The organism is Sphingobacterium lactis (assembly GCF_011046555.1).
GTDB lineage: Bacteria > Bacteroidota > Bacteroidia > Sphingobacteriales > Sphingobacteriaceae > Sphingobacterium > Sphingobacterium lactis.
Genome location: NZ_CP049246.1, coordinates 2651023 through 2766365 on the forward strand (window position 1 = coordinate 2651023; position 115343 = coordinate 2766365).

The 115343-nt window shown below is 44.5% G+C and carries 108 protein-coding genes and 1 tRNA gene (2 of these 109 only partly in view); 52 read left to right on the forward strand and 57 right to left on the reverse strand.

Annotated features, from left to right (window positions below; genetic code table 11):
- From G6N79_RS11525 to ruvB, 9 genes are all read left to right on the forward strand, one after another.
- A protein-coding gene (locus G6N79_RS11525; RefSeq protein WP_103906408.1) for a SusC/RagA family TonB-linked outer membrane protein crosses the window boundary here: on the forward strand, positions 1 to 838 show its end. Its footprint begins 2432 nt before the window's first position; 838 of the gene's 3270 nt are visible here — the last part of the coding sequence; the start codon falls outside the window, past its left edge; it ends in the stop codon at positions 836 to 838.
- Positions 839 to 864: 26 nt separating this feature from the next.
- Entirely contained in the window at positions 865 to 2568 is a 1704-nt protein-coding gene (locus G6N79_RS11530) for a RagB/SusD family nutrient uptake outer membrane protein (RefSeq protein WP_234993199.1), read from the forward strand.
- Positions 2569 to 2681: 113 nt separating this feature from the next.
- Positions 2682 to 3977, forward strand: coding sequence for a D-alanyl-D-alanine carboxypeptidase (locus tag G6N79_RS11535; RefSeq protein WP_160003735.1), 1296 nt, complete (start codon positions 2682 to 2684; stop codon positions 3975 to 3977).
- Between the two features lie 40 nt (positions 3978 to 4017).
- Positions 4018 to 5337, forward strand: a complete 1320-nt coding sequence (locus G6N79_RS11540; protein ID WP_103906406.1) for an MFS transporter — start codon at positions 4018 to 4020, stop codon at positions 5335 to 5337.
- Positions 5334 to 6065, forward strand: a complete 732-nt coding sequence (locus G6N79_RS11545) for a (Fe-S)-binding protein (RefSeq protein WP_103906405.1) — start codon at positions 5334 to 5336, stop codon at positions 6063 to 6065. Before G6N79_RS11540 ends, G6N79_RS11545 begins: the two co-directional genes overlap by 4 nt.
- A gap of 23 nt (positions 6066 to 6088) precedes the next feature.
- Positions 6089 to 6967 carry a sugar phosphate isomerase/epimerase family protein gene (locus tag G6N79_RS11550; protein ID WP_103906404.1) on the forward strand — a complete coding sequence of 293 codons (879 nt, stop codon included), beginning with the start codon at positions 6089 to 6091 and terminating at the stop codon, positions 6965 to 6967.
- A 1645-nt stretch (positions 6968 to 8612) separates the two neighbouring features.
- The gene (locus tag G6N79_RS11555) at positions 8613 to 10196 is read left to right on the forward strand and encodes a peptide MFS transporter (RefSeq protein ID WP_103906401.1); all 1584 of its coding nucleotides are present in this window, start codon (positions 8613 to 8615) and stop codon (positions 10194 to 10196) included.
- A gap of 181 nt (positions 10197 to 10377) precedes the next feature.
- Positions 10378 to 11112 carry a polyprenol monophosphomannose synthase gene (locus tag G6N79_RS11560; protein WP_103906400.1) on the forward strand — a complete coding sequence of 245 codons (735 nt, stop codon included), beginning with the start codon at positions 10378 to 10380 and terminating at the stop codon, positions 11110 to 11112.
- 46 nt (positions 11113 to 11158) lie between these two features.
- Entirely contained in the window at positions 11159 to 12181 is a 1023-nt protein-coding gene (ruvB, locus tag G6N79_RS11565; RefSeq protein WP_103906399.1) for a Holliday junction branch migration DNA helicase RuvB, read from the forward strand.
- Positions 12182 to 12193: 12 nt separating this feature from the next.
- Here the strand turns inward: ruvB and G6N79_RS11570 are convergent, their stop codons facing one another.
- The 3 genes from G6N79_RS11570 to G6N79_RS11580 all read right to left on the reverse strand — a co-directional run bounded on the left by G6N79_RS11570 (position 12194) and on the right by G6N79_RS11580 (position 16747).
- The gene (locus G6N79_RS11570; RefSeq protein ID WP_103906398.1) at positions 12194 to 12745 is read right to left on the reverse strand and encodes a hypothetical protein; all 552 of its coding nucleotides are present in this window, start codon (positions 12743 to 12745) and stop codon (positions 12194 to 12196) included.
- 1 nt (position 12746) lies between these two features.
- A complete protein-coding gene (locus G6N79_RS11575) occupies positions 12747 to 15236 on the reverse strand; it encodes a S9 family peptidase (protein ID WP_103906397.1) in 2490 nt (829 codons plus the stop codon).
- Between the two features lie 86 nt (positions 15237 to 15322).
- Positions 15323 to 16747, reverse strand: a complete 1425-nt coding sequence (locus G6N79_RS11580) for an ATP-dependent DNA helicase (RefSeq protein ID WP_103906396.1) — start codon at positions 16745 to 16747, stop codon at positions 15323 to 15325.
- Positions 16748 to 16821: 74 nt separating this feature from the next.
- Here G6N79_RS11580 and G6N79_RS11585 point away from each other — a divergent pair, with 74 nt between their 5' ends.
- The 3 genes from G6N79_RS11585 to coaD are packed head-to-tail and all read left to right on the forward strand — an operon-like array spanning position 16822 to position 18598.
- On the forward strand, positions 16822 to 17610 hold the full coding sequence (locus tag G6N79_RS11585) for a DUF3822 family protein (protein ID WP_103906395.1): 789 nt from the start codon (positions 16822 to 16824) through the stop codon (positions 17608 to 17610).
- Positions 17598 to 18137 carry an RsmD family RNA methyltransferase gene (locus G6N79_RS11590; RefSeq protein WP_103906394.1) on the forward strand — a complete coding sequence of 180 codons (540 nt, stop codon included), beginning with the start codon at positions 17598 to 17600 and terminating at the stop codon, positions 18135 to 18137. Before G6N79_RS11585 ends, G6N79_RS11590 begins: the two co-directional genes overlap by 13 nt.
- On the forward strand, positions 18134 to 18598 hold the full coding sequence (gene coaD / locus G6N79_RS11595) for a pantetheine-phosphate adenylyltransferase (RefSeq protein ID WP_103906393.1): 465 nt from the start codon (positions 18134 to 18136) through the stop codon (positions 18596 to 18598). The genes G6N79_RS11590 and coaD overlap by 4 nt, the downstream gene beginning before the upstream one ends.
- A 20-nt stretch (positions 18599 to 18618) precedes the next feature.
- On the opposite strand, the gene G6N79_RS11600 is transcribed toward coaD, so the two are convergent.
- Positions 18619 to 19929, reverse strand: coding sequence for a DEAD/DEAH box helicase (locus G6N79_RS11600; RefSeq protein ID WP_103906392.1), 1311 nt, complete (start codon positions 19927 to 19929; stop codon positions 18619 to 18621).
- 989 nt (positions 19930 to 20918) lie between these two features.
- On the opposite strand from G6N79_RS11600, the gene G6N79_RS11605 reads away from it, so the two are divergent.
- Positions 20919 to 21806 (forward strand): OmpA/MotB family protein, encoded by an 888-nt coding sequence (locus G6N79_RS11605; protein ID WP_103906391.1) that lies wholly within the window; start codon positions 20919 to 20921, stop codon positions 21804 to 21806.
- A 73-nt stretch (positions 21807 to 21879) separates the two neighbouring features.
- Here G6N79_RS11605 and G6N79_RS11610 read toward each other — a convergent pair whose 3' ends face one another.
- From G6N79_RS11610 to mazG, 4 genes are all read right to left on the reverse strand, one after another.
- Entirely contained in the window at positions 21880 to 22653 is a 774-nt protein-coding gene (locus G6N79_RS11610) for a sulfite exporter TauE/SafE family protein (protein ID WP_103906390.1), read from the reverse strand.
- Positions 22643 to 23311 carry an HAD family hydrolase gene (locus G6N79_RS11615; RefSeq protein ID WP_103906389.1) on the reverse strand — a complete coding sequence of 223 codons (669 nt, stop codon included), beginning with the start codon at positions 23309 to 23311 and terminating at the stop codon, positions 22643 to 22645. Before G6N79_RS11615 ends, G6N79_RS11610 begins: the two co-directional genes overlap by 11 nt.
- Positions 23312 to 23395: 84 nt before the next feature.
- A complete protein-coding gene (locus G6N79_RS11620) occupies positions 23396 to 24568 on the reverse strand; it encodes a serine hydrolase domain-containing protein (RefSeq protein ID WP_103906388.1) in 1173 nt (390 codons plus the stop codon).
- Between the two features lie 42 nt (positions 24569 to 24610).
- Positions 24611 to 25417, reverse strand: a complete 807-nt coding sequence (gene mazG / locus G6N79_RS11625; RefSeq protein WP_103906387.1) for a nucleoside triphosphate pyrophosphohydrolase — start codon at positions 25415 to 25417, stop codon at positions 24611 to 24613.
- 93 nt (positions 25418 to 25510) lie between these two features.
- Between mazG and G6N79_RS11630 the strand changes: the two genes are divergently transcribed.
- Positions 25511 to 25816 carry a hypothetical protein gene (locus G6N79_RS11630; protein WP_103906386.1) on the forward strand — a complete coding sequence of 102 codons (306 nt, stop codon included), beginning with the start codon at positions 25511 to 25513 and terminating at the stop codon, positions 25814 to 25816.
- Between the two features lie 125 nt (positions 25817 to 25941).
- The gene (locus G6N79_RS11635; protein ID WP_103906385.1) at positions 25942 to 26883 is read left to right on the forward strand and encodes a hydrogen peroxide-inducible genes activator; all 942 of its coding nucleotides are present in this window, start codon (positions 25942 to 25944) and stop codon (positions 26881 to 26883) included.
- A 39-nt stretch (positions 26884 to 26922) separates the two neighbouring features.
- On the opposite strand, the gene G6N79_RS11640 is transcribed toward G6N79_RS11635, so the two are convergent.
- The 4 genes from G6N79_RS11640 to G6N79_RS11655 all read right to left on the reverse strand — a co-directional run bounded on the left by G6N79_RS11640 (position 26923) and on the right by G6N79_RS11655 (position 31632).
- On the reverse strand, positions 26923 to 27513 hold the full coding sequence (locus G6N79_RS11640; RefSeq protein ID WP_103906384.1) for a riboflavin synthase: 591 nt from the start codon (positions 27511 to 27513) through the stop codon (positions 26923 to 26925).
- Between the two features lie 561 nt (positions 27514 to 28074).
- Positions 28075 to 29253 carry a Na+/H+ antiporter NhaA gene (gene nhaA, locus G6N79_RS11645; RefSeq protein ID WP_103906383.1) on the reverse strand — a complete coding sequence of 393 codons (1179 nt, stop codon included), beginning with the start codon at positions 29251 to 29253 and terminating at the stop codon, positions 28075 to 28077.
- A 152-nt stretch (positions 29254 to 29405) separates the two neighbouring features.
- A complete protein-coding gene (locus tag G6N79_RS11650; protein WP_103906382.1) occupies positions 29406 to 30716 on the reverse strand; it encodes an ABC transporter permease in 1311 nt (436 codons plus the stop codon).
- Entirely contained in the window at positions 30709 to 31632 is a 924-nt protein-coding gene (locus G6N79_RS11655) for an ABC transporter ATP-binding protein (RefSeq protein WP_103906381.1), read from the reverse strand. Before G6N79_RS11655 ends, G6N79_RS11650 begins: the two co-directional genes overlap by 8 nt.
- Positions 31633 to 31740: 108 nt before the next feature.
- On the opposite strand from G6N79_RS11655, the gene yihA reads away from it, so the two are divergent.
- The 5 genes from yihA to cmk all read left to right on the forward strand — a co-directional run bounded on the left by yihA (position 31741) and on the right by cmk (position 36802).
- The gene (gene yihA, locus G6N79_RS11660) at positions 31741 to 32352 is read left to right on the forward strand and encodes a ribosome biogenesis GTP-binding protein YihA/YsxC (RefSeq protein ID WP_103906380.1); all 612 of its coding nucleotides are present in this window, start codon (positions 31741 to 31743) and stop codon (positions 32350 to 32352) included.
- A gap of 3 nt (positions 32353 to 32355) precedes the next feature.
- Complete coding sequence (locus G6N79_RS11665; RefSeq protein WP_103906379.1) at positions 32356 to 33207, forward strand: UbiA-like polyprenyltransferase; 852 nt, start codon at positions 32356 to 32358, stop codon at positions 33205 to 33207.
- Between the two features lie 96 nt (positions 33208 to 33303).
- Complete coding sequence (gene topA / locus G6N79_RS11670; protein WP_103906378.1) at positions 33304 to 35694, forward strand: type I DNA topoisomerase; 2391 nt, start codon at positions 33304 to 33306, stop codon at positions 35692 to 35694.
- Positions 35695 to 35700: 6 nt separating this feature from the next.
- Positions 35701 to 36114, forward strand: a complete 414-nt coding sequence (locus tag G6N79_RS11675; RefSeq protein WP_103906377.1) for a hypothetical protein — start codon at positions 35701 to 35703, stop codon at positions 36112 to 36114.
- 1 nt (position 36115) lies between these two features.
- Entirely contained in the window at positions 36116 to 36802 is a 687-nt protein-coding gene (gene cmk / locus G6N79_RS11680; protein WP_103906376.1) for a (d)CMP kinase, read from the forward strand.
- A gap of 59 nt (positions 36803 to 36861) precedes the next feature.
- Here the strand turns inward: cmk and G6N79_RS11685 are convergent, their stop codons facing one another.
- From G6N79_RS11685 to G6N79_RS11700, 4 genes are all read right to left on the reverse strand, one after another.
- Positions 36862 to 37155 carry a hypothetical protein gene (locus tag G6N79_RS11685; protein ID WP_103906375.1) on the reverse strand — a complete coding sequence of 98 codons (294 nt, stop codon included), beginning with the start codon at positions 37153 to 37155 and terminating at the stop codon, positions 36862 to 36864.
- Between the two features lie 384 nt (positions 37156 to 37539).
- Positions 37540 to 38739 (reverse strand): pyridoxal phosphate-dependent aminotransferase, encoded by a 1200-nt coding sequence (locus G6N79_RS11690; RefSeq protein ID WP_103906374.1) that lies wholly within the window; start codon positions 38737 to 38739, stop codon positions 37540 to 37542.
- 111 nt (positions 38740 to 38850) lie between these two features.
- Complete coding sequence (locus tag G6N79_RS11695; RefSeq protein WP_103906373.1) at positions 38851 to 39225, reverse strand: DUF1573 domain-containing protein; 375 nt, start codon at positions 39223 to 39225, stop codon at positions 38851 to 38853.
- 117 nt (positions 39226 to 39342) lie between these two features.
- On the reverse strand, positions 39343 to 40308 hold the full coding sequence (locus G6N79_RS11700) for a KpsF/GutQ family sugar-phosphate isomerase (protein ID WP_103906372.1): 966 nt from the start codon (positions 40306 to 40308) through the stop codon (positions 39343 to 39345).
- A 110-nt stretch (positions 40309 to 40418) separates the two neighbouring features.
- On the opposite strand from G6N79_RS11700, the gene recQ reads away from it, so the two are divergent.
- Both recQ and kdsA read left to right on the forward strand, forming a co-directional pair.
- A complete protein-coding gene (gene recQ, locus G6N79_RS11705; RefSeq protein ID WP_103906371.1) occupies positions 40419 to 42608 on the forward strand; it encodes a DNA helicase RecQ in 2190 nt (729 codons plus the stop codon).
- Positions 42609 to 42616: 8 nt separating this feature from the next.
- Complete coding sequence (gene kdsA, locus G6N79_RS11710; RefSeq protein ID WP_103906370.1) at positions 42617 to 43432, forward strand: 3-deoxy-8-phosphooctulonate synthase; 816 nt, start codon at positions 42617 to 42619, stop codon at positions 43430 to 43432.
- A 211-nt stretch (positions 43433 to 43643) separates the two neighbouring features.
- Here the strand turns inward: kdsA and G6N79_RS11715 are convergent, their stop codons facing one another.
- The 5 genes from G6N79_RS11715 to G6N79_RS11735 form a co-directional block, all read right to left on the reverse strand.
- Positions 43644 to 44147 carry a YfbM family protein gene (locus tag G6N79_RS11715; RefSeq protein WP_103906369.1) on the reverse strand — a complete coding sequence of 168 codons (504 nt, stop codon included), beginning with the start codon at positions 44145 to 44147 and terminating at the stop codon, positions 43644 to 43646.
- Between the two features lie 91 nt (positions 44148 to 44238).
- The gene (locus G6N79_RS11720) at positions 44239 to 44802 is read right to left on the reverse strand and encodes a DUF4256 domain-containing protein (protein ID WP_103906368.1); all 564 of its coding nucleotides are present in this window, start codon (positions 44800 to 44802) and stop codon (positions 44239 to 44241) included.
- A gap of 27 nt (positions 44803 to 44829) precedes the next feature.
- Entirely contained in the window at positions 44830 to 45744 is a 915-nt protein-coding gene (bla, locus tag G6N79_RS11725) for a class A beta-lactamase (RefSeq protein WP_160003733.1), read from the reverse strand.
- An 82-nt stretch (positions 45745 to 45826) separates the two neighbouring features.
- Positions 45827 to 47362 (reverse strand): SulP family inorganic anion transporter, encoded by a 1536-nt coding sequence (locus tag G6N79_RS11730; RefSeq protein ID WP_103906366.1) that lies wholly within the window; start codon positions 47360 to 47362, stop codon positions 45827 to 45829.
- A gap of 138 nt (positions 47363 to 47500) precedes the next feature.
- Positions 47501 to 48385 carry a bestrophin family protein gene (locus G6N79_RS11735; protein ID WP_103906365.1) on the reverse strand — a complete coding sequence of 295 codons (885 nt, stop codon included), beginning with the start codon at positions 48383 to 48385 and terminating at the stop codon, positions 47501 to 47503.
- Positions 48386 to 48434: 49 nt separating this feature from the next.
- Here G6N79_RS11735 and G6N79_RS11740 point away from each other — a divergent pair, with 49 nt between their 5' ends.
- Positions 48435 to 49280: a glycoside hydrolase family 25 protein gene (locus G6N79_RS11740; RefSeq protein WP_103906364.1), complete on the forward strand. Its 846-nt coding sequence runs from the start codon at positions 48435 to 48437 to the stop codon at positions 49278 to 49280.
- An 80-nt stretch (positions 49281 to 49360) separates the two neighbouring features.
- Positions 49361 to 49660 carry a thioredoxin gene (gene trxA, locus G6N79_RS11745; protein ID WP_103906363.1) on the forward strand — a complete coding sequence of 100 codons (300 nt, stop codon included), beginning with the start codon at positions 49361 to 49363 and terminating at the stop codon, positions 49658 to 49660.
- Positions 49661 to 49967: 307 nt separating this feature from the next.
- Here the strand turns inward: trxA and G6N79_RS11750 are convergent, their stop codons facing one another.
- Positions 49968 to 51287, reverse strand: a complete 1320-nt coding sequence (locus G6N79_RS11750; protein WP_103906362.1) for a hemolysin family protein — start codon at positions 51285 to 51287, stop codon at positions 49968 to 49970.
- A gap of 212 nt (positions 51288 to 51499) precedes the next feature.
- On the opposite strand from G6N79_RS11750, the gene G6N79_RS11755 reads away from it, so the two are divergent.
- Together G6N79_RS11755 and G6N79_RS11760 are read left to right on the forward strand one after the other, a co-directional pair.
- Complete coding sequence (locus G6N79_RS11755; protein WP_103906361.1) at positions 51500 to 52630, forward strand: phosphotransferase enzyme family protein; 1131 nt, start codon at positions 51500 to 51502, stop codon at positions 52628 to 52630.
- Between the two features lies 1 nt (position 52631).
- Entirely contained in the window at positions 52632 to 53270 is a 639-nt protein-coding gene (locus tag G6N79_RS11760) for a carbohydrate-binding family 9-like protein (RefSeq protein WP_103906360.1), read from the forward strand.
- Positions 53271 to 53388: 118 nt separating this feature from the next.
- On the opposite strand, the gene G6N79_RS11765 is transcribed toward G6N79_RS11760, so the two are convergent.
- On the reverse strand, positions 53389 to 53946 hold the full coding sequence (locus G6N79_RS11765) for an NADPH-dependent FMN reductase (protein WP_103906359.1): 558 nt from the start codon (positions 53944 to 53946) through the stop codon (positions 53389 to 53391).
- Between the two features lie 90 nt (positions 53947 to 54036).
- On the opposite strand from G6N79_RS11765, the gene G6N79_RS11770 reads away from it, so the two are divergent.
- The 3 genes from G6N79_RS11770 (at position 54037) to G6N79_RS11780 (ending at position 58535) form a co-directional block, all read left to right on the forward strand.
- Positions 54037 to 56472: a ligase-associated DNA damage response DEXH box helicase gene (locus tag G6N79_RS11770; RefSeq protein WP_103906358.1), complete on the forward strand. Its 2436-nt coding sequence runs from the start codon at positions 54037 to 54039 to the stop codon at positions 56470 to 56472.
- Complete coding sequence (pdeM, locus tag G6N79_RS11775; RefSeq protein ID WP_103906357.1) at positions 56465 to 57118, forward strand: ligase-associated DNA damage response endonuclease PdeM; 654 nt, start codon at positions 56465 to 56467, stop codon at positions 57116 to 57118. Before G6N79_RS11770 ends, pdeM begins: the two co-directional genes overlap by 8 nt.
- 118 nt (positions 57119 to 57236) lie before the next feature.
- Positions 57237 to 58535: a sugar porter family MFS transporter gene (locus G6N79_RS11780; RefSeq protein WP_103906356.1), complete on the forward strand. Its 1299-nt coding sequence runs from the start codon at positions 57237 to 57239 to the stop codon at positions 58533 to 58535.
- Positions 58536 to 58556: 21 nt separating this feature from the next.
- On the opposite strand, the gene G6N79_RS11785 is transcribed toward G6N79_RS11780, so the two are convergent.
- From G6N79_RS11785 to G6N79_RS11795, 3 genes are read right to left on the reverse strand one after another with little or no spacing between them, the layout of a single operon-like run.
- Positions 58557 to 59210, reverse strand: a complete 654-nt coding sequence (locus G6N79_RS11785) for a hypothetical protein (RefSeq protein ID WP_103906355.1) — start codon at positions 59208 to 59210, stop codon at positions 58557 to 58559.
- 25 nt (positions 59211 to 59235) lie between these two features.
- A complete protein-coding gene (locus G6N79_RS11790) occupies positions 59236 to 59580 on the reverse strand; it encodes an avidin-fold protein (RefSeq protein WP_200818792.1) in 345 nt (114 codons plus the stop codon).
- 56 nt (positions 59581 to 59636) lie between these two features.
- Entirely contained in the window at positions 59637 to 60083 is a 447-nt protein-coding gene (locus tag G6N79_RS11795) for a methyltransferase family protein (protein ID WP_103906353.1), read from the reverse strand.
- 122 nt (positions 60084 to 60205) lie between these two features.
- Between G6N79_RS11795 and G6N79_RS11800 the strand changes: the two genes are divergently transcribed.
- A complete protein-coding gene (locus G6N79_RS11800; RefSeq protein ID WP_103906352.1) occupies positions 60206 to 60574 on the forward strand; it encodes a hypothetical protein in 369 nt (122 codons plus the stop codon).
- A gap of 90 nt (positions 60575 to 60664) precedes the next feature.
- Here the strand turns inward: G6N79_RS11800 and G6N79_RS11805 are convergent, their stop codons facing one another.
- Positions 60665 to 61033 (reverse strand): hypothetical protein, encoded by a 369-nt coding sequence (locus G6N79_RS11805; protein WP_103906351.1) that lies wholly within the window; start codon positions 61031 to 61033, stop codon positions 60665 to 60667.
- 679 nt (positions 61034 to 61712) lie between these two features.
- Between G6N79_RS11805 and G6N79_RS11810 the strand changes: the two genes are divergently transcribed.
- The 4 genes from G6N79_RS11810 to G6N79_RS11825 are packed head-to-tail and all read left to right on the forward strand — an operon-like array spanning position 61713 to position 63967.
- A complete protein-coding gene (locus G6N79_RS11810) occupies positions 61713 to 62093 on the forward strand; it encodes a DoxX-like family protein (RefSeq protein WP_103906350.1) in 381 nt (126 codons plus the stop codon).
- Entirely contained in the window at positions 62090 to 62824 is a 735-nt protein-coding gene (locus tag G6N79_RS11815; RefSeq protein ID WP_103906349.1) for a DUF2071 domain-containing protein, read from the forward strand. The genes G6N79_RS11810 and G6N79_RS11815 overlap by 4 nt, the downstream gene beginning before the upstream one ends.
- Positions 62815 to 63570: a class I SAM-dependent methyltransferase gene (locus tag G6N79_RS11820; protein WP_103906348.1), complete on the forward strand. Its 756-nt coding sequence runs from the start codon at positions 62815 to 62817 to the stop codon at positions 63568 to 63570. Before G6N79_RS11815 ends, G6N79_RS11820 begins: the two co-directional genes overlap by 10 nt.
- On the forward strand, positions 63554 to 63967 hold the full coding sequence (locus tag G6N79_RS11825; protein ID WP_103906347.1) for a hypothetical protein: 414 nt from the start codon (positions 63554 to 63556) through the stop codon (positions 63965 to 63967). The genes G6N79_RS11820 and G6N79_RS11825 overlap by 17 nt, the downstream gene beginning before the upstream one ends.
- Here the strand turns inward: G6N79_RS11825 and G6N79_RS11830 are convergent.
- A complete protein-coding gene (locus tag G6N79_RS11830) occupies positions 63946 to 64482 on the reverse strand; it encodes an STM3941 family protein (RefSeq protein ID WP_146060620.1) in 537 nt (178 codons plus the stop codon). The genes G6N79_RS11825 and G6N79_RS11830 overlap by 22 nt on opposite strands.
- Before the next feature lie 90 nt (positions 64483 to 64572).
- Positions 64573 to 65178 carry a hypothetical protein gene (locus G6N79_RS11835; protein ID WP_103906345.1) on the reverse strand — a complete coding sequence of 202 codons (606 nt, stop codon included), beginning with the start codon at positions 65176 to 65178 and terminating at the stop codon, positions 64573 to 64575.
- 983 nt (positions 65179 to 66161) lie between these two features.
- Here G6N79_RS11835 and G6N79_RS11840 point away from each other — a divergent pair.
- Positions 66162 to 67217, forward strand: coding sequence for a hypothetical protein (locus G6N79_RS11840; RefSeq protein ID WP_103906344.1), 1056 nt, complete (start codon positions 66162 to 66164; stop codon positions 67215 to 67217).
- Between the two features lie 180 nt (positions 67218 to 67397).
- On the opposite strand, the gene G6N79_RS11845 is transcribed toward G6N79_RS11840, so the two are convergent.
- The gene (locus G6N79_RS11845) at positions 67398 to 69806 is read right to left on the reverse strand and encodes a TonB-dependent receptor (protein ID WP_164527212.1); all 2409 of its coding nucleotides are present in this window, start codon (positions 69804 to 69806) and stop codon (positions 67398 to 67400) included.
- 227 nt (positions 69807 to 70033) lie between these two features.
- Positions 70034 to 71029, reverse strand: a complete 996-nt coding sequence (locus G6N79_RS11850) for a helix-turn-helix transcriptional regulator (protein ID WP_103906342.1) — start codon at positions 71027 to 71029, stop codon at positions 70034 to 70036.
- Positions 71030 to 71241: 212 nt separating this feature from the next.
- Here G6N79_RS11850 and G6N79_RS11855 point away from each other — a divergent pair, with 212 nt between their 5' ends.
- Positions 71242 to 72504: a DUF4374 domain-containing protein gene (locus G6N79_RS11855; protein WP_103906341.1), complete on the forward strand. Its 1263-nt coding sequence runs from the start codon at positions 71242 to 71244 to the stop codon at positions 72502 to 72504.
- A 67-nt stretch (positions 72505 to 72571) separates the two neighbouring features.
- Here G6N79_RS11855 and G6N79_RS11860 read toward each other — a convergent pair whose 3' ends face one another.
- The 8 genes from G6N79_RS11860 to G6N79_RS11895 form a co-directional block, all read right to left on the reverse strand.
- The gene (locus tag G6N79_RS11860; RefSeq protein ID WP_103906340.1) at positions 72572 to 73504 is read right to left on the reverse strand and encodes a siderophore ABC transporter substrate-binding protein; all 933 of its coding nucleotides are present in this window, start codon (positions 73502 to 73504) and stop codon (positions 72572 to 72574) included.
- Positions 73501 to 74286, reverse strand: a complete 786-nt coding sequence (locus tag G6N79_RS11865; RefSeq protein ID WP_103906339.1) for an iron ABC transporter ATP-binding protein — start codon at positions 74284 to 74286, stop codon at positions 73501 to 73503. Before G6N79_RS11865 ends, G6N79_RS11860 begins: the two co-directional genes overlap by 4 nt.
- 1 nt (position 74287) lies before the next feature.
- Positions 74288 to 75229: an iron chelate uptake ABC transporter family permease subunit gene (locus G6N79_RS11870; protein WP_103906338.1), complete on the reverse strand. Its 942-nt coding sequence runs from the start codon at positions 75227 to 75229 to the stop codon at positions 74288 to 74290.
- On the reverse strand, positions 75226 to 76215 hold the full coding sequence (locus G6N79_RS11875) for an ABC transporter permease (RefSeq protein WP_103906337.1): 990 nt from the start codon (positions 76213 to 76215) through the stop codon (positions 75226 to 75228). Before G6N79_RS11875 ends, G6N79_RS11870 begins: the two co-directional genes overlap by 4 nt.
- A 54-nt stretch (positions 76216 to 76269) precedes the next feature.
- Complete coding sequence (locus G6N79_RS11880; protein WP_103906336.1) at positions 76270 to 76584, reverse strand: cupin domain-containing protein; 315 nt, start codon at positions 76582 to 76584, stop codon at positions 76270 to 76272.
- 431 nt (positions 76585 to 77015) lie between these two features.
- Positions 77016 to 77387, reverse strand: coding sequence for a VOC family protein (locus tag G6N79_RS11885; protein WP_103906335.1), 372 nt, complete (start codon positions 77385 to 77387; stop codon positions 77016 to 77018).
- Positions 77388 to 77434: 47 nt separating this feature from the next.
- Positions 77435 to 77794, reverse strand: coding sequence for a DUF2200 domain-containing protein (locus G6N79_RS11890; protein WP_103906334.1), 360 nt, complete (start codon positions 77792 to 77794; stop codon positions 77435 to 77437).
- A gap of 482 nt (positions 77795 to 78276) precedes the next feature.
- A tRNA-Ser gene (locus G6N79_RS11895) sits at positions 78277 to 78364 on the reverse strand.
- A 207-nt stretch (positions 78365 to 78571) separates the two neighbouring features.
- On the opposite strand from G6N79_RS11895, the gene G6N79_RS11900 reads away from it, so the two are divergent.
- The 3 genes from G6N79_RS11900 (at position 78572) to G6N79_RS11910 (ending at position 80819) form a co-directional block, all read left to right on the forward strand.
- The gene (locus G6N79_RS11900; RefSeq protein WP_146060619.1) at positions 78572 to 79144 is read left to right on the forward strand and encodes a hypothetical protein; all 573 of its coding nucleotides are present in this window, start codon (positions 78572 to 78574) and stop codon (positions 79142 to 79144) included.
- Positions 79145 to 79285: 141 nt separating this feature from the next.
- Positions 79286 to 80140 carry a tetratricopeptide repeat protein gene (locus tag G6N79_RS11905; protein ID WP_103906332.1) on the forward strand — a complete coding sequence of 285 codons (855 nt, stop codon included), beginning with the start codon at positions 79286 to 79288 and terminating at the stop codon, positions 80138 to 80140.
- Between the two features lie 64 nt (positions 80141 to 80204).
- Positions 80205 to 80819 (forward strand): hypothetical protein, encoded by a 615-nt coding sequence (locus G6N79_RS11910; protein WP_103906331.1) that lies wholly within the window; start codon positions 80205 to 80207, stop codon positions 80817 to 80819.
- Positions 80820 to 80930: 111 nt separating this feature from the next.
- Here the strand turns inward: G6N79_RS11910 and bglX are convergent, their stop codons facing one another.
- The 5 genes from bglX to G6N79_RS11935 all read right to left on the reverse strand — a co-directional run bounded on the left by bglX (position 80931) and on the right by G6N79_RS11935 (position 92561).
- Positions 80931 to 83213: a beta-glucosidase BglX gene (gene bglX / locus G6N79_RS11915; RefSeq protein ID WP_103906330.1), complete on the reverse strand. Its 2283-nt coding sequence runs from the start codon at positions 83211 to 83213 to the stop codon at positions 80931 to 80933.
- Positions 83214 to 83312: 99 nt separating this feature from the next.
- Positions 83313 to 84686 (reverse strand): glucoamylase family protein, encoded by a 1374-nt coding sequence (locus G6N79_RS11920; RefSeq protein ID WP_103906329.1) that lies wholly within the window; start codon positions 84684 to 84686, stop codon positions 83313 to 83315.
- A gap of 99 nt (positions 84687 to 84785) precedes the next feature.
- Positions 84786 to 86210 carry a RagB/SusD family nutrient uptake outer membrane protein gene (locus G6N79_RS11925; RefSeq protein ID WP_103906328.1) on the reverse strand — a complete coding sequence of 475 codons (1425 nt, stop codon included), beginning with the start codon at positions 86208 to 86210 and terminating at the stop codon, positions 84786 to 84788.
- Between the two features lie 20 nt (positions 86211 to 86230).
- On the reverse strand, positions 86231 to 89326 hold the full coding sequence (locus tag G6N79_RS11930; RefSeq protein ID WP_103906327.1) for a SusC/RagA family TonB-linked outer membrane protein: 3096 nt from the start codon (positions 89324 to 89326) through the stop codon (positions 86231 to 86233).
- Positions 89327 to 89702: 376 nt separating this feature from the next.
- Positions 89703 to 92561, reverse strand: a complete 2859-nt coding sequence (locus G6N79_RS11935) for a triple tyrosine motif-containing protein (RefSeq protein ID WP_103906326.1) — start codon at positions 92559 to 92561, stop codon at positions 89703 to 89705.
- Between the two features lie 84 nt (positions 92562 to 92645).
- Here G6N79_RS11935 and ispE point away from each other — a divergent pair, with 84 nt between their 5' ends.
- Positions 92646 to 93452 carry a 4-(cytidine 5'-diphospho)-2-C-methyl-D-erythritol kinase gene (gene ispE / locus G6N79_RS11940; protein ID WP_103906325.1) on the forward strand — a complete coding sequence of 269 codons (807 nt, stop codon included), beginning with the start codon at positions 92646 to 92648 and terminating at the stop codon, positions 93450 to 93452.
- Positions 93453 to 93549: 97 nt separating this feature from the next.
- Here ispE and G6N79_RS11945 read toward each other — a convergent pair whose 3' ends face one another.
- Complete coding sequence (locus G6N79_RS11945; protein WP_103906324.1) at positions 93550 to 94284, reverse strand: LOG family protein; 735 nt, start codon at positions 94282 to 94284, stop codon at positions 93550 to 93552.
- A complete protein-coding gene (locus G6N79_RS11950; RefSeq protein WP_103906323.1) occupies positions 94277 to 95119 on the reverse strand; it encodes an ATP cone domain-containing protein in 843 nt (280 codons plus the stop codon). The genes G6N79_RS11945 and G6N79_RS11950 overlap by 8 nt, the downstream gene beginning before the upstream one ends.
- A gap of 120 nt (positions 95120 to 95239) precedes the next feature.
- Between G6N79_RS11950 and G6N79_RS11955 the strand changes: the two genes are divergently transcribed.
- Both G6N79_RS11955 and G6N79_RS11960 read left to right on the forward strand, forming a co-directional pair.
- Positions 95240 to 95533 (forward strand): YgaP family membrane protein, encoded by a 294-nt coding sequence (locus G6N79_RS11955; protein WP_103906450.1) that lies wholly within the window; start codon positions 95240 to 95242, stop codon positions 95531 to 95533.
- 70 nt (positions 95534 to 95603) lie between these two features.
- A complete protein-coding gene (locus G6N79_RS11960) occupies positions 95604 to 96287 on the forward strand; it encodes an SIR2 family NAD-dependent protein deacylase (protein ID WP_103906322.1) in 684 nt (227 codons plus the stop codon).
- A 185-nt stretch (positions 96288 to 96472) separates the two neighbouring features.
- Here the strand turns inward: G6N79_RS11960 and G6N79_RS11965 are convergent, their stop codons facing one another.
- Together G6N79_RS11965 and gdhA are read right to left on the reverse strand one after the other, a co-directional pair.
- Positions 96473 to 96718, reverse strand: coding sequence for a hypothetical protein (locus G6N79_RS11965; RefSeq protein ID WP_103906449.1), 246 nt, complete (start codon positions 96716 to 96718; stop codon positions 96473 to 96475).
- 114 nt (positions 96719 to 96832) lie between these two features.
- Positions 96833 to 98170, reverse strand: coding sequence for an NADP-specific glutamate dehydrogenase (gdhA, locus tag G6N79_RS11970; RefSeq protein WP_103906321.1), 1338 nt, complete (start codon positions 98168 to 98170; stop codon positions 96833 to 96835).
- 106 nt (positions 98171 to 98276) lie between these two features.
- Between gdhA and G6N79_RS11975 the strand changes: the two genes are divergently transcribed.
- Together G6N79_RS11975 and G6N79_RS11980 are read left to right on the forward strand one after the other, a co-directional pair.
- Entirely contained in the window at positions 98277 to 99299 is a 1023-nt protein-coding gene (locus G6N79_RS11975) for a D-cysteine desulfhydrase family protein (protein ID WP_103906320.1), read from the forward strand.
- A gap of 40 nt (positions 99300 to 99339) precedes the next feature.
- Positions 99340 to 100239: a sugar phosphate isomerase/epimerase family protein gene (locus G6N79_RS11980; protein ID WP_103906319.1), complete on the forward strand. Its 900-nt coding sequence runs from the start codon at positions 99340 to 99342 to the stop codon at positions 100237 to 100239.
- A gap of 87 nt (positions 100240 to 100326) precedes the next feature.
- Here G6N79_RS11980 and dnaJ read toward each other — a convergent pair whose 3' ends face one another.
- The 5 genes from dnaJ to G6N79_RS12005 all read right to left on the reverse strand — a co-directional run bounded on the left by dnaJ (position 100327) and on the right by G6N79_RS12005 (position 104115).
- Positions 100327 to 101478 (reverse strand): molecular chaperone DnaJ, encoded by a 1152-nt coding sequence (gene dnaJ / locus G6N79_RS11985; protein WP_103906318.1) that lies wholly within the window; start codon positions 101476 to 101478, stop codon positions 100327 to 100329.
- Positions 101479 to 101488: 10 nt separating this feature from the next.
- Positions 101489 to 102007, reverse strand: a complete 519-nt coding sequence (locus tag G6N79_RS11990; RefSeq protein ID WP_317046376.1) for a nucleotide exchange factor GrpE — start codon at positions 102005 to 102007, stop codon at positions 101489 to 101491.
- A 136-nt stretch (positions 102008 to 102143) separates the two neighbouring features.
- Complete coding sequence (locus G6N79_RS11995; RefSeq protein ID WP_103906316.1) at positions 102144 to 102827, reverse strand: cell division ATP-binding protein FtsE; 684 nt, start codon at positions 102825 to 102827, stop codon at positions 102144 to 102146.
- A gap of 7 nt (positions 102828 to 102834) precedes the next feature.
- Complete coding sequence (locus tag G6N79_RS12000; RefSeq protein ID WP_103906315.1) at positions 102835 to 103038, reverse strand: fructose-6-phosphate aldolase; 204 nt, start codon at positions 103036 to 103038, stop codon at positions 102835 to 102837.
- A gap of 60 nt (positions 103039 to 103098) precedes the next feature.
- Positions 103099 to 104115, reverse strand: a complete 1017-nt coding sequence (locus G6N79_RS12005) for an acyl-CoA reductase (RefSeq protein ID WP_234993197.1) — start codon at positions 104113 to 104115, stop codon at positions 103099 to 103101.
- A gap of 160 nt (positions 104116 to 104275) precedes the next feature.
- Between G6N79_RS12005 and G6N79_RS12010 the strand changes: the two genes are divergently transcribed.
- Together G6N79_RS12010 and G6N79_RS12015 are read left to right on the forward strand one after the other, a co-directional pair.
- Complete coding sequence (locus G6N79_RS12010) at positions 104276 to 104626, forward strand: 4Fe-4S dicluster domain-containing protein (protein ID WP_103906313.1); 351 nt, start codon at positions 104276 to 104278, stop codon at positions 104624 to 104626.
- Between the two features lie 166 nt (positions 104627 to 104792).
- Positions 104793 to 106289, forward strand: a complete 1497-nt coding sequence (locus tag G6N79_RS12015; protein ID WP_103906312.1) for a dicarboxylate/amino acid:cation symporter — start codon at positions 104793 to 104795, stop codon at positions 106287 to 106289.
- A 141-nt stretch (positions 106290 to 106430) separates the two neighbouring features.
- Here the strand turns inward: G6N79_RS12015 and G6N79_RS12020 are convergent, their stop codons facing one another.
- The 4 genes from G6N79_RS12020 to G6N79_RS12035 are packed head-to-tail and all read right to left on the reverse strand — an operon-like array spanning position 106431 to position 109906.
- Entirely contained in the window at positions 106431 to 107240 is an 810-nt protein-coding gene (locus tag G6N79_RS12020; protein ID WP_103906311.1) for a phosphate ABC transporter ATP-binding protein, read from the reverse strand.
- Entirely contained in the window at positions 107195 to 108049 is an 855-nt protein-coding gene (locus G6N79_RS12025) for a PstA family ABC transporter permease (RefSeq protein ID WP_103906310.1), read from the reverse strand. Before G6N79_RS12025 ends, G6N79_RS12020 begins: the two co-directional genes overlap by 46 nt.
- The gene (gene pstC / locus G6N79_RS12030) at positions 108046 to 108942 is read right to left on the reverse strand and encodes a phosphate ABC transporter permease subunit PstC (protein WP_103906309.1); all 897 of its coding nucleotides are present in this window, start codon (positions 108940 to 108942) and stop codon (positions 108046 to 108048) included. Before pstC ends, G6N79_RS12025 begins: the two co-directional genes overlap by 4 nt.
- The gene (locus G6N79_RS12035) at positions 108926 to 109906 is read right to left on the reverse strand and encodes a PstS family phosphate ABC transporter substrate-binding protein (protein ID WP_103906308.1); all 981 of its coding nucleotides are present in this window, start codon (positions 109904 to 109906) and stop codon (positions 108926 to 108928) included. Before G6N79_RS12035 ends, pstC begins: the two co-directional genes overlap by 17 nt.
- A 169-nt stretch (positions 109907 to 110075) precedes the next feature.
- Between G6N79_RS12035 and G6N79_RS12040 the strand changes: the two genes are divergently transcribed.
- The 6 genes in view from G6N79_RS12040 to G6N79_RS12065 are tightly spaced (at most 22 nt apart) and all read left to right on the forward strand, a layout consistent with a single transcriptional unit that may run on beyond the window.
- On the forward strand, positions 110076 to 112181 hold the full coding sequence (locus G6N79_RS12040; RefSeq protein WP_103906307.1) for a HEPN domain-containing protein: 2106 nt from the start codon (positions 110076 to 110078) through the stop codon (positions 112179 to 112181).
- 11 nt (positions 112182 to 112192) lie between these two features.
- A complete protein-coding gene (gene cobA, locus G6N79_RS12045) occupies positions 112193 to 112963 on the forward strand; it encodes a uroporphyrinogen-III C-methyltransferase (RefSeq protein WP_103906306.1) in 771 nt (256 codons plus the stop codon).
- A complete protein-coding gene (locus tag G6N79_RS12050; protein ID WP_103906305.1) occupies positions 112960 to 113553 on the forward strand; it encodes a precorrin-2 dehydrogenase/sirohydrochlorin ferrochelatase family protein in 594 nt (197 codons plus the stop codon). Before cobA ends, G6N79_RS12050 begins: the two co-directional genes overlap by 4 nt.
- Positions 113537 to 114235 carry a phosphoadenylyl-sulfate reductase gene (locus G6N79_RS12055; protein ID WP_103906304.1) on the forward strand — a complete coding sequence of 233 codons (699 nt, stop codon included), beginning with the start codon at positions 113537 to 113539 and terminating at the stop codon, positions 114233 to 114235. Before G6N79_RS12050 ends, G6N79_RS12055 begins: the two co-directional genes overlap by 17 nt.
- 11 nt (positions 114236 to 114246) lie before the next feature.
- On the forward strand, positions 114247 to 115137 hold the full coding sequence (cysD, locus tag G6N79_RS12060; protein WP_103906303.1) for a sulfate adenylyltransferase subunit CysD: 891 nt from the start codon (positions 114247 to 114249) through the stop codon (positions 115135 to 115137).
- 22 nt (positions 115138 to 115159) lie between these two features.
- Positions 115160 to 115343, forward strand: the beginning of a protein-coding gene (locus G6N79_RS12065; RefSeq protein ID WP_200818790.1) for a sulfate adenylyltransferase subunit 1. It continues 1058 nt past the right edge of the window; only the first 184 of its 1242 coding nucleotides appear in the window; the start codon lies at positions 115160 to 115162; its stop codon lies beyond the right edge, outside the window.

A 115343-nucleotide genomic window follows, 5' to 3' on the forward strand; every position in this document is an offset into this window, starting at 1 on the left:
TGGCCAACGTCAGGAAAAACCATTCACTTTAGATCTTTCTGCAAGCTTTTCCAGATATGTTAATAAAGTAGTTTCCTTGGCACCAACTATTGACCATGTAAATTATGGCGTATTCAGAAGTATGGAGACTTCCATCCTTCAGAAAGGCCAACCTTTTGGTTCGTTCTATGGGTACCAAGTTGCCGGTATCTATCAGAGTGAGGACGATGTTGCCAATTCTCCATCGTATGAAAATGCACGTCCAGGGGGATTGAAATATGCCGATCTCAATAACAATGGCGAAATCGATCCGGGAGACCGTACGATTATCGGAAACCCACACCCTGACTTTGTGTATTCCTTGAATATCAATGCCAATTACAAGAACTTTGATTTATTAATGTTCTTCTATGGTTCTCAGGGTAATGACCTGTACGAAGCAACGCGTTACTTCACCGACTTCGGTGTATTTAAAGGACAGAAAAGTGCGCGCCTATTGAATGAGTGGAGTCCTACAAACACAGGAAGTGATATTCCATCCTTGCCATCGCCGGAACAGAATCCATCAGCAATGGAATACGTGACATCATCCTACTACATCCAGGACGGTAGTTTCCTAAAACTGAAGAACCTGCAGTTGGGCTATAATTTGCCGACCCAGAAGATCTTTGGTGAAAATACATCGTTCAATAGATTACGTGTGTATTTAGGGGTTACGAATGTGTTTACGATTACAAAGTATGAAGGACTTGATCCAGAAGTATCGGCTACACCATCTGACTACCCAGCATTGGGCGTTGATTTTGGGGTATATCCACAGGCACGTCAATATACATTCGGTTTAAGTTTAGGATTTTAACAGTGAGGATTTTAAAAAGTACAATCATGAAACGAAATAAATTAATGATTCTTTTAGGTGCAGGGATGCTTTTGGTAAGCTCCTGTGGGAAGGAATTTTTACAGAAATTACCACAGGGCCAGCTCTCTGAGCCTCAGGTGGGAAATAAAGATGGTGTTGAAGGTGCACTTGTAGGAGCTTACAGTATCCTGAACGGGAATGTCAGTGGTACATGGGGTAATTACTCGTCCGCACCGAGTCAATGGCTTTTTGGTGAGGTGGCATCGGATAATGCCCATAAGGGATCTTTCCTGGATGACCAGTCACCAATGAACATGATCGAAGCTTACAATGTCATCAGTACGAATGATAACCTGAGCCAAATGTGGCAGGTGTATTTTGAAGGGGTGATGCGTTGTAACAATACGCTTCGCCTATTGGCAAACGATCAAGCGAGTACCAAGGAAATTACTGCGGAAAGAGCCTTGCAGATCCAAGCGGAATGTAAAATGTTACGCGCGCATTATTATTTCATGCTGTGGCGAGTATTTAGAAATGTACCGATCATTACAGAGGATATTTCAACAGAAGATGCGCAAACCGTTAAGAACGACAAGGATGTGCTGCCATTGATCGAAGAAGATCTGAAATTTGCAGTAGCGAACCTGCCAGCAACCAAAATCAACAATGAGTTTGGCCGTATGGATAAGAATGCTGCTAAAGCATATTTAGGTAAATTGTACCTGTATCAGAAGAAATATGGCGATGCTTTGGGGCTCTTCAAAGAGGTGATGGCTGGCAAAGATATCGTTGGAATGCCATTCTGGAACAATTTTGATGTCACTACAGAAAATGGACCTGAAGTGGTGATGGTATCCAAGCATGCCATCAACTCAAACGGTTCTGCAGATAATGCCAATGTGGGCGATATGTTGGGTGGTCTGTACGGCAGTTCACCGGTAGGCTGTTGTGGTTTTTATCAACCAACGATTGACTTGGTGAATGCATACAAGGTGGATGCAAAGGGATTGCCATTATTGGACGATTCCTATCGTACGAATCCTTATCTTTCAGATAAAGGGGTTGCGGCTAATGCGACGTATACCTTGAATGTCAAACTTCGTTTTGACCCACGTTTGGATTATACTGTAGGTAGACGTGGCGTGGAATATTTAGATTACGGCATTATGCCGGGTAATGGATGGATCCGCGACGCAAATTATGCTGGACCATTTGTAGGTATCAAGACGATGATCCCACGATCCCAATTTCCAACCCAAGCTGCTCCTGGTGAAAATTACCTGACCGGTCTGGATGTGAACATTATCCGCTTGGCCGATGTATGGTTAATGGCTGCCGAATGTGAAGTGGAGCTTGGAAACCTTGCTGGAGCAATGAAGTATGTCAATGATATCCGTAAGCGTGCAGCTAATCTGGAGCCAAAGAAAACAGCTACCGGTGTTAATGCAGCTGATTACGACGTGAAACCATATACATCTTTCCCAAGCCCGGATTATGCTCGGAAGGCGGTACGTTTCGAAAGACGCTTGGAGTTGGCCATGGAAGGGCATCGATTCTATGACTTGGTACGTTGGGGGATTGCTAAACAGACCATCGAAGCGTATTCGGCTTTTGAAGGTCAGCATCTTTCGTCATACCTGAACTTGAAATTCGATCCTGCCGACGAATATTATCCAATTCCGCAGGCGGAAATCGATCGTTCTAACGGTGCGCTGACACAAAAGAAATAAACTGATCTCTTTGTGATAGAGCAGGGGGCATTCGAAGGAATGCCCCCTTTTTTGTTACAAAACTTCCCGCTTTAACCGTTATGAATTCGTTAAACTATTATTATGTTTACATTATGAAAAACATCCTAACCGCACTTGGTTTATTTGCCTTTCTCACGGTCCATGCGCAAATCGACCAAGACCTAAATCAACAACTCCAGAAGTCCAATATCCTCAATAAGCATTATTATGGATTCTCACTCTATGATATCAACAACCAGAGTTTTGTGTTCAACTACAATCCGGAAAAGCATTTTACGCCGGCCTCCAATACCAAGGTCTTTACCCTCTATACATCCCTTAAATTAATTGGGGATTCCATTCCGGGTTTGGCCTATGAAGAGCGGGGAGACTCTCTGATATTTTGGGGTACGGGAGATCCAACTTTCCTACATACCAGGTTGGATAATGGCAAGGTGTATAACTTCCTGAAAAACAGCAACAAGAAACTGTTCTATGCGACAGCAAATACCCAGGAGCCAAGTTACCGCAACGGATGGTCCATTGAAGATTACGAATTCTACTACCAACCTGAAGTATCTGTTTTTCCTATCTATGGTAATGTCATACAATTCAGGGAAGTAAATGGAAAACTTTCCCTTATGCCATCCCATTTTGATAAAGAGGTAGTCCAGCTATCGGATACCACCACTCGGTATCGGATCCATAGAGCTTTGGAAAATAATAGGTTGGAAATCAATGAGCTCCCATTGCCAAAGGGTTATGTCAATGAAAAACCTTTCCGTCCGAGCGATACGCTCTTGGTGAAATTGCTTGAGGATACCCTGCATCAGGAGGTTCAATTGATCAATCTCCCGCTTCTAGCAAATCACAAGATCGTCTATTCATTACCTACCAAGGATGTTTTACGGGAGATGATGCTACCGAGCGATAATTTCTTGGCGGAGCAACTGAATATGATTGCCTCTTTCCTAAAATACCGTGCGTTTAAGACCGAGGATCTGCGTGCGTATATGATGAAGGAATATTACAGCAAATTACCTGATACCATTGAATTGCGGGACGGTAGTGGCCTTTCCAGTTATAACAAGATTACTCCGCGCAGCATGGTGCAATTGCTGCTATGGATCAATAACGAAGTGCGCGATGAAGCTGCGAAATTAAAATTATTCCCTGCTGGCGGATTGGAGGGTACCCTGAAGGGGGTGTATCCAACACCTGGAGGAAAGGCATTTGTCTGGGCAAAAACCGGTACCATCAATTCCGTGCACTGCCAGAGCGGCTACATACAGACCAAAAAGGGAAATCGCTATGCCTATTCGTTCCTGAACAATAATTACATGGGAAGTTCCGGACCGGTGCGTCGCGAGATGGTCCGCATCATTACGCACATCTATGAAAATTATTAGCATATTCAAATCAATTGTTATATTCGCATAGAATAATCTTATGAAGGTCTTCAAGAAGAACGATAAGCGATTGATTAGGTCTTGGTCCATGTTTGATTGGGCCAATTCTGCTTATAATTTGGTCATCAACTCGACCATTTTCCCTGTCTATTATACTGCCATCACTGCAAATAAGGATACCGGAGATACCGTTTCCTTTTTCGGAATCGAATTGGTGAATACGGCACTCTCAAATTTCTCGCTTTCCATTGCCTACCTGTTGATGGCTTTGGGATTGCCTTTCATCTCTGCCTATTCCGATGCTGCAGGGAAGCGGAAGTTTTTCATGAAGCTATTTACCTATGTAGGTGCATTTGCCTGTATGGGGATGTTTTTCTTCAAGCTGGAAACACTGGAATGGGGGATTGTCTGTTTTGCCCTGGCGGCCATTGGTTATATCGGTGGTGTGGCCTTCAATAACAGTTACTTGCCGATCATTGCCACGCCGGATCAACAGGATAGGGTCAGTGCGCAGGGGTTTGCCTACGGGTATGTGGGCTGTGTTACGCTGCAGCTGATCTGTTTTGTCTTTGTATTCAAACCCGAATGGTTTGGTATTGTCGATCCTTCCTTACCGGCCAGGATTTCCTTCTTGTTGGTGGGGCTATGGTGGATCCTGTTTGCGCAGATTCCATTCCGCTACCTGCCCAAAAATAGACCCACAATCGGCTCAGAGAAAATGCCTTTCTTCCAAAAGGTGAAGAATGAGTTTAATACCGTGCTTGCCGAGATCAAAAAAATTGACGCCATTCGGCGGTTCCTTCCGGCTTATTTTTTCTATGCCATGGGAGTACAGACGCTCCTGATTGTAGCAGCAGCTTTCGGTGAGAAAGAATTGCAACTGGGATCATCCAAATTGATCGCCTCCATTCTCCTTATTCAGATCGTCGCCATCGGTGGGGCATATATCATGTCCGTACTGGCCAAACGATTCGGAAACATCAAGGTATTGATCGTGGTGGTATTTTTCTGGGTAATGATCTGTTGTTTTTCCTACTTTTTGAATAATGAGTACCAATTCTATGGGATGGCTTTTGCGGTGGGATTGCTGATGGGAGGGATCCAGTCCCTTTCTCGTTCAACCTATTCCCGCCTGATTCCGGAACATATTGAGGATACCACATCCTTCTTCAGTTTCTATGATGTCACCGAGAAAATAGCGATCGTAGTCGGCCTATTTACCTTTGCCTTTATCGAGCAAATCACACATAACATACGATATTCAGCATTATTTTTATCTGTATTTTTTCTAATTGGGTTTTTCTTGTTGTTTAGAGTGTTAAAATTTAATAAATTACAGATTATTCAAAATAATAAATGAATAAAGTAGAGCTATTTATACCTTGTTTTATTGATCAACTGTATCCGGAAACCGCCTTTAATACCGTTAAATTATTGGAAAAGGCTGGTTGTGAGGTTGTTTATAATACGGAACAGACCTGTTGCGGTCAACCTTCCTACAATGCTGGCTTCTGGGATGAAGCGAAAATCATCGGGCAGAAGTTTCTCGGTGATTTCAATGTGGAGCATCCGATCGTGAGTCCTTCGGCATCGTGTGTAGGCATGGTGCGTGGCGGATATGATGATCTGTTTACCAATTCGATCGAGCACAATACCTGCCGTTCCATTCAGCGCAATATTTTCGAAATAAGCGATTTCTTGGTCAATGTGTTGCAGAAGGAATACTTCGGTGCCGAGCTTGTCGGTACTGCCGTTTACCACGATTCCTGTTCGGCCCTTCGGGAGTGCAAGATCAAGGAGGAGCCACGCCGTTTACTGAGCCATGTTGGGGGATTGGATCTCGTGGAAATGCGCGGACAGGAAACCTGTTGCGGTTTCGGAGGAAGCTTTGCCGTAAAATTTGAAGGTATTTCCGCAGCCATGGCTGAACAGAAGGTTTTGAGCGCCATGGAAGTGAAAGCCGATTACATCATCTCGACAGATTCCTCATGCTTATTACAGTTGCAGGCATACATCGAGAAACACCAACTTCCCATCAAGACCATGCATTTGGTCGACGTACTGACGTCCGGGTGGGCCAACATTTAATAATAACCCAAACAATCAACAATATGAACTCAAGAAGAGAATTTTTAAGAAATCTTGGGCTGATCACTGCCGGCGCAACATTGGCACCTTCATTGGATGTCTTTGCCGCAAAAAAGGATTGGTTCGAGATTTCATTGGCGGAATGGTCCCTGCACCGTACGCTGTACAAAGGGGACCTCAAGAATATCGATTTCCCTGAATTTACCGCAAAAACATTCGGTATATATGGTGTAGAATATGTGAACCAATTCTTTAAGGATAAGGCGAAAGACATGACTTACCTAAAGGATTTGAACAACCGTGCCAAGGATAATGGTGTTAAGAATGTGTTGATCATGATCGATGGGGAAGGTAATCTCGGAGACCGCGATGAAGCGAAGCGCGTGGAGGCTGTGGAGAATCACTACAAGTGGATCGATGCGGCGCATTTTTTGGGCTGTCATGCGGTACGTGTGAATGCTGCTGGTAAAGGCACCAAAGAAGAGGTGAAGGAACAAGTGGTAAAAAGTCTTTCCACGTTAGCGGATTACGGTAAGAAAGGCAAGATCTCCGTTGTTGTAGAAAACCATGGTGGCATCTCCTCCCATGGCGATTGGTTAGCGGATGTGTTGAAATCCGTAGGCAAGAAAAACTGCGGTAGCTTACCTGATTTTGGTAATTTCTATGAATATGACCGCTACCAAGGTGTGAAAGAGTTAATGCCTTACGCAAAAGGCGTATCGGCGAAGTCTCATGCTTTTGACGCCAATGGGAATGATACCGGTATCGACTATGCAAAGATGATGGCAATCGTAAAAGAGGCTGGATATAAAGGATATGTAGGGATTGAGTTCGAAGGCGATAAAATCAGTGAAGTAGAAGGTATTAAATTGACGAAAGCTTTATTGGAAAAATTTAAATAATAAATATTTGTATTATAGATATTTATATAATTTATTTAAATTATAAATTTATTAAAAGGACGGTATCCCTCAGGGTACCGTCTTATTTTTTACCCGTTTTTAATTCCAAGGCACCCGCTGGCGGAAATGTTTTGCGGATGGCCCATCAAGCTTGCGCAAGAGTTGTGCGGCAGGCCTCGTGCGTTGGATCTCTTGTGCCTTGAAATCTTCCCCCTTTTTTAATCCCAAGCCACCCGCTGGCGCAAGAGTTGTGCGGCAGGCCAAGTGCGTTGGATCTCTTGTGCCCTGGATGGAATCAAAGCCCTGGCGCAAGGGTTGTGCAGATGTCTTTTGCGGATGTCTTGTGCCAGCTGTTTTTTTGTGCCTACGGCATGTTTTTTGGCACAAGTCCGCCACCGCGCTGCCCACATCAAAAGACTTGCGCCAGCGTGCGAAATGACGCGTTTAGGAGAGATTTTGGGAGGGAATGGGCGCGCAGAGCGCGCCCATTCCCTCCCAAAATCTCTCCCTTATTTCAAGCCCACAACGCTGGCGCAAGAGTTGTGCGGTAGGCCTGTGTTGTGGATCTCTTGTGCCTCAAAATCTCCCCCCTTTTTTAATCCCAAGCCACCCGCTGGCGCAAGAGTTGTGCGGCAGGCCAAGTGTGGTGGATCTCTTGTGCCTCAAAATCTTCCCCCTTTTAATCCCAAGCTACCCGCTGGCGCAAGTGTTTTGCGGATGGCCCATCAAGCTGGCGCAAGAGTTGTGCGGCAGGCCACATGCGTTGGATCTCTTGTGCCCTGGATGGAATCAAAGCCCTGGCGCAAGGGTTGTGCAGATGTCTTTTGCGGATGTCTTGTGCCAGCTGTTTTTTTGTGCCTACGGCATGTTTTTTGGCACAAGTCCGCCACCGCGCTGCCCACATCAAAAGACTTGCGCCAGCGTGCGATATGACGCGTTTAGGAGAAATTTTGGGAGGGAATGGGCGCGCGCCCATTCCCTCCCAAAATCTCTCCCTTATTTCAAGCCCACAATGCTGGCGCAAGAGTTGTGCGGCAGGGCAAGTGCGTTGGATCTCTTGTGCCCTGGATGGAACCAAAGCCCTGGCGCAAGAGTAATGCAGCTGCCTGAGCGTTGGATCTCTTGTGCCTCTACCATGCGTCAGCACCCTCAATCCCAATCGCCCTGCCAATTTATTTTCCGAAACATTTGTTTCATTCCCCCTGAACTAATTACATTTACTCTAAATTGACTAACTGTAAGAAGTAAAATTGTTTTTACAGAAACGAATTATAAAACCTTGAATGCATAATTTTTAATTAAAATGGCGGTTCGATTCGATGTTTGAACAGCTTTTGGATACCTTGATGTGATTTAGATGGACAGGGCAGGGTAGGTTATGGATTGGTTTGTTTGAAGGCTGTATCGTATTGGTTTATTGCAGATTGCTAGACAATGTTTGCAGACGGAAATAAAAATGATGGACCTGGATTAAACCCTTACTTATTCAAAGCAGTCAATTTGTTGTAACCGGAGGTTGGGATTATTTTAATGAAAACTGGCTTTAAATTGCGTCAAATTGTAAATAAAAATTTGTTAATTTGCTATCCGAAAAAAATATTGTTCTGAAATTAACTTTATAATAACAAAAAATAAATAATAACCGATGAATCAAGAAAACGACCAAGACTTGGTCCAGCACCTGGAGAAACAAGGTGTTGAGACGAAGATGGTAATGGGGCATCCAGCGAGTTTGTTTGTCCTGTTCTTTACTGAGATGTGGGAGCGTTTCAGTTATTACGGGATGAGAGCCCTTCTGACCGTATTCCTAATCACCGAGATCGCTAAAGGCGGTTGGGGATGGAATAATTCCGATGCCATGCAGTTATACGCTTGGTACACCGGTTTGGTTTATCTTACACCGTTGATCGGTGGTATGATTGCCGATAAATTGACAGGTTACCGGAAAGCGATCCTTTGGGGCGCACTAATAATGACCTTAGGTCATGCTTCCATGGCTTTTGAGCAGACCTCGCCAACATTCTTTTACATCGGTTTGGTGTTGATGATCTTGGGTAACGGTATGTTTAAACCAAACATTTCATCCATGGTAGGTCAGTTGTATCCGGATACATCCAAGAAAAAGGATGCTGGATATACCATTTTCTACATGGGTATCAACTCCGGCGCATTCCTAGGTATGTTGCTGTGTGGATACATCGGTGAGAAAGTCGGCTGGCATTATGGTTTTGGTCTAGCGGGGGTATTTATGTTCTTCGGTATGGTTCAATTCTATTTCGCACAGAAAATTTTCGGTGTGATCGGTGAAGAACCGGGTACTAAACACGCACCGAGCGAACATGTACATAACCTGGTAGAAGAAGATCAAACGCCGAAAAATGTTGTCAGAGACCGTCTCGTTGTTGTAGCGGTACTGATGATTGCCTCTATTTTCTTTTTCTTTGCTTTCGAGCAGGCTGGTGGTTCCATGACCATTTTTGCTAAAGACTATACGCAGCGTGTCCTTTCGGGCGAAGCTGGAACAATCTTCAAATGGGTTGATGCTGCGCTGACTATCTTTCCAATCTTAATCGTAACCTACGTCCTCTTCCAACTTTCCACACAGATCTACAGTAAATATCCAATGACGGTTATTGCTACGGCAATTTCCTTCGCGATCATCTGGGGATTGGGCTTATGGAAGGTAAACCGTGAGTTCTCACAGGATGTTACAGAGGTTACCGTTTCTTGGTTCCAGATTTTGAACTCCTTCTTTATCGTAACGTTGGCTTCCTCATTCTCCAAATTATGGGAGAAAGTATGGAACCCTTCCGGACCGGTTAAATTTGCTTTTGGACTGATCTTGGTCGCTGTTGGTTTCGTGGCGTTGGCTTATGGGTCGATGTCTATTCCACAAGGTGCAAAAACAGCATCGGTGAGCATGATCTGGTTGATCTTGGCCTACTTCTTCCATACAACAGGGGAGTTGTGTCTGTCACCGGTTGGTCTGTCTTATGTAAGTAAGCTCTCTCCGAAGAAATTTGCAGGTCTATTGTTCGGTCTGTGGTTCACAGCATCGGCCATCGCGAACTTTATCGCTGGTATGACCGGATCCTACATCGATATGATTACCGAGAAATATTCCATGACCGTATTCTTCCTGATCATTGCGGCACTTCCAGTGGCCGTGGCAATCTTGTTATTGTTGTTCAATGGCAAATTGAAGAAAATGATGCACGGTATCAATTAATTGATGCTTACGAAACTATATAATTCGATAGCCGATCACACGTGATCGGCTTTCTTTTTGCGTACAATTCGGCAAAATGCATTGAAAAAGTAGCTGCAATGTATTTTTTTGCGCTCATCCGATTGGACAAGTCCAAATTAATCCGTTAATTGTGTACCTTTAGCCTTTCAAAAATCAAACAGTGTCAGATAGCTTAGTTATTATTCCAACATACAATGAAAAAGAGAATATCGAACGGATTATCCGCAAGGTATTTTCATTGGAGGTTGATTTTGATATTTTAATTGTCGATGATGGATCCCCAGATGGTACGGCAGAGATCGTAAAGCAACTGCAATCCATTGAATTTGTGGGCCGCCTGCACATTGAGGAGCGCAAGGGCAAGTTGGGATTGGGAACGGCGTATATCCATGGTTTTAAATGGGCATTAGCGCGGAATTATGCCTTTATCTTTGAAATGGATGCCGACTTCAGCCACAACCCGGATGACTTGATCCGCTTGCGGGATTCCTGCAAGTACAAAGGTGCCGACATGACGATTGGCTCCCGGTATATCAAAGGTGTCAACGTGGTTAACTGGCCAATGAACCGCGTGTTGATGTCTTATTTTGCGTCTGCTTACGTTCGGTTGATTACCCGGATTGATATACAGGACGCTACGGCCGGTTTCGTCTGTTTCCGTAGGGAAGTGCTGGAAACCATTCCGTTGGAGAAGATCAAATTCGTGGGTTATGCCTTCCAGATCGAAATGAAATTTACAGCTATCCAATATGGCTTCAATGTTGTCGAAATCCCGATTATCTTCACAGATAGGACCTTGGGAACCTCAAAAATGAGCACCAAGATTTTTAAGGAGGCATTTTTTGGCGTTATCCAAATGAAGCTCGGCAGCTTATTTAAGAAATATAACAGATAGGTATATAAATTATATTGCCGATATTTAACACATACAATACTGCATTATGAATGAACACCTTGATCCGAATCCAGATCGTTTAAGCCCTACGGAAAAAGATTTAGAGCGCGTACTCCGGCCGCAGACCTTTGAGGATTTCACGGGTCAGGCGAAGATTCTGGAAAACCTGTCTATTTTCGTGAAGGCGGCGAAGTTACGCGGTGAGGCCTTGGATCACGTGCTGTTGCATGGCCCTCCGGGATTGGGAAAGACAACCCTTTCCCACATCATTGCCAATGAGATGGGGGTCGGAATCAAGATTACTTCCGGACCTGTGCTGGATAAACCCGGGGATCTGGCAGGTCTATTGACGGGTCTGGATGAAGGGGATATCCTTTTCATCGACGAGATACACCGTTTAAGCCCGCTGGTAGAAGAATACCTGTATTCCGCAATGGAAGACTTCAAGATCGATATCATGCTGGAGACGGGGCCTAATGCGCGCTCTGTGCAGATCAGCTTGAATCCGTTTACCTTGGTTGGCGCCACGACCCGTTCGGGCTTGCTGACCGCACCGTTGCGTGCGCGTTTCGGAATCAATTCACGCCTGCAATATTACGACTCCAAACTCTTGACCGATATCGTCATGCGCTCGGCGGCTATTATCCATGTGCCCATTTCGGAAGAAGGAGCCTACGAGATTGCCAGAAGGAGCCGTGGTACACCGCGTATTGCCAACGCATTGCTGCGCAGGACGCGCGATTTTGCCCAGATCAAGGGAAATGGTTCCATTGACAAAGCAATCGCTCAATTCGCCTTAAATGCACTGAATGTGGATGAACATGGATTGGATGAAATGGACAACCGCATCTTGAGTACCATTATCGACAAATTCAAGGGCGGCCCAGTAGGCTTGAAAACCATTGCCACGGCAGTGGGTGAGGATGAAGGCACCATCGAAGAGGTATACGAGCCTTTCCTGATTCAGGAAGGATATCTTATGCGTACCTCGCGGGGTCGCGAATGTACTGAGCTTGCCTTTAAGCACCTCGGGAAAAACTATTTCAATAAAGGGAATACCCTGTTCTAGATCCCGATCGGATCAATTTAACTTCGTTAATTTTTTCAACAACATACTACCTCGGCTCTTCAAAGCTGGGGTAGCTTCTTTTTCCAGATGGAATTCCACGAGCATCCGGAGTTCCGTCCGTAGCCATTTCATCTCCAACGAAAGCAGGAAGAGGATATCCAACCCATTGACCAGTACAGCTACCGGACATTCGGGATCTTCTACGATGGAAAACGTTTTATCCAAAATTGACTCCTGTTCGCTTTCCGTTAAAGAAATGCTTTTATTTTCCCTACCTAACATCCACATGATTAGCTTGGTATAGCTGCGTAGGCAGCTCCAGTTTTCCAATTGGTTGTACTGGGATAGCATTGTTGGATAAACTTGCGCTAGGAGATCGGTATGCTTCAAAAGGATATGCTCCACCGCCCATGCAGTTCGAAAGGCGAGTCGCGGGTTCTTCCGGTCCATATTCATCGCCAGTAGATCTTCCAGAGAAACGATCTGCAACAAATCGGTATTTAAATCAGAAGCCCCAATATACATTAGGGCTTCTTGAATGGTTTTTGCGTTTTTATTGGTCATATTATTTACCCATGGGTTTTTCCCGGTTCATTTCCATGATGTCAACTTCGTTCATGGCAGAGGCTCCCAACAGGTGCTGGCTGAAATAATCCGCCATGCGCCAGAAGAAATATTCGGTCATATCGCCAAATGCATGACGTTGACCAGGCAATAATAAGAAATCGAAACGTTTATTTGCACGGATTAAAGCATCCACCATGCGAATCGTGTTCGCGGGGTGCACATTATTATCGATATCACCGGTGACAAGTAACAAATGTCCCTTGAGGTTTTTCGCCAATTCGGTGTTTTTCTGGATCTGGTAGGAGAAAGTGGTATCGCCTTTTGCGTTCACGACTTCCTTCACGCCATGGTGGCGCTCGCTCCACCAACGGTTATAGATATTGTTCTCGTGATTTCCGGCACCCGAAACGGCTACTTTGAAGAAATCCGGGTATACCAGCATGGCAGCGGTCGACATAAAACCACCACCAGAGTGCCCCGTGATACCTACACGGTTGATGTCTATGAAAGAATAGCGGTTAGCAAGCTGTTCTGCAACTACTTTTTTGTCCTCCAATCCGTAATCCCGTAGGTTTCCGTAGCCATAGGTATGGTACCATTTGGAGCGAGAAGGGTGTCCACCTCGGTTTCCTACGGATACCACGATAAAGCCCATTTGGGCCAAGCGATCGATACGGTCCATGGAACGACCAAAGCTCTTGTTTACCGCTTCGGTTTGCGGTCCGGGGTACACATATTCGATGATCGGGTAAGTCTTTGTCGAATCAAAATCGAACGGTTTGTACATCACACCGTACAGGTCAGTGATGCCATCGCCAGCTTTTACAGTAAATGGTTCTGGGAATTTGTAGCCCGAAGCCAATAGGTTGCTCAGATCCGTTTCCTCCAATTTCATGACCAATTGACCATTTCCATTGTACAGGTTGCTCACGGGAGCAGTGTTGACACGGGAGAAATTATCGATGAAGTAATTGCCAGACTCGCTTGAAGTGACCTGGTGATCGAAATTTCCAGGAGTCAATAATTTCACATTTCCGCCGTTCTTGTTCACGGAATAAAAGAAGGAATAATACGGATCTATATTTTTTTCAAGGCCGTTTGCCTTGAAGTATAGGGTTCCCGTAGCTTCATTGTAACTGCTCAACTCATCACAGTGATACGCTCCATTGGTAATCTGGTTCACCAGGGCACCATTTTTATTGTATAAATAGAAATGTCCCCAGCCGTCGCGTTGTGACCAATGGATCAATTGATTTCCATTATTGATCAGGTAAGGTTTTTTCACGTCCAGGTACACGTTTGACCGTTCTTCGATAACAGTACGCGGTTGGCCAGTGGCTACATTGACCGCTAGGATATCGATGCGCTTCAGGTCGCGGCTGGATCGTGCAATATAGAATTCCTCGTCATTACCTAACCAGTAGTTGATGTAGTGTTTTCCTTTATAGCTGTTTTTGTTCCGATCAGCATTCCAGGAACTGATGGTCTGGTTCTTGAATGCAGCAACCGGTACCTGACGGGATTTTAAGGTGGAAGCATCAAAAATGTGCAGCTCTGTTTCCGTGGAGTCCAATTCGCCGGGCATAAGATATTTATAGGTTTCCAAGGTCGGTCGCTGCGCGGCCACATTGTTGATGACCCATAGCGCACTCAACTCCCGGTTATCTTTCCGCGTCAAGGTGAAATAGCGCCCGTTAGGGGACCAGTTGATCCAAACCGGTTTACGCTTTTTCTTTTCCTCGTCCAACGATTTCTTATCTCCGGTTGTGGAGGAATACTCATCACCGCCCCAAGCATAGTACTGAACGCCATCCGTTGTGATCTGATGCTCTACAATGGTGGAGTCCTTTTCATCTTTCTGTGCTTTTTGGAAGTTGGCGTAATCCATCCAGTACAGGTTATAGTCCTTCGCATAGAATACTTTGGTGGTATCCGGATTGAAGTTTGCCCAGAATAAGCGGCTTTTGTCCTTACTGTCCTCAGATAACTCCCGCAGATTTTTGTTGCTCAGGTTATATTCAAAATAGAAGAGTTTCTTTTTTAGGGTATCGTTCTTATTGGTCAATTTCTTGATCTCTTCCTTGGTTTTCACGGTGTCCTTTGTGCTCTGTACCTCAAAGCGTATCAAGTTCTCATTTTCCATAAAACGAAGGTTCCGTATATCGAGGTGCTGTGCGTCGAATGGATTCTTCACGATGGAAGTAATTCGGGAAGCCATCTCGGCGTGATCGAATAATTCAGATTTCTTTCTGGTCTTCGGATCCACCAGGTACCATTTCTTACCCTTAGGAGAATTGTACTCATACCAGAACTTGTCACCAAAATTTATCCAGTTGGGATTGACCTCGGTGGAGAAGATCATCTTGCTCAATTTTGCCGGTGAATATTTCGCGGCCAGTTGATAGTTTGGTTTGGCTAGTGTAGATGGTTCCTGTGCAGTGGCATAACTGCCGATCAGGAGGCATAAACCTAGGAAATAATACTTCATGTGATTCTATTAAGTCAATTTTGAATTGCGAAAATATTCTTTTCTACAGCCAATAAAGAAGCAATAGTGTATTATTTTTGATAAGATTAGTGTGGGTAGAACTTTTCGTTAAAGTTGACCAGGAAGAGCTCTTGTGTTGCCCGCGTTATGGCGGTGTACAGCCAGCGCATAAATTCCGTATTGAGCATTTCATCCACCATATACCCCTGATCAACAAAGACCAAGGGCCATTGACCACCCTGGGCTTTATGGCAGGTAATGGCATAGGCAAATTTAATCTGCAGTGCGTTGTAGTAGGGGTCTTTCTTGATGGCGTCCATGCGGTCCTTTTTCGTGCCGATGTCGGCATAGTCTTCGGCAATACTGTTGTAGAGTTCCTTCTGTTGCTCATAGGGCAGGTTGGCCGAATCCACATAAAGGCTATCCAGCAATACCCGACAGCGTATGGCATCGCCTTCGTTGTTGTCCATAAATTCCAGGTACAGGTCCGCAAATCGAAATCCGTGCATGTCATGGATGTTGCTGACCTTCTTTACCACGGCCATATCACCGTTGGCGATGAATCCCGTACTCTTTTCGTCATTTTCCTGGAGCCAATAGTAATTGTTGCGGACCACCATGATCAGGTCACCTCCGGTGATTTCTTCCTCGCGGAACAGAATCTGGTTTCGGATATGCTTGTTGTACAGATTGGCGGATTTGTTCGACCGGCAGATGACCATGCTGTTATTGATCCCAAATTTATCGTACGCATAATGCAGCCCTTCGATCAGGCGGTCCCCATTCATACGGAAGATGTCGTGGAATCCCTTAGTGACGAATTTGGGGTAGCTGTATTCTGCAAATTCTTCGTCCAACCGGATCTCGTTCCTGATTTTGGTCGCATTGTACAGGATGCCCGAATGTTTATCCTGGCGGACGACATCGGTCAATTCGTAGGTGAAGATATCCAGTCCGAATTCCCCATTCATATATTCGGGGTTCAAAGCCGGGCTATCTTCCAATCCGACAGGCGGGAGTTGGGCAATATCACCTACGAGCATCAAACTGCAGTTCTCGCCCGATTGTACATAGCGAATGAGATCGTGCAAAAGGCCTTGGGAAAACATGGTGACACCCTCATTGCTGAGCATGGAGGCCTCATCAACGATGAATAACGTGTTTTCATGGCTGTTATCGCCCAAGCTGAAGTCCATGTCCAAGCTTGCCGCATTCTTTTTCCTGTAGATTTTCTTATGGATGGTCAGTGCATTGCGCCCGGAATAGGCGCTCATTACCTTGGCGGCCCGACCCGTTGGGGCAAGTAGCACGGAACGCTTCATCAATTTGGGCAACGTTTTGACCAATGCGCCGATAATGGAGGTTTTTCCCGTACCCGCATACCCCTTCAAAATAAAACAGCTGTCCGACCGAAAAGTCATCAGGAAACTCGCCAGTTGCGAGAAAACCTCGATCTGCTGTTCGGTGGGCGCATGCGAAAATTGTTGGATTAGGGTGTTTTTTATCTGCACAGTTCAAAGTTATCCAAAAGGTTGGTCAATCCAATTTTTAAAACTAATTTTGTGGTTCAAGCATTTGCAACGGAATGAACTATACGGCAAAACAATTTCATCTACATTATATTTCGCAATACACACTGATCGTCAAGGCAAATTATGAATATGATATGCTTTATGTCCTGGATGCGGAAGGTCAAATCCTGGTCTACATGAAGTTCGAAAGCATGGAGCCCAGCGAGGAAGCGTTGAAGTTGCTGAGCCTACCTTTCCAACAGGTCTTCGTCAGTGTACCAAGCCAGAACCTGACCTTTATACCGCAGGATCTATATCAGGAAGAGGATCTGGATGCATACCGGGACTTTATGGAAAATCCATCGGCAGCCATCGAAACCGAGCACCTCGATTTCCTACAGATCCAAGCCCTGTACCAATACGATGTGCTGTTGAGCCACCGTTGGAAAACACTGTTTCCAAGTGCTGTCTTTATTCCGGAATTCAAACTGAACCTACTGCAGGCACGCCCATACATTCCTCTGAAAGGGGAGGTGGTTGGTGTTGTTTTCAACAACAGTACAACCGATATTTTCCTTTTCGTGAATGGACAGTTTAAATTCTACAATACCTTCGAGATCCTTTCGGATGATGACCTCAGTTATTTTATCCTCAATGTTTTCGATAATTTCCAGCTTAAGGATAAGGTTACGAAAGCATTGGTGTCTGGAGTTGATCTGGAAGATAGCGTCCTGCGTAAGTTGGATAACTATGCCCATGAGCTTGTTTACATCAAAGCGTCCCATCCTGCAAAAGCCAATGAGGCTTTGGAGGAAGAGGTCAGTTCATTGTACCTTTTAGATCTGCCGACATGCGCATCATAGGTGGAAAAGCAGCTGGATTGCGGTTAAATCCACCACAGAACCTTCCTGTTCGTCCCACAACGGATATCGCTAAGGAGGCGCTGTTCAATATCTTGAACAACAGATTGGATTTTGACGAGCTGACTTGCCTGGACCTGTTTGCTGGAACGGGCAATATTTCCTTTGAATTGGCTTCCCGCCATGCTGTTAAGGTCGATGCAGTCGATCAGCACGGCAAATGTGTCATCTATATTACGGATACCGCCAAGAAGCTGAATCTGGAGCAGATAAAAGCGCGCAAGGCGGATGTGTTCAAATACATCAAATCGGCAAAAGAATCCTATGACCTGATCTTTGCAGATCCACCTTACGACTTGGGACAATTGCCCATGTTGCCGAAAATTATTCTGGAGGGCGATTTATTGAAACCGGGGGGCTTATTGATTGTGGAGCATCCGAGCAACCGAAAGATGGTGGACCATCCCCATTTTCAGGAAACACGCCAATACGGTAATTCTTCGTTTAGTTTTTATACCTTACCATCATGAAAATAGCAGTATTTCCAGGTTCCTTTGACCCTTATACCATAGCCCATCACGATCTCATCGAAAGGGCATTGCCGTTATTCGATAAGATCTACATCGCCATTGGCGTGAACAGTTCTAAGGTGGGATTGATGGATACGGACAGCCGCAAAGAAGCCATCACAGCACTGTATCAGGAGGTGCCGCAGGTGGAAGTAAGTTTCTATACCGGATTGACCGTGGATTTTTGCCGATCGGTGGGTGCGAACTTTATCCTGCGCGGAATCCGCAACGGTGCCGATTTGGATTATGAGAATATTATTGCCCAGAATAACCTGATTTTGGCACCTGATATTGAGACCTACTTCTTGGTAAGCCGTAGCGGTAAGGCCCATATATCGTCCACCATCGTTCGCGACATCTGGAAGAATAAAGGTGATATCAGTCACCTCGTACCCGAGGCTATCCTGGACTTTATTAAATAGAATTAGTAGATCGAATCGGATTAAATCAGATTAATCCGCACTTTATTGCCCTTGATCTTTCCGTTAGAGCCTGTTTTGGCTACTTTAGCAGCAACCTCTTGCTTCACGGCAATGTAGGAGTCATGTGCTTTCACTACGATCACGCCCAAGTCATCCTTATCGATATCCGGTAGATTCAGGATATACCCGACGATGTCGATCTTGTTTACTTTTTGTTTCTTTCCGGCACTGATGCGCAGGGTTCTGTAGGCAGGTGGTTCGGGAAGTGGGTAGAATTCATCAAGTGTAATTGTCTCAGCATGGTCCAGGAATTTGGCTGCACGGTCTTCCTCGGTCAAAATCCCATAGATATAGCCCTTTTGGCCATTTCTTCCTGCACGACCATTTCTGTGGATGAAATCTTCATCCTTGTACGGAAATTGATAATGGATAACGTGGTTCATTTCCGGGATATCCAATCCACGGGCAGCAAGATCTGTCGTGACAAGGATATTCTGACTGCCATTCTTGATCTTGGTAATCGTCAGTTCGCGCACAAATTGCTCCAGTCCGCCATGGTAGGGGATGCTGTCGATACCCTTGCCTTCCAAAATATCGGAAATATGCTCCACGGCTTCGCGGTGGTTGCAGAATACCAGGACACGTTCATTTCCGATCTTGCAGATCAGTTTGAAGAGGGATTCGAGTTTGAGTTTGGTCGAGCTGATGACTTTATAGTAGGAGAGGTCCGGACGTAATTTGTCTCCATCGAAATAATCCAGCTTAACGGGGTTATTCAACGCGAGAAATTCAGGGAGCTCCTCCATATCGGTTGCAGAGGTCAGGATTTTATGCTTCACAAAACGACAGGCAGCAATGATGAAACTCAACTGATCCTGGAAACCCAGTTCCAGCGATTTGTCGAATTCATCCAATACGAGTGTTTCGCAATTGACCAATAGGTCTGGTACACGCTCGATGTGGTAGATGATCCGTCCCGGCGTTCCGATAACGATGGGCGGTTGCTGCTTCAACTTATCCTTTTCCAATTGGTTATTGTTCCCGCCATAGATACAGGCCACATTCACATGGGGATCCATCTGTTTTATCACGGTTTCAATCTGGAGCGCCAGTTCACGCGTAGGTACAACAATTAAACTCTGTACACCTGTTTTGTTGCTTTCCAGCAAGAGCTTGTGGACCAATAGGCTAAATGCCAAGGTCTTGCCGGAGCCCGTAGGGGATAGTAAAACAAAGTCACGACCGTTTACGAATTGATCCATAACTTGTTCCTGCATCGGGTTTAAGGCCTCAATTTTCAGGTTGTCCAGATAAGTGCTTAATTTTTGCATGTCACAAAAGTACCATAATAGCCTGTTATTTGCCCTCTTTTACAAAATTTAATATTTATTTTTTTGATGGCTAATTTTTTGGCACAGCATTTGAAAGTATGCTAGTATTCATAATTTAGGTTAATAATTGGTTAGTTAAGGCTTGAAATCTCCCCGATTTCAAGCCTTTTTTGTTGTTATCAGCTCAGCTTCGGTGTTGCGCTTGAATTCCATTTTCATATATCCATTCTTTTGGGTATATTGTTGACAATCAGCACTGAAATCCCTTCAATTTCCCTCTTATTCCCATAGGATTGCATTCTTGGCAATTTAGAAACAACCATTTGAACAGATTTTCAATTTTTCCCAGTCAACTTTATAAAAACTAAAATCCCACCACGCACTGGCATTATGAAATTTGTAAAGATGCCCCTTCCTATATAGGGTGGGTATCCTTCATAAAAACGGGCATGGAGCGGTCATCAGGGTTTATGGACCTTGTCCGACATGCGAGCGTAGTGCGTCCGTATTGCAACCGTGGTGGGACCGTGTCTAATGACACGCTCTCACCACGCTCTGACCACGCTCTCACCTCGGACGCATGTCAAACAAGGTCAATCACAAATCCCTTTACAATTGGTCGGCGTTGCTGAGAGATTTGCATTACATTGGCTTTATTTTTAGGGTTGCGCCAGCGAGAAATGTCTAAGGCACAAGAGATCCACCGCACAAACCCTCCACAAAACTCTTGCGCCAGCGAGAAATTTTCTGCTGTTCTGTCATTCCCCAATTGAATTGGAACTTAAATGTTTAATACACCTTCTTCCTTGGGATTTTTGCATGCGATAGGTTATATTTATTGAGAATTAATAAGTGATAAATGCGAACTTTCCTCATAAAATCTATGATTACATACGCTGAGGCAGTTATTATGGTCTTTTTTCAAAAAAAGGCATTGCTTTTGCATAGGAGAGTTACAACTATAAAGCGTACAATTAAAATCAAGTGTTATGATTAAACGAATAAGCGTACCATTACTGTTGATGTCGGGATTATTGATTACCTCCTGTGGGGTGAGCAAGAAAACCCATCAGGCATTGCAGACGCAATACACAGACTTAAGTGAAAAATACAGACAGAGTGAGTTGGATCTAACCGAGAGCCGTGCTCGCGTAAAAAGTCTGGAAGATCAGTTGGAACAGGAACGTAAGAACAATGCAGGCCTTCGGGAGGCATTGGCCAGGTTACAGGGTACATTGGATAACAGTATCAACCAGAATACCCAAGGAAATGTTAATATCTCCAAATTGGTGGATGAGATCAATGCTTCCAATAAATATATCCAACATTTAGTGAACACCAAGCAGAAGAGCGACTCGCTTAACATGGTGCTGACGAACAACCTAACGCGCTCACTTAGCCGCGAAGAAATGAAAGATGTGGATGTGCAAGTATTGAAAGGGGTGGTTTATATCTCCCTATCAGATAATATGTTGTACAAATCCGGAAGTTACGAGATCTCGGATCGTGCAGGCGAAACACTGTCCAAGATTGCGAAGATTATCCAGGATTACAAAGATTACGAAGTGTTGATCGAAGGTAATACCGATACGGATCCGATTTCGAAATCAAATATCCGGAACAACTGGGATTTGAGTACCTTGCGTGCTTCATCCGTGGTGCAGGCTTTACAGAATCAATATGGGGTTGATCCGAAGCGCCTGACAGCAGGTGGTCGCGGTGAATACAACCCGATTGCAGACAACAGTACTGCCGAAGGTAAAGCGCGGAACCGGAGAACACAGATCATCATTACGCCGAAATTGGATCAATTCATGGAGTTGATCGATAAGGCACCGGAAACTGCTGAAACACCAGCAGATACAACCGCATTCTAATAAGAGAAATCCAGAAATATAAAATCCCGAATTTTTTGAATTCGGGATTTTTTTATGTCGTGTGTTCTCCTCGTTAACCAAATATCAACATGAGGGAGGATGCCAGGACCAAGGTGAGGATGATGATCCTGAATTCTTTTTCTGGGATAATCTTCACCAAACGGATGCCGATGAATCCGCCCAGCACAATAAAAGGAATTGCCATCAGGTTCAGCATAAAGCCTTCCCAACTCAGATTCTGCCACACGAACAGTTGCAGAGGGATCTTGGTGAAGTTAAGGATCATGATAAACCAGGCGCCCGTAGCAACCAGGGTATATTTATCCATTTTCCTTGTCAGCAGGAAAATGGTTAAGGCCGGTCCTGCAGCATTGCCGATCATCGTCGAGAATCCGACAAGTAAACCGAACATGGGAGCATACCACCAATTATCGGTGAAATCTCTTCCTTCGCCCTGATTTTTGGCTTTATTCGTTCCCCAGACCATTAACAGGACTGAGACGAGGATACAGGCGCCCATCGTGATCTTGAACGTCTGATCATCGATGTATTCCCCGACAAATAAACCAATGAATAGACCAAGAAAGGCAGATGGCAACATGGCTTTGATTTCGGACCATATAAATTGCTTGCGGTAATAGATGACCGCCAGCAGGTCCGCCATGCACAGTAGGATCAACACTATGCCCGTCGAATATTTGGCGCCAAACAGTAGTGCAAAGAGCGGAACAGCAAAAGTACCGACGTTCTGGATCCCCGTTTTGGAGATGCCGATCAGCATCGCGCAGAAGAAGTACAAGGCCCACGCCCAGGGAGAATGAAGGAGTTGCAGCGCGCTATCCCACATGCTCGCGGTAAATTTCCCGCAATCGGGCAAAGTTCATGTCTTTATAATTTTCAATATAATCCAGACATACCGGGAGTTCTTCTTTTTTATGGGTACTTAGTACGCCAATGACGTTCATGTTGGCATTCAGACCGGCAGTAACTCCTGAGAAGGAATCTTCGAAGACAAAGCAATTTGCAGGATCAATGCCCAGGTTGGCCGCTGATTTCTCGTACACTTCGGGGTGGGGTTTGTGCAATTCCACATTTTCACTGCCCAAAGTGGATTTGAAGAACTTACGAATGTCCAGCGCGTCCAGGATCAGGTCCATATTGGCGCGTGGCGCTGAAGTGGCAACGCCCAACTGCACATCGTTTACATGCAGGTCTTCCAAGAAATTGGGTAAGTAGGGGATCGGCTTGACTTCCGCTCCGTAAATCTCGCGGAACAGGCCTTCTTTTTCCATCTCCAGGTTCAGTAATTCCTTCCCACGGATGGGACGTTTGAAAAAATGCGTGAAGATATAGCTGTTGTGCTTTCCATACATGTGTTTCTCAAATTCCTCCTCTGAATAGGGAATTTTGTACTTGTCGAAAAAGGCTTCAAATGCCTTGGCGTGGTAGGGGTTGGTGTGTGCAATCACACCATCCATATCGAAAATAACGGCTAACGTATTCAATTTTTATCTGTTTGTTTTACGGGTTTTAATATACGTTTTATCCGTGCAAAAGGCGAAACGAAACAAAACCTTTCCTGTATCTGCTTATTTTTCAATTCGATCGCCCAGCATGATGTAGGCCTGGTCAATGAATTTATTGAAGGAAGAGGAGGGATCTGTACGTGGTTTTCCGTCGATACCATGGCCCAGTCGGACGATGATCAGGTCATCTTGCGGGATCACGATAACATATTGCCCGAGGTGCCCATCCATATAGAAATAGTCCTTCTCGGCGTACTTACCGATCCACCAACCGTATCCATACTGCGGTGAGTCCGGAAAGAAATTGGTGATCGATTTTTGTACATAGGCAGAATCGATTAACGACTGCCCATTCCATTGGCCATGTTGCAGGTAAAGTTTGCCGAATCGGGCAAAGTCCTTCGCATTACTTGCTACACAACAGTAAGCTTTTTCGATACCCTTCTTTTCGGAATCAACCTGCCATAGGGCGGTATGTTCGGCACCCATGGGTTTCCAGAAATAATCACTCAGCAGCTCGGAAAGGCTTTTGCCTGTTGCGCGTTGCAAGGCGATGCCCAGCAATTGGGTATCGCCACTCTTGTAAATGAATTGTTGTCCGGGTTGCTTATCGATTGGCATCACCGAAAGTGCACCGACGATATCCTTGTCAAAATATAAACGTGTGGTAATGGAAAATGGATCATAATAGTCTTCGCTCCATTTCATGCCGGAGCTCATGCTGACCAAATTTTCAAAGGTTAGGGAGTCCGCATACGGACCGGTAATCTCCGGAACGAAATCCTTAATCTTCTGTTGGATGTTCTTCACTTTTCCATCCTGTATGCTGCGGCCCAAGATGGCGGCGACCATACTTTTGGCCATGGAGAAGGAATTGGACCTGGACGAGTCGGTGTAGCCACCGTAATATTCCTCAAACCACACACTGTCCCGGTGGATGATCACATACGCTACGGATTTCCATTGCTCATGGATCGCTTTCAATTCCGGGGTGATTTTTACGCTATTGTAATCCTTTGCTTTGGCCCATGGCTGTGGGGTGCCGGTCTGAATGGTATGATTGTCAAAAAACCTATAATCATCGAGATAGGCTGTTTTATGGCCTTGTAGATACGTTACATAAACTCCCTTGAGGAGATAATCTGCTTTGAAGATGTATAATGCAGCGACGGTTAAAACGATGATGGCAACCAAGGCTATGCCCAGCCATTTTAGGAATTTGACAAGATATTTCATACAAAAAGTGGTTTCTTGATTAAAGATATCAAGAATTTTCGACTATTTTAATTTCTTTGCCTCATTCCAATACACATCCATTTCCTCCAGGGTCATATCCTTCAATTGCTGTTGATTTTCGGCAGCACGTTCCTCGATATAGGTGAAGCGTTTAATGAATTTCTTATTGGTCCTTTCCAATGCGTTTTCGGGGTTAATGCCCAAATGGCGGGCGTAATTGATCAGGGAAAACAGCAAATCCCCAAACTCCTGTTCGGCATTTTCGGTATTTATTTTCTTGGAATCCTGGATATCAAATTCAGCTTTGAATTCCGCCAGTTCCTCTTCGACCTTCTTCCAGACTTCGGCCTTGTCCTCCCAGTCGAAACCGACTCCACGGACCTTATCTTGGATCCGGTACGCCTTTACCAATGCCGGCAATCCCTTTGGCACTCCAGATAGAACAGATTTATTGCCTTCCTTCAATTTCAGGGCTTCCCAGTTCTGCTTCACCTGCTCGTCATCCGCGGCTTCCACGTCGCCATAGATGTGGGGGTGGCGGGAGATCAATTTATCACAGATCCCATTCAACACATCCACAATGGTAAATTTATCCTGCTCTTCCGCAATCCGGGCATAGAAGACCAGGTGCATCAATATATCGCCCAACTCTTTCTTGATTTCCTGGTGATCCTCTTCGAGGATTGCATCCGCCAGTTCGTACATTTCCTCAATGGTCAGGTGCCGAAGGGATTCCATGGTTTGTTTCTTATCCCAAGGACATTCGACCCGTAAGGTATATAAAACTTCTAGTAGTCTTTCGAAGGCTGTGGCCGGGGTAAATTGTGGTTCTGGCGCTGGATGTGGCATAATATTGAGCAGCTTTTGTATGAAGTGATTTTACTGAATTACGAAAACAATATCCAAAGTTAGGTGTTTTTAGTAAAGAAAATATAAAATACCATGGATAAAACTTTCAAATACGCTACGATGACCGAGGCCCTGGATAATTTAGCAAAACAGGGATATACAATTGACTATAACGTTGAATTTGATGAACTTTCGGCAGATGCCGCAAACTACGATATTGATGTGCTGTACAGGTATGAGGGAGAATCCGATCCGGCAGATGAATCGTCGGTGTATGGCATATCGAATACCCAGACAGGTGATAAAGGTGTTTTTGTTGCCGGCAATCTTTCGCTGATCGAAGGCCGCAAGAGAGATATCATCCTCGATTTGGAGATGAAATATAAAGACAAGCATTAAGATTAAGTTAATTAAATGGTAAGCCCGGGCGTGAGTTCGGGCTTTGTTTGTTTTATGTCTTTATCCGGAATAGGGTTGGGGAAGTAGCCTAACAATTGTATTTTTGTATAAACAAAATTTATAGGATGACCTTAGTACAATTGGAATACATAATAGCCGTTGATACCTACCGTAGCTTTGTAGCCGCAGCTGAGAAATGTTTCGTCACGCAACCGACGCTGAGCATGCAGATCCAGAAATTGGAAGAGTCATTGGGCGTTAAGATTTTTGATCGAAGCCGGCAACCGGTCGTTCCGACGGAAATCGGGGAAAAGATCATCGAGCAAGCGCGGACAGTTTTAACGGAAAGCAAGAAGATTACCGAGATTCTGCAGGCCGAGAAAGGGGAGTTGACGGGGGAACTTCGGGTAGGCGTTATTCCTACGGTAGCACCGTACCTATTGCCACTGGTCATTTCTTCGTTTATGAAGAAATATGATAAATTGAAACTGCAGATCTGGGAATACACCACGGAGCAGATTGTACAGGAATTGAAATTGGGCACCTTGGATTGCGGGATACTATCCACGCCATTGCACGATTCGGCCATTCAGGAGACCCCGCTATTCTACGAGACATTCGTGGCCTATGTTTCCGAAAAAAGCCATGCCTTCGAAAAGAAAATGTTGAGTACGGACGATATAGCCGATGAGAAACTTTGGTTATTGAATGAAGGTCACTGTATGCGTGGGCAGGTATTGAATATCTGCAACTACAAGCACAACCATTCCAAGGAGGGGACTTTTGACTACAATACGGGCAGTGTGGAAACATTGAAGCGGATGGTGGAATTGAACGGCGGGTTGACGATCTTGCCAGAATTGAGCATTGCGGCTTATGATGAAGATCAATTGGCCCATGTCCGTTATTTCAAGGGACCTGAACCGGTGCGCGAGATCAGTCTGGTGACACCGCAGAACTTCGTCAAGAAGCAAGCGATCAATATGCTTAAGAATGAAATCCTACAGATCGTACCGGAAAAGTTCAAGAGCAAAAAGAAAAAAGAAGTAATGGGTTTTTCACTGTAGAAAAACCCATTTTTTATGCTCGTTATGTGTGCATTTAACTTAATCTCTTAAGGAGAGTAATTTGCTGACATATTTGCCAATGATATCGAACTCCAGATTGACCGTCTTTCCGATTTCAATGTCCTTCATGTTCGTATGTTCAAGCGTAAAAGGAATAATGGCCACCGAGAAACTGTTCCGTTCGGAATTGACCACGGTTAAGCTGATGCCATTGACCGTTATGGAACCTTTCTCTACCGTAACGTTATGCAGTTCTGCATCATATTCAAACGTAAATAGGACCGAGCCATCCTGAGGTTCGACAGCTGTACAGACAGCCGTTTGATCCACATGACCTTGAACGATATGTCCATCCAGACGACCATCCATAAGCACGCAACGCTCCAGATTGACAACATCACCTTCTTTTAAGGAATCCAAATTTGATTTCTCCAAGGTTTCCCTGATGGCAGTGACCTGGTGTTCATTGCCAGATACACCGACCACCGTTAAACATACACCGTTGTGCGAAACACTCTGGTCAATTTTAAGGGCAGGGGAGATTTTTGATTCAATATAGAAGTGAAGGTTGGATTGTTCGGGTTCAATGCGCTTGACAACGCCTAATGTCTCTATGATTCCTGTAAACATATATCTTGTGATTTATTCAAATATACCAATTTTGGGGCTAGAATGGTGCGTAGGGGACTTTTTTAAAATTATTTTAAAAAAGATTTGCAAAAGTGTAGAATGTACACTATCTTTGTGTCATCATAATTTAGGTTTATAATTGGTTATTAAAGGTTTTCATTCTCCCCGTTTGAAAACCTTTTTTTTATACATTTAATCCTTTGGTTTCCAGATAGTTAAATATTTTATTGTTAAGAAGACACTTCCATGACAGAAAAAAATTTGGAAGTTTCACCTTATTTTATCTACCTTTGTCTTAGGTTTAGGTTGATTACCTCATTAGAGGTTATTTTTTAAAGCTTGAGCGATCGCCCGATTGACTCAAGCTTTATTTTTTTATATACCTTTTGTAACACGTGTTTAAACGCGCTTTTTTAATTAATTTTCTTATAACGAAATGCCAAATCTAATGCTGAATGACCAGTAAGCGGAGCAATAGATCTTGTATCGGATATTTTTTTTGATATAAAAAAAGCGTCAGCGCAAAATGCGCCGACGCCATAATCATATACAGTAGGCACGTTATGCGCCTTTTTTGTTCTTGCTTAATGCTGCTAGGTAGAAGTAACCACAGGAACCGGCAATCAATGACCCGATCAGTACGGCAAATTTTGCCTCTTCAATAAAAAGTGGATCCTTAAAAGAAAGCATGGATATAAAGATCGACATGGTGAACCCAATACCGCCGAGCATACCGACACCCGCCATGTGTTTCCAGTTGGCATGTTCAGGAAGGTTGGCAATCTTGGATTTGACACAGAGCCAGGTGGTAATGAAAATCCCGATGGTCTTTCCGAAGAACAAACCAAGGATAATCCCCAGGCCAAGAGGTGTAGTCAAGCCACCGATCATTTCTTGGTGAATGGTGATGTTGGTATTGACCAAAGCGAATAGGGGAATGATGATGAAGTTGACGGGATTGGCCAATGCATGTTCCAATTTTTCGAGTGTAGATTCCTTTTCATCTGGCGTGGTCGGCAGGGTCATGGCAACCAGGACACCTGCGATCGTTGCATGGATGCCCGAGTGATGGATAAAGTACCAAATAAATAGACCGGGAATGACATACGCCCAAACGGATTTGACACCGAACCTGTTGAAGGCAATCAAAAGGGCAAGTATGGCTCCGGCATACATCAGGTAGGTGTAATGCAGCTCTGTGGAGTAGAAAATAGCGATCACCAGAATGGCCAGCAGGTCGTCCACGATAGCCAATGCGGCAAGGAACACCTTCAAGCTGGTCGGGACACGTTTGTCCAAAAGGGAAATAATGGCCAGGGCAAAGGCAATATCTGTAGCCATTGGAATCCCCCAACCGTGGTGAGTGGGTTGGTCATGGTTAAAGAAAACATAGATTAAGGCTGGGACGATTGCCCCACCAACGGCGGCAAGGATCGGCAGAATGGCATTCTTTGGTGAGGATAGTTCCCCTTCGACAAGCTCACGCTTGATCTCCAAACCGACCAATAAAAAGAAAATGGCCATTAAGCCATCATCTATCCATTGTTTAATGCTGTAGTTCAGATGAACGGTGTCATTCTCGAATCCGAGTTTCGTTTGTAAAAATGAATTGAATGATTCCGCCAGTCCGGAATTTGCGATCAGAAGGGAAATGATAACGCAAAGGAATAAAAGTAATCCGCCACCTGTATTCGAAGAAAAGAACTTTTTGAATACCGTAAGATTAATTCTGTTAGCCATATAAAGTTGAGATTGTATTGAATGTTAATTTTTCAATAGGCGTAAAGGTAGCAAAAAAGAGGGATTGCCAGTGATTAAGGTGTCTACTTTTTTGAAAACAAAAGCCCGATCCATTCCTTGGAATCGATCGGGCTTTTGGACATGTGGCTATGTTAATTCTTGTAATTGAACCATTTGATAAGTTCCTTGAAACTCGCTTTCTTTCCGTACATCAGGATACCAACGCGATAGATTCTGGCGGCAACCCAGGTGGTGAACACAAATCCGAGTACCAGGAGCCCGAAGGAGAGGGCGATCTGCCAGATGGGTACCCCAAATGGAACCCGTACCAACATGGCAATCGGCGACGTTAGGGGAATGAAGCTTAACCAGGTTGCGACCTGACCATGTGGATCATTGATCAATACCCCGAATGAGAGGACATACGCCAATAATAAAGGTGTGGTGATCGGCATGGTAAATTGGTTTGCTTCGGTTTCATTATCAACGGCAGAACCAACGGCTGCGAACAGGGCACTGTACAACAGGTAACCCCCGATAAAGAACAGGAAGAAGCAGATCAGCAATTCCGGGATATTGACCGATTCCATGGCTGTACCGATCTCGGACATAATGGTTCCCGAATCCATTTCTGGCGCCTGTGGGTTGTTCTTCATCATCTGCTCCTGGAATTCATTCTTGTCGCCAAGAAAACTGGTGGCCACACCTGCTAGGGCAAAGCTGAGAATGATCCATAAGAGGAATTGTGTAATACCGACCAATCCGATGCCGACGATCTTGCCCATCATCAATTGAAAAGGCTTGACCGAGGAAATAATAACCTCGATAATGCGGTTGGACTTTTCTTCAATGATGCCGCGCATTACCTGGGCACCATATAAGAATAGGGATAGGTAAATCAAAATGGAGAGCGCCATGGCAATGCCCATCGCTATACGCGTATCACTGCTTTTCGCTTCACCAGATTCCGTAATTTCCTTCGCGTCGACACGTACCGTGTTGTCGATGTTTCGGATCGTCTGCGGGTCTATATTCAGTTCCTTGTATTGGTGGTTCAACAGGATCTCTTCCAATTGATTCTCAATTTCACTCTGTGTGGTGATATTGGGTTTTCCTGAAGAAAGAAATTCGATCTTATGGCTGGTGTAGAAGTCTTTCGGAATCAATAGGATGTTGGTGTTTTTCTTTTCTCCCTTGATTTCCTGGATCTGTTCGTTCAACTCCATCGTGGAATTCGAAAACTTCAGGCCTTCCGTATTTTCCAGCAAGGTGCTTATTTCATTGGTGTTGTCAACCACATAAACCAGCGCGTTGGCATCCTCAAAGCTCTTTTTTGAGAGCAGGAAAATACCGATATACATCGCAATGAAAAATAAGGGCACCAAGAAGGTGGTCAATAGAAAGGATTTCTTTTTTACCCTACTCAGGTATTCCCTTTGGATGATCAATAAAATTTTATTCATGGTTTAAATATGTAGGGTTATTTCTGTCTGTTACTTTTTCGATGAAAATGCTGTTCATGGATGGAATGATTTCAAAGATCTGTTTGATTTCCACTAAGGGAATCAGGTAGATCAGAACATCGTTCAGCGTTTTCTCCGGTTGCAGTTTAATGGTGATCTTCTTGTGATCATTGACACTTTGGCCAAGGACCTCCCAAAGTTCATCGTTGATGCCAATGTCCTGGCCTTCATATTCAATGGAATAGGTCTGGTTTCGATAGGTTTCCTTGATCTCCTTAACAGAACCCTCGAGGACAAGTTTGGATTTGTTGATCAGCGCGATATTGTCACACAAGGCTTCCACAGATTCCATGCGGTGGGTGGAGTAGATGATGGTTGCACCCTTTTTGTTCAGTTCCAGGATTTCATCTTGGATGACCTGGGCGTTTACTGGATCAAAACCGGAAAATGGCTCGTCCAGAATGATCAAGTCGGGTTCATGGAGGACGGTTGCCACAAACTGTACTTTTTGTTGCATCCCCTTACTGAGGTCTTCCACTTTCTTGTCCCACCAGGATTCGATCTGCAGTTTTTCGAACCAAAATTTGATCTTATTTTTTGCTTCCTGTTTGGAAAGGCCTTTCAGTTGGGCAAGATAGATCATCTGCTCACCGATCTGCATCTTCTTGTACAGGCCGCGTTCTTCCGGCAGGTAGCCGATGCGGCCGATGTGGGAAGGGTTGAGCGGAGTACCATCAAAATAAATCTGCCCGGAATCGGGAGCCGTAATCTGGTTGATAATCCGGATCAGGGAAGTCTTTCCGGCACCATTGGGCCCCAGAAGTCCGTAGATCTTTCCTTGGGGAACCGTGATGGAAACGTCATCAAGCGCCCTATGTTTGGCATATTGTTTAACAATGTTGCGTATCTCTAGCATTACAAATAGGTTTTGGTGCTGAATTTAATTCTTTTTATTGATAATCGGCGGGAAAATCAACAAAGGATGGCATAATAAATAAAAGCTATTAAATTGTACCTTTGTAGCATGATTATTCAAAAAGCTGAATTTGTTACGAGTAATACGGATGTTTCCAAGCTTCCGGTTGCCGATAAACCGGAATACGCATTTATTGGACGCTCCAATGTGGGCAAATCATCGCTGATCAATGCGATTACCCGGAAGAAGGGTTTGGCTAAGACCTCGCAGAAACCGGGGAAGACGCAGCTGATCAACCATTTCTTGATCAATGAGCACTGGTACCTGGTGGATTTGCCGGGTTACGGGTTTGCGCAGACCTCCAAGAAGAACCGTGCCATCTGGGAGAAGTTCATCCGTGAATACCTCGTGAACCGGGTAAATTTACAATGTGTCTTCGTCCTGATTGACTCCCGTTTGGAGCCGCAGAAGATCGATCTTGATTTCTGTTATTGGTTGGGGGAGAAGGGGATACCGTTCCTGTTGCTGTTCACCAAGGCGGACAAGCAATCCATTGTGAAAGGAGACCAGAACGTAGCGAAGTTCCGCAAAGCCCTGAAAACATGGTTTGAGGAAGTTCCTGCACATATCCTGACCTCCTCGGAAACAAAATTAGGCTGTGAGCAGGTGTTGAGCACCATTGATGATATTAATGCTAACTTCATTTCGCCGATAGAATAATCCATGAAGAAATATATGTCGCTTGTGCTGTTTGCACACAGTATCTTTGCACTTCCCTTTGCGATCATTGGTTTTTTTCTTGCTGTAGAGACGACGGACTATCAATTTGAGTGGAAGTTGTTCCTGCTGATGCTCCTGTGTATGGTGACGGCCAGAAATGCTGCGATGGCATTCAATAGGTATCTGGATCGGGACATTGATGCGTTGAATCCACGGACGGCCGTTCGGGATATTCCTGCTGGTCGCGTCAGTGCACAACAGGCGCTTCTTTTTACGATCATCAATTGTATCGTTTTCATGGTTGCCTGTTATTTCATCAATTTCCTGTGTTTCTTATTGGCGCCGATTGCCTTGTTCGTTATTTTGTTCTATTCCTACATGAAACGAATATCGCCTTTGTGTCATATTGTGCTGGGCATCGGTTTGGGATTGGCACCGGTGGGGGCTTACCTGGCGGTAACGGGTGTGTTCAATATTGTACCTATATATTATGGATTGGCCGTGTTGACTTGGGTATCGGGATTTGATATCATCTATGCTTTGCAGGATGAGGAATTTGATAAGGCCAACGGCCTGAATTCCATTCCGGCCAACTTTGGCGGAAAGACAGCCTTAAGGATTTCCGAAGTGCTTCATGTCTTGTCCTTTATATTTGTCCTGTTACCGATATTCTACTTGCCAACGGGCATTTTTTACTACATCGGCGTGGCGTTATATGGGTTCTTATTGATCTATCAGCACCGTATTGTTAGCCCAACCGATTTAAGTCGCGTGGACCGCGCCTTCATGACCACGAATGGCATTGCATCGGTGGTCTTTGCGGTCTTTTTTCTGTTGGATATTTGGATAAAATAAGAAATGATAATGCGCACATTTTAGCCCAATGGGTAAAAAATTAATTTGCATTCCATTTTGAAATCGTTTTCTTTGCAAGAAATCATAAAAAATTAAATGGCAAAAAATCTATTGATTGTAGAGTCGCCTGCGAAGGCTAAAACTATAGAAGGGTATTTAGGAAAAGATTTTTTAGTGAAGTCCAGTTATGGACATATTCGTGATTTGGTAAAAACTGATGACGCTATCGATACGGAGGATAACTTTAAACAAAAATATGAGGTTCCGTCGGATAAGAAAGCGATTGTCAGCGAGTTAAAGAAGTTGGCCAAGTCCGCGGAAACCGTGTGGCTAGCGTCCGATGAGGACCGCGAGGGAGAAGCGATCTCGTGGCACCTGTACGAAACTTTAGGATTGAAAGATGATAATACCAAACGTATTGTTTTTCACGAAATTACCAAACCTGCCATTTTAAAAGCCATTGATTCACCACGTAAGATTGACTTTAATTTAGTGAATGCGCAGCAGGCACGCCGGGTCTTGGATAGATTGGTGGGTTTTGAACTTTCGCCCGTATTGTGGCGAAAAGTAAAGCCATCGTTATCTGCTGGACGGGTGCAATCCGTTGCTGTACGTTTGATCGTTGAACGCGAACGCGATATCAATAAATTTACGGCCGAAGCGAGCTTTAAGATCGTGGCCATTTTCAATACCGGAAACAAGAAGGAACGCTTTAAGGCAGAATTGCCGACACGTTTCCCCACGGAAGAAGAAGCGAAGCAATTCCTTTCGGATTGTATCTCGGCGGCTTTTGAGGTGAAGAGCCTGGAGACTAAGCCGAGCAAGCGTACGCCTGCCGCACCTTTTACGACCTCTACATTACAACAGGAAGCCAGTAGAAAGTTAGGGTATTCCGTAGCACGGACCATGCAGGTTGCTCAGCGCCTTTACGAGGCAGGTCGCATTACCTATATGCGTACGGACTCCGTGAACCTTTCTGATACGGCATTACAGGCTGCTGAAGCGGAGATCAACAACGCTTACGGGTCCAAGTACCATAAGAAGAGACAGTACCGTACGAAGAGCGCCGGAGCGCAAGAAGCGCACGAGGCTATTCGTCCAACATATTTTAACGACCACACCATTGATGGGGATAATTCAGAGAAACGTCTATATGAATTGATCTGGAAAAGAGCCATCGCATCCCAAATGAGTGAGGCGGAATTTGAAAAGACAACCGCTAAGATTGATATCTCAACACGTCAGGAAGATCTGGTAGCTACAGGTGAAGTCATGAAATTTGACGGATTCCTGAAGGTTTACTTTGAATCCACAGATGATGATGGTGACGATATCGACTTGGACAATGAAGACAATTCTTTGTTGCCACCATTGGCACAGGGACAGCAGTTGACGCGCGAATCCATGCAGGCAACGCAACGTTTCTCGAGACCACCGGCACGCTTTACCGAGGCATCCTTGGTGAAGAAACTGGAGGAATTGGGAATCGGTAGACCTTCTACCTATGCACCGACCATTTCCACCATCCAGAACAGAGGTTACGTGGTGAAGGAAGATCGCGACGGTAAGGAGCGTGCATACCAGGTGCTGACTTTGGAGAATGATCAGGTAATCACACAGACCAAAACCGAAATCACGGGTGCCGAGCGCAACAAAATGTTCCCTACGGATATCGGCGTGTTGGTAAATGATTTCTTGGTGCAGCACTTTAAAGGTATTGTCGATTACCATTTTACGGCGAAAGTCGAGAAAGAGTTCGATGAGATTGCACAGGGCATGAAGGAATGGACAAAGATGTTGTCCAATTTCTACGGACCATTCCATTCGGAAGTGCAGGATACCTTGGACAATGCGGACCGTGCGACCCATGAGCGTGAATTAGGAACTGATCCGGAATCTGGAAAGCCAATTTCCGTGCGTGTGGGTAGATTTGGCCCATTGGTACAGATCGGTACGGCTGACGATGAAGAGAAACCGAGATTCGCGTCCCTAAGAAAAGGGCAGATGATCGAAACGATAACCTTGGAGGAAGCGCTGGAGCTATTCAAGTTGCCGAAGAAAGTCGGTGAATTTGAAGATAAGGAAATGACGGTGGCGATCGGTCGTTTTGGACCATACATCCGCCACAACAGCAGTTTCTATTCCTTGCCTAAGGGTATTGATCCGTTGGATGTGGAAGAGGCGCAGGCGATCCAGATTATTGAAGAGAAACGCCAAAAGGATAAAGATAAGATCATCAAGATTTTTGATGAGAACCCAGAAGCGAAAATCGAGAATGGCCGGTGGGGACCGTTTGTTCGTTTCGGCAAGCAGAACCTGAAGATCCCTAAAGGTACCGAAGTGGAGAAAATCACGTACGAAGACGTGTTGAAATGGGCTGAAGAGGATACAAAATCTTCGCCAGCGAAAAAAGGTAGAGCGACGAAGGCCACGAAAGCGACCAAAACCGCTAAGACAACAAAAACGACTAGAGCTAAAAAGAAATAGGCTACCATGAAAAAGGATCTACCTTTAAATATTGTTGAGGACATATCGATAGCCGTAGTATTGGAATCGGAAACCCCAACCACAAAGGTGTGGAATGTCTACTTGATAAACGAGAAGGATGTGGACATCAGTAATGTACTCGTATCCTCCCGTGGATATGGTGAGAAAGATGGCAAGCAGGTGAAAACCACGACCCTCCGCCATTTCATCGGTGATATGGACGCCAATTCGATCCAAAAGATCGAAGCCATCGATAGCCAGGTCTTTGGCCTGACCAATGAATATTGGCTGAGCTATTATATTGATGGGACAATCTATGATAAGAAGTATGTTTTCCTTCCGGAAAGTATCGTTGATGATAACCTGATAAAAATTCCTTTGGTGAATAAGCCAGGGGTGATGATAGGAGGCACAAATTAGTATGTCCAGAAAGAACATTGTAATTGCCATTGACGGTTTTTCGTCCTGCGGAAAGAGTACGGTAGCGAAAGCATTGGCCAAGAAGCTCCATTTCGTTTTCATCGATAGCGGAGCGATGTACAGGGCGGTTACCCTATATTTCCAGCGCAACAATATTGATCTTGCAGACAATGATGCTGTATTGGAAGCCCTTGAAAATATCCATATCGATTTTATTCCGAACCCGGAAAAAGTGCAGATCCACCTGAACGACGAGGATGTATCCGAGGCGATCCGTACGATGGAAGTATCCAACTATGTGAGCGAAGTTTCCGCAGTTAAGGCCGTGCGTACGGCTATGGTGAAACAACAACAAAGCCTGGGCAAGAAACGGAACATTGTGATGGATGGACGCGATATCGGTACGACCGTATTTCCACAAGCTGATTTGAAGATTTTCATGACAGCCAGTCCGCAGGTACGCGCAGAAAGACGCTATGCGGAATTGACAGCAAAAGGTGAAGTGCTGACGATGGAAGAAGTGAAAGAAAACCTATCGCACCGTGATCATATCGATAGTACACGGGAAGAAAGTCCATTGCGACAGGCGGAAGATGCCATTGTTCTGGATAACTCGGAATTGAACCAAGAGGAACAGTTGGATTTCGTGGTCAACTTGATTAAGGAAAAAATAGGATTGGCTGAGTAAATTTTTCGTTAGGTCAATAAAAAGATAAAAAAGAAAGTCCTCCAAATGGAGGACTTTTCTTATTTCATGTTATTGATTTCCTGTTGTTCTTTCAGGGCGTCAATATTGTTCTTGTTTCCGAACTCATCCGTCTTTTCCTGGAAGGATGTGAGGATCTCCAGAATAGCCTCGGAGTTATCGGCTGTACGTTGGTAGATTTCAGGAATTTTGGTCTCAATTACTTTATCACCTAATTCTATATTGTCTACTTCAACTTTTGCGATCTTTTCCAAAACAGCTTGCTGACTGTTTCTAATGTCCTCCAATTCTCTGGATATTTTCTCCATCAATTCGAATTTCTTTAATTTATCCATAAATTTCTATTCATTAGTTTCTACATATTAAACGCTGTTCGATTCAAATTGTTGTAAGAATTTTTTAAAGATTTGATAATGAATGCGTTTAAAATTTGAAATAGGGCATTTTTTATAGATTGATAGGGTTTTTGGAAGAATTTAAATTTCAGCATTTTCTCTGAGAAAGTAGCTAGTTTTTGGGGTGAATTGCTTCCAGAGGAAGGTCTCAGCATAAAATGAAGAAAGAGGTTATAGCGCTGCCTATTTATTTCTAAAAAGAATAACCCCGAATATAATCCTCGTATTATCGAGACTTATATTCGGGGTTTATCAATTGTATGCCTGTGGGTGGTGAATGGAAGGTTTATCCATTTTAAAAACCACCAAAGGCTTTTTGTCTGATTAAGCTGTTCTACCTGGATATTCCTGCAATGCTTTTTCCAGGCATACCAATGCGTTCTTCAAATCGTCCTGATTGAGCACATAGGCCAATCGAACTTCATTGGATCCAGCGCCTGGTGTAGAATAGAATCCTGTTGCTGGCGCCATCATGACTGTTTCGTTGTTGTAACTGAATTTCTCCAACATCCACTGGCAGAATTTATCTGCATTGTCAATCGGCAATTTAGCGATGACATAGAAAGCACCTCCTGGGTTCGGGCAGAAAACACCATCAATCTGGTTAAGGCCGTTCACTAAGGTATCTCTTCTTGCTGTATATTCTTTGGATACTGCTTCAAAATAGCTGTCCGGCGTATCGACTGCAGCTTCACCCGCAATCTGACCTTCCAAAGATGGGGAAAGGCGTGCTTGTGCAAACTTTAACGAAGTCTGATAGAGTTCCTTGTTTTTGGTAATGATACACCCGATACGCGCGCCACATGCGGAATAACGCTTGGACACGGTGTCGAATACCACGACATGCTGTTCCAATCCTTCCAATTGCATAGGGGAGATGAACTCGCGTCCATCATAACAGAATTCGCGGTATGCTTCATCTGAGAATAGGTATAGGTCATGTTTCAAACACAATTCCTTCAATGCTTCCAATTCCTCACGTGAATACAGGTAGCCTGTTGGGTTGTTCGGGTTACAGATAGCAATTGCTTTGGTTTTTTCGGTAATTACCTTTTCGAAATCAGCGATGGATGGCAACGCGAAACCATTGTCGATTACGGACATGATCGGTTTCACGACGATATCTGCAGAGCAGGCAAACCCATTGTAGTTCGCATAGAATGGCTCTGGGATGATGACTTCCTCGCCAGGATTCAAGCAGGCTTGCATCGCAATCGTGATCGCCTCTGATCCACCATTGGTCACCAAGATATCATTCGGGGTGATGTTGTAATTTATTTTATTGTAGTATTCTGCAAGTTTGGTTCTGTAGGAAAGGGTCCCTTCGGATGGCGTATAAGCCCATACCTTGAAATCGATGTTCTTTAACGCGTTCAACATGATCTCCGGAGTTTCGATGTCCGGTTGACCGATGTTCAGGTGATAGATTTTCTTACCTTCCTTTTTAGCTTGATCCGCAAAAGGTGTTAGTTTTCTGATAGGTGATGCGGGCATATCGATGCCCTTTTGCGATATAGATGGCATTATAATTTTGTTATGTTTTTAGTCCACAAATGTACGAATAAAATATGACCGTACTAAACAAAACATGCCACTCGAGTGGAGTGGCATGCCTATACTTTATAAGGAAAGGGATTATTCTACAATTCCTTTGATAGTCAATGTTTTTACCGGTGTTTTGGTATTAGACTTTACGATAAAGGACTTCGTGAATGGGCCTTTAGCTGCCGCATTGAAGGTTACTTTGATCGTACCGGCTTCACCAGGTTTCACTGGCGTTTTGGTGAATTCAGCTACAGAACAACCGCAGGTCGGCTGTACATCGGAAATGATGATCGGCTGATCGCCGGAGTTGCTGAACTTGTATTCGTAAGATACTGGTTTATTTACCGGAATCTTACCGAAGTCATGCGTTTCCTTGTCAAACTTAAATTCCGCTGCCAACATACCCATTGCTGTTAAGCTGATAAAGGCAATCACCACTGCACATATACTCGTAATTTTTTTCATTGTTTCAATTGTTTTTGTTTCGTTAAATCAAGATAATCAAATCTAAGACCATTTTTAAGCGTTTAACCATTTTGTCGTATAAAATAGGTTAAACAACACAATAATTTTACAAATAGTTTATATAATTCCTTCCTTCAATATATCCTGAAGGTGGATAATTCCCGCATATACACCATCGTGGGTAACCACCAACTGGGAAATGCTATTCTGTCGCATGACATGCAAAGCGCTGGCTGCCAGTTCTGTTTTGTCAATGGTCTTGGGGTTGAGCGACATGATGTCTTTAGCCGTCAAACCGGTCACATCAGTATGTTTTTCCAGCATACGTCGGATATCACCATCAGTAATGATTCCCAGTATTTTTCCTTGTTCCGTTACGACCGTAGCCCCTAAACGGTAGGTGGTTATGCTGATCAATACCGAACGGACATCGGCATCCTGTTCTACTTCCGGCAATCCGTTGTGGTCAGAAAGATCACCTACTTTCAGGTACAGCTGTTTTCCCAACGCTCCTCCAGGGTGGTATTTAGCAAAATCCTGATCCGTAAATTGGCGAAGGTTCTGCAAGCATACTGCGATGGCATCGCCCATGGCCAACTGTACGGTGGTACTTGTCGTCGGTGCCAAATTGTTCGGGCAAGCTTCGCGTGTGATGCTCGTGTCCAAAATATAATCCGCCTGTTCGGCAAGGAAAGAGGATTTATTGCCGACCATGGCAACCAAGGTGTTGCCCGTTTGCTTTAAATAAGGGACCAATACTTTGATCTCTGGGGTATTGCCACTTTTGGAAATCGCAATGATGAGGTCGTCCTGTTGGATAATGCCCAAGTCACCATGGATCGCATCTGCAGCGTGCATAAAGATGGCTGGGGTTCCCGTAGAATTCAGTGTGGCAACAATTTTCTGGGCAATGATGGCCGACTTGCCGATCCCTGTCAAAATAACGCGACCTTTCAAGGTGACGATCTGTTCAATGACCTGTACAAAATCCTCATCTATCTTCTCAGATAAGGCTAAAACATTGGCTGCTTCCAATTCAAATGTGCTCTGCGCCAACATTTTGATATCGATGTTGTTTTTCACGTAAAATATGTCTAATTTTATATATAAATTATTGTACTTACGGTACAAAAATACATTATTTAAGACGTATTATTTACAACGTTATTACATCTATTTATTTTGCCTAGTCAATGGAAATAGAAAAATCATTATTTGACAATCTTCAAGATTTTTTCGGCTTCGATACGTTTAAAGGTGACCAAGAAGCTATTATTACAAACATCCTGAACAAGAAAGATACCTTCGTAATCATGCCAACCGGTGGAGGTAAGTCAATCTGTTACCAGCTTCCAGCAATGATGAGCGAGGGGACAGCTATTGTCATTTCTCCATTGATCGCTTTGATGAAGAATCAGGTGGATCAATTGCGTGCCTTTGGCGGCAGGGATAGTATTGCACACTTTTTGAATTCATCGCTGACCAAAAATGAGGTGCAGCGTGTGAAGCAAGATGTGCAGGATGGTAAGACCAAGCTTTTATATGTGGCGCCGGAATCGCTAGCTAAAGAAGAGAACGTAAGTTTCCTGCGAAACAATAAGGTTTCCTTTGTCGCTGTCGATGAAGCACACTGTATCTCGGAATGGGGACACGATTTCCGTCCGGAGTACCGGAAAATCCGCCAGGTTATCAATGAAATCGGTGATAATATCCCGATTATCGCGTTGACAGCAACTGCCACACCGAAAGTACAGTCCGATATCCGCAAGAACTTGCAGATGACGGATGCAACGCTATTCAAATCTTCCTTTAACAGAACTAATCTCTATTATGAGGTGCGTCCGAAGCAGGATGTCATCAAGCAGATTGTCCGTTTCATCAAGAATAATACGGGCAAAGCAGGGATTGTGTACTGTTTGAGCCGGAAGAAGGTGGAGGAGATCGCTGAGGTGTTGAACATCAACGGGATTAAATCCTTACCGTACCATGCCGGTCTGGATGCCAAGACGCGTGCTGAAACTCAGGATAAGTTCCTGATGGAAGATATCGAGGTTATCGTTGCTACGATTGCCTTTGGTATGGGGATCGATAAACCGGATGTACGCTACGTGATCCACCATGATATTCCGAAATCCATGGAAGGCTACTATCAGGAAACCGGTCGTGCCGGAAGGGATGGGGGTGAAGGCTATTGTTTGGCCTTCTATTCCGAAAAGGATGTTGAAAAGCTTACCAAGTTCATGAAAGATAAGCCTGTCTCCGAGAAAGAGATCGGCACCCAAATATTGAAGGAAGTCATTGACTATTCGGAGTCGGCAGTGTGCCGTAGGAAGCAGATTCTGCACTATTTCGGTGAGAAATTCGATGAAACAGGTTGTAACAGTATGTGTGATAACTGCCGTTCGCAAAAGACCTATTTCGATGCAGAAGAATCCTTGTTAACGGTGTTGGGTTTCATTAAGGAACAGGGTGATAAGTTCGACGATCAGCACATTATCAATGTTTTGATCGGGCAGAATAACCAGCCTATTTCTTCCTATAAGCATGATACACACCCATTATTCGGTTCCGGTAAGGAACAGGGGGTTAATTATTGGAATTCCCTGATTCGTCAGGCGGAGCTTGCGGATTTCATCAAGAAAGATATTGATCATTATGGGCTCTTGCAGCTTACTGAGGGTGGAAAGAAATATTTGGCCAATCCATATCCATTGAAGTTCATTTTGAACAGACCGATGGAAATGTCGGGGACAGATGGCGCCGATGAAGGTGCTGGCCAAACGGCGGCTTTGGATGCGGAATTATTGAAGATGTTGAAGGAACTTCGGAAGAAGCTCGCCAAGCAACGGTCTTTGCCTCCATTTGTCATCTTCCAAGATCCTTCCCTGGATGAAATGTGTACCCACTATCCTGTGACCATTGAGGAGCTGAAGAAGATCCAAGGCGTCGGATCGGGTAAGGCCATGAAATTCGGTGCGCCATTCGTGGAATTGATCAAGAATTATGTCGAAGAAAACGATATTGACCGCCCACAGGATCTGGTGATCAAGAGTACGGCGAATAAATCGGCATTGAAGGTGTCCATTATCCAGAATATTGATCGGAAGATCAGTTTGGAAGATATTGCTTCGTCCAAAGGGATCAGCTATGAGGACATGCTGAAGGAAGTGGAGTCCATCGTAAATTCAGGTACGAAGTTGAACATCGGTTACTTTGTGGATGAGATGATCGATCAGGACCGTCAAGATGAGGTCTACGATTATTTCCGATCGGCGGAAAATGACGCCATTGAATCGGCTTTGGATGAGTTGGGTGAGGAAGATTATTCGTATGAGGATATTCAGCTCATGCGGATTAAGTTTATGTCTGAATTAGGTAATTAAATACATATATGATTAATACATATTTGCCATCGATTAAACATGGCAATTCTAACGCATTTTTCCTGATGGCAGGTCCATGTGCGATCGAAGGAGAGGAAATTGCATTGCGTATTGCTGACCGCATTGTCAACATTACGGATAAATTGAATATCCCATACATTTTCAAGGGTTCTTACCGCAAGGCCAATCGTTCGAAGGGCAGTTCCTTTACAGGGATCGGCGATGAGAAAGCCTTGAAAATTTTGGAAAAAGTAGGGCAGACCTTTGGTATTCCTACGGTAACAGACATTCATGAAAGTGACGAGGCTGCAATGGCCGCTGCCTATGTGGATGTTTTGCAAATCCCTGCATTCCTATGCCGCCAAACTGACCTATTGGTCGCAGCCGCAAACACCGGGAAAGTGGTGAACATTAAGAAAGGACAGTTCCTATCTGCGGAATCCATGAAATTTGCCGTTGAGAAGGTTCAAGAAGCGGGAAATAACAGCGTCATCCTGACCGATCGTGGAAACACATTTGGCTACCAGGATCTGATCGTTGACTACCGCGGATTACCGGTGATGAAATCCTTCAATGTCCCTACAGTTATGGACTGTACGCACTCCCTGCAGCAACCCAACCAGAGTTCAGGCGTGACCGGCGGAAAACCAGAGCTTATCGAAACCATCGCCAAAGCTGCCATTGCTGTAGGTGCCGATGGCCTATTCATCGAAACACACCCAGATCCAGCAAACGCTAAATCCGATGGTGCCAATATGCTGCACCTCGACCACCTCGAAGGACTCCTAACAAAACTATTGCGCATCCGCGAAGCAGTCATGTAGTTGTTAGATGTGAGAATTGAGATTTGAGATGTGAGATATTAAGGGTATTAAAAAGGCCTATTAAAAGTTTATTTTAATAGGCCTTTTTACTCTTGTTTATTTTTTACTGGTTGAATTTCATATTTTTTTCCATTCTATTTTCCACTCACTGTCACAAATCTCACATCTCATATCTCAAATCTATCGCTCATATCTCACTTCTCATATCTACCTACGCTATCTCGATAACAATTGCTTCTTTGCTCCAGGCTGCTTGCTGGTAGAAGTTTTGGATTTTGAGAAAGTATTCCTCCAAATAGGTAAATAGTTCGTTTTTATCCTCTTGTTCCCAGATGTTTGGGTAGACATCGAGCTCGTTCATCCTTTTAGGGTCGAATTTGCTCTTTAAGTCGTTTGGGTCGATGGTTTTGAGTATTTCAGCGAAGTGCAGGACTTTCTCGGGACTGTTATACCGCGTGTGGTAGTCATGTGAATCTGGTCTAGTACTCATTGGTTTTTCACCTATAATAATCAGTGCGCGCTCGTTTTCCGAGGCTTCGTTGAAGGTTGCGCCGGTGAGCAGGAATATGATGCCATCCCATGATTTGTCGATATCAAGGAGTGGAATCTCTGTAACCTCATTTGAAAAGAACTCTTCTTCCATCAGATGACTATTTTCTAAATATTCATCCAATTTCGCTTTTGAAATGCGTCTAAGGGTACAGATCATGCCCATATGCTTTTGATTTATAGGTTATTCAGTGAAATCTTTCTTTAAGTTACACATTGCAGATTGAATTCGAATAAAAAAATATTCCAGACTGTTTCTATTTGATCAGCAGCATACCGCGATATCCACGCGCCGCATAGTACGATTCTGCACCATTGTGGTAAGTAAATACCCGTCCGAAGCGGAAATCACCAAATATAGCACCGCCCAATTTTCGGATCTCTGCCGGCGTTTCCAACCAGGTGGATGTTTTGAGGTCAAAGGTGCCGAGTTGTTGCAATTCGGCATATTCTTGCTCCGAAAGGATTTTTATCCCCATTTCTTCCGCCGAATGGATTGCACTGTCTTTGGGTTTGTGTTCCTTTCTGGATTCCAACGCCGCCTGGTCATAGCAGTAACTGCGTCTCCCTTTCGGACTTTCAGCCGCGCAATCCACAAAAATCAGCTGTCCCGAATGGGAGGGAAGTGCCACAACATCAGGTTCACCACCAGATTCTTCCATCTCGTTCAACGTCCAGAGGGCTTTCTCATTGGCTGCTAATTTGGTCACGACAGATTCCCACGTTAAATTGGGATGGCGCTCAGGGTGTTTTTCAAAACGCTTGTTGAGTATGGCCAACAATTCAACTAAGCGGTCTTCTGGTAGTTTATTTTTAGGCATGTTCAGTAAATTAGAAATTGGGTTATTTTATAACGGTTGGTTTGCATAGTGGTCATAGGCAGCTTTCGCTACTTCCGCAATGATCTTCGCACAATTAGGCTCAGGCTCCTTTGCATCGGTTACCAGAACCGTGATGTAAAAAACCTTGTCGTTAGGTAAAGTTACAACACCAATGTCATTTACAGCAGCTATTTCTTTAGTTTTTTTATTCTGACCTGAATAACCCGTTTTATGGGCCACTACGGTACCAGCTGGAAGTAAGCCTTTTATTCGGTCTCTACCAGTGGATGTCCCACGCATGGTGTCCCAAAGGAATTGATAAGAACTTTCACTCAACTGTTGCTTATCGTTCGTGTAGTAATCGTAAAGTATTTTGTTGCTCGTTTCGATGTCGATCCAATTTTTAAACTGCACCTCCCAATCGCCCTGGATTTCCGATTCATCATTGCGAATAGCGATTCCCGTATAGCCTTGTTTTTCGAAATAGGCCTGAACCTGATCCGGTCCGCCCAACATGCGAAAGAGTACATTACAACCCACATTGTCACTCTGAGCGATGGTATGGTGCAGGACCTGGCTCAATGGCATGGTGGTGCCATTCGGGAATTTTTCTCGAATCGGACTGTACAATTCGTTGGATACATCCGCCTTTGTAATGACTACATCTTGATCCAATCGTAATTTTCCGCTATCCACCTGATTCAGAACCGCAATGCCTAAATGGAATTTAAATACCGATTGCATGGGGTATTTATGGTCTTTGTTGACGAAATGATGTTCTGTGAATTCCTGGTTGTGCACCGCAACGCCAACTTTGGCATCATAGGCTTTTATGATCTGTTCGATTTTAGCCGTTAGCGGATTAGGGGATTGTGCATGTGATTGAAATGGACGACAGATCAAGCTCATCACAAGCAGAAGTACGATGTGAAATCTTTGCATAATGTATGGTTTTAAAAATAGAACGTGCATAAATGCGCATTTATTTTCAAGGGTTAGAAATTAAATCTTTTACAATTAATTTTTAATCCTTTGGCATAACCTTATAGGTTGGATCCGTATCTATATTGACTTCGATAAAGCCTTTCGCCTGATCCAAAAGTCGAATGCAATCAGGACTTAAATGCCGGAAAATAACTTGTTTATTATGCTCCTGATACCGTTCGGTAAGCTTTTTTAAAGCTTCTATCGCTGACATGTCAACGACACGTGATTCCTGAAAGTCAATAATAACCAAAGCTGGATCTTCCAGAATATCAAATTTTTCCATAAAGGTGGTTGTGGAACCAAAAAATAGCGGTCCGTAAATTTGATATACTTTATTACCCTGCTCGTCGATGCTTTTTCTTGCACGAATTCGCTTGGCATTATCCCATGCAAATACCAATGCGGATAGGATGACCCCAACTAGGACTGCAAGCGCCAGGTTATGCAAGATGACCGTAATGGCCGCAACCAAAATGCCAACCAATATATCTGATTTTGGCATCTTGTTCACCAGGCGTATCGACACCCATTGGAAGGTCCCTATTGCCACCATCATCATGACACCCACAAGTGCAGCCATCGGAATCTGCTCAATGACACGGCCACCTACCAGGATGACAAAGAGAATACCCAAGGCTCCTATGATGGCTGATAGTCGCGTTCTTCCGCCAGCGCCAATATTCACCAGCGATTGTGCAACCATGGCACATCCACCCATCCCTGTAAAAAATCCGTTCACAATATTGGCGGTACCCTGCGCGAACGATTCTTTATTCGCACTCCCTTTAGTATTGGTTAATTCATCGACCATATTGAGGGTCAGGAGCGACTCAATGAGACCTACAGCAGCCATCACGGCAGCATAAGGAAAGATAATCTGCAGGGTTTCCCAAGTAAATGGGATCTGTGGGATATGGAAACTTGGGAATGATCCGCTAACGGATGCAATATCGATTACTTTCTTGGTGTCTATCTGGAAGAAATATACCAACGCAAAAGTGATGATAATGGCGACAAGGGATGCCGGCACTGCTTTGGTCAGTTTTGGAAGGAGCAAGACGATGGAAATCGTCAGGGCGGTTAATCCAGCCATGATATACAAAGCTGGCCCAGACATCCACACTTCTGCACCGTTCTCGAAAATCTTGAACTGTTTGACCTGCGCCATGAAAATAATAATCGCCAGGCCATTCAGGAATCCATACATCACAGGTTGTGGGATCAGTCTGACGAATTTCCCCAGTTTGAAGGCACCGACCAAAATCTGCAGGATGCCCGCCAGTGCAACGGCAGCAAACAGGTATTCCACCCCATGCGAAGCAGCTAGGGCAATTAAGACGACTACTGTAGCTCCAGCCCCTCCGGAAACCATCCCCGGACGTCCGCCCAAAAATGCCGTTACGATACCCATTAAGAAAGCAGCATACAATCCGGTTAATGGAGATAGCCCTGCTAGGATCGCAAAGGATAGCGACTCGGGAATCATTGTCATGGAGACCGTTAATCCAGCAAGGATCTCGTTTTTGTAGTTGATTTTCTGTTTATTCAGTAGATTAATAGCTTGGAGCTTCATATAAATCGCAAGTAATGGTCCACAAAGTTGAACATTATAGGGGGAAATTCACAACAGCGCCTATAAAAATAAAAATGTCCCTTTAAATTTCGGTTAGGTAATAGCGTTCGAACCAACCTTTCCTCTTGGACAATTCAACTAAGGTAGGAGCACCTCATTGCAGTGTCTCTTAATATTAGCGGCAATTTTATCGATTGGCAAATCATCAGAATCCGAACCGAAAGGCTCCTCGATGGATTCGCCGATCATTTCCAGGGTTGCTAGTACGTAAAAGATAAACGGAACCGCAGCAACGACAAAATAACCCATGCTGAATACCAGACCAATAGGTAGGGTAGCTGTATAGAGAATGATGAATGTTTTAATAAATGCGGAATAGCCGAGGGGAATCGGCGTGTTTTTGATGCGCTCGCAAGCGCCACATACATCGGTCATTCCCGTTAATTCCTTGTTCAGCACGATCAACTGATCGCCCGTCAGAACCCCTTCCTTATACAAAAGGTTTGTTTTTTTGTACATCAGTGCAGCCACTTGATTGGGGCCATGCTTTTTATCGTCCAAATCGTGTAGTTCGGGGTGTTCGATTTCATCGAGCATGAATTTCGTATAGTCGGAGCGGAGATAACTGAATAGGGTCTCGGCAAATAGGGCAATGGATTTGCGGTAGAAGCTCCGATTTACCTTGTCCGCCGGATCAAGGAAGGCGTTCAATTTGATCGCCATGGTTCTGCTGATGTTCGTTAATGCGCCCCATTGCTTACGTGCTTCCCACCAACGGTCATAAGCCGTATTCGTTCGGAACACCAAGATTAAGGAGAGCACAAAACCAAGCAGGTTATGGACGGTGGTAATATTCTTGATCCAGCTTTTATCGGAAAGATTCAGGTACTCCAGCTCCCAGTAGGCAAGGCCCCAGGACACCAGAACGGAAATAATCAGATAGGGCAGAAGACGCTTGAAAATTTTGCTGTTGTGCAGGTATGAAATGGTCTTTATCCAATCTTTGGGGTTGTAAACAATCATGTAATTATTTTTTTGCCGATGCGCTGAAAATAGCCTAATTTCACGCAATATGACAAAAAAGCGGAAAACGGTCAAGAAAAAAGTTGTTACAGACAAGGAAATAAACCGGAATCTGCTGTTCTGGAGCATCGCCATTCCGCTGGTTTTGGTTCTGGCTATTTTTGCCTGGCAGCACCGGGCCGGGCTTTCCTATTTGATGATCAAGTGGTTCGAAAAGGAAAAGGTCGTAGCTGAGGATAATGGCAAATACGATGTCCGCAATATCGAATTGATGCATCGGCATGACGATAAAATTTTTGGTATCGATGTTTCCCAATACCAAGGCCGGGTCGATTGGCCGCAGGTATTGACCATCAATGATCAGTTTCCCATTGACTATATCTTTATCCGGGCCACGATGGGCGAACGTGCCAAGGACAGCAAGTTCAAGGAAAATTGGAAAGCCGTCAAGCAAAATAACAAACTCCGCGGTGCATACCATTATTTCAGGCCGAATGAAAACTCCATCAGGCAGGCCAATAACTTCATTAAGACCGTTGATCTGGAAACTGGAGACCTTCCACCGGTGCTCGACATTGAGGAAATGCCCAGGAACCAATCCATGGATAGCCTGAAGACAGGACTGAAGCGGTGGCTGGATCAGGTCGAGAAACATTACAAAATAAAGCCCATTCTCTATTCCGGTGATAAATACTTTGCTGACTTCCTGGAAAAGGAATTTGCAGATTATACCCTTTGGATTGCCAATTATAATTTCTGGGTGGAAAAACCGAAAAAACATTGGAACTTCTGGCAGTTTTCCGAAAAAGGCACCGTAACGGGAATCAAAGGACCAGTGGATCTGAATATGTTTGCCGGAGATATCGAAGAGCTGGAAGACCTGTGCGTCAAATAAATGTCCTTAATCCGACTCAAAACAAACAATTCGGCCGTATATGCGGTCTATGTAAATAGGTAATATTAAAACATAACAATATGGCATCCTTTAATGAAATCTTACAAAAAAATGCATTGGTTCTTGTTGACTTCTCCGCTGAATGGTGTGGTCCATGCCAAATGCTGGCCCCAATATTAAAAGAAGTGAAAGACGAGATGGGCGAGAAGCTCTCCATCATCAAGATCGATATCGACAAAAACCAAGCAGTGGCATCCAAATTCCATGTTCAGGGCGTCCCGACCTTGATATTGTATAAAAATGGCACCCAAGTATGGCGACAAAGTGGGTTGCAACCCAAGCACGAACTGCTGAAATTAATTAACTCCCACCTGTCCTAGAATTACCGGAGTAGTTCACCGACTCAAAAAACATAGCCATTGAACTGCTCCCTCCAAAATATTTGCGTCCCGATCATTTTGTGCCTACTATTAACTTAGTACGCCAAAATAATCGGGACGCATATTTTATATATTATATAAGAATGTAAATTTATTCCAGAGCAACCCAAAAACCGCCTAAAATCCCTCAATGTCACATATCTCACATCTATCCGATAAGATTTAGGCGCTCTAAGTTATATTCCGTCCTAAAATCCCCCACTGTCACATATCTCACATCTCATATCTCAAATCTAGATGGCCACATCTAATCTATATTCGCCGTTTCATCCGCTGAAGGGTCCACCACCTTAAGGATTAGTTTATCAATGCGGTGTCCGTCCATATCCAGTACCTCAAATTCCATATTCTTATAAACGACCTGATCACCTTCTTCAGGGATATGATCCAGCAATAGGAAAACCAAACCAGCGACCGTTGTGATATTTCCGATTTCTTCTTCATCTTCATCCGAAAGATCCACATTGAACAGGTCCATGAAATCATCCAATTGATAACTTCCATCGATCACAAATGAACCGTCTTCGCGCTGACGGATGGTTTTCTTCTCCTCATTTTCCGGAGAGTCGAAACCGCCGACCAAAGATGCCACGATATCTGTCATGGTAATAATACCCTGAGGACTTCCATATTCATCAACCACTACTGCCTGCAAAACCTTGGCAGATTTCATGTTCTGTAAAACATTATAGGCATAGGTGTTCTCATTGACAAATGGGATCGGGCTGACCAATTTCGTCAAGTCCATTTGTTTGGTGGTCAGGTATTCCTTCAATAAGGTTTTAACGTGGACAAGACCGATGACATGGTCAAAATTACCATTACAAACCGGGTATTCGGTGTGTTCATCCGCAAGGATACTTGCTCTGTTCTCCTCGAACGAATTCTGGATATCCAAATAGGTAATCTTACTTCGGTGTACCATCAGGTTGATGGCCTTCTTGTCACCAAGGCTAAGCACGCGGTCCACCATATCATGTTCAATACCTTCAATAGCACCGCTATCCACACCTTCATCCACCAATGCTTTGATTTCCTCTTCCGTTACGGCATTCTGATTGGCCTTGATATTGAAGAGTTTCACGATAAATTCGGTGGAGATACTCAATAACCAAACGAATGGTTTTACAATTTTACTGAGGATCGACATGGGAACCGAGATAAACGAAGCGTATTTCTCTGGAATAGCCATCCCGATACGTTTTGGCACCAGCTCACCGATGACCAAAGATAGGTAGGTGATCATCAGGACCACCAAGATAACCGATACTTGGGCGCTGTAGGGGGCAACCAATTCGATTTTATTGAGTTGTTCGGCAATATAGGTTGAAATGGTACCTCCGGAAAAAAAACCCGTTAAGATACCGATCAGGGTGATGCCGATCTGGACTGTCGATAAGAAGTTGTTGGGATTCTCTTTTAATTGAAGTGCTGCCTTGGCACCGTTGTTCTTGGCACTTGCCGCCTGTAATCTTGCTTTCCGACTTGAAACGATGGCAATTTCTGATGCCGAGAGTATTCCGTTAAGTACGATTAAAATTAAAATAATAACTATTTCCGTGACCATATGTGGGGTAAATCGCTTTTTATAAGCCCCAAAATACGAAATATTCTAATCATTCATATCAATTATATGTGATAATTGCTGGGGCCTTTTAACATTCATAAATAGTTTGCTTTACCGATTAACAATTAATTTGTGCAACCGTTTGATTACAAAAAATATTTTATTAATTGCATCGGTTTCGTGATATTGCGTTCACTTACATAGTATTAGGAATGAAAAGTGAAGTAATGTCAACCAAGGAATCCGAAAACAGTATAAATTCAGCAAATAATTTCAAATTGGAGGGGGAGATCATCTCTGCCATCCCTTTTGGATCAGGCCATATAAACGATACGTTTAAAATTACAACCGATGCAGCGAAGAACAATTTGTATCTCCTGCAACGCATCAACCACCATATCTTCCAAGATGTGGACGGCTTAATGAAGAACATTGAGTTGGTCTGTCAACATCTTAAACAAAAATTAGCACACCTTGGTGATGACGAGGTCTTGAAAAGAACAATGACCATTGTTCAGACGCATGACGGTAAAAATTATTACCGCAATGAACAAGGTGAATATTGGCGTGTCTTTATCCTCATTCCCGATACCCGGAGTTACGATATCCTGGAAACAACGGAACAGGCATTCTCTGGAGGTATGGCATTTGGCCAATTCCAGAAACAGCTCAGCGACCTGGACCCCAAAAAGATCGTGGAAGTACTACCCAATTTTCATAACATCGAATTCCGGATCAACAACCTAAAAGAGGCTATTGAAAAGAATCCGGTCGGTCGATTGGTGGATGTGCAAGATCTTTTGGATTATATCTTCGAGCGTGAAGAGAAAATGCGTACCATCCTGGAATTGGGAAGGGCGAAGAAATTACCGTTACGTATCACGCATAACGACACCAAATTCAATAATGTATTGCTGGATAGTGATGATAATGTGCAGTGCGTTATTGATCTGGATACCGTAATGCCGGGTTATGTTGCTTATGATTTTGGTGATGCTATTCGGACGATCATCAATTCAGCAGCGGAAGATGAGGCTGACCTAGACAAGATCGTCTTGAACATCCCGTTATTCCAAGCCTTTACAGCAGGGTACCTTTCCGAAGCGCGCGACTTCCTGACCGAAACGGAGATCGATTCCCTTATTTCGGCAGTTCACTTGTTACCGTATATGCAGGCTGTTCGCTTTTTGACTGATTATATCAATGGCGATACCTACTATAAAATTGCCTATCCGGAGCATAATCTGGTCAGAACGAAATCCCAATTGAAATTAGTTCACGAATTGGAAGTGAATAATGAGAAATTAACCAATATATTAGTGGAGAACTTAACATCCAACTGATATGAAAAATCTCATCGTAAGTAACCTCGAATTAAGTACAACGGAATTGGATTACAGTAGCTTGGCATCTGCTATGGAGCAGTTGGACTGGCATGCTATCGATCAGGCGCCTTGGGTGTCGGATTATCCATACGTTCCGCAAGCCCGATTCCAGATTGCCTATGATGGGATGGCCATTTATCTGCATTATGATATTCAGGAGGAATTCGTAAAGGCACAGTATATCCGTCCGAATGAAAATGTTTGGGAAGATAGTTGTGTGGAGTTTTTCGTATCCTTCGATAATAGGGAGAACTATTACAACTTTGAATTCAATGCCCTCGGTACCGGATTGATTGGCTATGGTCCAGCTGTCAAGACAGATCGTTCGCGGCTATCCGCAGAAGAAATCCTTCGGGTGGATACCTTTTCCCAATTGCGCACGGTCCAAGGACAGAAAAGTTGGCAGCAGATCTTAATCATTCCATTTGATCTCTTAAGCCAGAAAGCAGAAAATCTAAAAGGCAAGACGGTATTTGCGAACTTCTATAAATGTGGAGACGGACTGCCTCAGCCACACTTTATCGCATGGAATGCCATCGACAATCCAAAACCAAATTTCCACCTGCCAAATTTCTTTGGTGAGATCAAGTTCCAATAACAATAAAAATACCCTTAACATAAAACAGGGCAGCACCCCTAATGAATATGCTACCCTGTTGAAGGTCAATTAAGACCTCATAAAACCCTTTTTAAAAGTGGTATTGGTTATAGGAAAATTACCCGTTAATTTTTTCCACCCATTCGATGTAGGCTTTAACGAAATCCTTCAGGAATTTCTGTGTGCTTTCATCGGTTAGCTTGTCATCATCGTCGAACATTTTTGCCACGCCGCCAATATAGGCCTCAGGTTGGGCCATGGTTGGTACATTGACAAACACCAAAGATTGTCTCAGGTGGTGGTTGGCACCAAATCCACCGATCGCACCAATGGAAACGCTGATGACACCGCCTGGTTTTCCGTCCCATACATTCTTACCGTAAGGTCTGGAAGCAACATCAACGGCATTCTTCAATACCGCCGGTACCGAACGGTTATATTCCGGGGTAAAGAATAAAACAGCATCCAACCCTTTTACGGTTTCCCGAAATTCAACATATTCTTTCGGTGGAGTACCGGTATCAAAATCTTCATTATAGAATGGTAAATGTCCTATTTCAATGATCTCGAAGTCATAACCCGTTGGGGCAATGGACTTCACATAATTTGCAAATTTCTTGTTGAAAGACTCTTTTCTCAGACTCCCAACAAATAGACCTACTTTTTTATTCGCCATAATACTTAGTTATTGTGTTTTTATACAACAATAAACTCACGAAAAGGTTATATAGATTATGTATTTTCTCCCTAAATTGTCATACAGTCTATGAAGAACGAAATTGCTGAGGTATGGTTTTTTAATCAGGGCTGGGAAGCGCATGCTTTCCAAAAGGCCTGTTGGCAGCAGATTGCTGCCGGACATTCCGGTATCCTGAATGCACCAACAGGATATGGAAAGACCTTTGCCATTTGGTTCGGCGTCCTGGATTCCTATTACAGGCAACAGGAAACGTTGGATAAAAAACCGAAAAAAAGCCTGCATACCCTTTGGATTACTCCTTTGCGTGCATTATCTAAGGAAATCCATAAGGCCACCAGTCAGGTTTCCTTGGACCTTGACTTGGATTACGAGATAGAACTGCGAACAGGGGATACCAGTACGTCGGCACGCCAAAAACAACGTAAGAATCCGCCGCAAGCACTGATCACGACTCCAGAGAGTGTACACCTGATCTTGGCGTCCAAAGGTGGACAGGACTATTTTAAAAATCTTGAGTTTATCGTCGTCGATGAATGGCACGAACTGTTGGGGTCCAAACGCGGGGTATTGATCGAGCTGGCCATAAGCAGGCTCAAGTCCATCAATCCCAAACTGAAGATATGGGGTATTTCGGCAACCATTGGCAACCTAGCGGAAGCAAAGGAAATATTATTGGGACCGGGGAACCAAGGTGTCATGGTGAAAGCGGATATTCAGAAGAAGCTCGAAATACAGACGGTTTTTCCCGATAACCTAGAAAAATTCCCCTGGGCCGGACACTTGGGGATCAGGCTGTTGGATAAGGTCGTGGATGTCATCAATCAGTATCAAACGACCTTGATTTTCACCAATACCCGATCGCAGGCTGAAATATGGTATCAACAAATTATCACCGCCTATCCAGAATTTTCGGGTCTTTTGGCAATTCACCATGGCTCGTTGAGCGATGAGGTCCGCATGTGGGTGGAAGAGGCTTTGCATGAAGGTAAACTTAAAGCAGTGGTCTGTACCAGTAGTCTAGACCTTGGTGTCGACTTCCGGCCAGTCGATTGTGTTGTTCAGGTGGGCTCCCCAAAGGGCATTGCCCGGTTTCTGCAGCGTGCCGGTCGGTCTGGCCACAGACCTGATGCCACATCCATTATCTATTATGTGCCCACCAATTCCCTCGAGATTATTGAAGGCGATTCACTTAAATATGCGGTCAAGGAAAAACTGGTTGAAAGCCGGATTCCTTTCGTGCGTTCCTTCGATGTACTGATCCAGTACCTGATGACCTTGGCTGTTGGCGACGGCTTCCAAGCGGATGATATCCTGCAGGAGGTGGCGCAGACCCATTGCTTTGAATCGATAACCCAAGAGGAATTCGACCAGTGTATGGCATTACTGATCCATGGGGGCAATTCACTTCAGGCCTATGATGATTTCCATCGCTTGGAGTTGATCGATGGACTATATAAGGTTACATCACGGAAATTGGCGATGCGGCACCGGTTATCTATTGGAGCCATTGTATCGGACCTGATGATGCGGGTTAAATTCCTTTCCGGGAAATACTTGGGTTCCATTGAGGAGTCCTTTATTTCCAAGCTAAATGTGGGGGATGTCTTTTGGTTTTCCGGTCGGCAGCTTGAATTGGTGCAGATCATTGCCAATGATGCCATCGTCAAACCCTCAACCAAGAAAAAAGGCGTGGTTCCTTCATGGATGGGTGGGCGTTTCGCCATTTCGCCAGATCTGGGCGAGGCCATTCGGCACAGTTTCCGGAACATCCATAAAAAGTCGGGGATATCCCCGGAAATAAAGTTCCTCAGACCACTCTTTCAGGAACAGGAGAAACTATCGGCGCTTCCAAAGGAGGATGAACTGCTCGTGGAATACATCAAGAGCAAATATGGCTATCACCTTTTTCTCTATCCTTTTGAGGGTAAACTGGTCCATGAGGGCATGGCACAGGTACTGGCCTATAGGCTCAGTTTGCTGAAACCGGCTACTTTCTCCATTGCAACAAACGAGTATGGTATTGAACTGCTCTCGGAAACGGATTATGAACTGGATAAAACTGCCCTGCAGCAATTGTTTGATCCAGCAGGACTGCACAAAGATATCAATTCGGGGATCAACGTGATGGAAATGGCAAAAAGACGGTTCCGCGATATTGCAGGTATTGCAGGATTGGTATTTCAGGGATTTCCGGGCAAGCAGATGAAGTCAAAGCACCTGCAGGCCAATGCCGGTCTGTTTTTTTCGGTATTTGCCGAATACGATCCTAATAACCTCTTGTTGCGGGAAGCATACGACGAGGTATTCGATTTCCAGCTGGAAGAGGGACGCATGAAAATGGCCTTCGATCGGATCGCCGGCCATAAAATTATTTTCTCCACACCTGATCGATTTACTCCTTTTTCATTTCCTATCTTTGCAGAATCTTTCCGCGAGCGCTACAGCAATGAAGACTGGCAGAGCAGATTGGAGAAATTGAAAATGCAATTATTGGATGGCTAAGCGTATTGAATTGAATGGGTTGGAGATGTACTTGTTACCGCAAAAAGCGCTATACATTCCTTCATATCAACTATTGGTAATTTCGGATTGGCACCTCGGCAAGCTGAGCCACTTTCGGCGGGAGGGACTTTTCGTCCCTGCACCTGCCGCGGAGGAAGAGTTTGAGCGGCTTGATATCCTGCTGCAGGAGCTCCAGGTCAAGGAGGTTGTATTTTTAGGCGACTTGTTCCATTCCCAATGGAATAGTGATTGGGAGAAACTGAAAGCTTATATCAATCTGCATGCACAGCAGACCCTTCGATTTACCCTGACCAAGGGCAATCACGATATCCTCAAGGATCACCATTTCGAGAACTTTACCCTGCGCGTGAAATCGGAGGTTATCCTTTCCGAAGGCATTGTGCTGAGCCATGAGCCATTGACTGACCTCCCGAGTTATATGGTGAATATCGTGGGGCATATCCATCCCGGCTGTTTGATCGGTGCGGGAGCGAGGCAATCCTTCCGGCTTCCCTGTTTCCACCTCAAGGATCGGGTACTGACCATGCCGGCATTCGGAAAATTCACCGGCCTGCACATCATGAAACCCGAGCCCCAAGCAGATATTTATGCCATAGTCAATGATGCTGTAATTTTGGTGTCCTGATCAAGAATATTATAGATTCCACTTGGTTGGTTTTTTGATTTCCCTTATATTTAATTATGCTAAAGCGTTTTAAGCTCGAGCAGACTAACCAACATATAAGCAATCTTAATCAACCTGTATGTCTAAAATTTGGAAATATGTATTTATAGCGTCCCTTGGTGGATTCTTGTTTGGCTTTGAAACAGCGGTCATTTCCGGTGCCGAAAAGATTATCCAACAGCTGTGGGACCTGAATTCCTTCTGGCATGGCTTTACCGTGTCAATCTCCTTGATCGGAACTATCTTCGGTGCCATCGGAGCAGCCAAGCCCGCCCAACGCTATGGACGTAAAAGGGTGCTGCAGGCAGTCGCCGTGATGTACCTATTGTCGGCGATCGGTTGTGGTCTTTCTTTCAATTGGTACATGTTTCTTTTCTTCCGTCTGTTAGGTGGTATTTCTGTTGGGGTAAGCTCGGTTGTCGGACCTTTATATATTGCGGAGATCGCACCGGCAAAGCTTCGCGGTCGGATGACCGGTATGTTCCAGATCATGATTGTCAGCGGCATATTTATTGCCTACCTCACGAACTTTCTCTTTGCCGGCTTCGGAGAACATGCTTGGCGGTATATGTTGGGCATTATGGCGATTCCTTCCATTGCATTCCTCGTGCTCTTGGGCACCATTCCATTTTCCCCACGTTGGCTTTTGCTCCAAGACCGTCAGGAGGAGGCCGATGTCGTATTCGCAAGTCTCGGCCAGCAAAACGATACGCGGGATGTAGGGGAAACCAAATTGAATATCGAAGAGCCTTTATTCCAAGCGAAGTATAGGAAGCCGATTATTTTTGCTGTGCTTTTGGCGGTGTTCAACCAGTTTACGGGGATTAATGCCATTTTGTATTATGCACCGCGAATCTTTGAGATGGCAGGATTCAGTACGGAGATGGCTTTTCTGCAGCCTATCTTTATTGGCGGTACCAATCTGCTGTTTACTTTGATCGGTATGAGTATCATCGATATATATGGACGCAAGAAACTGTTGTTGAGCGGTGCCGTAGGGATGTTCATATTCCTGTTGTTGGCCGCGTTCGGGTTGAAATCAGGCGATACGTCCTTTTTGTTGTATTATATCATGGGTTTCATTGCTTCATTTGCCCTGTCTCAAGGAGCTGTGATTTGGGTGTTTATTTCCGAAATTTTCCCCAATGCCGTGCGCGCACAGGGAACCTCATTGGGCAGCACCACGCATTGGGTGATGGCAGCCATCATATCGTGGGTATTTCCCATTGTGGTCGAAAATATAACCGGGGGTGGTTTCTATATCTTCCTGTTCTACGCCATCATGGTCGTGCTCTCCTTTTTCTTTATCCTGGGTATGCCAGAAACAAAAGGGAAATCCTTGGAGCAGATTCAGGAGGAATTAAAAGGTAAGGGTTAACACTATGAACGTAGGGACCAATTAGCGGTCCCTATTTTCATTCTTTAGCTGTTCTTTCTTTTCCTTATCCAAGATTTTGGAGTATTCACTGATTCCGGTCTTCATAAATTCCTCCGAGAATTCCAGATCATTCGTGATAGGGACAATTTTTCTGTTTTTATAATATTCCATCAATTCTGCCCTTGTTTTGTACTTTGCCTGGGTATTGCTTTCGTACCGCGCAATCGTCTTTAAATAATCCTCCGTGTAGGGATGTTTGTTTGCGGGATCACGCAGATAGGTTTTGGTTTCTTCCTTATCGAAACCAAACGTGAGTTCCACCTCTAGATATATATCACCGTAGGTCTCAAATTTGGAATGGTAAATGGCAAATAGATCCTCCATTTCCATGTATTTATACAACAGGTAGGTGACAGCATCCAAGGCATAATACGGCATTTCCACCTCTTGGGCCAAATGCTCTTGTTTCAGCAGCCACTTGATCAAGGGTTTGTCTTCCGGTTCGGAGTTGTGGAATAACGCCATGATCAATTGCGCTCGCGGCCAGGAATTCCGATCAAAGGACCAATATCCATGCTCCGCCAGGACGATATCACAGGCGAAGGCATCCAACGTGCGTTCATCTTTGGTTTGACGGAAATCGGTAATTATTTTCTGTAGGTTGTTCGTATCCATGCTTTCTTTATGGTAGTGTTTTCCCTTAAATTTCTTCTACTATGGATTTGCCTTTGCTCAAATCTCCGGATGTCCATTGCCAGGATTCATGTAGCCGAACCTTGCCGTTCGGTAGGATTTCCGGTATGGATTCGCAGGTTCCAGTCATGAGCTTGCCATCGGTGTTGATCTGATGATAGCGCATGTCAATAGTGCCGTATTCACTCACAACACCTATTAGATGTCCGTATTGTATATTCCCGCCCTGATAATCGGCAAAAACAATCTGCCCAACCTGTCTGTAATGGAATTTCGTCGATGACGAAGTTTCCCCATTGTTGGAATTTTCAATCGTTTGGAATACTTTATTGTGGTAGTTGACCATTAACATAGCAAAGGGTTTTATATCATTTAATACGGCTTCTTATTGGTTTTAGTATGCATCCCCTAAATCCATCGCCGAGTTCGCTGTTCGTATGCGGTAAAGGCTGCTTTAAATTCTTGACGCATCATGGTTTCCTCATTCGGGATATACCAATAGTGGAATAAGCAGAAAAATAGGATCGGGAAGATCAACAGCAGAGGGTATCCTGTATACGCTACATAGCCTACCAATATCGTAAGAAACCCCAGATAGATCGGATTGCGGGAAATGGCGAAAATTCCGTTGCTTAGCAGTTTGGTGGGTTTCTGAAATGGGTGGTACTCCGCTTTATGTTTGATCATCTGCCCTAATCCCAACACAATGGTCAGCACGCCCAATCCCATGATGCCAATGCCGACCCATTTCGATACCGAAAAGGAAACCAACAAAAGATGCGGGAAATAATGGCTCAGCAGCCACATCAGCCCTAATGCGAGTAAAAATGGAACGGGAGGGTATAGCTTTTTCATGGATTTGCAAGATAATGGCGCATTATTTGAGTTAAGATTTCTATAAATTTAGGTATTTATTATCAATACAGTTAAAGACTGTCGATTTTTAAGCTACCGGAAAACAGAAAAACATAAAAAATATGAGATCATTAATTTTAGCATTATTTATTGGATTGGTAGGATTTACTTCCTGTTCCAAGGACGAAGAAAATGAAGTTCCAGAAGGTGGAGTAGAAGTGGAAAACACAACATGGCAAGGCTCAGGCATTGTGGGCGGAGCTGAAAATGTAAAGGTAACTTTGCAATTTATGTCCGACGGCGTGTTAAAAGGACGATACGAGCCGAACCCTTGGTCAGGTACATATTCCTTTAATAAGAAGACGCAGAAAGGTGTTGCCATTGAGGTAGATGGAGATTTTAAATTAGAAATGCCTTTTGAAATTAAAGATGGGCTACTGCATATTTCTATTGATCCAGGAAGGCCAATGACTCTGAAAAAGATAAAATAGGAAAATTATCTGCTATGGTCTTGCGCGTTTGAGCAAGATCTGTAAAACAAATAGGGCACTCCATGTTGGAATGCCCTATTTTTATGGTTCTTATTTCACCGTGACCAATTCGCCATCATCGAACCCTAAGGCGATATGATCGAATTTATTGAACAACTGGCTTTTCAGTTTATGATTTGCCAACAGTTCCTTCAGTGTTTCTCTTGTTTTCTTCAACAATGTCCATTGACAGATGCTGTCCTGCACGGGCAGGATCAGGTATTTGTTCTTGGGTTCATAATCGATCTCACATGCCCAATCATCATCGTTTTCATCATAGCTCTTTGCGCCTGTTAAATAAATCGCATAGCCCTCGAGTGTACCCTTCAATCCAAAATACAATCCTTTAATTGATTTTGGGATGGTTTCTGTTGCACTTAATTCCTGCAACCAATTTGAAATAGTGTCCTTGATATCCATATTAAAAGATTTTTGACGTGCATTACCAATATGCTAATTTTTGCCGTCCTTACCTAAAATCATAACGTTAATTTTTTGTTACTATTATGGTTGATGCCAGGGATTGGAAAAAAAATGGGGGTGGGGGGGTGATGGTATTGTCGCAAGCTAAAATAGTTACACCCCTCTGGGGTTGTATGGGTTTTTAGGGATTTTTCTAAAATAGTTACACCCCTAGCGGGGTTGTATGGCGGTTAATTATACTTAGGCAAAAGAGATACAACTTGCGGATCCCTTAACCAAATTGCGGCAGCAATGTGACGTGTGGTTATCATAGCGCCCATATAACCCCGGAGGGGTGCCACTATTTTAGCTCACGATTAGGTGTGCAAAATAACCCCAGAGGGGTGTCACTATTTAGAAACACCGCTGGCGTGGTTGCATGGCGGTTAATTATACAAAGGCAAATGAGATGCAACCTGCGGATCCTTTAAACAAATTGCGGCAGCAATGTGACGTGTGGTTATCATTGCACCCATGTAACCCCGGAGGGGTGCCACTATTTTAGCGGGAAATTCCCTTCCGTCATTCCTCCCAACGATTTCAAAAATATCACTACCGATTTTGCACCGGATCCATTCCAAATACCCCAAAAAATGAATAACTTACAATAGCATCGAAAGCACTAAATTAAAATGAAATGCACAGGGCACTGACAATCTTTATCGCCTTAATCTGGTTTGTTAATGGGTTCATTTGCAAGATCTTGAACCTCGTTCCTCGCCATGAAGAAATTGTCGCTCGGATATTGGGTGGCGATCATGCGCGGATCCTGACGATCGGTATTGGCGTGGCGGAAGTGTGCATGGCCTTTTGGGTGCTATCGGGCAAGTGGCGGCGGACATGTGCTTTGCTCCAGATCTTCACCGTAGCGTCCATGAATATCCTGGAATTCATCCTGGTTCCTGACCTGCTGCTGTGGGGTCGGTTCAATATTCTTTTTGCCTTTCTTTTTATTGTTGTCGTCTATTACCATGCATTCGGTCAGCAATGGAAGACCCCTAAAACCCAAAGCGTATGAAGTTTCTGAAGAACCATCCCTTCGCCGTCTCTGCTTTTTTCGAAAGTTCGGTCGTGCTGACCTTTGCCGTTCCCAAGGCGGAACTGCAACCATTGATACCGAAAGCGCTCCAGTTGGATACTTTTCAGGATACATGGGGATTTATCGCCATTGCACTCGTCCGCACAAAAGGCCTTCGACCTAAAGGAACTCCGCATTTCCTGGGCAATGATTTTGTCCTCTGCGGATACCGGATATTCGTGCGCTACACAAATCAGGAAGGGAAGAGACTCCGTGGACTGTACATCATCAAGTCCGAAACGAACAAGCGGAAAATGGAATTCTTTGGGAATATCTTTACGCATTACAACTATACCACCACGGATATCCAATTTTCGGAAAAAGAAGGCATCCGGGAGATCTATTCCAAGCAATCGGATTTTAATTTTCAGCTAGTGGATTCGGAAACTCCTGTTGAACTACCTGTAGATTCTCCGTTTGCCGATTGGAAGGAAGCCCGGCGTTTTGCTGGTCCTTTGCCCTTCACCTTTACCGTTGATGAAAAGGAGGGGACAATCCTGATTATTGAAGGTGTCCGGCAGCAATGGATCCCCAAGCCGCTGAAGGTCCAATCCTATCACTTTAAATTCCTGCAAGATTTGAACCTCCGAGGCATCGTCCTGGCCAATGCATTTGAGATCAAAAATATACCGTACTATTGGAAGAAAGGAAAAATGGAATCATGGAAATAAGACGAAAGCCTTTTCAGGGCGTATGGAATATCGTCCTTTTTAATTGGCATTTCTATGTATTGGCCGGAATCGGCTTTATTGGTTTGGCCATTGGGAGTTTGTATTTGCCCGATCAGTTGCAGGTACCCGCGCTGATTGCAATCATACTCCTGGTATTGGGCATGTTCTTTTCCTTAGCCATTTCCCATTATATCTATGATCGATCCACCTTGTATGAGCTCCATTGGCTACCGGACCAAAATGATCGCAAGCTGCTGAATATTAATGCTGGATTAGATGAGACCAGTGCTTTTATCCATTCGAAATATCCGTCGGTCGGGTTGACCGTTTGTGATTTCTACAACCCGCAAAAACACACGGAAATCTCCATAAAACGTGCAAGGAGCATGTATCCACCTTACCAAAATACACTTTCGATTCCGACCGATTATCTGGCTTTCCCGAACCATACATTCGACACCATCGTCGCTTTCCTGGCAGCGCATGAGATCCGGGATGAACGGGAACGGATCCTTTTTTTCAAGGAACTGAACCGCGTTGCGAAAGCAAACGCTAAAATCTATATCACCGAGCATCTTCGCGATTGCCCCAATTTTCTCGCATATACTATCGGATTCTTCCATTTCCATTCCAGGGCAACCTGGATGCGGACATTCCATGCGGCGAAATTTAAGGTAACTGATGAAATCAAATCGACACCCTTTATAAGCACTTTTATACTTCAAAAAAATGGAGATCCATTATAAGATTATTGGCTTTGCCCTGATCGGCTTGGCACTTATCCATATCATTTTTCCGCGATTCTTCCATTGGAAGGAAGAACTGCAACATCTCAGTCTAATCAATAGGCAGATGATGACTGTTCATACCTTTTTTATCGCATTGGTGGTTTTCCTACTGGGCGTGCTGTGCGTGCTGGAGACAAACGACCTGATCCATACACAACTGGGAAGGAAGATATCGTTGGGCATGGCCTTCTTTTGGGGCTTGCGGTTATTCATCCAACTTTTTGGCTATTCCAGCACGTTATGGAGAGGCAAAAGATTCGAAACTTTCGTACACATCCTATTTACAGGCCTATGGATCTATATGACCATCGTGTTCGGAGCGGTCGGCTTTGGCTATCCGACCTTGTTTGGCTGATAGCGATGAAGACCTTTGCGCAATAACTCAAGCAATCCCTGATGTTTGATATCCATGGAACTGGCGGTCAGGTTGAAAGGGGAATCGTAATTCTGCAGATTGAATTTCATCAATTCCTTTTTAATGGCATTTGTTTCCTGTTCAATATACCGATCAGGATCGTGCACGTGGATGATAACAAAATATTCGCCTTCGATTTGAATTTCAGAAAAGTGATCGATATCCCCCCATCGTACATAATCCTCCGGATGGTGTTTTGGATCCAGTAGAAGACCTTTTCGATCAATCACCAACATCAAGGGATTGCCGAACAGATTCTTCAAACTGACAAATAAGCCCAATCCGAAAAATAGAATGACCAATATACCGATGCCATGGGCCATCACAGGGCTCTTTCCCAAGGAAAGCGTACTGCCGAACAATATAAAATACAGGCCGACGGCAACGAAAAATAAGGAAATGATTAAATGAAGGGTGACTCTTTTTCTGCTGGAATATATTTCTATTCTTTCCATGTCATCTGTTTTTTGGAATTGCCAATTATCCATCCACTGAATTACCGCTTAAATTATGAAAAACTTATTGGCCTGCCAATCACTTTCATATTAATTAAGCCTATTCATCTTAAAATGATTTAACCACCTGATTTCCGTAACAAAATGATTCAGGCTATCCCTTTCAATAAACAGAACGCTGTCCTTCCTAGAGATAAGAATTCGTTCCTTTAGGAAATTGTGGGTATCGTATGGGACTTTCTCAAATATGATCGTATCTCCACTGAAATGGTAGTTGCCAAAATGGATTTCCCGGAAACCAAATATACCATTGATAATGTTTTCACACTGTCCATTTTCTCGGAAAATGAGGGTATAGTCGAACAGATCATCTTTTAACGTCGCTGAAAGGATGGCTTTTGACCGGAGCACTTCGGACTTGGCAAGGTGGATGGCCGTTATGCTGATCAGCAAAAGTGCATGTGCAATCACTTTAATGGCATGATGCCGAAAACCCCGTTTGAAAATTCCGATTAAGGTCTCCACAAAGGAGATAATATACAGGATCAGGAGCGGAATAATCAGGAAACCATAGGAGAGGAGGTAGATCGTCATTCCACCGCGGTCCTCGGTCAGGAACCAAGCGAACATCCCCACAGTGGAGATCAGTGCAATGGCCACGTAAAACTTTCTCTTGTTATTAATGGTGTTTGACATCGTTTATTTGATAAAATAACATCAAGACTTAAAAAATATTAGTCTAATGTATGTATTTTTCTTTATTGTGAATTTCGTGAAGTGTAAATTGCCAGAAAATAAACAGTTAAATATTTGGAGAATGGGCCATTCTCGTACACAACGCCAATTGATTAAGCAGAATAGATGAGTGGGAATTTGGGATTGTAAAATTTAATAGGTTCGATTGGAAGTCAGCAAAAAATGAACGTCACTTACCAAGATTATTATTACAAATAATACTGATGGATTCCTGATTAATTTGCTTATATTTAATTGCTTAAGGGGTTTTTATGACGCCTTTCCAAGCCTATTATATTTTTTATTATTCCAATAAAGATTCTCCCATTTTTTCATTAAAAGCGTAAGCCTTACCACGTTCTGCACTTACACATTTTGCAATTTTCAATTGATTTCCTTTGCATTTTGATTTTCTAATATTCTTGTTCACATCGCGTTTCCGTAGGTTGGACCTTGTTCGACTTCCGAGCGAGGTGCGTTCGGGGTGAAGGCGAGGTGCGTACGTGTCTATAGACACGCTCTCACCACGCTCTCAGTAGGCTCTCACCACGGACGCAACTCAGACAAGGTCCAGGGCTGATTTATGAATGATTTTCGAAAGGGTTTGATGAAATGTGCTTTAATGATTGATTAAGAGTGGATTTTGTAGGGATTTTGAGGATTTATCAAAATAGAGTGTTTGCGGATAGTGACTGTACCCGAAAATGAGGTTTGGGTGGAAAGGTGTTGGAGTACTTTAAAATGTTTTGACACAAAAGAAAAATATATTTAGGTAAGAGGATAATTGTTGAGTAATCATTGAAAAAAAGTAATATGTCAAGTAATAATTTGATTTTTTAAAATTATTCAAATTTTAAAAGGTTGATTTATAGTTGAATATGAATTTCGATAATTTTAAATTTTTTATTCTATCGTATTTGTAATAGTTTAACCTAAAAATAACCATGAAAAAAGCCTTTAAATTTTTGAAATATCTCCTATTTGGGATTGTTGGACTCCTCATACTTCTGTTTTTATTTTTTTATGTAAGTAACCGAATGTTTATCGGTAGCCAGGATGAAGAATTTACAAGCTATTTGGACAACAATCAAGAAATCGTTTCAGGTCAAATTGAGGGAAAGTTATTTGATGATCGTTTTTATGATTCCCAGGTTTTCTTGTTTGGGGAAGTGCATGGTTTCGCAGGTAATCAAGAAATGGACCTTAATTTTTTGAAATACCTACATAAAAACGAAGGTGTAAGATATTATATAGCGGAGATAGATAGTACGCATGCTAATAAATTGAATCAATTTTTGCATCTGCCATCAAAGGATTTAGGATTATTGAAGGAAGTGGTGACTGCTATAAAAAGAAGAATTCCGCAACAATCAAGTGAAGAATTATTGCGTAAATGGGATAATATTTATGATTATAACCAAGAATTGGCCGATTCACTAAAAATCTCTGTTATAGGAATTGATACGGATTATGATGATACGTCAAGAGTTGTTTCCCGGGATTCCACGATGTTGGTTAATTTCAAAAACGAAGTGAACCGCCTTAATCTTGCTGATGAGAAATTTTATGGTTTGTTCGGATTTTATCATGTGTTACAAAAAAGTGCCAGTCAGGGTAAAACGCCATTTGCAGAACTATTGATGTCTTCAGGATTTAAGGTTACAAGCATGGTGAGTTTTACACTGGAAAGTGAAATGTACCTGCCTAAAAATCCGCAGTTTCCAACTCCAGAAGATGAGAAGATCGCTTGGGTAAATGCAGATGGTCCATTTAAGCTTGTAAAAGGAATACATGATTTTGAAAAGCTAAGACCAAATTCGATAAATCTATTTAAACTCGATGCTGAAAATTCACCATATCGTTCTTCCGAGAAATTAATAACGATTAAATCAAGATTGTTCGGAGAGAGTTTTTCAGCAGAGAAAGGAACAGCAACGACCGATTATTTTCAATATGTTGTATTGCTTAAAAACTCTAAAGCGCTTACCCCGCTGAAGTAAGAAAGGGTTAAATTATAAAGTCGCAATTATTGTATATCTTGTTTTTTGGCAAGATATGAGAGAAGATTAATTTTTTAGAACTTCATCAAAGCGCTAGTTGCCCTGCCAATTGTTTGGTCAACAAGTGGCAGGGTACTTGAATTTCATATTTATTTTGGTAAAAATCAATCAATATAAATTTTATCTTCTAAAATTATGAAAGGCATAATTCACTTTTATGTGAAAGCTTCTCCCCGCATTCTGAATACGGAAATTATCAAATACCTCCGCATCCATTAGATTCTTACATTCCAAATTGAAGGACAATTGGCGTTTAGGAAAAGGTGTCCATACCAACCCAACAGTGTGAAGGCTTTGTCTCGGTATGATATTGGGTGCGTCGATTTTTGCTTTCCCCCATAATCCCAGGAAACCATCCGGTTCGGTATCCTTAGGAATATAGTTGAGGTAATATTCATGGACATAACTAAAAAACCAATAAGCCTGAAACTGATCTCCAGAAGTAATGGTGTTTTGAAAATTTACGGTTGCTCCCAAATTACTGAAAAAGTAAGGTACATTTCGTAACCTGGCTTTTTCCAAATATAAAATACTAGGCTCTGTCACATTATACAACCTGAAATCTTGGTAAGTAAAGTTACCGTTTAAATGAAGCCATTTAAACGGCTTAATAAAGGCATCAGTTTCCAATCCTATTCCACGCACCTGTTCCACATTGGAACTTTGTGAATATATTAGATTGACGGGTATATTCAAGACCATGTCTTTGGTGATTCGGTAAAAGCCGTTGACCTCAATACCAAAATCGGAATGCGGATGGAACCCCACACCGAGATTTCCATTCACGCTTCGTTCCGGTTTGAGGTCAAAATTTGACAGAATATATGAACCATCACCCATTATTTCATTCTGCTCTGGTAATCGGGTTGCCCACTCCGTTGAAAGGCGCATGAATAACCTTGGGTTTATTTCCCATTTGATGGCTTCTGCAAAGCCAAAGGAGGAATTATTCGTTGATGATAAATTTTCCTTGAGTTTGCCGGTGGAAATATTCATCTCTTGGCCTAGTGCGTGGGCCCTGAAATATTTAATCTGTGCCAGGTTTTGAAATTTGTTGTTGAAAAAGTTCGAAGTTAACCCCAGGGTACCAACAACTTTGGTGTAGTCTGCAGGTAAACTTAACAGATCAATGGGATTCTCGCCTGAACTCACTGAGCCAAAAGGATCTGAGCCGCTTCGATTATAGTCATTGAAGACCACATTCAATCCGATCTGATGTCGTGAACTGAATGTATAGTTGATGCCTGTTCGTGTTGTTAGGTTACTATACCTTAGTGTCGCCAAACTTGGCATTCCAGCTTCCCCGCGGCTACCTGCATCGGGGGCAGGGTGAAATTGACCATACCAATCGTAGGAACCGGATAAAGTATCGGTTACTACGTTTTTAATCCTACTGAAAACTGCGAATTGGTCCACAACCAATTTTCCTTCCAGCCATGACTTTTTATATCGCAAAGTTGGGATTACAGTAGCTCTCTGCGTGGAATAAGAGGCTCCAAAAGGTCTTTCCATTAACGACGCAAACTGATTTTGCCGGTTAATGTAATAGCTTGTCAATCCCAATCGAAACTCATCTGCCCAACTCACGTCCTTCCAACCACCATAGAGTTCGGTATACCATTGTTTATATCTGTTGTGAAATAACTGAATCTTCTCAGCCACAACATTGGCCGTTTCTGGATTTGGGACCTGCGCTGTAACATGATAGTTGTTGTCAGAATAATTGTAAAATGCATCAATTCCTCCAAAAATCTTATTCCTTTCATTTGTTTGATAAAGATTTAGCGAAACGCGATGGGTATTAAAAGAAGCGAATTCGTAGGAAGTTGCTAAGAAAGGATCGGTTGCCTTTTTTGAGACAAGGTTTATGGCACCGCCGAGGGCATCTGCACCAAGTTGGGTAGGGAGCACACCTTTATAAACCTCCACGTGCTCCAACATATTGATCGGTAGATTGGATAGATTAAAGGATGCACCAAGATAATCCGTTGGAATACCATCCTTAAATGTTTTAATCGACTTCCCTTGGAAGCCATTCAACATGATATTGTTATCGGAACCCATTCCCCCAGATTGGCGGATTCGAACTCCGGCGGATCGATTCATCATCTCGACAAGGGTCGAAGATTGTTGTTGTCCAGCTTTTGTTTCAACGATTTGTGCTTTTACAATTTGCTCCTTTGCTTTTTGGGTCTCAGATTTGCCCCAGACGTTGATCTCTTGAATAGCATAATCATCTTGTTTTAATTTAATGAGAATTCCTTCAAGGGATTGAGATTCCATATTAAGTTCAAAATGCTGGGTGATATGGCCGATATGATGAACAGTAATCTTTAAGATTTGCTTTTTCGGAATTACAGCTTGAAAATTACCTGAAGTATCGGTCTCAATTACCAAGGCTAAACCTTCACCTTTAATTTCTATGGTACCAGAGCCTAAGGGCGTTTCGTCCATTGAGATAACCCTTCCAGAAATAACCCATGTATTATGTTGTGCTAAAACTAACATTGGAAATGCTAGTATGACCATTAGCCAAATGATTTTGATGGTACGATTTGATTTCATTTACTACTATTAATTGTTCTTTATTTAGACGAATTATAAATAATGGACAAAAATAGACCTTAGGATATACGGAAATCACATATACTCATACGGAATCAGCACTATTATAGGTTTGGTCACTCCAATTTGAACTAAAATGGCGTAGAAGACCTAAATTTCTTGCTATACTTTGTTATGGAGAAAAGGGGATTTTATATTTTTCCAGGAGAGATACCATAGAATTTCTTAAAAACAACAGAAAAATGATTATAATGGCTATAACCGACTCTATTGGCAATTTCTTGCATTTTAAGGTGCTTGCCCTCTTTTGTCAGTAACGAAAGTGCTAGTGTCATCCGGCTTTCGATCACATACTCGTGAATCGTCTTTCCATAGATAGCCTGAAATAGTGCTTGAAGCTTAGTGCGATTCATTCCACCAAATTCTGCTAGTTGTTCTATACTATAGGAAATTCTGATGTTATCAGAAATCAGAGCATGTACTTTTTGGACTTTCGCCTGATCATATTTGCTGAAATTATTATTTCTAGGCTTTATGTTTGATGCAGATTGCTGTATTATCAAACTTATAAGTTCCAGTAATTTGCTTTCTAGATATATTTTTTGAATTTGACCAACGACTGGAGTATGGTAAAGCTTATGTATAATGATCGAAAGCTCCGACGTAATAGGAAAACTAGAATTCATAAATATGGCCATTTCCCTTGAAATTATTTTTTTTCCAAATTCGCCCAATAAATTCAATTCGGGACCAAAAAACTGTTTTAACCATTTTTCAGATATTTCAATTTCTACGCTTATAGCCCTATCAGATTTTGGAAAGTGTAACGTGCCGTCTAATCTTGGTACATGGAAAAACGTATACTCCCCAGGGCCGGTTAGAATTTCAATTTCTGAAGCTGAATTTGGTTTGTAATGTGTAGTTCCATTGTCCACTTCAAAATGCACTTGGATGTATGGTCCTGAACTTGAGACCTTTATATTTCTGTCTTCAAGATATGTTTTTCTGCAGAAATAAATATATATGCCCTCGATGTGCAAGCATTTCTCCTCAAAATGTATGTCATGACGCGCAAAGGAATGTTCGTTTTTATTAAGTAAATCGTTGCCGATAAGGGCAAAATCTTTATTTAAGTCGAGGGTTACGTGGTAATCCTGGTATTTTTCATCCTTTAATTCAATCCTCATATGTTTATGCTAATGCAAATAACTTATACAATACTGCATTTTAAGTATAATCGCACAAGTATATTTGTTTCGTTATTTAAAATGATTCTTAATAAGGTGTAAAATTAGGAAACTAAATTTTCTTTAGAAAGAATGTTTTGAATTTTTCAATGGTTAATAAATTCCATTGAGAACACAGTTTATTAAAATTTATATTAAAAAACAGATAACAGATGAATCGAAGAAAATTAATGAACAGCCTTTTTTATGGTATTGTGGTTTTAGGTTTAGCATCATGCACTAAGGATGATATAAATCCTGGCCCTGCCACTAACCCAGGGGGGAATGGTAAATTTGTCATTTTAACAGCCGAAACTGGATCAGGAGCCGCTGGATATTATGCAGCGTACGAGGATCTCCCATCCGGTACTGTAGATAATATTGGTGGATTTTCCTTGCAGGCACGCAATTATGGTGGTTTCACACATTATGGCAACTGGATCTTTAATAGGGCGACTTTAGCTGGTGAAAGTGGGGTTGTTCAATATAGTTTAAGTAATACCGGAAAGATTGAACAGACAGGATTTATTAAGTGTGGAAGTTCGGCAAAAAGTTTGGTAGTCGATGCAACTACCGGGTTTTATTGCGACCCTGACCGCGGTAAGACAAAAATCCAGAAATTTAATCCAACAACCATGCAACGTACCGGAGAAATTGACCTCAGTCCCGTTATTGAAAAAGGCGATAATATCAGTACCAATGTTTGGGCAGGTGTACAGACGATTGCTGCCAAAGAAGGGAAGTTGTATGTTAGCTTAACTTATTCGCGGGAGAAGGGAAGTGGCCATAATGATAATACTAGAAAGTACAGCATGGCTGTGGTAGATATCGCTTCTGGGAAGCCTGAGAAATCTATAGTTCATAAATTCGTCAAGAATCAAGGTTTTGTTCCCTCTGAATATCCAGGTTTCGTACAGGCCAAAGATGGTTCCCTTTATTTTATAACAACAGGTTGGGATTCCAATACCCAAAATATTATCGAACCTCAACCGTCTGGTGTCTTTCGTATCAAAGCTGGACAAACTGATTTTGATAATGATTGGTACCTCAGCGGAAAGGATCTTGGGTTAACTGATAAGAGCCAGATGTGGAGCTTAAAGGAATTGAACGGCACATTGTATGTTGACCTTTCAGAAGAACCTCTAGACTTACCGTCCTATAGTAATTTGACCAAGAATATGTACTCAGTATATGCTGTTAATAGCCAAGATAAAAAAGCTACCAAGATTACAGGTTATCCATTGACAACTTTCGGGTACTCAACCGGTAACCTGGAGGTGGTCGAAAATGATGTCTTTATCCGAGTTGTTAATCCTGCAAGCAAATATAATGGTTATTATAAAATCAATGCAGATGGAAAGACTGCCAGTCCGGCATTTAATGTGATCAAAGGGGGACAGGTGAACGGCCTGGCAAAATTGACGGGAAAAAAGTAAATTAGTGTAACAAGCCGATGAATAAATAAAAACGCCAACTTCAATCTGAAGTTGGCGTTTTTATTAGCTATTTATATCCCAATAAAATATCATCTATCATACGATTTACCGAGTAAGTTCCTCCACCAGATATATACCAAACATTCGGATCGAGGTAATGGATGTTATTCGTTTTATAAGCGTTGGTACGCTGAATTAATACATTTTCTACTTCAGAACGATTTAAGGCCACCCCATCCATCATCAGGGTCCGATCAATTATATAGAGAATATCTGGGTTAACCTTGCTAATTAGCTCATTTGAAACAATAGTACCATGAATAGCTTTTTCTGTGTTTCTGTAAGCGGGTTTTGCGCCAAGGTCTTTGAAAATAAATCCATACCGTGATTCCGTTCCAAAGGAGCTCAGTGTACCTGAATTATACATCAATATCATTAACTTTTTAGGGCTATCCTTGATTTTCTTTTTTGCATCACTGATTTTCTGCTGAATAACCAAAGATTTTTTGTCAGTTTGCTCACTAATGCCATACACTTGACCGATAGTTTTTAAATTTTTGATTATGGACCCAGTAAAATCATCCTTGCTTGTGCCCAGGAATAAAGTTGGGGCAATCTGCGATAGTTTGTGATACTCGCTCGCGATAACATCAGAGATAATGATCAAATCCGGATGTATAGAACTCACCAATTCCAAGTTTGGTTGAATTATGGATCCTGCATCTTTGACATTTGCATCCACCTTATACTTATGGACCTGTGTAGCCACAAAATCCTTAGGAATCCCAGCAACCGAGAGACCTAGGTCCTGGAATGTTTCTAGGGTGCCCATATCAAAAACAACAACATTTTTCGGGTTTTTGGGGGCATCTACTGAACCCTTGGACGTGTGTAATGTAATAGTTTCACTGTTTGCTGTTTCCTTTGGAGTTTGGTTACAGGAAGTTGCTGCCCAACTTGCCGAGACAATTAGGCCTAAGAGTATTGATTTATTAATCATGATATAATTTTTAAAGGTGTTGTCTTGTAGAAATAGTTACATAAAAGGGTTGAAGCATTGCTTATTACTTCAAACTCCATATCAAAAAGTGCTTCAAGTACTTCTTTCCTAATTAATAATCGAGTCTCATCAAAATAATGAATCTCTCCATTTTTCATCGCAATGCAGTAATCTGAAAAATTAGCTGCAAAATTGATGTCATGTACGACAGTAATAATTGTCTTATGGAATTCATGGGCTAATTGTGATAGCAAGGCCATGATTGCGCGGCTGTGTTTCATGTCCAGGTTGTTCAACGGTTCATCCAGTAGGATGTAATCGGTATCTTGAGCAATGATCATAGCTAGAAATACCCTTTGCCGTTGTCCACCGGAAATTTGATCGATAAACGAATTGCGGATATCGCTCAGATCAAATAGAGAAATTACCTCTTCAATTTTATCGCGATCCAATTGCGTAATTTTCCCTTCGGAGTGTGGAAATCGCCCAAATGCAATCAACTCCGAAACCCTCAACTTGAGGTCGTACACGTTTTGTTGCTTCAGAAACGATAATTTCTTTGAAAAGGTCCGTAAGGGAATGCTTGCTGTGTTTTGGCCTTCCAAATGAATTGTTCCGTAATCTGGCTTTTCAAGGCGAGCGATCAAAGATAGCAGGGTTGATTTCCCAGCACCATTTGGGCCAATTAATGCAATGACCTTCCCTTTAGGTAGCATGAGATTTATATTTTCTAATGTTATTTTTTTGCCGTAGCTTTTACGTACGCCAGAAATTTTGATCATGTTATTTTCGGGTTAATTTCAGAATAAGCATAATAAAATACAGTGCTCCAATTAGATTCACGATAATCGCCATGCTATATTTATAATTCAAAAGATGTTCAATTAGGAATTGGGCACAGCAAAGTAAAATGAGTGCAATTCCAATGGCGAAAGGTATATTATAACTATGGTTTTCAACATTTGTTAAACGGTAGGTCATGCCAGCAACAAAGATTCCTACAAAAGTAATTGGTCCCACCAAAGCCGAAGAGACAGAAACCAGTATCGATATACCCAACAATTGCCTGCGAGCAATCGAATCATAATCTACACCTAGTCCAAATGCATTTTCCCTACCTAAAACAAGTACGTTTAAATACTTTAGATCCCTTAACAGATAAACAATGGTAGTACAGGTAACCAGCATCGAAATGACCAAGTTGCTCAAACTGGTTTTGCTTAATGTAGCGAACATGGCAGACTGTACATAACCAAAGGAATTCGGGTCAATAATATTCTGAAGAAACTGCGTGGTCGTGCTAAAAAATATACCGAGGATTAGGCCTATGAGCAAAATATAATATATATTTTTTCGATGCTTTCGAAAAATAAACCCATATAAGGCCATTGAATAGATAAGCAAGATTAGGCAGGATATAATAAAACCTATCGTCTTCGATTGAAAAAATAAACTATTCGATCCCAAGAACAATATCGCCAAGACCTGGACTAGAATATACAGATGTTCATAGCCCATCAATGACGGCGTTAATATCTTGTTGGAAGATAGCGTTTGAAATACAATGGTAGAATATCCCACAGTAACACTGACTAGCACAATCGCTAACAACCGCTCAATTCGACCTGAAACAATAAAACGATTTTGTATATCCAAATGATAAAACATAAATAAAAGCAGGCAAATCGTAACTAGGGCAAATAAAATGGCCTTTTTGATTCTCATCGATTTTTTAGGGTTAACAGAACTAAAAATGCTAATGCCCCAAGGGAACCGACGATCATGCTGCTGGGAATTTCATACGGAAATATGATTGTCCGCCCAATAATATCACATAAGACAAGAGCAATACTGCCGTAACAAGCAATATAAGGAAGGTTTCGATGGATGTTGTCGCCATAGAAAACCGATACTAAATTTGGAATAATCAGATCCAAGAATGGGAGTGAGCCTACCGTTAAGATCGTACAACTGACCATAATTGATGTAAGTAGCAGGCCAAGTGTTACTATGCTTGTAAAATTCAATCCTAAATTACTGGTAAAATCTTTTCCAAGACCGGCAATGGTAAATTTCTGGGCAAAACGGTAACATAGAAATAATAGGGGTACCATCAGGTAGATCGTTTCATATTGTCCTTTAATACTCTTGGCAAAGTTTCCTACCATCCAACTCTCCATATTCTGGATGATATTGAATTGAAATCCAATTACGTTTGCTATTCCATTCAGGACATATCCATACATTACTCCTAAGACTGGAATAATTACTGTGCTGTGTTTCGTAATTTTTGCAATGGAGAAGGTAAATAGACAGGTTAATCCTAAGCAGCATAACGTGGCTAAACAAAGTTTCGCCAGAAATGAATGCTGAGGAAATACGATCAAAGCGAATAGGATCCCCAATTTCGCAGCATCCAGAGTCCCCGCGGTCGTAGGAGAGATGAATTTATTCTGTGTTATCTGTTGAATAATTACTCCACAGATGGATAATCCCGCCCCAGTAAGCAATAAGGTTATTGTCCGCGGAACTCTACTCACCAACAAGGTTTCCAATTCCTTAGGTGAATGGTTCAGCATACTGGAAAATTTAAAATCCTCCACACCAATGGTAATGGAAGATAGGCTCACTAAAAGTACACCAAGGATGGGAAGCCAATAATGTAGGAGTTGAGAACTTATTTGCTGTTTTTTAATACATGTAAATACCATATGCACGCTAGAAACTTATATGGTTATCGTGTAAAAGAATTTGATAATGGGAGCTTATTTGTATTTGGGCTCAAACAGTAAGATATGGGTTTCCTCTTTAGCAATCGGCTTATGGACAGTGTTATTAGGAATCACGACAATTTCCCCCTGACCTACAGTGACGCTGGTTTCCTCGTCGAATTGAATTTGGAGTTCGCCTGAAAGGATATAGAAAATCTTCTCGCCAGTATCATGCGCATGCATTTCATACTCTCCTTTAAGCTTTGCGATTTCCACAACATGATTGTTGATCTGAGCAACTTCACGTAAGGACCAAAATTCTTGAATCGTGTCTAATTTCTGTTGAATGTTCACTTTTTTGATTTCCATGGTTAAGGGATAATGATGTGATTAAATTATTTAGAATGATTTTAAACTGATAACAAAAGTATCTGTTTAAATATTTCATATTTGCAGGGAATTATAAGGATTCAGCAGAAGAGGGAGTGAAGAGTGGTATTTGTGAGAGATTTTTAAAGGATTGGTTGGTTTATTTGAATATGGTCGATAAATGGATATTTATTCTTATTTTTTTAAAACCTGACCTCAAATCAAGCTTATAAAGCAAACAATCGAAGGTAATAACTCGGCGATCCTTGTGTAGGTTTAAAACATATTAAAGATTCACGGCATGCAAACAGTTTTAAAATTGCTGGAGATCCCGTCTTTAGCATTCCAATCCACGCACACCATAAAAAACAAAACCCTTCAATTTTATTTGAAGGGTAAATAGAATTTTCCTACTCGTTTCTCAATCAATATTAACGATGTTGGTCAATCAAAATATTATTGCCATCCGGGTCTGTAAGGGTAATATATTCAGGACCCGAAGTTGTTTCATTGGCTTCTCTTGTGAGGTTAATACCTAGACTTTTGAGATGACTTTGGATGTTGCGTACATCATCGAATTCCTCCAGGTTTTGGGCATTTCCATCCCAGCCTGGATTAAAAGTGATAATGTTTCCTTCAAACATTCCCTGAAAAAGACCAATTACGGCATTTTCGTTTTTTAATACTATCCAATTTTGATCGATGTTTCCACCTTTGTATGTAAATCCTAATTTCTCATAGAATTCTTTTGATTGATGAATGTCTTTAACAGCAAGACTTATTGAAAATGCCCCTAATTTCATAATTGTTTATTTATTGTATTTTACTTTTTTAAAAGCAATAGCGCTATCTACCTTAAAATCTTTTCGATTTTTTTCCCTTTTGCAAGTTCATCAATCACCTTGTCCAGGTATCTTGCTTTTTTGGTAAGTGGGTTTTCGATTTCTTCAATCTTATAACCGCAAATTGTCCCTTTTATCAGTCCAGCATTAGGATGCAGTTGTGCTCTGTCAAAAAAGGTTTCAAATGTCACTTTTTCATCAATAAGTTCCTGCAATTTTTTTTCATCAAAACCGGTGAGCCATTCTATTACTTGATGCAGCTCTGCCACCGTTCTACCTTTGCTCTCCACTTTAGCTACATAATGCGGATAAACCGATGCAAAAATCATTTTCGCAATGCGCTCGTTTTGTTTTTCATTTTCTTTCATAGTTCAAATTTATGGTTGCAAAAATTATCCTTATAGGTACCAATATACCAACAATTTCAGCAAAATGGTAGAAAGGTTTGCATTCAAAAATACCGACAGTTTTTGAAGCTAATCAATTATTATTTTATAACCATATGAAAAGCTGTTGATTGAATTGGCATCATCGGTATTACCCTTGACTTTCAACAGTTTTGATTCGCTTTGAGGGGAGACTTCAATTAAATCAAAGCTGGTTACTTTTTTATTGGAATGATTAATAAGGCTGATACTGTGGTCTAGGATTTAGATTTCAAAGGGATTGGTTCAGTTGCTCGAGGCCCACGCACAGGGCTTGAACCATCCCTTTAGTGGGGGTGGCTTCAATTGAAACAAAGCCGATCGCTTCGCTCTCGGTTTTGTTGTTTATGAAGGATTTGCTCAAACACGTTTGGCAAATCCTTCAGAAACAACAAAACCCGACTTTAGTCGGGCTTTGATTTATTTGGCGGAGAGTGAGGGATTCGAACCCCCGAACCTGTGACAGTTAACGGTTTTCAAGACCGCCGCATTCGACCACTCTGCCAACTCTCCGCGACAAAAGTAGAAATTTTTGTACGCTCTCCAAAACTTATTTGATATACCCCTGAAAATGAGCTTAATTATTTTCAGACTACAATCAGCTCCTTCAAAAACCGCCTTATTCCGCTACTTTTTCCCAATTCTGGTACTTTATTTTACCTGAAAACGTGTACTGTTTTGCCTCTCCTTAATCCCTAGTTTTGTTTCAAACGAAAGATTATGCAAAAACAAAAAATCACACAGCTATTATTTACGCTATGCCTAGTCCTTGGCTTTACAATGGTGTTATCGTCGTGCAGCAAGGATGAGGGTGGGCCGTCGGATAGCGGCAATTATTTCATGAAAGCGAAGTTCAACGGTGAGCTTAAGGAGTTCAAACAACAGCCGAGTTTCCAGGGCGGGGGCAATGATGGCCGCTTGGAACATATCGTATTGGGTGCCGATGAGATCTATTTCAAGGATGTGAAACCGGGTGAGATGTCACCAGGATTTGTGATCGAAATATGGAATATCGGTGGCGACATTAAAAACGGTACTTACACTTATAACGGTGGTGGTGGTATCGATCGCGACGATGCAAACTCCTACAGCTTGAAATCCTATTACATGTTGGATGGCTATACGCGTTACGGTGCGAACGAAACTGAAAACCTGACCATGGTGATCACCGATTTGCAGCGTGATAAATCCATCCGCGGAACGTTCAAGGGCGTGTTCACATTGAACGACGAATCAGGAAAGACGATCACAATTACGGACGGAGAATTCTACTTGCCGTATAGGGATAATTAAAAACTTCATAAATACCCTTAAAAGTGCTATGCCTTCGATCCCATATCGAGGGCATTTTTTATGGCTGTTAAGAAAAGTGAAAAGCTAGGGCAATGGATTTATATTTTTTAAATTTGGAAGATCGTATAGCTTTCTTTTATCATGAAATACCTTTTACCCATTTTTATCCTCTGCTGTGAGTTTACATTTGCACAAAAGCAGGACACCCGGTTCAACACCAAGTTCTATGATGCCGTGGATAAATGGGTGGTATTCGATAAAAAGGAAGGGGAGCAGTCGTATTCTTTAGGTTTCATCTATATCGATCCGCAAGCGGGCTTCACCTACAATTATGAATCGGCCTTACAGATGCAGGGTTCCAAGGTCAGCAAATTACCGCGTTTGGTGAACGACAGCAACATCAAGGTGCGGTTGGACCGCAATACGTTTGATGTATTGGTGTTAACGCCCGAGCAGGTTAAATCACTGGGATTGCCGGCTGAACCGGAATGGTTGGCTACGTATAAGGTCAATCAGGATTTTATCGAGGCCCGTGTTGGTATTGGATCCGCATACAATGCGGCAGGAGCATCGCACCACGCACTTCCGATTTTACAGAAAGCCTATGAGGAAAACCCGCATTATCCTGGATTGGAATTTGAATTGGCTTATGCCTATAATGCGACACAGAGCTTTTATAAAGCGGTCATCGTCCTTAACCGAGCCATTGAAAATGACCCGAGCAACTTTTGGTATTACCGTGAGTTGGGTTTCTCCCTAAAGCACCTCAATAATCTGCCTGAAGCGGAGAAAGCCTACCGCAAAGGTTTTGAACTCTCCACCGAACGTGACCAACGCGCAGAGATGGCCATCAACATGGCGCAAAGTTATTTCAATACCAAGGATCGGGTAAAGTTCGATGAATGGAAAAAACTAGTTGAAGCCAATGCAGATCCGGACTCTATGTTTATGGCCTACATCAAGTATTTTGAGGAAAACTGGGCGAAACCCATCTAATTCTTTCCCGATACCAAAACTTTTGGATTGTTATTTGTTAATTTTATAGGACAACAAAAATACTATGGAACAAATAACACCATTTAACTCGGCAAGTCAAGCCATCGATATCTTGGACAACGGTGGCGAATTTTATCATATCTTCACAAAAGCTGATGACGACAGTATTTCGCAATCGGAAGTTTCCAAGATTGCAGGTGCCGGACTCGAAAAGCAAAAGGGAATCCTATACCTGCAGTTGGCATTGAGCAACCTGAACGAAAGGGAAGTACAGGAAGTTCAAGCCCGTTTTGATGATAAATTGCTCGAGAATTACAATAAATATAAAGCGGAATCCATTGAGGTGTTCGAAGGACTGGAAGGCTTTAAATCGGGAGCAAGTATCATTTTACACGGTACACCAAAGCACCTGCAATCGGAAGGCTATATCACCGGATTTATGCAGATCGCCATTATCGATGCCTTCACCCTGATTCCCATTACGGAAAAGTATAGCGTATATGAAATGTATGACGCAGCGGGCACCAAGATCTTAGTGGCCCATGATAAGGAAGCTGGACATTTGCCGAATGAGGAAATCAAGATTGCAGGGGTGGTAAAAGAATTCCAACTAAGCGAAGAAAATGCCAGTGAATTTGAGCGCTTCGTCGAAGTCGCTTACTTCTCAGAATTAAAATAACAAGAAATAATAAGGAAGAAATTACTTCCAAAAAATAAAGGCGTCTAAAATTTAGACGCCTTCCCCTTGTTTTCAATAGGTAATCGTAGGGTTTATTTATTATGCAAGTTCTTAGTTGACCAATTCAAAGTCAGCTTCTTTCAGATCGCGTGAATTTCCACCGACAAAAACCTTGAACATCCCCGGTTCGGAAATATGCTCCAGTTTTTGGTTATAGAATTTCAGGTCTTCATTGCTCACCTCGAATGTTAAGGTCTTCGTTTCACCTTTTTTCAAGAATACTTTCTGGAAGTTCTTCAGTTCCTTGATCGGACGGGTCTGAGAGCCGACCATATCGCGGATATAGAGCTGAACGACTTCAGCACCGTCGTAGTTTCCGGCATTTTTAAGTTGTACTGAAACTTGCAACTTGTCAGATGCAGTGATCTTTTGCTTATCGAGGGTAATCGGGCTATAGTCAAAAGTGGTGTAGCTCAATCCGTAACCGAAAGGGTAGAGTGGGGCATTGCTCACATCCAGGTAATTGGAACGGAATTTCTGGAACCACGCACCTTCGGCCAATGGCCTTCCGGTATTCTTTTGGCTGTAGTACATCGGCAATTGACCGACATGCTGCGGGAAAGTTGCTGGAAGCTTTCCGGATGGATTCACATCACCAAATAGAACATCAGCAACTGCTTTTCCTGTTTCTGTACCTCCGAACCATACATTGAGGATGGCCGGTACATGCTCATTTTCCCAGGTTAGCGTCAGCGGTCTTCCGGCAAATAGGACCAGCACTACTGGTTTGCCGGTCTTCAGCAAAGCTTCCAATAGACGGCGCTGGCTAGCTGGGATATTCAGGTCCGTACGACTGGAGCTTTCGCCACTCATTTCGGAGCTTTCCCCAAGGGCAGCAACTATAACATCTGCCTTGTTTGCCGTTGCTACCGCTTCTGCGATGATGGTTTCCGCTGGGCGGTCATCCCGTGGAATGGTTCTTCCAAACATGGTGGAACGTTCCTGTAGGGCAGCATCATCCGTCAGGTTTGCACCCAAGTGGGTCACGATCTGTACCTGATTGCCCAATGCCGCACGCATGCCATCGACCAAGGATGCCGTCTTGGCTAAGTCGGCACTTACGCTCCAGGTTCCAGGCATGTTGGCGCCGGTGTTGGCCAATGGACCGATGACGGCCACCGTACCTGATTTTTTAAGCGGCAAGGTTTGGTTGGCATTCTTCAGGAGCACGAAGGATTTCGTTGCTGCTTCCCGAGCCAATTGCAAGTGTTCAGATTTACCGATTTCCTTTTTCGCACGGTCCTCATTGCAGTACCGGAATGGATCTTCGAATAAGCCCAGTTTATATTTCGCTTCCAGTACATAGCGGCACGCACGATCAATCGCTGCTGCGCTCACTTTTCCTTCGTCAAGAGATTTCTTCAGGGTGGTCAGGAATCCTTCACCAACCATATCCATATCGACACCAGCTTTAAGGGAAAGGGCAGATACCTGCTGCAAGTCGCCCAAGCCGTGGTCAATCAGTTCATTCACTGCGGTATAATCCGTCACGACCAAGCCATTGAATTTCCAATCGGTACGCAACAGATCAGTCAGCAACCAGGAGTTCGCACTGGCGGGAACCCCATTGATGTCGTTGAATGAAGTCATGATGGATTGTGCTCCGGCATCGATAGCCGCCTTATAGGGTGGCAAATATTCATTGTACATGCGGTGCAAGCTCATGTCCGTGGTGTGGTAATCACGGCCGGCTTCTGCAGCACCATATAGGGCGAAATGCTTCACACAGGCCATAAGCGTATTGTATTTCTTCAGGTCGTCGCCTTGGTAGCCGACCACCATTTCCCGGGCAATGCGGGCGCTCAGATAAGTATCTTCACCGCTGCCTTCGGAGATCCTTCCCCAGCGGGCATCCCTAGAGATATCGACCATCGGGGAGAAGGTCCAGTTCAGTCCGTCGGCGGAGGCCTCAATGGCCGCAACGCGGGCTGTTTTCTGGATCAGGTCCATATCCCATGTGGCCGCTAGGCCCAACGGGATGGGGAATATGGTTTTATAGCCATGGATCACATCCATGCCGAAGATAATGGGAATCTTGAGGCGCGATTGGTTGACCGCCAATTCCTGTGCCTTCCGGATGCGTGCGGGCGTGGTCATGCTGAAGATACCACCGATATTGCCGGCTTTGATCTTTCCTTCCACGTCCGTAGACACCACAGATCCTGTCGTGGCTTCTCCAGCCGTAACCAGGTTCAACTGCCCGATCTTCTCTTCAATGGTCATCTTTCCCATAAGGTCATCGATGAACCTATCCATTTTAGGATCCTGCTGCCCAAAGATCAATTGGCTGGATAGGACCAAGCCGCAGCAGAGTATACCTTTTATTAAATTCATGGACTGTATGCGTTATTTTGTTGTATGCGTTGGCTTGCTAATAGGTTCGTTCAAAAAAGTAAACAGCCCCGAAGGGCTGATTACAAACTAACCACCAATTTATTTCAGTTTAGGACTCTGAAATCCTAATTTTTTCAATCCTGCCTGTATTTCTGGGGCCTGCATGAAAAGATTCCATACCAACCCGGTTCTGTAATTTTCGATCATTACCACAATCGGGCCCTGATCGATCGCCAGATAGCGTTGTGGATACCAATTTTCCGTTTCGCTATAGGCATCGTAAAAACCGTATTTACCCCAAACCTTATCTTCCAGATTATTGAACAGATACCTGCCAAAGGCTAAACTTTCCTTCGGTGTATATGGGGTAGAGGATAATGCCGCAGTCGGGCTGATGACCGATTTGTCATTATCAGGGTGATGGGCATCGTATCCCGTGATGGAATAGGAAGCTGTCCATCCCCAACCTTTGTCTGCGCCGTACCCTTTGAATTGTTTCGGGTTGGCCTCCGCATAGGCGATATTGATCTTGGCGTGGTTGCGGACCACATCTTCATAGTTCACATATTGATCCTTCAAGCCCATAGGGTCAAGACCCATAAATGAATAGTGTGCCCAGAACAAAGGACCTACCTGTCCTTCCTGTGCATTGTGCTTGATGCCGATAGGGATATCAAATTTGGTCAGGTCGGATTTGATCTTTCCGTTCCGTGCCCATCCTTCTTGGTATACTGCGGTGTCGATAGGGTGTGTAGGAGACGATGCTGCAAGGACATAGGTGATCAGACATTCGTCATAGCCTTGGATAGGGTGGTTCATGCCGAAGTCATGATTGGGGCTCCAGTGCCAAAGCAAGACATTCTTGCTATTGGTGTAATGGTTCCAATCGATTTCACGCCACAAGGCATCCGCCTTTTTGGCAATGGCTTGCTGCGCATCCGTTCCGTTCTTGAAATATTCGCGTACCACGATCAGTGATTGCGTGAGGAAAGCCGTTTCTACGAGGTCACCACCATTATCCTTATCCGAGAAGGCTTTAACCTTGCCCGTGTCACCATGGTACCAATGGGACCAAGCTCCCTTAAACCGAGGGATTTTGGCCAGGTAATCCATGATCTTATTCAGTCGGGTTTCACCTTCCGTCTTGGTGATAAAGCCACGTTCCATACCGACTACCATGCCCATGATTCCGAAACCGCTACCACCGGTGGTAATAACCTGTTGGTCATTCTGCGGATATTCGCCATCGATATGGATTCGCTCGCGGGCGAGTCCCGAAGTCGGCTCGGCACCTTCCCAGAAATATTGGAAAGTCTGCTGCTGGATCTTGTTCATGAGCGAATCATCCGATAGCGCTGTAGTATCGGGTTTTTCGGTCCCTGTATCTGTTTGTTCTTGTTGTAGGGTCGTCTGACAAGCCGTAAATCCCCCGAAGCTTATCATTAAGGCAATAGTTAGTGTCCGTATCTTCATATAAGTGTATAGTAGCTAGCAATTTGGAATTGCTGGTTGGAAAAGTGATTCTTGTAAATATGGGAGGGCTTTCCTTGCCCTCCCGCTAACTGTATGATATTACCAACCCGTATTTTGGGTCATATCCGGAGTTTGGATCAGCTGATTGTCAGGAATAGGGAACAGTAGATTCCTTGTTTGGAATGTTTTACCATTCGCTTTCATGGCTGCTTCAGCTTGTTTAGTACGGATGAGGTCGAACCATCTGTCGTGTTCGAAAGCCAGCTCCAGGCGGCGTTCCTTCCATACCGCGGTACGGATAGCTGCTTGGCCAGATGCCGTCGAATTTGGCAATTTAACCCGAGAGCGCACGATGTTAAGCGCTGCCAAAGCCTCGCTGGAATTGCCCAACTCATTGGCCGCTTCCGCCTTGATCAGGTATACTTCACCTAAACGAAGGTACCGAAGGTTTTTATCGCCATCACCAGCACCGCCATTTGCGGACGAGTAGGCTTTTTCATTGTACATTTCATTTTCGGTGTTACCGATCGCACGTCCGTCGTACATGGTTTCACCACGGAAAATAATGGTCGCATCCCGACGGATGGCATCTTTTTCTGCATTAAAGGCATCCAAAAGGTTTTGGGATGGCGTATTGAAACCCCAACCGATTCCGGCGGTACCACCACGTGGTCCTTGTGTTTCCGAATATTGTTGGATACCATGGGCTATAGACTCACCACGTGCCTGGAATTCAAAGATCGATTCCGGACCGTTTTCTCCAGCCAATCGCCAGATGGTGTTGTAATCAGGCTCCAAGCTGTAATCGCCTGAATTGATTACCGCATTGGACAGGTCAAAAGCAGCTTGCCATTCCCCTTGGTACAAATGCACCTTGGCCAATAGGGCCTGAGCGGCACCTTTCGTTGCACGACCCAAATCCTTAGCTGGGTAGTTCTTCTTGGTAGGCAGGTTATCGATCGCAAATTTTAGGTCTGCTTCGATATAGTCATACACTTCAGCAACAGGGGCACGACGGATCAGGTCTTGCTCCTGAATAGGAATTTCACCCCAGCCACGCACCAAATAAAAGTAATTCAGGGCACGCAGGAAGCGCGCTTCAGCAATGTACCTGTTCTTCAATGCGGCATCCGACATTTCATAGGATTCCGTGAACTTGATGGTTTCCGTAGCACGGCCGATTGATTTGTACCAATGTTCCCACATGGAAGCAAAGGAGCTTGCCGTTGTGGTGTAGGTCAATGCATCGAGGATGTCCTTATCGCCACCGTTATCAGTAGGGGAAGACCCTTTGTCGGCATTGTCGGAAATAATCTCCGTAACACCTAAAAATGCGAAAGCATAGTTCCAATCGGTGAACATACCGTAGACGCCGTTGACAAAGGTTTCTGGAGAATACGTTTCCTCGCTGTCTCCAGCTTCCACAGCTTCCTGCGAGGGAACATCCAAGAAATCTTTAGCACAGCTGCTCATCAAGAGACCGGCAGCTGCTAAAAGGGATATATTTAAAGTTCTTAATTTCATGATTGATGTACGTTAATTGATTAAAACTGAACGTTAAGACCGAACAAGAAGTTTCTCGTTGTCGGGTAAGCGGATAACTCAATACCCGGCGTCAACTGTGGATTACCATCGCTGGCAATCTCAGGAGAGAATCCTGAATATTTCGTGAACATAAATGGATTCTGTGCCGTCACGTAAAGTCTAAGGTTTGACGTTGAATTGTATAATTTCTTGAACGTATACCCCAAGGTCATGTTGTTGATACGGAAATAATTGCCAGATTCCAGGTAATAGCTGGATGCATAGGCATCGCGGTCTGCTCCCGGATCAACATTGTTCGTGCCTGGACCTGACCAACGGTTGTTGAATGTATCTTCGGTAATGTTCTCACCACCATTGATACGTGTGCCTTTCAGCGCATTGTAGATCTTGTTTCCGGCAACACCGTAGCCAGCCATGGAGAAATCGAACGCCTTATAGTTGATGCCGATGTTGAAACCGTAGGTTGAAGAAGGCATATACGAGCCCAAGAATACTTTATCGCGGTTGTCAATGACACCGTCATTGTTCTGATCTTTATATTTCAGGTGTCCAGGGCGAGGAGAGCCGTATTTCGCGCCCGCATTGATCTCGTCTGTATTTTGCCAAACACCATCTGTTTCCCACATCCACCATGCATAGATCGGGTTGCCCACTTTGATCTGCTTGGTGATCTGACCATTCGATAAACTACCACCGGTCATACCGTCGTAAGTCGGTTTAACTTCGATCAGCTCGTTGTGGTTGTACGCATAGTTCACACCGATGGAATAGAAGAAGTCTTCAGAAACATTGTTCTTCCAGTTCAATGCAAATTCCAAACCTTGGTTTCTCACCTTACCACCATGGTCATAGAAGTTCGTGGAGAATGGGGAGTTCAAGATCGGGATCACGTTCATGATCATGTTGTTGTTCAACTTGTTGTAGTAGTCAATGGAACCAGAAAGCTTACGATCCATAAATTCGAAGTCTAGTCCTACTCCGGATTCGTATGTTTTTTCCCATTTCAATGGTAAAGCTGGGCTACCGAATGCCGTACCGAATATCATCGTCTGGCCAGGACCGAATACATAGTTGGTATTGCTACTTCCTTCACTGCTGAGTACTTGGCCAACATTCACTGGAATGTTTGCATTACCAAGGATACCCCAGTTTGCACGAAGTTTTAAGTAATTCACCACGGTATTGTCTTTCATGAAATCTTCGTTGGTGATGGTCCATCCCAAACCTACGGCAGGGAAGGTGTCAAAGTAATCACCTGTATTTCTGAATACCGAAGAACCATCATGACGAACTGTAGCCGTCAAATAATATTTGCTTTGGTAGTTGTACTGCACACGGCCAAAATAGGATGCCAAGGCAATCGGTGTGGTGTACGTTTGGTTCAACACTTTATCGTATTCAACCGAAGCCATATTGATGTTCCAATATTGTTCCTGTTCGGGAACATCATACCCCGTTCCAGAGATAAAGTTTCCAATGGATGATTTGTCTCTTGAAAAACCAGCTACAACGTTCAGGTTATGGCCACTGAAGTTTTTCTCAAACGTCAGGAAAGTTTCCCATTGCCATCTGAAATCTTCTGTTTTTCTGTAGGAAAGGCTGTTGTCTGCGTAGTCAACCACATTTTCACCTTTCAATTTATCAAAATCAGCATCTGTACGCAGCGGACTGCCATTCAACCAATTCGCTCTGATATCCGTGAAAGTACGTGCATTTCTGAAGACTTTCGTTCCACCGATACGGGAGTTGATCTTTAAGAAGTCTAAAATTTGGTATTCACCTTCAATACCACCTTGAATACGGGTTGGGCTGTTCAATTCATTATTGCGCAACACGGCATATACTGGGTTTCCGATGGAGTTTAAGTTACCTGTGTTTTCGCCCGGATTGGTCTGGTAACCTGCAACCCCAGTTGTAGAATTGTAGATGGACGTTCCATAGCGGCCATTATCAAACATAACCGGTGCCAAAGGTGTCTGGCGGTAGGCATCATTGAATGAACTGAAAGGCTTTGGAGTCGATCTGTTGAAGGATAAGTTTAAGTTCTGCGTAAATTTCAATTTATTGTCGAAGAACTTGTATGTATTGTTGTTGCGAACGGTATTGCGGACAAATTTTGAACCATCAAGGATACCGTTCTCGGTGAAGTTTGTGGCACTTACGAAGTAGTCGATTACTTCGGATCCGCCGGAGATATTCACGGAGTTATTGAACACCGTTCCGGTCTGCAACAATTCATCGAACCAATCGGTATCGTAAGGTTGCTGCGTCTGTAATTTCGTTCCGCGACCAACACCTGTGATATTTTCATTGTAATAGGTTACATATTGTGCCGCATTCGCCATCTTAACCTTATTCAACATGTTTTTCATGCCGGCATACGATTCAAAACCTATACGAACAGTTCCTGCTCTACCTTTTTTGGTTGTTACCATAACAACCCCGTTTGCTGCACGCATACCGTAGATAGAGGCGGAGGATGCATCCTTTAGGACATCGATGGATTCGATATCAGAAGGGTTGATGCTGTTCAGGTTGTCCGTAGGGAAGCCATCCACGATATAAAGTGGATCTCTACCGCCCAGGGCTGTACCTAGACCGCGGATAACGACTTGTGGGGTTGACCCCGGAGCATCTGAAGCGGTGATATTGATACCAGCTACTTTACCCTGAATGGATTGCATCGCGGACATTGCCGGTTGCTTCACGATCTCATCGGATTTCACACTTCCAATGGATCCTGTCAGGTCTACCTTTCTGGTCGTACCATAACCGACAACGACAACTTCCTCAAGGGCCATGTTCTCATCATCTAAAAATACATTGATCTGTGCCTTGTCGCCAATCTCGATTGTTTGACTGACATAACCTACAAAAGAGAATACTAAGGATTCGTTAGGAGCGGCCTCCAGGCTAAAACGGCCTGCCTCATCTGTTTGCGTGCCTCCTGATCTGCCACTAATGGATACAGAAACACCCGGCAGTCCAATCATCGATTGGCTGTCCTTTACTGTACCTGTTACAGTTTTGTTCTGCCCATATAACACCGTAATGCTACACAGAAAAACAAAGGTCAGCGTAAATAAATTCCTCATATAACAAATGGTTTTAATTGAGTAAATATTGTTTAGTTAATACATAGGTAAATAAAAGTGATTATTCACTTAACAAAGATGTGATGTATTAGTTTGGTTTGAAAATTTAGGATATATACATTACTACTACACCATATGGGTACTTGCTCATTATTTTCTGATAAATTAGGTAGAATATTGATTTATAGTGATATATCACTACATCAATCTCATGAATAAATCTTACTAAGTGTAAATTATACACATAGTATAAAACTTGCTGTTGATGTAGTGTTGTAGTAGTAGGTTGCATAAAATTAACATAAATTCTATGTTGATTTGATGTTAATTTTGAACGGGAAAGAAGGGAATAATGCAATTATTCCCTTTCTGATTTCTAGACTTCAAGAAGAAATTCAGATAAGTTCTTTTCGGTAGGCAGGTTCAATTTCTTACGGAGTCTATACCGACGGATCTCGACGCCCCGGGTGCTGATGTTCAAGAGGGAGGCAATTTCCTTTGAAGACATATTCAAACGAAGGTAAGCACACAACTTCAAGTCGTTCGGTACGAGGGATGGGTATCCGGTTTTCAATTTCTTGAAGAAGTTTTCATGGGCTTCATTGAAACTCTTTTCGAACAGGTCCCAATCGCGATCGTCGCTATGCGCTTCATCGATCAGTTTGCTGACTTTCCGCAATTGGTCGGAGCTCAGTTTGTTCCCATTGGAGTCGTTCAGGTTCGTCAGCTCATGGTGCAGGTTGTTCAGCATCTCGTTCTTGTAAACAATGTTCATCGCAGCATTCGCGAGTTCCCTGTTCTTGCTTTCCAGTTCCTGCTCCAATTGGATATTCTTTAGGGATATCAGTTTCTTTTCATTCGCTGCTGCTTCGCGCGCGATGCGTTCTTCCTGCTCGGCCAATAATTTTTCCTTAAGGCGTCGCTGGTGCTGCAAAAGTCGATGCTGGTACCATTTCCGGAGGAAATAGACCAAGGCGGCCAATATCAGGATATAGATCAGGATGGCTGGCCAGCTGAAATACCAAGGCGCATGTATTTCAAACGTCACGGTGGATATCTCGGATTGCATGCCGTTGGGGGCCATAGCCCGCACCTGGAACGTGTAAGTCCCAAATGGTAAGTTGGTAAAGTCCTTAAAGGAGATCTCATCCCAACTGGACCAATTTTCCGTATAGCCTTCCAGGTAGTACTGGTACTTTAATGGAGCAGAAGAATACCAAGGGGAGGCGAAGGCAATCCGGATGTTGTTCTGCTTGTTGTCTATCTGAAGTTCATCATAAATAGGATAGGGCTCACCCGTTGTGTTCCAGACGCTTGTGATGATAGGTTTGGGGAGCTGTTGCTGCAAGGGATATTTGTCAAAGTAGAGCGCAAATCCATTGTCGAGGCCAATGATGGAAAGGTTATCATTGACGTTGAGGATCTGTTCATAGTCGTTCATCATCTTGCCCTTCAGCGAATTCCAGGAGCTGGAGTCGATCTTCAGTTTGCCTTCATTCTTGAGTTCCACCCGGGCGATATGCGAATTCAGAATGAACCAATAGGCATTGTTGCGGATAGGGATAATCTTATTGGCATTGGCAAAGCTTCCCAATTGCTGGTTGAGTTCTTCATAGGGCTTAAAGGAACGTAGGATGTTGTCGTAGAGATAGAATCCGGAATCGCTCGCGAAGACAATGTTATTGGCGAGGTTGTAGATGCCGTTCAATTTGGTGTTCTGCGGCAATCCTTTGGTTTCCGGGCGGAATTCAACGGCTTCCTGCAGATCGGGCCGCAGACGGAAACTATAAACCGTTTGGTTGTTGCTCAGCCAGAATTCCGTTTCACCCCGTTGGATCATGTGGCGGACCGGTGATTTGTTGTAGCTGAACTGCTTGATAAAACGTAAGGGGTTATTTGCATCCATGAGGCCAATGCCGGTGTAATTGGCCTGCAGCCAATAGGGTGAGTCCGCAATCGCCATGAATTGCCAAGCGCCCGTCACGGTGGATATCTGCCTGAGGTTGCCATTTTCAACAAGGAATGTACCGTTGTTATGGCCACAGACCAACTGGCCGTTGATATTCTCCAATTTCCAAACCTGTCCCTGTGAACCTGGAACAATCCGGAAATTGAGCGACTTATACTGGTCCGTGCCGTGCCAATCACTGACGAACAGCCCTTGGTTGGTACCCAGGTAGATTTTGTTGTCGAATATAATGGAGGTATAGACCGTACCGATATTCCCGGTCAGATCGGCATAGTAATATAAAGGACTGTTGACATCGATCCGATCGATCCCGTTGTCCAAGCCTACCCATAGGTTGAACTGCTTGTCCACCGCCAAACTAAGCACGGTGTTGTTCTGCAATCCGTTGTTCTTGCTGATGTGCTGGACGATCTCACCCTGTTGATTGAGGATGATTACCCCGTTCTGGATCGTTCCGAAGGCGTATTGGTTCCCGAAAAGCTTAACGCCATTGTTGATCTGGTATTTTTTCAGGAAATCCGAAGCCTCCGTTTGCCATGGCGTAATATCACCTTGCGCATTCATCCTGAAAATGCCGTTGTTGGCCGTTCCGATCAAAACATCATTGCCCATGAATGGCAGGATGGTCAGGATATTCATGCCCTTCAGGACATCGGCATCTTTTACCTTGACCAATTTGCCGTTGGCATATTGGTGCAACCCGGAGGGAATCTGTTCGAAATAAAGCTTATCATTTACCTGAAAACCGAACAGAAAAGGTTCTCCGTCGGCGGTAATGGGCGTTATCTGGTTGTTTTCGTAGAGGTAGCTTTTTGAAAAGGTGTGGAAATAGATCTTGCGCCCATCGATGATGATGCGCCAGATTTCCTCATTCCGTAGGCTCTGCTGATCTTGGACAAGCCCCGTTAGGCTCGTGTAGGCCATCTTGCCGTAGGCTGAACGTGTCCAGTATCCAAATTCCCCAGCGCCGCCCACAAATATGCGACCCGATGCATCGATGTTGACACTTCGGAGCGAAGCTCTGTTTTTCATGGGGTGGAGTTTCCATTCCTGTCCATCAAAGGCCAACAGACCTTCCGTATTTGCGGCATAGATAAAGCCCTCAGGGCTAACCGCCAATCCCCAATTCTGGTTGCCCGCCTGGTACACGCTCTTGCTGTACTGTTGCACAAAGGGAGAGCCAACACGCGGAATATTCTGGCCAAATATTGTATGTCCAGTTACAAAAAGTAGGATCAAAAGAAGAAATCGCACGTATTTTACCATATTTCAAGAGTCAAATATACTTAAAGCTTCGTGGGAGAATCAAATTTTTATTGCCACATGCTGGAAAATCATTTAATTTGTATAATGCTTAAGTTCGCAAACGCTAAAATCAACATTGGTCTGCAAATTACCAATAAAAGAAAAGATGGTTACCATGATCTGGAGACCGTTTTCTATCCTGTAAAGATTTATGATGTCGTGGAAATTATTCCAGCGGATACATTGGAATTGCAGATCTGGAATTCAGATTTAGCGGCCGATGAAAACAACCTATGCCTTAGGGCCTTTCGGTTATTGGCTGGAAGCTATGCTGTAGATCCCGTGAAGATCCATTTGCTCAAGCATATCCCCATGGGGGCTGGTCTTGGCGGCGGATCTTCCGATGCCAGTGCGACCTTGCTATTATTGGATGATTTCTTCAACCTGAATTTGGGACAGGATAGGCTGATGGAATTGGCGGGACAATTGGGTGCCGACTGTCCATTCTTCATCGCGAACAAACCTATGTATGCGGAGGGGATCGGTACGGAATTGTCGCCCATTGATTTGGATCTGGAGGCATACCATATCATTGTTGTTAAGCCAGATGTACATATCTCGACGGCAGATGCCTATGCAGGCGTGGAGCCTAAGCCGGCTGCAATCGACCTTCGCGAAGCCGTTAAGTTACCCATCCAGGAATGGAAGTATGGCATCGTGAATGATTTTGAGCTGTCGCTTTTTGACAGATATCCGCAGTTGAATCGACTTAAACAAAAACTTTATGAAACAGGTGCTATATACGCATCCATGAGCGGCTCCGGATCTGCTGTATATGGCATATTTGAGGAGATCCCAAATATCAAGGAGTTGCAGGAATTCGGCACGGTCTATTTACCACAGCACCTATAGGACTGTCCTTCATAACCAAGTTCGGTTCGAAAAATAAAACAAAGCGCCCCGCTACTGATGAAATAGCGGGGCGCTTTGGGTATTGGTGCAATAACCTTTATATCGCTTTTTTCTCGCCCAGAATCCAATTGGGTTTCTGTTCTTTCAAATGGATAACCTTGTTGGCGTCGGCATACTTTCGGATATGGTCCACGGCTTCCTGGAGATCGTCGGTAAACAGAAGTAGGTCCTGATCTTCCGGGCTGATGGTCTTTTCTTCGATCATTAAGCGAACGTGTTCCCAGATATTCCTATGGTATTCTAAACCCATGATAACTATCGGAAACTGTGTGATTTTCTTAGTCTGAATTAAAGTTAAGGTTTCGAAAAATTCATCGAGTGTTCCAAAACCACCGGGCATAATCACAAATGCAAATGAATATTTCCTCAACAGCTCCTTTCGCACAAAGAAATAGTCGATGTTCACGAATTTATCCATGTAAGGGTTGTGGTGCTGTTCATGTGGCAGAACAATGTTGCACCCCACGGACTTGCCATTTACATCCTTTGCACCGCGGTTTGCAGCTTCCATAATGCCGGGACCACCACCGGTCATAATGGTGTAGTTCAATTTCGCCAGTTCGGCAGATACGGCACGTGCCTGTTTATAGTAGGTGTGATTCTCGTCAAAACGGGCGGACCCAAAGACTGTCACACATGGACCAACGAAATGGAGCGTACGGAATCCCTTCATAAATTGATACACCACACCGAGGGCATATTTCAGTTCATTCCACCGGCTCCGCGCGCCCTTGAAGAATTTAATCTCCTCTCTTACAAATTTATTACTCATGTGATAATGGGCTGTCTATTAATTCTTTTGCTTCTTTCAATAAAACTTCCTGTTTATCCTTAGGCAGCTGAATGGTGTTCAGGACTTCCGGTTTTTTAAGGAGGTCTTTCACCAGGATAATCTGGTTCTTGAGCAACATCGCCTTATCCTGACTGCTCAGGTTGGTCAGGCAGGTTACCGGATATTCACCGTTGTTATCCACGCGGGTCTTCAGGCATTTCCCCTCAGGGTAATTCCAGGAAAGCATGTTCAGCTTGTAATGATTGGCAAAGGCAATCGAATCCGTTGTGAAATAGGCATTGGTAACCAACCAACCATCAGAGAATTGGAGGTTCTGGCCGAAGAATGTATAATTGATCCCGAGAATATCTTCTTTTCTCGATTTATAGTACATCGGCGTGGTCACCGAGACCTTCGCGTCTGCATCGTTCCGGAATTTACATTCCACGGCAAATAATTTTCCGTCCTTCAGTGCTACCACATCCAATTCATGGCTTACGGCATGACCCTGTACGGTTTGTCCGGTAACGGCTTGGAAGCCATCTTCCTGAAATAAGCGTGCGATCCATTTTTCGAAATAGAATCCTTCGGGGCCCAGTTCCCGCAGTGCTTTCTTCAGGCTGTACCGGGCAGCATACGAGTCCTTTTTACCGCGCAGCGACGTGAAGGCCAATTCGTACAGCTCCTTGGTGCTGATGCCGTCGTAGAGGGAACCTTTGATATTCTCATAAACGAGGTTCACTTCCTGTTCGCTCGCTCCAGAGCGGGTCAGGGAACGTCTCAAGGCTGCTTCATCAAACGGAACCAGCTCTCCAGAATATTTCTTTACTTGCATAAATCCAATTTCTATTCGTGAATGTACTATAATATTCCCATCCCTAACAAATTTTATTCCCAATCGGAAACATTTTCCTTTTTCGAGCGTTTATAGGATAAGGTTTAAATAATGACAAATATGAGCGGTATATTAAATTTTGCAATTGATAAGGTAAAAACAAAGTTGGATGAATCCTGCGAATATGGAAACTTAGGTACATCGGAACGTATTCTATCGGTTATAGCTGGTGGTTTTATTATCGGTATGGGAGCACGTAAGTTGTTCTCCAGCCCGTTGACCGCTATTTCCGGATTGACACTCGGTGGTGCATTGGTATTCAGAGGCGTTACTGGCTCGTGTCCGATCAAGGAGGCGGTTGAAGGTAAGCAACCAGATGCTACCGTTGTTGAACATAGGTATTTTGTGAAATAACAATTTCACAACACATTTTTAAAATCGGTTTCATAACTTATGGAACCGATTTTTTTTAATTCAAGATTTTATGAAGAAGATAGTCATATTTACGGGAGCTGGCATTTCCGTGGAGAGCGGTCTGCCGACTTTCCGCGGGACGGATGGACTTTGGGAAGGCCATCGTGTGGAAGATGTTGCGACCCCCGAAGCTTGGGCGCGAGACCCCGACCTGGTACAGGAATTCTATAACCTACGGCGCAAGAACTGTATTGCCGCCCAACCGAACAAAGCCCATCTGGCATTGGCGGCACTGGAAAAAGACTACGATGTCCATATCATCACGCAGAATATCGATGACCTGCATGAGCGCGCCGGCAGCACTAAGGTGCTGCACCTGCATGGTGAAATACGGAAGTCGCAATCCTCGTTGGATCCTAATCTGGTCTATGCTATCGCGGGGGATGAAATTCGCAAAGGTGACCGATGCGAACGTGGGTCACAGTTGCGTCCGCATGTGGTGTGGTTCGGGGAGGCGGTGCCCAATATGGTGCCGGCCTACAAACTGGCGCAGGAAGCAGATGTCTTCGTGACCATCGGGACATCCCTGCAGGTGTATCCGGCGGCCAACTTGATTTATGAGACAAAACCCGATTGCCGACTGATCCTGATTGACCCCAATGCCGATGAATATCGCGTGCCACCTGTGGTGACAAAAATTTCCGAAAAAGCATCGGTAGGCGTGGATTATTTGGCGGATTTACTAGCCAAATAATATTTTTAACAAATGTGTATATGCATATTTATCAGTTAATTATAAAAAATATATAAAGTATAACTTTTAATTAAAGTGATGGTTTAATCCAAATAAAAGCCTGAAACAAAATAATATTTTGTTTCAGGCTTTTTAAATTATTAATGCTATTATATTCAGTGTTTTATCACATTTAAATCAACTGTTTATTGATATTTGTTGTAGGTATCTATAATTGCGGTTCTCATCTGGCCAAAAAGACCAACGACCTGCTGAATGAATTCTTCATCGAGCATTTCGAATACCCCATTGATACCGCCGACCACATCGGCCTCGGCTAATTTATAGGATTGTTCCAATGTGCCCTGTTCGAATTTGATGATAAATTTTTGATTCATACCAAAGATGGTAATCTTGCAATCTGGGTGGGGTAACTCTGCTAATACACGCATATTAAAAATTTTTATGATCAAGGATCTGCCTACCAAAACTGAAATGTTGGCGGCATAAAAAAGTTCCGACCATGCTGGCCGGAACTCCAAAAATATAAATTATAACCAATATAATTACACGACACCTTGCGCCTTCATGGCTTCGGCTACTTTGATGAAGCCGCCTATGTTGGCACCTTTGAGATAATTGACATAGCCATTGGGCTCTTTTCCGAAACGAACACAGGTCTTGTGGATGTTTTCCATGATCAACTTCAACCGATGGTCTACTTTTTCAGGAGACCATTGCTGCCCGATCGCATTCTGGGACATCTCCAATCCGGATACCGCAACACCACCTGCATTGGCGGCCTTGCCCGGTCCAAAATGGATTTTTGCCTGGTGGTAAACTTTGATGGCTTCCGCCGTGGATGGCATATTAGCGCCTTCGGCCACGATCGTACAGCCATTCTTCACCAGTTTCTTCGCGTCAGCTTCATTGATTTCATTCTGTGTAGCACAAGGCAGGGCTATATCGCACTTAAATTGCCATGGATTTTCCTTCGCATGGTAGCTGGCAGTTGCCGGATACTTTTTGGCGTATTTGGCCAAATCTCGGCCCAGCGTGCCTAGATAGATCAGCTTTTCGATAGTGAACCCATCCTTATCGTAGATAGTTCCCTGGCTATTGGAAAGCGTAATGACCTTGGCGCCCAGCTGGATTGCCTTTTCGGCTGCGTAGTACGCCACATTTCCCGCGCCGGAAATCGCGACGGTCTTGCCTTCGATAGATTCGTTGTTGTAGTCCAATATGCATTGTACAAAATAGAGTAGGCCATAGCCCGTAGCTTCCGGACGGATATAGGAACCGCCCCATTGGATGCCTTTGCCGGTCAGGACGCCTGTAAAGTTGTTCTGCAAGCGTTTGTACTGTCCGAATAGGTAACCGATCTCACGCGTGCCAACACCGATATCACCGGCAGGAACATCCGTTTCTGGACCGATGTGGCGCTGCAGCTCCGTCATAAAGCTCTGGCAGAAGCGCATGATTTCCGTATCGGATTTGCCTTTTGGGTCAAAATCCGAACCGCCCTTACCGCCGCCGATCGGAATTCCCGTCAGACTGTTCTTAAAGACCTGTTCAAATGCCAAAAATTTCAATATGCTCAGGTTCACATCCGGAGCAAAACGAAGACCGCCCTTATACGGGCCGATCGCGGAATTCATCTGCACCCGATACCCACGGTTTACCTGAATCTGGTGCTTATCGTCAAGCCAAGCTACACGGAAGGAAACGACACGTTCCGGTTCCACCATGCGTTCCAAGATCTTCAGGTCAATGAAATCACTGCGATGCTCGATCACATAGGGAATCAAATCCTCAACCACTTCGGTGACAGCTTGTAGAAATTCAGGTTCATTGGGATTCCGCTGGTCTACAAGTTTGATGAAATTCTTAAAATTAAGGGACATTTATTATTAAATATTTATTTGAACTACCGCAATATTACCAAAAATATCATAAAAATACCAATTATTTGTGTTTTTAATTAATGCATTGTATTCTTTAACTTTACGTATGAAAACAATTTCTGCATTCGATTCCCATATGGAGCAGGTCGGCTATGGTCGTTTATCGCTCCTGCAACAGGTCAGTCCTTTGGTACATCTCCGGCAGCTGAGTAAGCGTATCGGAACAGACATTTATATGAAGCGCGATGACCTGACAGATTTGGGACTAGGAGGAAATAAGCTGCGGAAATTGGAGTACCTGCTTGCGGAGGCCAAGAAACAGGGCGCCAACCGGATCATAACCGTAGGGGCAAGGCAGTCCAACCATGCTAGGTTAACAGCCGTGGCTGCACGCATGGCAGGGTTCACGGTCGATTTGGTACTCAAGAATGCCGTCCCTCAGGATACGGAAGATTATCAACTCAACGGCAATATCGTGTTGGATAATATTGTCGATGCACGCATCTATGAAATTCCAAATGACGGCACGGCATCCGCATATATCAGTTCCCTCATCAAACATTATGAAGAAGCAGGTGACCGGGTATATTTCATTCCGGTAGGTGGATCCAATAAGGTCGGCGGTTTTGGCTATGCACGTGCAGCCTATGAGATCGTGGAGCAATGCCGCTTTTTGGATTTGGATTTCACGAAGATTGCCTTGGCTACAGGATCTGGCGGCACCCACGCCGGTTTACTTGCAGGCTATCACCTGCAGGATCGAGCAGATGTACGCATCCAGACTTACAACGTACAGATCGATCGGGAGCCGTTGCTTACGGAGACACAGACCATCTATCAACAGATTCTGGCGGAATTTGCCGCAGGTTCCAAAACAGATATGGGAAGCATACAGGTGAGCAATGCCTATGTGGGCGAACAATACGGTATTCCATCCCCAGAAACACTGGAAACCATCAAATTATTGGCACAAACAGAAGGTATTTTCTTGGATCCCGTTTATACGGGCAAGGCTTTTGCCGGTATGCTGGGCGATATCAAAAAGGGGTTGTTTACAGCAGGGGAGCCCATCCTCTTTATTCATACCGGTGGTATTCCGGGAATTTTTGCTTACAGCAATTGGTTTTAATTTCCTATTTTAGAGACATCAACCTATTGCCAATCGATTTATGCACCGAAAAGAATTTTTAAAATCACTAGCACTCTTGACCGGTACGGCCCTCACTGCGGATGCATTTGCGGGGTTAACATCACCCATTCAAGCAAGCCCGTATAAAAAAGGAATCAGTTATTACATGATCAAGGAAGAGCTCTCCGTTTTGGATAAGTTTAAATTGGTCAAGGATCTGGGGTTCGATGGCATTGAATTCAATACCCCGCTGGAAGTCCCGATGAAGGAGATCCTGTCGGCGCGCGACAAAACGGGAGTAGCCATACCTAGCACGGTCAACAAGGACCATTGGAACAAGCCACTATCGGATCCCAATCCCGAAAACCGCAAATTCATCGTTGAGTCCATTGGTCGTTCCCTACAGGAGAGCAAGGAAATGGGGGCCGATACGGTTTTGGTCGTTCCTGGTGTCGTAAGTGAGCAGGTCAGTTACAAAACGGCATTTGCCAATGCCCTGGAGAGCGTTCGGAAACTCATTCCTTATGCCGAGAAAACGGGGGTGCGGATCGGGCTGGAAAATGTATGGAACAATTTTATCCTGAGTCCGATGGAAGCGCTGGCTTTTCTGGATGCGATAGACCATCCGATGGTAGGCTGGTATTTCGACCTGGGGAATGTGCTGCGCTATGGCTGGCCTGAACATTGGCTGGAAGTGCTCGGTGAACGGATTTTCAAGCTGCATGTCAAGGAGTTCAGTCGCAAGATCATGAATGAGGAAGGCATGCGTAAGGGATTTTCCGTTGAATTGGGCCAGGGCGATGTCAATTGGCCGGTGGTGATGAAAGCCATCCAGGCATCGGGGTATAAAGGGGAGTACCTAACTTTGGAACTCGGCGGTGGTGATCGAACTTATCTCGAAAAGGTATCCCGACAATTGGATATTATCCTCCTGAATTAGGGGAGAAGGACATAAAAAAACACCGGTAATCGAAAGATACCGGTGTTTTTGCATACCTAATAGGTAAGTATTCATTAAATAAACAAATTATTCGAAGTATTCCTTGATGCGCTCAAAGAATGATTTTTCGCTTTTTCCAGGTTGAGGTTTGAAGTTTGCTGAACCTTTCAGTTTTTCCAACAATTCCTTTTCCTCCTTTGAAACCGTTTTTGGCGTCCATACATTCACGTAAACCAGTTGGTCACCCTTGTGGTAGGAGTTCACCTCCGGCACACCTTTACCTTTCAGGCGCAAGATCTTGCCACCCTGTGTTCCAGGTTCGATCTTGATCTTCGCCTTTCCATCGATGGTCGGTATTTCTACGCTGGTTCCCAGCGCTGCATCGGCAAAATTCACGTACAGGTCATAGATGACATTGATGCCATCGCGTTTCAATGTTTCGTGCGGCACTTCTTCCACCAGAATGATCAGGTCTCCAGGGATTCCGCCGCGCGGCGCTGCATTCCCTTTGCCACTCATGGACAGCTGCATGCCTTCGCTTACCCCTGCAGGGATATTGATGGAGATGGTTTCTTCGCCATTCACCAAACCTTCGCCTTTACAGCTAGTACATTTTGCGGTGATCTCAACTCCTTCACCATTACAGGTCGGACAGGTGCTGGTGGTCTGCATCTGGCCAAGGATCGTATTGGTGACACGACGGACCGCTCCGCTACCGCCACAGGTATTACAGGTGTGGTAGGAATTCTTGTCTTTCGCGCCAGAACCGTCACAGGTGCTACATTTCACCTTTTTGTTGACTTTCACTTTCTTCTCTACACCCTTGGCAATTTCTTCCAGCGTAAGCTTTACTTTGATGCGCAGGTTGGTTCCGCGTTGCACGCGACGGCCGCCACGTTGGCCGCCGCCACCGCCACCGAAGAAGCTCTCAAAAGGGTTGCCACCACCGAAGATATCCCCAAATTGACTGAAGATATCCTCCATGTTCATGCCGCCACCGCCATAGCCCGAAGCAGAGTTCCCCGAATGACCGAATTGGTCATAACGACGACGTTTCTCCGCATTGCTCAAAATCTCATACGCTTCGGCAGCTTCCTTGAATTTGTCCTCCGCTTCTTTATCACCAGGGTTTTTATCCGGGTGATACTTGATCGCTAGCTTTCGGTAGGCAGTCTTGATCTCTGTCACCTCAGCTGTCCGGCTTACGCCAAGGACATCGTAATAATCTCTTTTTGACATGGTATTAATCTTATTGGCCTACAACAACTTTGGCAAATCGAATCACGCTATCGTTCATCAGATAACCTTTTTCGATCACATCGATTACTTTATTCTTTAAATCGTCCGAAGGTGCAGGGATGGAGGTAATGGCTTCCTGGAATTCAGGGTCAAAAGGCTGACCGATGACATTGATTTCCTTAACACCAAGTTGGTCCATTGTTTTTTGCAGTTTATTGTACACCAAATCAACGCCCTGTTTTACCGGGTCATCGTTCGGGATATCTTTCATGAACCCTAAGGCGCGATCAAAATCGTCCAATACAGGCAATAATTTGATGATCACGTCCTTGCCAGCCGATTGTAGCAATTCTACTTTCTCTCTGGAGGTCCGTTTCTTATAGTTGTCGAATTCCGCAAATAGACGTGCATATTTGTCATTTGCTTCTTGCAGTTGGTTTGTCAGATCTTGGGTCTCGGTAGAAGTGTTCTCTACGTGCTCATCCGAATTGAATTCCGGGTCTTGCATATTCTCGTTTTCGTTCATCATCGCTCTGATAGGTATTAATTACACTTATGAGATGCGTAGCAACAATTTTGTTGCCAACACAAAAAATCCGACATGCTGTCAGTATTTCCGAAGACGTACTGGCAAATATGTCGGATTGTAAATTTATTGTCAGCCTTTAGATGCTGACATTGTCATGCAGGCCTCCATCAGCAGTCTTCAGGATACGTGCAGGCATGTTTCTGATAATTTGGTAATCATGTGTGGCCATGAGTACAGCCGTTCCGGAAGCGGCGATATCGCGCAGCAACAGGACGATTTCCTCGGAGGTTGCCGGATCCAGGTTTCCTGTCGGCTCATCCGCCAGGATGATCTCCGGATTGTTCAGCAAGGCACGGGCAATCACCACGCGCTGTTGCTCACCACCCGATAGCTCGTGTGGCATTTTCTTCAACTTGGAGCGAAGACCTACTTTTTCAAGTACATCAACGATCCGGTTCTCAATCTGCGCACGCTCGCGCCAGCCCGTCGCACGTAGCGCGAACTCCAAGTTCTTCTCTACGGTACGGTCGTTCAATAAATGGAAGTCCTGGAATACAATGCCCAATTTACGGCGTAGGAAGGGAACATCGTTCTCGTGGAGCTTCTTCAGGTCAAAGCCTGCCACCATGCCCTCGCCGTTCGCAATGTACAGGTCACCATAGATGATTTTCAATAAACTACTCTTACCAGAACCTGATTGACCGATTAAATATAAGAATTCGCCCTGCTCGATATCCAAATTGACATTGGATAGCACCAGGTGCTTCTGTTGGTATATTTCTACGTTCTTCAGCTTGATAACGGTATTTGTTTCTCTCATGGTTCTTTTATAGTTCAATTTTTTTTATCTGGCCAAAAGGAAGTTCCCGGACAATATCCATGATATAGTCCGCTTTATCTCCTAAGCCAATCTTGTCTAATGATTTGTCTGGTCTATCTACGCGGAAATAAGCCAAAAGTGTGAATGCATCGTCGCGCAATTGCACATAATCTGGAATCTTCGCCACACCTTTCACCTTAATAACATACATAGTCAAACAAAATTATAATTTTTTACGAAATCCCAATGATATAACGTTAATAAATGCGATTTATTGGTTCGCCACTAGAAAAGCCAAGGTATCCACATTATCGGCATAGTCGTCCAAAGCCGGGCATTGGCTGTTCCCCAACGCGAATACCGGAGATTCAACTCCTTGCAGGTCCATTTCCGTAGTTACGCATTGGATTTCTTCGCTATGCGAATTGATGTATTCCTTCACGTCCTGGATGTTCTCGTAATAGGCATAATGCACCACGGCAAGGGGAGAGGCCAGGGCATCATCCTCCTTCAACAGCAAAAAGCCATTGTCGAAATGCACATTCTTATTGATCAGGTAGATGGATTTATTGAAATCGTAGTTGTTGTTGTACTTGAAGTGATCCTTGATGGGATGGAAACTTTCCAACTGATCGAATAGGTGCGGAATGGAGTATGCTTTCGGTAGGAATATTTTGGATACGGAGCGGCAGCCCAATCCGAAATAGTCAAAGATATCGTGTCCCAGGGCTGTCAATTGTTCAGGCGTTTCCTGACCGGAAAGAACCGCCAAGGAGTTTCTGTTCTTGCGGATAATGTGTGGGTATTTGCCGAAGTAATGTTCGAAGTACCGGGCGGAATTGTTGCTTCCCGTCGCAATGACCAGGTCGAAATTTTCCAGGCGCTCCACCAGTTTTATCTTTTCCCTAAATTGGGGTTCGATTTCTAGGAGTTTATCGAGAACAAAATTGGTCAGTCCGGCATCGTCGGATGAGGTTTTGATCATGGCGGTAAATCCAGCGAGCAGCACGGTCATGATATCGTGGAAGCCCACCAATGGGAGGTTTCCTGCCAGGACAAGACCTACTGTTTTCGGAACATCCTGCTGGGGGGCATTTGCGAGCCACTGTTCCAATTTTGCAGCAGTCAGGTTGCCGGCAATCGCTTGGAATTGCTGCAGCACATTTGCACGAGTATACCAGGGGTTCTTTGTCGATACGGCATGTAAAATAGGGGATTCCGCTCCTTCGGCCGAAGCGAGGAAGGACCCAAGTTTAACGAAGGCATCTATTCTCTGTTGTAGGATCAAAATCTTGCTATTTAGAATTATTCTCTTATTATTTTGCTGTATATTTGCCATCTCAAAGTAATTAACTACTAAATTTATATACTTTTTTTTCGGAGAATATGGCAATAGTAGTACCTTTGAGAGTGCAAAATTAGTTTATTATTTTATTGTAAGGACATAAATGGCAATTAAAATTACTGATGAATGTATAAATTGTGGGGCTTGCGAACCAGAATGCCCAAACAATGCAATTTATGATGCAGGTGTAAGCTGGAAGTTTTCAGATGGTACCGCCTTGGAAGGTGTTATTGATTTCGGTGATGGCGTTACTCTTGATGCGAGCGAATCCCAGGATGCGATCTCCAACGAGGTCTATTATATTGTTTCGGATAAATGTACGGAGTGTGTCGGTTTCCATGACGAGCCGCAATGTGCTGCCGTTTGTCCGGTGGACTGTTGTGTGGAGGATGAGGACGTCGTGGAATCAGAAGACGAACTATTGGCGAAGAAAGCTTGGTTACACGCTGAATAAGCGGATATACGATATTTCCCGAAAAGGGGTTGGTCTACGCCAACCCCTTTTTATTTTCGGTAAACCGAATTGAAGACCGTAATAAATTTGGTTTCCACGGCGATTTTTTTATTTTTGTTGGTCGAAAAACAAGAAATGAAATATATAATAACCCTAATAAATCTTCATGTCTAAAAAAACTACGGGATACGTATTATTACTAACCATTGCGATAGCCTCCGTTATTACCTTGCTCTATGAGTTCGATCTAGTTGCCGTTCCACCCGCAGTCATGATGGCTGTCCGTTGGATTACCGCAGCGGTTCTGATATGGAATGCCATTGTTCGCAAGGGCCTGACCACGTGGATCCTGACCTGTATGGTGCTGGGTATCTTTGTGGGTCTTGATTTTCCGGATGTGGCCAAGGCGCTGCAGCCCCTCAGCCAAGGATTCATTAAATTGGTGAAGACCATCGTCGGTCCGATCCTATTCTCCACGTTGGTGTTCGGTATTGCTGGCCATTCAGATCTTAAGCAGGTCGGTCGTATGGCTTGGAAATCCATGCTGTATTTCTTTTGTGCAACCACGTGTGCGATATTTATCGGTCTGGCGGCCATCAACCTGACAAAAGCAGGGGTCGGCATCGATATTGAGCACATGCCACACGAGGAATTGCCACAGACGTCAGCGGTATCCGATACGGATAAACTGGCGCTGGAGCATATCGATGAGAGTGCACATTGGCTGTACAAATTCACCTCCTTTTTCCGTGATACTTTCCCGGAAAATATCGTGAAATCAGTCTACGAAAATAAAGTTCTGCAGATCGTCGTGTTTGCCGTCATCTTCGGTATCGGCTTGGCGATGGTGGATGAGAAAAAGCGAAAACCCTTTGTGGACTTCACGGAGTCCCTCTCGGAGGCCATGTTCAAGTTCACCAATCTGGTGATGCTCTTTGCGCCGATCGGTGTGGGGGCAGCGATGGCCTATACCGTCGGTCACTTGGGGGTCGACATCCTCAAGAACCTGTTTATGCTCTTGGCAACCCTTTACCTGGCCTTGATTTTCTTCCTAGCTGGGGTATTGCTGCCTGTAGCACTTTACTTAAAGATCCCGATCAAGGAATTTATCAATGCCATTAAGGAACCTGTATCGATCGCTTTTGCGACAACAAGTTCCGATGCGGCTTTGCCTAAGGCCATGAGTGCGATGGAGCGCTTCGGTGTGCCGCGGAAGATCGTATCTTTCGTTATCCCGACGGGCTATAGCTTCAACCTGGACGGTACATCGCTGTACCTTTCTTTGGCGTCGATTTTCGTGGCGCAGGCCGCTGGAATTCACCTGTCTTTCGGACAGCAGCTCCTGATTGCCTTTACCCTGATGATCACCTCCAAGGGGGTCGCTGCCGTACCGCGTGCATCACTGATCATCCTGATTGCTACCGCCGATCAATTCGGTCTGCCGGTATTCGTCATTGCCGCCATCTTGGGAATCGACGAATTGATGGATATGGCCAGAACATCCGTGAATGTCATCGGTAACTGTTTGGCAACTGTTGTGGTCGCCAAGTGGGAAGGGGAATTCGATGAAACCGCACCGTTCCGAAAGGATCACGACGAGGACGGCATCGAAGAAATCGTGGAAACCATTGAGGAAGGTCCTGAAGGCGAAACACGATCCTAAACAAAAAAATCAAGCACATGCCTTGCAGGCATGGAATACAAAACATACAAATAGGGCGTTTATCGCCCTATTTTTTTCTATTTGCTGTGGTACATTTTGAATTTCAATCAAGTAATAGCATTAAAACGCCATAAACTTTCCCTACGAAATAAACCCTTTCACATATTGTTTGGTCAGTTCATGTTGTGGATTCAGGAGGATTTCCTCGGACGGTCCGAATTCCACGACTTCCCCTTGATACAGGAATAGGATGTAATCGGATACGCGTCTTGCCTGCCGCAGGATGTGGGTCACCAGCACAATGGTATATTCCTGCTTGAGCTGGATGAGCAGGTTTTCGATGACCTGTGTGGAGATCGGATCCAGGGCGGAGGTCGATTCATCGCCAAGGATGATCTCGGGTTCCACCGCCAGCCCTCGCGCCAGACACAGGCGCTGCTGTTGGCCAATGGACAGTTTTCCAGCCGAGCTGTGCAGCCTATCCTTAACCTCATCCCACAGGCCGACGTTTCGCAATTGCCGCTCAACGATCTGCTGCAGGGCTTTCTTGTCCCGTAGGCCATGGATCTTCGGTCCGTACGCAATGTTATCGAAGATGGACATGGGCAGCGGAAAGGGTTTCTGTGATAGGAGACCCATTTTCTTACGGATATGGGTGACCTCGGCATCGGCACCATACAGGTCCTCGCCATTGACCAGCACAGAGCCTGAAACCTGCACCTCCGCCGAATCATCCATCAGCCGGTTGAGGGTCTTCAATAACGTGGTCTTCCCACAGCCTGACGGGCCAATGATGGAGGTGATGCAGTTGTTGGGGATCTCCAGGTTGATACCCTTGAGAATGTGCTGTCCCTCCACATGGACATGCAGGTCCCGTATCTGTATATGTGGGGTTGCCTGAAGGATTATCCCCGGTTTTTTCGCTGTTTCGATGCTAGGTATTGCGTACATATTACGATTGATAAAATGATAAATGTTAGGATCAGTGCGGATGCATAGGCGCGGCCCTGCACCTCTGGAATAGGACTGCTGAGCTGGAAGAATATCGCCAATGGCAGTGTTGCCGTCGGCTCATCCAGGTAGACGGGAATGTTGTCGCTGAAGCCTGTGGTCAACAGGACGCCGGCCACATCGCCAATGGCGCGCCCGAAGGCCAATAATATGGCCGTGAACAGGCCGGGTTTGATGTAGCTGAGCATAACCTTGGCCGATTCCCAGCGTGTGGCACCCAGGGATTTGGTGATCTGGTTGAGCTCGGCGGGGATGGTCTGCAGCAGCTCATCGAGCGTACGCACCACGATCGGGATCGTCAGCAGGGTGATGGTGATTACGCCCCCCAGCAGGGACGCCCGCACACCCAGCCAGATCATGATGCTGAAGGCGATGGCACCATAGACTATCGATGGAATGCCGAACAGCACGTCAAAAATCAGTTTGGCTGTTTTGGCCAAGGTAGAACCCTTCTTCACGTACATGTTCAGGTAAATGCAGATGGGAATACCGATCAGGACCGCCAATAGGGTGGACAATCCTGCCAGATAGAGCGAGCCCAAGATGGCATTCAATATTCCCCCATCTTTACCGATATAAAATCCGCCCTTTGGCGTTTGGGTGATCATATCCAAGGTCAGGTGCGGCAAGCCTTTGTACAGGATCGTGCCGATAATGAAAAATAGCGATCCGGTAATCAGGATTCCGGAGAACTGCATCAGCAGCTTCGCAATTTTCTCTTTGCGCAGTCGTTTCTTGATGCTACTCATATCTTTTCTACCTCCATTTTACGTAATATGCCCCGTGATAATAGGTTAAAGCCCAGGATAATGACGAACAGCAGCAATGCAGCTAACATCAAAGCGGAGTCATACAGCGGGATGGACATCATTTCTCCGAAATTATTGGCAATGAGTGCCGGCAGCGGGTATCCCGCATCAAAAATAGATTTGGGGATCTGCGGTATATTCCCACAGACCATCAAGACGGCGATGGTTTCGCCAAATGCTCGCGACACCGCCAGGACGATGGCTGCCATAATCCCCGGACGGGCTTTCTTCAGGACCACATGCTGGATGGTTTCCAGGCGGGTGGCGCCCAGCGAGAGGGAAACGGACCGCAGCTCTGCCGGAATGGTCTTCAGGACTTCCACCATGATGCTGACCATGATCGGGAAGATCATCACCGCCAGTACGATACCACCGGAAAAAACGGAGTAGCCACTGCTGCTGACGCCGAAGATGGGGGCAACATAATCGCTGATGATCGGCACCACGAACAGTACTCCCCAGACACCGTACAGCACCGGAGGAATCGCCGCCAGCACATTAACCAGGGGCAGTACCAGTGCGCGTAATCGCTTGGAGCCATATTCCACGAGGTAGACCGAGGCTGCCAGGCATAGGGGAACCGCAATGAATAAGGCAATCACCGTGACCCATACCGTCCCCATAATGAAGGACAGGAAGCCAAAGCGGCCTTTCATCGGCGCCCAAATACTCGTTGTGAGCACCTCCCAGAGGGAAACCTCCGAAAGCAAAGGACTGGATTTGATGCTCAACCCAACCAGGATGGCTAAGATGACCAACAAGCTGACGGCCAGAAAGGTGCCGGAAAGGTGCTTGATCACGCGATCTGTTGCTAATCTATAATTCACGGGCATGTATTTTGTTGTTTTCTTCTTCAATCTTTTGCTTGTCCAACGGGACAAATCCATTCTCCAGCAGGTATGCCTGCTGTTTTTCGGTCATGACAAAGCGTACAAATTCCTCCAGGAGTTTGGATGTATGCTGTTTATTCAGGACGAACATCAGTTCGCGAGCAGGTGGAGCAGGGTATTTCCCGGTCGCCACCGCTCGGGTCAGACTGTCCAAGTGTGTATAGCAGGATTCGGCAGGTTCGATGGATCCATTGCCGTTTATATCCAGGGGCAAGGGCACAATGTGTTCGCTCGGCCTCTTGCTCTTCAGGTCGTAGATGTAATTGATGTTGTTAAAGCCGATGGCCAGGGGGTGGTCCTTAATGGCCTGCGCCAACCCCGGGTCACCAAATATACCGATGCCCTGCAGGTCCTCTTGGCTGGCACCCAGGTATTTCGCCCAAGTCTCCGCAGCGCCTGCAGCATCCGATCGGACATATACCTCGATCTGCTCATCCACAAATCGCGCATCCAATTGTTTCCAGGTCTTGATCGTTCGGGTCAGGAAAATTCCCTTGAGCTCTTCTTGGGAGATGCCCCGAGCGAGCAGGAGATCGATATTGGGATGGGCGCTGTTCAGGCTGCCCAATACGGCGTCGTTCGCCACGACGATGGGCAGCGCACCGCGTTCGATCTCGATGGCATGCAGGTCCCGCGATACCAGGCCGATATCCACCATATTGGTCAGCACATCCGATATCCCTTTTCCGGCACCACCTGCGGAAATGTTAAAGCGAACATGCGGGTGAATTTTCTTGAAATCTTCTGCCCATAACACCGCCAATGGATAGAGTGCAAAGGCTCCGGAAATGGAAATTGTACCCATATATCCTTTCTCTTTATCAAACCCTTGTTCCACTTTCGGTGCGCAAGAATTTGTTGCAAAGAGCGATAGTATGCTGTAAATCAATTGTTTGTGCCTTTTCAAATGCCGTTGGTTTATTGTATAAAATCAATTACGACACAAATATATAGTAAATTGGTAGATATTATATAGTAATTAAATGAATTATTTATACATTTGTCAAGTCATCACTGACAATAACCTAATGGATAGGGGTAGTTATTACCTTTTTAATAAATTATAAAAAGAGAATATGCAGAGTTTTAGGACAGAATTGGAGAATCCGATCGTAGAACAGGAGATCATTGAACTGGAGCAGAAGATCCGTTCGTACCAGTCGGGCCAGGTTGCCGAGGAGAAGTTTCGCTCCCTGCGTTTGGCGCGCGGTGTGTATGGGCAGCGCCAGGCCGGCGTACAGATGGTCCGTATCAAGTTGCCGTTTGGTAAAGTCACGTTTCAGCAGTTGTTGAAGATTGCGTCCATTTCGGATGAATACGCAAGCCGCAACCTCCACCTCACGACGCGCCAGGATATACAGATCCATTATGTCAGCCTGGATAAGACACCGGAGCTATGGGCGAAGTTGGCTGCGGACGACATGACCCTGCGCGAAGCCTGTGGCAACACGGTGCGTAATGTCACAGCATCCGCTGCCGCCGGTATAGACCCCGAGGAACCGTTCGATGTCTCTCCATACGCGCATAAAACCTTTTCCTATTTCCTGCGCAATCCGATATGTGCCGAAATGGGCCGTAAATTCAAGATTTCCTTTTCCTCAAGCGACCGGGATACGGCATTTTCCTATATCCACGACTTTGGCTTTATCCCGAAGGTGCGTGTGGTGGATGGGGAGGAGCAGCGCGGATTCAAGGTCATGCTCGGTGGCGGGTTGGGGGCACAGCCCATCCTGGCCGAAGAGGTTCATGATTTTTTGCCCGAAGAGGACATTATTCCCTATATCGAAGCGACCCTACGTGTATTCGACCGCCATGGCGAACGCAACAATAGAAATAAGGCACGATTCAAGTTCCTGGTTCAGAAACTCGGCCTGGAAACGGTTCTACAGTTGATTGAAGCAGAGCAAATCGCCGTAAAAAATAAAAAAGTGCCGATCGATCGGGATGCTATCGAAGCTCCGGTACTCCCGAATGCTGCAATCCTTGCGGAATTGCCGGTAGATCCCTTGGCATTCGAACTGTGGAAATCCACCAATACTTTTGAGCAGAAACAAAAAGGCTTCTATGGCGCATACGCCAATATCCAGACCGGCGACATCTCGACCGAAAAGGCCCGCCTGCTGGTGGATGGGATCCGCGAACACGTGGCGGATGATATCCGTATCACCCAAGACCAGAACTTGCTCTTCAAATATATACGGGAAAGTTCATTGCCGGCTGTATACAATACCCTGCATCGGTTGGGCTTCGCCAAGCCGGGGTACAACAGTACCGCAGATATCACGACCTGCCCAGGTACCGACACCTGTAACCTGGGGATCTCCAATTCCACGGAGATGGCACGCGTCCTGGAAAACTATATCCACGAGTTCCATCGGGATTTCATCCAGGAAAGGGAGTTGAAGATCAAGATTTCGGGATGCATGAATTCCTGTGGTCAGCACGGGTTGGCCCATATCGGTTTCCATGGCAGTTCCCTCAAAGTGAATGGGCATGTGGTGCCCGCAGCACAGGTCATGATCGGCGGCGGCACCCTTGGGAACGGACAGGGGCGGGTGGCCGATCGTGTCATCAAGGTGCCGACGAAGAGAGTACTTCAGGTGGTGGATGTTATATTAGCTGATTTCAAGGCGAATAAGCAGGATGAACAACACTTTATAACATACTATGAACAACAGGGCAAGGACCATTTTTACCGGTTGCTGAAACCCCTGGCAGACCTGACCAACCTCACAGCGGATGAACACATCGACTGGGGACACGAAGAACGATTCGAGACAGCCATCGGTGTAGGTGAGTGTGCGGGTGTGGTGATCGATCTGGTGGCCACCCTGTTGCTGGAAGCCGAGGAAAAGGTGCAACTTGCCGAATTGGCACTCGAAAGGGACCAATATGCCGATGCCATCTACCATGCCTACAGTTCCTTTGTCTGGACGGCGAAAGCCTTACTGTTGGATAAGGGCATCAATGCATCGACGCAGACAGCTGTCATTCAGGAATTTGATGGGCAATATGTGGCAACAGGGGATTTCCAATTCCCAACGACCTTTGCCGATCGGGTCCTGCAGATCAACCGCTATGCCCCAGAATTGGAATTTGCCCGGGCGTATCTGCGGCAGGCCAAAGCCTTCCATGTGGAAGCCGCCGCACGGCGGGAAGCGTGGAGAACCGTAAACCTATAATGAAGAGAAACATGAAGAAGATACAACCCTTGGTTACCCTGGTCGGTGCCGGTCCTGGCGATCCGGAACTGATCACGTTGAAAGGAATAAAAGCCATTCAAGCAGCTGATGTGCTGTTATATGATGCCTTGGTCAATGAGGAACTCCTAGATTTGGCCAAAGCGGGCTGCACGAAGGTGTACGTCGGAAAGCGAGCCGAGCAATTGTCGACAGCACAGGATCAGATCAACCAATTGCTGGTGGATTATGCACTGACGCATGGGCATGTGGTGCGCCTGAAGGGCGGAGATCCCTTTGTGTTTGGCCGTGGCGGTGAGGAGATCGACTTTGTTCGGCAGTACGGCATTCCCACCGCGGTTGTGCCGGGCTTGTCGTCCTCAACGAGCCTCACCGGCCTGCAGCAGATCCCGTTGACCTACCGTGGAATCTCCGAATCCTTCTGGGTAATCACGGGTGCCACCCGCGAAGGGGTACTGTCGGAGGACCTGAAGACGGCCGCAAACAGCAACGCCACAGTGGTGGTATTGATGGGCTTCGCGAAATTGAAGCAGATCATCGCTCTTTATCAGGAACAGGGAAAAGGTGCATTGCCCATTGCCCTGATCCAGAACGGCTCCTTACCGAACGAACAGCTGGTTCTGGGGCATGTGGATGATATCCTGGATCGCGCAGCGGCATCCGCCATTGGCGTGCCTGCGATTATTGTGCTGGGCGAAGTCGTCGCCAAGCACCAGGCTTTCGAACAGATCAAAAACGAAATACAACAGCTCGCTTACGCATGAATACCCTTTTTCCCATATATGTCAAATTAGACCAGGTAGAGACCCTATTGGTGGGGGCAGGACCGGTGGGATTGGAAAAAATCCAAGCCCTATTGGCCAACTCACCCGCAGCACATGTCCAGGTGATAGCCGAAACGGTATCCCCAGAGTTTTACGCCTACATCCAAAACAGGACCAATGTCCGCGTGGCTATCCGATCCTTTCAGGCGGATGACCTGATCGGGAAGTCGTTGGTGATCCTGGCGACGAACAATCCGGAGTTGAACCTGTTCGTGCGTGCCCTGTGCATCGAACGTCACATCTTATTGAACGTGGCAGATAAACCAGCGCTCTGCGATTTCTACCTCGGTTCGGTGGTGCAGAAGGGAAACCTGAAGATCGGTATTTCCACCAATGGCAAATCACCGACCATGGCCAAGCGCATCAAGGAATTTTTGCAGGAGCTGCTGCCCGAGGAGATCGATGAGACCCTGGACCTGCTGTCGGACTATAGGAATCAACTGCGTGGCGACCTTCAGGATAAAATAAAAGTGCTTAATGCACATACTGCGGACCTTTTAAAACAGCAACGTTATGATCGAGCACATTAAGAAGGCGCTAAAAGGAGCGGATGCAGCGACCATTATCGCTTACATTCAATCGGAATTCGGCGGTAAGTCGGTATTTTCCACCTCCTTTGGAATTGAGGATCAGGTCATCACGCACCTGTTGGCTCAGGAAAAAGGGGAGATCGAGATCTTTACCCTGGATACCGGCAGGCTCTTTCCGGAGACCTACTACGTCTGGAACAGAACCCTGGAACTGTATAAGCTGCCGATCAGGGCATATTATCCCCAACGGGAAGCGCTGGAGGACCTGCTGAGCAGCAAGGGACCATCCAGTTTTTACCATTCGGTGGACGACCGAAAGGCTTGTTGCCATGTCCGCAAGATCGAACCCCTGCAGCGCGCGATTCAGGGCTACCAGGTCTGGATCACTGGGATCCGTGCCGAGCAGTCCCCGAATCGGGATCAGATGGATTTCGTGGAATGGGATGAGGTGAATCAGATCATCAAGATCCATCCCTTGTTCGATTGGTCGCTGTCGGATGTCGAGCAGTACCTGCGGACGAATTTTGTGCCCTATAATCCGCTGCATGACAAAGGATATATCAGTATCGGTTGCCAGCCCTGTACACGGGCGGTACAGGCCGGGGAAGATTTCCGGGCTGGAAGGTGGTGGTGGGAAGATAAGTCAAAGAAGGAGTGTGGTTTACATGTTACACATAAATAAAAGGTAGAACAATGGATTATTTAGATCATTTAGAGGCAGAGGCCATATATATTTTGCGGGAAGTGGCCGGGCAGTTTGAGCGTCCCGCGCTGTTGTTCTCCGGAGGGAAGGACTCCATTACGCTGGTCCACCTAGCGAAGAAAGCATTCCGTCCGGGCAAATTTCCATTCCCCTTGGTGCATATCGATACGGGACATAACTTTCCCGAAACGATTGCCTTTCGCGATTGGTTGGTCGAGCAGACCGGTGAACGCCTTATCGTAGGCTATGTGCAGGACAGTATCGATGCCGGTAAGGTTGTTGAGCAACGCGGAAAACATGCCAGCCGGAATGCGCTGCAGACGGTAACCCTTTTGGATACCATTTCGCAGCATGGATTCGATGCCTGCATCGGTGGTGCCCGCCGGGATGAGGAGAAAGCACGTGCCAAGGAGCGCATCTTCTCCGTACGAGATGACTTTGGCCAATGGGATCCTAAGCGGCAGCGGCCAGAGCTGTGGAACATCTTCAATGGACGCATCGAAAAAGGGGAGAATGTACGGGTATTTCCCATTTCCAATTGGACGGAGCTGGATGTATGGAATTACATCAAACGGGAGCAGATCGCCCTGCCCTCGATATATTTCAGCCACCACCGGGATGTGGTGCTGCGCAATGGCCAATGGATGGCCGCCGATCCGGCATTGCAGATCGATGCGGAGGATACGGTAGTACATAAGTCGGTACGTTTCAGAACAGTAGGTGACATGACCTGCACGGCAGCGGTAGATTCCGAGGCGACGGAAATTGATACGATCATTGCCGAGATCCGGGCGTCGACTGTGAGTGAGCGCGGTGCCAGGATGGATGATAAAGTCTCCGAGGCCGCCATGGAGGACCGCAAGAAACAGGGCTATTTTTAAACCGTTATTAAAAGAATCGAGCATGAACATACTGAAATTTATAACCGCAGGTTCTGTGGACGATGGCAAGAGTACCTTGATCGGCAGACTGCTCTACGATACGAATTCCATACTGGACGACCAATTGGAAGCCATCCAACAGGCCAACAGGAAGAACGACGATGGCACGATTGACTTGGCGATCCTGACCGATGGCCTCAAAGCCG

Bases quoted from the DNA above. Each gene is read 5' to 3' on its own strand.
- G6N79_RS11870 (WP_103906338.1), bottom strand. From the start codon at position 75,229: ATGAGAATCAAAAAGGCCATTTTATTTGCCCTAGTTACGATTTGCCTG.
- G6N79_RS11845 (WP_164527212.1), bottom strand. From the start codon at position 69,806: ATGGTCATACTAGCATTTCCAATGTTAGTTTTAGCACAACATAATACA.
- G6N79_RS11995 (WP_103906316.1), bottom strand. From the start codon at position 102,827: ATGAGAGAAACAAATACCGTTATCAAGCTGAAGAACGTAGAAATATAC.
- G6N79_RS11840 (WP_103906344.1), top strand. From the start codon at position 66,162: ATGAAAAAAGCCTTTAAATTTTTGAAATATCTCCTATTTGGGATTGTT.
- G6N79_RS11795 (WP_103906353.1), bottom strand. From the start codon at position 60,083: ATGAAAAAGCTATACCCTCCCGTTCCATTTTTACTCGCATTAGGGCTG.
- cmk (WP_103906376.1), top strand. From the start codon at position 36,116: ATGTCCAGAAAGAACATTGTAATTGCCATTGACGGTTTTTCGTCCTGC.
- G6N79_RS11765 (WP_103906359.1), bottom strand. From the start codon at position 53,946: ATGGCGAATAAAAAAGTAGGTCTATTTGTTGGGAGTCTGAGAAAAGAG.
- ispE (WP_103906325.1), top strand. From the start codon at position 92,646: ATGCTTAAGTTCGCAAACGCTAAAATCAACATTGGTCTGCAAATTACC.
- G6N79_RS11750 (WP_103906362.1), bottom strand. From the start codon at position 51,287: ATGGTCACGGAAATAGTTATTATTTTAATTTTAATCGTACTTAACGGA.
- G6N79_RS11740 (WP_103906364.1), top strand. From the start codon at position 48,435: ATGACAAAAAAGCGGAAAACGGTCAAGAAAAAAGTTGTTACAGACAAG.
- G6N79_RS11865 (WP_103906339.1), bottom strand. From the start codon at position 74,286: ATGATCAAAATTTCTGGCGTACGTAAAAGCTACGGCAAAAAAATAACA.
- cysD (WP_103906303.1), top strand. From the start codon at position 114,247: ATGGATTATTTAGATCATTTAGAGGCAGAGGCCATATATATTTTGCGG.
- G6N79_RS11800 (WP_103906352.1), top strand. From the start codon at position 60,206: ATGAGATCATTAATTTTAGCATTATTTATTGGATTGGTAGGATTTACT.
- G6N79_RS11885 (WP_103906335.1), bottom strand. From the start codon at position 77,387: ATGAAATTAGGGGCATTTTCAATAAGTCTTGCTGTTAAAGACATTCAT.
- G6N79_RS12055 (WP_103906304.1), top strand. From the start codon at position 113,537: ATGATCGAGCACATTAAGAAGGCGCTAAAAGGAGCGGATGCAGCGACC.
- pstC (WP_103906309.1), bottom strand. From the start codon at position 108,942: ATGCCCGTGAATTATAGATTAGCAACAGATCGCGTGATCAAGCACCTT.
- bla (WP_160003733.1), bottom strand. From the start codon at position 45,744: ATGCAAAGATTTCACATCGTACTTCTGCTTGTGATGAGCTTGATCTGT.
- G6N79_RS11850 (WP_103906342.1), bottom strand. From the start codon at position 71,029: ATGAGGATTGAATTAAAGGATGAAAAATACCAGGATTACCACGTAACC.
- G6N79_RS11805 (WP_103906351.1), bottom strand. From the start codon at position 61,033: ATGGATATCAAGGACACTATTTCAAATTGGTTGCAGGAATTAAGTGCA.
- G6N79_RS12025 (WP_103906310.1), bottom strand. From the start codon at position 108,049: ATGAGTAGCATCAAGAAACGACTGCGCAAAGAGAAAATTGCGAAGCTG.
- G6N79_RS11730 (WP_103906366.1), bottom strand. From the start codon at position 47,362: ATGAAGCTCCAAGCTATTAATCTACTGAATAAACAGAAAATCAACTAC.
- G6N79_RS11880 (WP_103906336.1), bottom strand. From the start codon at position 76,584: ATGGAAATCAAAAAAGTGAACATTCAACAGAAATTAGACACGATTCAA.
- G6N79_RS11820 (WP_103906348.1), top strand. From the start codon at position 62,815: ATGGAAATAAGACGAAAGCCTTTTCAGGGCGTATGGAATATCGTCCTT.
- G6N79_RS12040 (WP_103906307.1), top strand. From the start codon at position 110,076: ATGCAGAGTTTTAGGACAGAATTGGAGAATCCGATCGTAGAACAGGAG.
- G6N79_RS11810 (WP_103906350.1), top strand. From the start codon at position 61,713: ATGCACAGGGCACTGACAATCTTTATCGCCTTAATCTGGTTTGTTAAT.
- G6N79_RS11855 (WP_103906341.1), top strand. From the start codon at position 71,242: ATGAATCGAAGAAAATTAATGAACAGCCTTTTTTATGGTATTGTGGTT.
- G6N79_RS11990 (WP_317046376.1), bottom strand. From the start codon at position 102,007: ATGATGAACGAAAACGAGAATATGCAAGACCCGGAATTCAATTCGGAT.
- G6N79_RS11965 (WP_103906449.1), bottom strand. From the start codon at position 96,718: ATGCGTGTATTAGCAGAGTTACCCCACCCAGATTGCAAGATTACCATC.
- G6N79_RS11685 (WP_103906375.1), bottom strand. From the start codon at position 37,155: ATGGATAAATTAAAGAAATTCGAATTGATGGAGAAAATATCCAGAGAA.
- recQ (WP_103906371.1), top strand. From the start codon at position 40,419: ATGGAAATAGAAAAATCATTATTTGACAATCTTCAAGATTTTTTCGGC.
- G6N79_RS11860 (WP_103906340.1), bottom strand. From the start codon at position 73,504: ATGATTAATAAATCAATACTCTTAGGCCTAATTGTCTCGGCAAGTTGG.
- G6N79_RS11570 (WP_103906398.1), bottom strand. From the start codon at position 12,745: ATGACCAATAAAAACGCAAAAACCATTCAAGAAGCCCTAATGTATATT.
- G6N79_RS11650 (WP_103906382.1), bottom strand. From the start codon at position 30,716: ATGAATAAAATTTTATTGATCATCCAAAGGGAATACCTGAGTAGGGTA.
- G6N79_RS12010 (WP_103906313.1), top strand. From the start codon at position 104,276: ATGGCAATTAAAATTACTGATGAATGTATAAATTGTGGGGCTTGCGAA.
- yihA (WP_103906380.1), top strand. From the start codon at position 31,741: ATGATTATTCAAAAAGCTGAATTTGTTACGAGTAATACGGATGTTTCC.
- G6N79_RS11920 (WP_103906329.1), bottom strand. From the start codon at position 84,686: ATGAAGATACGGACACTAACTATTGCCTTAATGATAAGCTTCGGGGGA.
- G6N79_RS11900 (WP_146060619.1), top strand. From the start codon at position 78,572: ATGCAAAAACAAAAAATCACACAGCTATTATTTACGCTATGCCTAGTC.
- G6N79_RS11910 (WP_103906331.1), top strand. From the start codon at position 80,205: ATGGAACAAATAACACCATTTAACTCGGCAAGTCAAGCCATCGATATC.
- G6N79_RS11815 (WP_103906349.1), top strand. From the start codon at position 62,090: ATGAAGTTTCTGAAGAACCATCCCTTCGCCGTCTCTGCTTTTTTCGAA.
- G6N79_RS11825 (WP_103906347.1), top strand. From the start codon at position 63,554: ATGGAGATCCATTATAAGATTATTGGCTTTGCCCTGATCGGCTTGGCA.
- G6N79_RS11975 (WP_103906320.1), top strand. From the start codon at position 98,277: ATGAAAACAATTTCTGCATTCGATTCCCATATGGAGCAGGTCGGCTAT.
- G6N79_RS11655 (WP_103906381.1), bottom strand. From the start codon at position 31,632: ATGCTAGAGATACGCAACATTGTTAAACAATATGCCAAACATAGGGCG.
- bglX (WP_103906330.1), bottom strand. From the start codon at position 83,213: ATGAATTTAATAAAAGGTATACTCTGCTGCGGCTTGGTCCTATCCAGC.
- G6N79_RS11835 (WP_103906345.1), bottom strand. From the start codon at position 65,178: ATGTCAAACACCATTAATAACAAGAGAAAGTTTTACGTGGCCATTGCA.
- G6N79_RS11905 (WP_103906332.1), top strand. From the start codon at position 79,286: ATGAAATACCTTTTACCCATTTTTATCCTCTGCTGTGAGTTTACATTT.
- G6N79_RS11605 (WP_103906391.1), top strand. From the start codon at position 20,919: ATGATTAAACGAATAAGCGTACCATTACTGTTGATGTCGGGATTATTG.
- G6N79_RS11535 (WP_160003735.1), top strand. From the start codon at position 2,682: ATGAAAAACATCCTAACCGCACTTGGTTTATTTGCCTTTCTCACGGTC.
- G6N79_RS11720 (WP_103906368.1), bottom strand. From the start codon at position 44,802: ATGCCTAAAAATAAACTACCAGAAGACCGCTTAGTTGAATTGTTGGCC.
- G6N79_RS11830 (WP_146060620.1), bottom strand. From the start codon at position 64,482: ATGGAAAGAATAGAAATATATTCCAGCAGAAAAAGAGTCACCCTTCAT.
- G6N79_RS11760 (WP_103906360.1), top strand. From the start codon at position 52,632: ATGAAAAATCTCATCGTAAGTAACCTCGAATTAAGTACAACGGAATTG.
- G6N79_RS11960 (WP_103906322.1), top strand. From the start codon at position 95,604: ATGAAGAAGATAGTCATATTTACGGGAGCTGGCATTTCCGTGGAGAGC.
- G6N79_RS11610 (WP_103906390.1), bottom strand. From the start codon at position 22,653: ATGTGGGATAGCGCGCTGCAACTCCTTCATTCTCCCTGGGCGTGGGCC.
- G6N79_RS12020 (WP_103906311.1), bottom strand. From the start codon at position 107,240: ATGTACGCAATACCTAGCATCGAAACAGCGAAAAAACCGGGGATAATC.
- G6N79_RS11950 (WP_103906323.1), bottom strand. From the start codon at position 95,119: ATGCAAGTAAAGAAATATTCTGGAGAGCTGGTTCCGTTTGATGAAGCA.
- cobA (WP_103906306.1), top strand. From the start codon at position 112,193: ATGAAGAAGATACAACCCTTGGTTACCCTGGTCGGTGCCGGTCCTGGC.
- G6N79_RS11575 (WP_103906397.1), bottom strand. From the start codon at position 15,236: ATGAAGTATTATTTCCTAGGTTTATGCCTCCTGATCGGCAGTTATGCC.
- coaD (WP_103906393.1), top strand. From the start codon at position 18,134: ATGAAAATAGCAGTATTTCCAGGTTCCTTTGACCCTTATACCATAGCC.
- G6N79_RS11790 (WP_200818792.1), bottom strand. From the start codon at position 59,580: ATGTTAATGGTCAACTACCACAATAAAGTATTCCAAACGATTGAAAAT.
- kdsA (WP_103906370.1), top strand. From the start codon at position 42,617: ATGATTAATACATATTTGCCATCGATTAAACATGGCAATTCTAACGCA.
- G6N79_RS11890 (WP_103906334.1), bottom strand. From the start codon at position 77,794: ATGAAAGAAAATGAAAAACAAAACGAGCGCATTGCGAAAATGATTTTT.
- G6N79_RS11925 (WP_103906328.1), bottom strand. From the start codon at position 86,210: ATGAAATTAAGAACTTTAAATATATCCCTTTTAGCAGCTGCCGGTCTC.
- G6N79_RS11980 (WP_103906319.1), top strand. From the start codon at position 99,340: ATGCACCGAAAAGAATTTTTAAAATCACTAGCACTCTTGACCGGTACG.
- G6N79_RS11785 (WP_103906355.1), bottom strand. From the start codon at position 59,210: ATGGATACGAACAACCTACAGAAAATAATTACCGATTTCCGTCAAACC.
- G6N79_RS11600 (WP_103906392.1), bottom strand. From the start codon at position 19,929: ATGCAAAAATTAAGCACTTATCTGGACAACCTGAAAATTGAGGCCTTA.
- G6N79_RS11770 (WP_103906358.1), top strand. From the start codon at position 54,037: ATGAAGAACGAAATTGCTGAGGTATGGTTTTTTAATCAGGGCTGGGAA.
- G6N79_RS11780 (WP_103906356.1), top strand. From the start codon at position 57,237: ATGTCTAAAATTTGGAAATATGTATTTATAGCGTCCCTTGGTGGATTC.
- G6N79_RS11755 (WP_103906361.1), top strand. From the start codon at position 51,500: ATGAAAAGTGAAGTAATGTCAACCAAGGAATCCGAAAACAGTATAAAT.
- G6N79_RS11590 (WP_103906394.1), top strand. From the start codon at position 17,598: ATGCGCATCATAGGTGGAAAAGCAGCTGGATTGCGGTTAAATCCACCA.
- pdeM (WP_103906357.1), top strand. From the start codon at position 56,465: ATGGCTAAGCGTATTGAATTGAATGGGTTGGAGATGTACTTGTTACCG.
- trxA (WP_103906363.1), top strand. From the start codon at position 49,361: ATGGCATCCTTTAATGAAATCTTACAAAAAAATGCATTGGTTCTTGTT.
- G6N79_RS11630 (WP_103906386.1), top strand. From the start codon at position 25,511: ATGGATAAAACTTTCAAATACGCTACGATGACCGAGGCCCTGGATAAT.
- G6N79_RS11530 (WP_234993199.1), top strand. From the start codon at position 865: ATGAAACGAAATAAATTAATGATTCTTTTAGGTGCAGGGATGCTTTTG.
- G6N79_RS12050 (WP_103906305.1), top strand. From the start codon at position 112,960: ATGAATACCCTTTTTCCCATATATGTCAAATTAGACCAGGTAGAGACC.
- nhaA (WP_103906383.1), bottom strand. From the start codon at position 29,253: ATGGCTAACAGAATTAATCTTACGGTATTCAAAAAGTTCTTTTCTTCG.
- G6N79_RS11585 (WP_103906395.1), top strand. From the start codon at position 16,822: ATGAACTATACGGCAAAACAATTTCATCTACATTATATTTCGCAATAC.
- G6N79_RS11635 (WP_103906385.1), top strand. From the start codon at position 25,942: ATGACCTTAGTACAATTGGAATACATAATAGCCGTTGATACCTACCGT.
- G6N79_RS11555 (WP_103906401.1), top strand. From the start codon at position 8,613: ATGAATCAAGAAAACGACCAAGACTTGGTCCAGCACCTGGAGAAACAA.
- G6N79_RS11540 (WP_103906406.1), top strand. From the start codon at position 4,018: ATGAAGGTCTTCAAGAAGAACGATAAGCGATTGATTAGGTCTTGGTCC.
- G6N79_RS11690 (WP_103906374.1), bottom strand. From the start codon at position 38,739: ATGCCATCTATATCGCAAAAGGGCATCGATATGCCCGCATCACCTATC.
- G6N79_RS11735 (WP_103906365.1), bottom strand. From the start codon at position 48,385: ATGATTGTTTACAACCCCAAAGATTGGATAAAGACCATTTCATACCTG.
- dnaJ (WP_103906318.1), bottom strand. From the start codon at position 101,478: ATGTCAAAAAGAGATTATTACGATGTCCTTGGCGTAAGCCGGACAGCT.
- G6N79_RS11640 (WP_103906384.1), bottom strand. From the start codon at position 27,513: ATGTTTACAGGAATCATAGAGACATTAGGCGTTGTCAAGCGCATTGAA.
- G6N79_RS11945 (WP_103906324.1), bottom strand. From the start codon at position 94,284: ATGAGTAATAAATTTGTAAGAGAGGAGATTAAATTCTTCAAGGGCGCG.
- G6N79_RS12015 (WP_103906312.1), top strand. From the start codon at position 104,793: ATGTCTAAAAAAACTACGGGATACGTATTATTACTAACCATTGCGATA.
- G6N79_RS11550 (WP_103906404.1), top strand. From the start codon at position 6,089: ATGAACTCAAGAAGAGAATTTTTAAGAAATCTTGGGCTGATCACTGCC.
- G6N79_RS11620 (WP_103906388.1), bottom strand. From the start codon at position 24,568: ATGAAATATCTTGTCAAATTCCTAAAATGGCTGGGCATAGCCTTGGTT.
- G6N79_RS11935 (WP_103906326.1), bottom strand. From the start codon at position 92,561: ATGGTAAAATACGTGCGATTTCTTCTTTTGATCCTACTTTTTGTAACT.
- ruvB (WP_103906399.1), top strand. From the start codon at position 11,159: ATGAATGAACACCTTGATCCGAATCCAGATCGTTTAAGCCCTACGGAA.
- G6N79_RS11715 (WP_103906369.1), bottom strand. From the start codon at position 44,147: ATGGGCATGATCTGTACCCTTAGACGCATTTCAAAAGCGAAATTGGAT.
- G6N79_RS12000 (WP_103906315.1), bottom strand. From the start codon at position 103,038: ATGTATGTTATTAAGGTGAAAGGTGTGGCGAAGATTCCAGATTATGTG.
- G6N79_RS11665 (WP_103906379.1), top strand. From the start codon at position 32,356: ATGAAGAAATATATGTCGCTTGTGCTGTTTGCACACAGTATCTTTGCA.
- G6N79_RS11930 (WP_103906327.1), bottom strand. From the start codon at position 89,326: ATGAGGAATTTATTTACGCTGACCTTTGTTTTTCTGTGTAGCATTACG.
- G6N79_RS11675 (WP_103906377.1), top strand. From the start codon at position 35,701: ATGAAAAAGGATCTACCTTTAAATATTGTTGAGGACATATCGATAGCC.
- G6N79_RS11875 (WP_103906337.1), bottom strand. From the start codon at position 76,215: ATGGTATTTACATGTATTAAAAAACAGCAAATAAGTTCTCAACTCCTA.
- G6N79_RS11695 (WP_103906373.1), bottom strand. From the start codon at position 39,225: ATGAAAAAAATTACGAGTATATGTGCAGTGGTGATTGCCTTTATCAGC.
- mazG (WP_103906387.1), bottom strand. From the start codon at position 25,417: ATGCCACATCCAGCGCCAGAACCACAATTTACCCCGGCCACAGCCTTC.
- gdhA (WP_103906321.1), bottom strand. From the start codon at position 98,170: ATGTCCCTTAATTTTAAGAATTTCATCAAACTTGTAGACCAGCGGAAT.
- G6N79_RS11545 (WP_103906405.1), top strand. From the start codon at position 5,334: ATGAATAAAGTAGAGCTATTTATACCTTGTTTTATTGATCAACTGTAT.
- topA (WP_103906378.1), top strand. From the start codon at position 33,304: ATGGCAAAAAATCTATTGATTGTAGAGTCGCCTGCGAAGGCTAAAACT.
- G6N79_RS11955 (WP_103906450.1), top strand. From the start codon at position 95,240: ATGAGCGGTATATTAAATTTTGCAATTGATAAGGTAAAAACAAAGTTG.